The sequence below is a fragment of the Sphingomonas sp. Leaf357 genome (genome assembly GCF_001423845.1).
GTDB lineage: Bacteria > Pseudomonadota > Alphaproteobacteria > Sphingomonadales > Sphingomonadaceae > Sphingomonas.
In genome coordinates this window covers 860,280-974,437 of sequence record NZ_LMPM01000001.1, presented here as the reverse complement: position 1 = coordinate 974,437, position 114,158 = coordinate 860,280, and the positions used below count along the sequence as shown (strand labels likewise).

Here is a 114,158-nt window from a genome sequence, read left to right as displayed (position 1 = left end):
CACCGCACTCGAGGCACGGTGGACCGCCGCCAGCCTGCCATTGCCACCAGGCCGAGCCGCATTGGAGCGTGCTCGGTCCAGTCTCACCGATGCCAAGGTCGCGCTCGATGCGCTCGATCTACGGCGCGAGACGTTGGCGCAAGCCGGCGCTGCTGCGTTGCTGCGCGAAGAACTGGCCCGGCTCGAGGCGGCGATGCGCGCTGCCAGCGATCAGGTGGGCTTCGATGATCCCCCAGCACACGCAGCGGCATTGGCCGAGCAACTGGAAGTAGCGCGAGCCAAGCTTAAGCTGTCGAACAGTGCGCGGCTGGCGCTCAACAAGTATACCAAGAAGCTCCAGAGCGAGGCGGATGGCTTTTCAGCGCGCGTGCTAGCCCCGCTCAACGATGTTATCGATGCTTTTAATGACGCGATGCTGAGCACGCCCGATGAAACGATCAATTTCAGCGCGGGCACGCGCGTTGATACCACTAACTTCGATATGATGCTGCATTATAAGGACCGGGTCGAGGATGCGACGCGCAACACCGACCTGCCGCCGCAGATTGTGCTAAGCGAAGGTCAGCTTGCCGCCAACGGTTTCAGCATTTTGTGCGCCGCAAGCACTGCCTATCCGTGGTCGCGCTGGCGGGCGCTGCTGCTCGACGATCCGTTGCAGCATAATGACATCATCCATACGGCCGCGTTTGTCGATGTGATGCGCAATCTTGTCGAGTTCGAAGGCTATCAGTTGATCATGTCGAGCCATGACCGCGCCGAGAGCGAGTTCATTACCCGCAAGTTCGAAGCCGCAGGGCTTCCTTGCACCAAGGTCATCCTGACTGCCCCGGCTGCTGACGGTGTCCAATATGAAGGGCCGATCTTCAACCGTGCCGCCCGACGCAGCTTGCAGGGGCAAGCCAGCCAGGCGTCCTGAGCGATGGCCAGGCTCAAGCTGATCGGTTCCCCGCTTCAAAACGATCGGGATGGTCGCTTTTGTTGACCTGCTCGGCTATTCGACGCGTCCAGGCGGTCAAGACCGCAGCAGATTTGCGTGCGCTCGATGCCGACGATCGCCGCGTGCAGGCTTGGTTCGACCACCGCGCTGACGATACCGATGTGAAGGCAATCCAGAAGCTACAGAAGGGATGTCACCAAAATGCGGTCGATCCCTTACTCGTCCGGAGAAGAATGAACGAACGGCAGCTTTCGGAGTCGCGCATGATGAGCTCGAATGGCCGGCCTTGGGGCGCACAGCGGACCCGGAAGCGTAATCCCCTCCCGAAATCTCCGGCATTTCCGCTACGCTGACGGCAAGTGTCAGCCTCAAGACATCGCGGACGAGCCTGCGGCAGCATCCATTTTTCCAGGGCGCAAATGTGCCTCACTTAAGACTCGGTTTTCCTGTATCGCGCGTGGCAACGAAGGAAACCGCATGCACCGCACCTTGTTCACCATCGGCTATGAAGGCGCGGAAATCTCGCAATTCCTAGAAACGCTGCGGGAATGTGGCATCCAGCATGTGATTGATATCCGGGATGTCCCGGTGTCTCGCAAGCGCGGTTTCTCCAAGACACCTCTGGCTGCCGAGCTCGCACTGAGCGGAATCGGCTATAGTCATTTGAAGGCGCTCGGCGATCCCAAACCCGGCCGTGACGCGATGCGCCGCAGCGATTATGCAGCGTTCCTGAAAGTCTACGAGAGCCATATCGCGACAGATGCCGCGCAGGCTGCGCTGCACGAAGCGGTCAATCTTGCGAAAAAGAACGCGTCGGTCCTGCTCTGTTTCGAGCGCAGTCCCAAGGAATGTCACCGCACGATCGTCGCGGCTGAGATGAGCCAAATAGCGCTCTTCGAGATCCGCAATGTCGGCGTGAGCGCCCAAAGTCGCTCACTGAAAAATGTTCAGACCGGAGCAGCTACGTTAGCGCACTTAGCGATCTAATGATAAGCCCCTGGCCGCGATCACAATCGCTGCGCGGCAGGAGGGGACATTGGCAGGGACACGGCGCGAGCGGATTCTCATCCTTTGCAAGACCTACCCATCGCCTAGCGGAAAGCATGCCGAAACGTCCTGCGTCGCCGGCATGGCCGAGGATGGTTCGCTGATCCGATTGTTCCCGGTGCCGTTCCGTCTAATCCGCGACGAGCAGCAGTTCAAGAAATGGCAGTGGATATCGGCGCAAATCTATAAAGCGAACAGCGATCGCCGGCCTGAGAGCCACAAGATCTATGTCGATACCATAGCGCTGCAGGGCGCTCCCATCACTACGAAGAACCAATGGGCCGCCCGGCGCCAGGAACTGGATAAACTCGTCACGTTTGACGATTTTGCCGCACTTGATGCTGCGCGCGTTTCAAACGGCGTTACATTGGGGCTACTGCGCCCAGCCCGCATCCTGAGCCTTGAAATTACCCCAGTCGATAATGCCGACTGGACCAAGGATGAGCTCAAAAAGCTGGTCCAGCATCAGCAGCAGGCCGGCCTGTTCGACGACAATGACGCCAACGAAATCACCACGCTTCGAAAACTGCCGTTCGCCTTTCATTACAGCTACCGATGCGACGTCAACGGCGAAAGCCGGACTTACCGGCACAAGATCGCAGACTGGGAAGCCGGAGCGCTCTACTGGAATTGCCACCAGCGCTACGGCGACGCTTGGGAAGCGCCGTTCCGCGCCAAGCTCGAGCAGCAGCTTCCGGCTGCCGATCTCATCTTCCTCATGGGCACGATCCACCGATTTCCAGATCAATGGATGATTGTAAGCCTGATATATCCGCCCAGAACCCACGCTGTCGCGACCACCCAAACCGAATTCGCTATTTGAGACAGAAGCATATTCGGCACATCCGATTGCAGAGGAAGCCAAATACGATCTTAAGGGAAGAGGACGACGTGCCGTGCTGTAGCGATGTGCCGCCGTCTCCCAATGACGCTGCGTCACCGCTTCGTTCGCACCACCCCAATTCCAGCGCGCTGCTCATGGCTGCCCGACCATTGCTTCTCACCGGGAATCGGCTTGACCTCCCGCCAATAGGCGACCTCGGACCAATCCGCTTCTTCCGCCCTCATCACACCTTCGCGCCTAGGACGCTCGCTCCTTTTGCCAAGGCCCTGGAGGAACGCCCTCACGTCGAAAGGCACGGAGCCGTTGGCGCAAATTAATTCGAGCAGCCGCGCCAATGCCACGAGCGAGAAATAAGAATCGCCTTGGCTCGGCTTGGCGCCTTTGTGGATCAGGTCGTTTCGCGCGTTTCGGGCGCGCTGTAGATATCGGTACAGCTTGCGGTCGACGAGCCCGGCTTCTGTCAGAAACTCAACCCGCACTGCCGCTGAGCGGGCGCTTGCTTGCAATTGCCCGACTCGCTCCTGAAAACGCGCCATGCGCTGGGAAAGAAAGACATCGTCCCATATCTGGCTGACAAGCTGCTCGACGATCAGCCAGGAATAGATCAACGAATTACGATATTCGGTCGCGACGTGGTGACTGAATGCCATCACCAGTGTGGCGGGATCGATCCGATGCGCGGCGGCCAGCACCGGTCGTCCAGCATCTAAAGCCGCAACCGTATCGGCCTTGGAAATCCGCGATGGATGAAGGAGGTCGATACTAAGATAGCCGCCTGCGGCGGCCTCGCCCCAAGCCTGATGCAACGTGGGCAGGATGCCATGCGGATGTTCGTACCGGTAATATCCCGTCGCATAAAGCGAACCGAACGCTAGGTCTCCCGATACCACCTGATGGAGCCGAAGCCCGCCGATTAGGAGCGCCGCCACGACACGGTTGAACTCGTCGACGGCATCGTCGGCGCTCCGCAGATGCGGGTTGCGCGGGATGATCATTGACCCGTCGAACCCGAAGCCCATCGGATTGCCGTGCGGAAGCCCGACGTCGAGATAAAAGGATATCCGCTTCAGCTTTAGCGGATCGTAGGTCCCCGCATTTACCTGCTCGAGTGTCGGGGACCAGTCGTCGTCAGGGTCTTGGACGAACAAGTGGAAATGTCGGGGCGCAGCGAGAACGCAGGGGAATCGGTCGGCTTCTTGCTCGTGGCTCTCCCCATGCACGGCACCTTCGATTGCGTCCATGTGCTCGAATCCGTCCCTCGATCTCAGATCGCCTGCTCGGTCGCGTTTGTCCATCGGTCATGCGTTGTTACGCAGCCAGGAACTTGCGATCGCGAGGCCGCATTATTGAGCGACCGCTTTCGGTGTAGCGCGACGTGGCAGTGAACGACCGCTCTTAGGGCGCTTAGTTGCCAAGCACACGATGGTGAACGACCGTCGGCTTACCTCGACCTCTCGCTCCAAACCGGCCTTTCCGGTTTCCACCATGATCAGACGTTCAACGTGCCCGGTGGCCGTCACCAAAGCCAATCGGCTTGAAACGCACACTTGCGGACGTTCGGAGATGGCGTTTACATTTACCGCATGGTTTACATCGCAATCCTAATTGCGACTGCGGTCGTGACATCTCATCCGGCCGGCGCTGTTGCAGATCCATCACCCGAACGCCGCGCGGCTGCTCATCGACTGTTGCAGAGTTTGGGCGCGGAAGATCACCGAACAGCTTTGCTCGACGGATCAATCGACCATCTACTTCGGCTGTCGAGCCCTAGCTGTGCTGGCGTGGCGGTCATTGAAGTACGAACTTGCGCAGCTGGAACGCCTGCGGGAAAGGTCGTGATCGACTCTATGTCGTCTGGCCGCGCTGAATTGCTTAGAGCAGTCGCCGAGGCTCAGGAACTTTCATACGCAAAGCGACTGACCGTGTCCGAGATGGACGCAGCAGGCGCATTTGCAAGCACACCAGCCGGGCGTCGATTTTTCACTGAGGCACCTGATGCCGGTGCGGAAATCACGAACGCAGTAAACGCGCTTCTGCTAACTCGCTTTGAAAAGGCACTTGCGACCGCTCAGCCTAAGGCCGACACGGTGGTCGACCCAGTCCAGTGACCGTCTGCTNGCAGTAAACGCGCTTCTGCTAACTCGCTTTGAAAAGGCACTTGCGACCGCTCAGCCTAAGGCCGACACGGTGGTCGACCCAGTCCAGTGACCGTCTGCTTACCACCAGACCCGGTCATAGCGGGTCTGCTTCGGCGTTCCCGATAGCGGAGGTTCGGCTAGTGCATTACTGTGCAATCCGATGAGATACAGGATCATAGCTGCGGCGATGATGTTGTGCGTTTTCGCATTGCCGAGCAGCGCTAGCACGTCGGAGGCGGCGACCAAAAGTGCGGTCCCGCCGGGCTTCCGTTCGACGATGCGACCGGCTTTCTAAACGGTTACTCCCTTCGTTCGCCGGTTAGCGGTGACTTTTTTTGGTACGGCGCACCGGTCGATCAGATGGTTCTCAGGACCTATCTCGCGCCATGGGCGGCTTTGCCTCACAGCGCGGGCCGGCACTTCGTAGCGTTCGAGCCGGGTACCCGGCAGGCTCGCGTGGGATAGGTCCGAAGACAAGTCATCGCCTGCGGTCTGTGTAGACAGCGCCGTTGTGTGAAGGTGGCTGAATATGAAAAGGCCGGTTGTGGTCTGACGGCTTTTGCCGTCTCGTGCTTCAAAGCGGACAGACGCTTTCCGCCAGAAAGGCCGACGTTCAACCCTTTTCCGACACCGTGGACCCCAGATTGACTCGTTGCCTCGAGTGAGCCGCGCCTTAGCCTGAACGTGCGTGATTTGGGTCGGCAGCTTGACGAGCCACAATCGGAGTAAGTAATTGAGCCCGCACCGTAACTGTATGTGGGGACCGGAATGTTCGACGATCAGGATCGCGCGTATTTTGCTCGGCGGGCGCACGAATGCCGTGAGAAAGAGGCCGCCGCCACTGACGTGGCGATCAGCCGGATTCACCGCGAAATGGCTGAGGAGTACGAACGGCGGGCTCGCGGTGAAGAGCCGAAGAGTGTAGCCCGCCCCTAGTACTAACGGCGCAACTCGCCCGCCCGGAGCAATGATGGCCGACCCATACGATCTCCGCCGATTTGTCGCGGCCCAGGCGGACATCTATCCCACGGCCCTGAGCGAAATTCGCCGAGGCGCCAAGCGCTCGCACTGGATGTGGTTCATCTTTCCGCAGATCGCGGGGCTAGGACATAGCGAGATGTCGCGGCGTTACGCGCTCGCCTCGCTCGCCGAGGCGCGGGCTTATCTCGGCCATGGCCTGCTGGGGCCAAGGCTGCGCGAATGCGTGATCGCGCTTCAGGACCTGGTCGGCACTACAGCGGAGCGGGTTTTTGGAGACGTCGATGCCGCCAAGCTGCGCTCGTCCCTCACTCTGTTCGAGGCCGCCGCACAGGATCCGCTTTACTCAGCCGCGCTCGACCGCTGGTTCGCAGGTCAGCGCGATCAGCGAACTCTCGATCTGCTAGCTTCGAGCACGCCAGCGCCCTAAACAGCGAGGACAATGCTCGACCTGTTCGACACACCGATCTTGCCTGGTCTTCAATCGATGGATGCGTTTGTCTCCGAGCGGGAAGCCCCAGCGCTGATCGCCGCGATCGACGCCGCCCCGCTGTCGCCGTTCCGCTTTCAGGGCTGGCTCGGCAAGCGGCTGACCCAAAGCTTCGGCTGGCACTATGATTTCGACAACGGGAGCTTCGCGGCGGTCGAGCCGATCCCGGCCTGGCTCGAGCCGCTGCGTATCCGCGCGGAGGACTTTGCCGGGTGCTGTCAGTCTAATGCGAACTGCTCTCCACACGATGCAATTCGGTCATTGAGCGCGATCGCCTAGCTCGCGATGTTGCTCCACTCAGCCAGTGCGGCTGAGCGGCGTTCCTTGTAGGTCTGGCGGTCGACGAGATGGCGTTCGAGATTGAAGTGGTTGTGGACGTTGGCATGCACGCTGGCGAACTTTTGTAGCGTCTTCATTCGCCTAAATCGTAGCATCGCCCGCTCTCGTCGTCGGAACGGCAGATGGCTGTTCTCCACCCGGTTGTTAGCCCAACGTCCGACCTCCTGCTTGTCGGTGTTACCAAGCTCTTTCATGGCTGCGCGATAGGAGCGCAAGCCGTCGGTCGTGATTGCCTCCGGGCTGCCGTGACGCTTTAGCGCCTTCTTCATAAAGCAAAGCGCTGCATCCTTATCGCGGGTCCTGGTGATGTAACTCTCAAGAATCTCGCCCTCGTGATCGACCGCCCGCCAGAGATAGACCATCTCGCCATTCAACTTCACGTACATCTCATCGAGATGCCAGCGCCAGTGACGAAACCCCCGCATGCGCGAGACGCGCTGGCGACGAATATCGCCGGCGAACATTGGCCCGAACCGGTTCCACCACATCCGTACCGTCTCGTGGCAGATGTCGATGCCGCGCTCGAACAGCAGGTCCTCCACATTGCGCAGCGACAGTGGGAAACGGACATACATCATCACCACCAGGCGGATCACCTCGGGCGATGAGTTGAAATAACGGAACGGGCTGGCAGGCTTGCGGGGGCGGGGCATGCCAACCGCCCTACCCCGCCCCCGCCTAACGTTTGGTGCATTTGGTCTGACAGAGCCAGCGTTTGTGTTCTCGCCGACAGCGTGGATTATTCATGTCCGTATACCACTTCGCTATCGCCGATCGATTTCCGCCCCAGGCTGCGGAGGCAGTTGAACTGCCAACTTTGGGGTTGGCACGGGTACATGCCTTACGCTTCGCTGCTCAAATTTTGAGTGATCAGCTTCCAGCTTTCTGGGATGCTGATGAATGGGTTCTCACCGTTAGCAACGAAGATCATCTAGCGCTTTTCACAATCACCATCATGACTTCGAACACGTCGGCCACGATGGGATATGGTTGAAACCCTAAGGCCCGTTGCGAACTGGTCGTGATGCGGCGCTAATGCCCCGGGGGCCGAAAGGGAGTCGTTCCCCCCGGGGCATGCCGAGCTTGGAGTGACCCGACTTCCCGAAAACGCAGTTTAATCCGGCCCGTTCCATCGGTGGATTGTGCTTATCCAAGATTGTTGCGCCGCCGCCGGTCGCGCTGTGAACCTCAATGGCGGTCGGAGCGTTGGCTGTGGGAATTACAAGATTGCTCCGAGATAATCTGCATTAGCGATTGTTTTGAGGACACGTGATGGTCTGGGCCGCACAAAAGGCTGCACGGGAGAGAGCGAAGCAGCTTCTCATTCTAGCGCTTGCCTTGCTGCCTACTCAGAACGATCTGGTGGCTTCAGAAATCCGCGCGGCGATAGAAATGATCAACGACAGTATGGTGGCTCGCGATCCGCAACAGATCGATTTGAAAGCTGCGGATGACGATGGTTCCACATAAGGCCAATGGTGAACGCCTTAAAGTGGTCCGAGCCTAATGTTTACTCCGGTGATTGCCTGCTCGATATGAGCTCCGACCAGATGCTGCTCTTCTCGATCGGCCAGTTCGAGCGCACTCTCGAGCAATAGTCTGATGGCGAGCAATCCATCTCGGCGAGGATCGTCATCCTTCATAACTTTAAGCCCTAACCTGACACCTAACATAGATTAGTTATGTTAGAAATCAGGAGCCTAAACGGCTTTCCTCAGTCAGCAAGGCGCGCAGTCCGCAAGATCGGGCGACCCATCGTCGATTTCATGTCATCCACCGCATTTGCCTTTGAAGCCTCGAAAATGTGCGCACCCGCGTCGCGGGCTTTGCGATTTATAGTCGAGGAGGCTTACAAGGACCGAGCCCGGAGACGGGTGCGGGATGTCCAGCCGGGCCGTCTGGACATGATGGGTGCTGACACTCGTCGGCTCTGCCGGTTCCTACCCGGCACCACCCGTAGGCTGTCCGCCCGCGAATAGCATCGGACCCCCGACATTCGCGGGCGGACACCACATAGAAAATTGATCAAAGAATAGGGCTAGGCTGAAAATTCGCTTTCAATCGAACGAGCGCAAAAGGCCGATTGGCAGAGCGTAGTCTGAAGCCTCATCGGTTTCGTATTAATTTTAACGCCGATTTCGCGAAAACGAATTATCGACGGGCGGTTATCGACACGTGGCAACGCGGCATTCTTCGAATGTGGGGAAGCGGAGAGACGGCATGAGAACTATGAAAAGCGCCCTGCTCGCAGCGTCTGTCGCAGGTATCGGGCTGTCTGCCGCGACCGCAGCCAATGTGGCGACTTACCTCCTGACCTATAATATCGGCGCTTCTGCGTTTATCGGCACCGTCACGACGACCTATACGGCCAATGCAGATGGATTTTTCACTATCATTGGATGACGGGAACGCGCGATGGTCAGGCAGTGTCGTTGCTGCCGATTGGAAGCATCGGCGGGGTGCTGTCCGAATAATGCGAACCCCTTTTCCCAGGATGCAATTCTGTTTTTGATCGCGTCGACCTAGCTCGCGATTTTGCTCCACTCAGTCATCGCGGCTGAGCGGCATTCCTCGTAGGTTTGGCGGTCGACGAGATGGCGTTCGAGGTTAAAGTGATTGTGGACATTGGCGTGCACGCTGGCGAGCTTCCGTAACGTCTTAATCAGTCTGAACCGGAGCATCGCTCTCTCGCGTCTTCGGAATGACGGGTGGACTGTTCTCGACCCGGTTGTTGGCCCAGCGCCCGACCTCGCGCTTCTCGGTATTGCCGAGTTCGTTCGTCGCCGGAAGCGCAGCGCGGCGTCCTTATCGGGAGATTTCGTGATGTAGCTTTCTAGCGAACATAGGAATAGTCCGATGCGTCCCGGCGGCTGGGCTGCAACAGCGCAAGGTTCAGCCAGCTGCCCTCGATCGTTTCTATCTTTTCCGAATCCGCAATCACCACGCGTTTGGCGATGCGCCATTCGCCGTCGCGCCGCTCCATCCGGTCGACATAGCGGACGTTAACGATCAGGTCCGCTGCGGGCTGATCGGCACTCGCGGCGCGGCGGTGAAAAACCACGGCATAATGTTCTGCCCATGCGGTGTCGCCAGTCACCTCGACCAGCTGGTTGCCAGTGAAATGCGCGGTACTCTCGAACTTTGTCATGCCGACCGAAACCCAGTCGATAAACCCTTCTATGCCGCCGCTGTAGCTGCCATGCTCGTCGGTTGCTTCAGGGTGATAGCAGGACCGGACCAGATCCCAGTCCATGCGATCGACCCCGCGGCAATAGCGCAGGTGCACCTTGCGGATCAGCGCTTCGTCGATGAATGTCTGCACGTCCTGCATTGGCTCTCTCCTTCGGATTATATTCTGGCGGATGGTTTAGCGCAGCGCGCGCGCCACGCGGGCACCGCATCGGGATTAACCAGCGACAGCGGCGGATCACCGCGTAGGACTCGGCGGATGCTGTCAAGCGCATGAAGCGGCAGGCGCTGCATCGTATCCACGCTATGGCCAATGGCATGTGGGGTCAGGATCGCATCCGGGAGCGCGCGGATCGGTGCGTCCGGCGGCAGGGGTTCCTGTTCAAACACGTCGAGCGCGAGCCAGCCGAGCCGACCGGCCTGCGCGGCCGCTACCAGTGCATCCTCGTCGATCAGGCCACCGCGCGCGGTGTTGACGACGATCGCGCCGGGTTTGATCCGCGCGATCATGTCGGCGTTGATCAGGTGGCGGCTGTCGGGGCCGAGCGACGCGAGCAGCACGACGGCATCGCTGACGGCCAGCAGATCGGGTAGTGCCACGGCCTCCGCGCATTGCGGCAACGGCGCGCGCAATCGCGGAGCGTGGACCAGCATCCGGCAGCCGAAGGGCACAAGGCGGATCGCTACCTCCTGCGCGATGCGGCCATAGCCGACGATGCCCACGGTCATCGCCCGGAGCAACCGGCCGCGCGCGAGCGGCGTCGGCCAGGCCCCATCTGCCATTGCGGCGGTGGCGGCGGGAAGCTGATAGGCGGCGGCGAGCAGCATCAGGACGGTGCCTTCCGCCATGCTCTCGACGCTTTCTGGGATCTGACCATTGCCGATCACTATCCCCCGCGCGGTTGCGGCGGCACGATCAAATCCCTCGATGCCGATATAGGGGGAGACGATACCGCTCAGGCCCGGCAGACGTGCCAGCAGCGCATCGTCCACTACCATCGTGCCGGGCGCGAACAGCACCTGGATAGCGGCGAGCTTGGCATCGTCCTTCGCCAGCATGTCCGCCCGCCCGTCAAAAAGGCGGGCCGGAACGCCTTCTTTTTCCAGCGTATCGACGACCAGCCGGTTCAGGCGTGGATCCTGCCGCATCACGGCAACCTTCACGGGCGCCTCCCCGGTCAGAATGCGGCGATTCCGGTGATCGCGCGACCGAGGATCAGAGCGTGGACGTCGTGTGCGCCTTCGTAGGTGTTGACGGTTTCAAGATTCATCATGTGGCGCATGACCTGATATTCGCCGCTGATGCCGTTGCCGCCGTGCATGTCGCGCGCCTGACGGGCGATATCGAGCGCCTTGCCGACATTGTTGCGCTTCACGATCGAGATCATTTCCGGCGCGAAGCGGCCTTGGTTCATCAGGCGGCCGACGCGCAGCGACGCTTGCAGGCCCAAAGCGATCTCGGTCTGCATTTCGGCAAGCTTCTTCTGATAGAGCTGGTTGGCGGCAAGTGGCTTACCGAACTGGTGGCGATCAAGGCCGTATTGGCGCGCGGCGTGCATGCAAAATTCGGCCGCGCCCAGGCTGCCCCAGCTGATACCATAGCGTGCGCGGTTGAGGCAGCCGAACGGACCCTTCAGCCCCTGCACGTCGGGCAGAAGCGCGTCCTCGCCGACCTCGACTTCGTCCATCATGATCATGCCGGTGATCGAGGCGCGCAAGCTGAGCTTGCCTTCGATCTTGGGCGTGGCGAGGCCTTTCATGCCCTTTTCGAGGATGAAGCCGCGGATGCCGCCGCCATGCGCGTCGCTCTTGGCCCAGACGACGAACACGTCGGCGATCGGCGCGTTGCTGATCCAGGTCTTGGCGCCGGAGATGACGTAGCCGTCAGCGGTCTTCTTCGCCCGCGTCGTCATGCCGCCGGGGTCTGAGCCGGCGTCCGGCTCGGTCAGGCCGAAGCATCCGATATACTCGCCGCTGGCGAGCTTCGGCAGATACTTCATCTTCTGCTCTTCCGAGCCGTAAGCGTAGATCGGGTACATCACGAGGCTGGACTGGACGCTCATCATCGAGCGGTAGCCGGAATCGATCCGCTCGACCTCGCGGGCGACGAGGCCATAGGCGACATAGGACGCGCCGACGCCGCCATATCGTTCGGGCACGGTAGGGCCGAGCAGACCGAGTTCACCCATTTCGCGGAAGATCGACACGTCGGTCGTTTCGTTGGCGAAGGCATCGATGATGCGCGGCGCGAGCTTTTCCTGGGCATAAGCGCGCGCGGTATCGCGGATCATGCGCTCGTCGTCCTCGAGCTGGTCGTCAAAGAGGAAGGGGTCTGCCCAGTCGAATTGGCCCATGCCGGTCATTTGTCATACCCCGGCAACGCGCGATCGAGCTTGCGCAGGCATGCCGCCCAGGAATGCCGGCCGCCGATCAGGTTGCGCCCCGTCACCTGCCGCCGCACCTCCTCCTGCGATTCCGCAGGCGCGATCAGCACTTCAGCATGGCCTGCGGACAAGGCCTGGATCTGGACCGCGCAGGCGCGTTCGAGATAATGCATGCCGCTCCAGCAATTGGCGGCGGTGTCACCGACCGCGAGCGTGCCGTGATTGCGCAACAGCATCAGTGTCTTCCCGCCCAGATCGGCGGCGAGCCTGTCCCGTTCCGCCTCGTGCAGCGCGATCCCCTCATATCCATGATAGGCCAGATGCGGCAGGACCATCAACGCGTGTTGGGACAAGGGCATCAACCCCTGTTTCTGGCACGCGACCGCGATGCCAGTATCTGTGTGCAGGTGCATCACGAAGTGAGCGTCCTCACGTGCGGCGTGAATCGCGGAATGGATCATGAAACCGGCGCGGTTGACAGGATAATTGGTGTCCTGGAGGATGCAGCCGTCATGATCGATCCGCACCAGCGACGATGCTGTGATCTCCTCGAAGAACAGGCCGTAGGGATTGATGAGGAATTCCCCATCTGTCCCCGGGATACGTGCGGAGATGTGCGTGTAGATCATGTCGTCCCAGCCGCGCAGCGCGACGAGGCGGTACAGCGCCGCCAAATCGACCCGCGCCTGCCATTCCGCCGGCGCGACCTGATCCTCCAGCGAAGGAATGGCCTTCAGCGTCGGGGTGCGGCTTTTCATCGTATCGACCATCGGGTTCGCAACCTTTTCTTGCCCGGACGGCCCGGCGTGCCGGCCATTCGACGTGACGGCATCGATGGCCAAAGCCGGGCCGAAATGTCGCTATCTATCGTTGCACGGGGCACTTTTTTGCATGTGTAATTCCGCGCTCAAGCGGCCAGATCGAACGCTTCGGCAAAGCGCGCGCGGTGATAGGCGGCGTTGCCGTATGCGAGATCGAGCATCATCTGGCGCTTGAGGTGATGGCTTACGATCAGCTCCGCGCTGACCCCCACGCCGCCGTGCAACTGAATCGATTGCCGCGCGACGAACAATCCGCACTGCCCGACCCGCGCCTTCGCGGCGGACACAGCTTGTCGTCGCGTGGCCGGATCGGCCCGCAGCTTCGCGGTCGCATGATAGACCATAGATCGCGCTTCCTCGCATGCAGTGTCGATATCGACCATGCGGTGCTGGAGCACTTGAAACGATCCGATCGGCTTGCCGAACTGCTGCCGAGTCTTGATGTAATCAAGCGCGACGGCGCTGACCGCGTCCATCGACCCCAGGGCCTCGGCGAGATGTGCCACGATCGCGCGGTCCACCGCCGCCTCTAGCCGGGGCAACCCCTCCTCCGGGGGGGCGACCAGCGCATCTTTACCGACCTGCACACCGTCCAGTTTCAACCGCGCGTGGCGGTGCCCGTCGATGCTGCGGAAACGGTCGATCGCCAGCCCGGACGCATCGCGGTGGACGAGGAACAGCGAGATGCCCGCCGCATCGTCTGACAACCCAGCGATGCGCGCGGGCACCACGAACCATTCCGCATCCGCACCATCCTCGACGTGGCTCTTAACCCCGGATAGGCGGTATTCCTCGCCAACGGCTTCGGCGACCGTATCAACGCGGGCGAGGTTGAAACCGGCCTGCGGTTCGCCGAGTGCCAGAGCCGCCTGCACCCGCCCATCGGCAACGCCGGCCCGGATGTCGGCGGCAGAACCTGTCGCGGCATCCAGCAAGGCGGGCACGAGGATGCAGCGCGTGACATAGGGTTCCAGCATCAGGTGTCGCCCAAAGCCCTGCATCAGAGTCATCACATAGCCGTCATCCTCGGCGTTTGCGTCCCCCTGCCCCAACGCTGGCCAGCCCAGTCCGGCCATCTCCACCCAGCGATCCGCGACGACCTCCGGGCCGTCCTGCAACCGCTTCAAGCGCAGAGCGGAGGGATAATGGCGCGCACCGAACAGATCGACGCTGTCGCCGATCATCACCTGCTCTTCGCTTTGTTCAAAATCCATCATCCACTCCTGCCGATTATGTACGACTGATGATCGGCAGCAGTAGTCAAGGGAACCCGGAAGGCAGGCCGTATCGGGCGTATTGCATATGTGCTAAACGGTCGCCCGAAGCCGGTCCGCTCGACCGGGGAAATTATATATGAAATGTCAGGTGGACAGACAGGGATAGAAATTCCGTCCGCAGGCCGCTCCAGACCGGCCTTCATGAGAGAGGATGAGAGATCGCCATGCGCAGACCCGTCGTAAAATCGGCCTCCCGGGCACTCGAAGTGCTGGATCTCTTCAACGAACAGCGTCGTCCCCTGAAGCTTCAGGAGATTTACGAACTGCTCGATTATCCACAGTCGAGCGCCACGCATCTGATGAAGAGCATGGTCCATCTCGGTTATCTAAATTACAACCGGGCGTCGCGCACTTATGTGCCGACCTGCCGGGTGCGCAGCCTTGGGAACTGGCTGTCGAGTGCGATGTACAATCAGACGCGATATCATCGCCTTGTCGATACGTTGCAGCGCAGGACCGACGAGACGATCGCGATCTCCATGCAGAATGACCTGTTCATCCAGTATTTCATCATCAAGACGCCCGACCACGAATTCAAGATGCCGCCCAACGAGGGCAATATGCGCATCCTGACCACATCGACCTCCGGTATGGCCCTGCTCAGCCGGATGAGCGTGGCGCATGTCGACAAGATCTGCCGGCACATCAATTACTATGAATCCGACAATGGCGAGCGGGTCGACGTAACGGAAGTGCTTCGGGAATGGGCGTGGGTGAAGCAGGTCGGCTATTGCTACCGCGAGCATCAGCCCGAACACGGCACGTCATCGATCGCCTTTCCGCTGGAAGAATCGCTTTACGGCATCCCGCTCGCGCTCGGCGTCGGGGGCACGGCGGACCGGCTATCGCGCAATAAGAGCCGAATCACCGACATCGTCCGCGAGACGATCGCGGAATTCCGCGACAGCCTGTACGACGATGACGATCTGCCACCGCAACCGGTGGAGACGCGATCGCTGGAGCTGGTTCACTAGGATAGATCGACATTCAGGGTGCGTATTCGCGGCACCCAAACGTTCATCACCAGGGACGTGATCCGGGGTACAGCGCGCGGCGGGCTTTTCCGTTAGAATTTCTTCTACCCGGACTCCCGGCTTTCTGGACCGCGGATTTAGTCCGGGGAAACGGTGTGCGACTGGATTTCATTACACACCGCTGAATGTCGATCCACCCTAAGGCTCCGGCGACATCCACAGCCGCGGATGAGGCTATCAAGATCGTCAGATCGTCCGCACTATGGAAAACGGTTGTGGATCTGCCTGAGGCCCATCGATCAGGTCAGCACTTCAAGATCGGCGCGGTCGAAGCCTCGCAGTTCCACCTGCCGCCCGTCGCGCACCTTGGCGACCCAATCCGGGTCCGAGAGGAGCGCGCGGCCGATACCGACCAGATCGAAATCGCCGCGCCCCAACATCCGCTCCAGCACATCGAGCCGCGCCGCCGCCGAAGTGGTTTCGCCGCGATGCAGGCTGGCGATCATGTCGTCTTCGAGGCCAACCGATCCCACCGCCATCGTCGGTTTGCCGCTCAACTTGCGGGTCCACCCGGCCAGGCCGAGATCCGAGCCGGCGAATTCCGCGGTCCAGAAACGCCGGGTCGAACAATCGAAGATATCGACCCCCGCATCCGTCAGCGGCGCGAGGAATCGGTCCAGCTCCCCCGGGGTTTCGCACACCCGCGCATCGTAGGACTGTTCCTTGAACTGCGAAAAGCGCAGCATGATTGGGAAATCGGGACGCGTCTGGCGGCGGCATTCGCGCACCACTTCGCATGCGAAGCGCGTCCGGTCCGCCGCCTCCGCGCCGCCATAGCCGTCCTCGCGGTGGTTGGTCTGCGACCAGAAGAATCCGTCGATTAGATAGCCGTGACCGCCGTGGAGGTTTACGCCATCGCTGCCAATGTCCATCGCGGCCCGCGCCGCGCGGCCATAGGACGCGATGACCGCATCGATATCGTCCTGCGTCGCCGCTGCACCCTCAACCTTGCCGGGATAATAGATGCCCGAGGCCGACACGGTCGACAAATGGGGATTGGGAACCGCGGGATATTTGAACCGCGCGCCACCGATGTGCCAGAGTTGCGGCACGAACGCGGCACCCGCCGCCTGCACATCACGGGCGATGGCTGCCCACCGTGCGATCGCCACCGGATCGTAAATATTAGGGATGATGCTGTCCTGGATCGACACCGGATGGTCGATCGCCAGCCCTTCGGTGACGATCATGCCCACGCCGCCTTCGGCCCTGCGCCGGTAATAGCCGGCAACGTCGGACGTCGGAATGCCGCCGGGGGATTTGCGGCGTGTCATCGGCGCCATCACCGTGCGGTTGGGCAGGTGCATCGGGCCGATGGCAAGCGAATCGAAAAGGCTGTTCGGCATTATATCGCGACCTTGATGGATGAGGAGAGTCGGTCTTCGGCGAGCGCCGTTCCGCTGCGATAATCGCCCTTGCCACTGGCATGGCGCGGCACCGTATCGACGACCAGCAGGGTCTTGGGCAGTTTGTATCCCGCGAGCACCGCCTTCAGCCCGGCGCGCACCAACGCTTCGTCATAGCCGCCCGCTGCCTCGATTAGCGCGACGACCGCCTTGCCCCATTGCGGATCGGGGACGCCCAGCACCATCGCATCCTCTACGCCGGGTTGCAGCTTCAGCGCTTCCTCGATCTCTTCAGGGAAAATCTTCTCGCCGCCGCTGTTGATGCACATATTGCCGCGACCGATCAGGCGGAGCCGCCGGTCTGCGCCGCGCGCCGCCAGATCGCCCGGTATGGCATAGGTGACGCCGCCGATGACTCGGAAAGTGGCCGCTGTTTTGGCCGGATCGCCGTGATAACCCTGCGCAAACGGCGGCCGCCGTGCGAGCCAGCCTTCGCCGGGTTCGTCATCGGCGAGGATCCGGTCGGTGTCGGGATCGATGATGACGGTGGCCGGCGCGCATTCGAAATAGCCGGTCGGCGTCGATGTGGCGGCGTTGGTAATCGCATAGCCCATGCCCGATGCTTCCGACGCCCCTAATATGTCGATCAGCGTCACCTGCGGCAGCGCGCGGACTAATGCTGCCTTGATCTCTTCGCTCCACATCAGCCCGGCGGAGGAGATCACTCGCACCGGCGAAACATCCCACCGGCCGGGATTCGCCTCCAGACTGCGCGCCATCGGGCGCGCGAAAACGTCGCCGACGATCAGCAGGCGGGTAACCCCGTGCCGTGCCGCCTCGGACCACAATTCGTCGGCGTCGAAACGGTCGGACGGGAGCAACACGACGGTGCCGCCCGCGACCAGCTCGGCGGTCGAACTGTTGAGACCGGCGCCGTGCATCAGCGGGCACGCCGGCATCACGCGCCCCGGCGACGGATTGTCCCGCACCATGTTGACATGATCTTCCATCGTCGCGATCCGCGTCTTGATCGTGGGGGATTCGAGCTGGACCGCCCGGAGATCCCCGCCGCGCCATAACACGCCCTTGGGCCGCCCGGTCGTGCCGCCCGTGTAGAGCATGTAGCCGTCGTCCGGCGATCGCGCGATGCCGAGCGGGGTGCCATCCCCCGACACCAGCGCGTTATAGCCCTGCCCCGGCCCATCGATCTGCACCGCCATTCTCAACCGGGCGCAGACCGGCGCGGCGACATCGGCGAATTCGGCCTGGAAGAACAGCGCCCGCGCACCGGAATCGGACAGGACGTAATCGACTTCGCTGGTGGTGTAGCGATAGTTGATGTTCACATAGGTCAGCCGCGCCTTGAACGCCGCCACCGCGATTTCGATATATTCGGGGATGTTGCGCGCCAGCACGGCAATGCGATCGCCACAATCCAGGCCGTGCGACAGCATCGCTCTTGCCAAACTGTTGGTGCGGGCATCGAATGCCGCCCAGTCGATCACCCGATCGCCGTGGATCAACGCGGGGCGGTCGCCGGGCACGACCGCCGCCGTCGCGTCCAGCAGGTCGCCGAAATTCCACTCTGCGGCAATTGGCGCGCTCATCTCGCAGCACGGTGGCAGGAGCGCGGGGCGGGGCGGAGGCTAGTCATGCCGAACTGCCTATTTGAGCGAAAGTGTTAGCGCACGCCCGGTCGATGGTGACGCGCCAGAATTTCATATATGAGAATGCCTCGTTCAGCCGGGGGGACGCGGCGGGGCAGCACCGGCCCGGAGTGCGGCGGCATGGCCGTAGGCCGCCGTCTCGAAATCCTCCCGCAGCTCGGTCAACGCCCTATCGCCAAACGGCATCACCTGCGCCAGCAGCACACCGCATAGCCCGCTCGCCCGGTCGAGCCAGAAGAATGTACCGGCCACCCCGACCCAACTCGCGCTGCCCGCGCGGCGGCGGTGCGGAATGCCGTGCGGGTTGCGGACACCCAGGAGACTCCATTCGCCATGCAGCCCCGGCAACGGATCGAAGGGCAGGCACAGATCCGGCAGCGCGGTATCGACCCGGCCGGCGCCGAAGCCGCCCGCCTGATCCTGCCACATGCTCTCGACGGTCGCAGCCGACAGAACCCGCACCCTCTCCAGCGCGCCGCCGCCGAGCAGCATACGCAGGAAGCGGATATAGTCTCCGGCGGTGCCCGAAAGGCCAGCGCCACCGGAATGGAACTCCCAATCCTCCGCGGCCCCCGAAGGCGAGGGTATAGGCAGGAGGTCGCCGCCGGCTTGCCGCAGGTGCGTCCCCGCATGACGATGCGGCAGATCGGCGTGGATGCCGAAGCCCGTATCGGTCATGCCGAGCGGGCCGAAGATATGGTCGGCCAAATAGCGGTCGAGGGTGACACCCGCACGCCGCTCCACCGCCAGCCCGGCCCAATCGATACCGAAGCCATATTCCCACCCCTGCCCCGGATCGAACAGCAGAGGCACGGTAAGCGACGCGAGCGTTGTTGCGGGCGGCGGCCCCGCCGGCCCCCGCGCGCGCATCAGCCGCGGGTTCATGATCTCATAGCCCATGCCGGAACGGTGGGTGAGCAGATGGCGCAAGGTGATCGCGCCGCGCGCGGGCCGGTGGACGGGGCTGCCATCCGCATCGAAGCCGTCCAGCACCGGCGGATTTGCCAGTTCGGGCAGGATGTCCGAAATTGGCGCGTCCAGCGACAACCGACCCGCCTCAACCAGTTGCATCGCCGCGACGGTCGTCACCAGCTTGGTCATCGAGGCGAGCCAGAAGATCGTGTCGCGCGTCATGTCCGACGCTTCGCCCGCGACGCGAACGCCAAGGCTGCCCGCATAAAGTTCGCCATCGGCATCGGCGACGATGCCGACCAGCCCCGGGGCGACCTCGCGACCGATGCCGTCCGCCAGCACCGCGTCAATCGCCTGCAACCCGATCTGCCGGGCGATCTGCACGTTCGCGTTGCGATACAGCGTGGTGAGGAAATCCGCGATCGGGCCGGTCGGGCCATCGGCCGTGCCTTCGCTGCGCCAATGGATTTCGGTGTGCGTATCCGATGTCGGCGCGAGCCGCACGGCGCAGCGATAGCTGGTGACATGCGCGAACGGCATGTCGCCGCTGTCGAGGATGGCATATCCGAAGCGGTAGGCGATGGGGTCGCTCTCGATAAGCACTTCGTGGATTTCCAGTCCGCGCGACGACCGAATAACGCGCACCGCCCCGATGCCGTTGCCCGTCACCTCCGCACTATTGATGGTGGAAGCAAGGCGCTGGGGATTGCCGAAATCGGTCAGCACCTGCCAGATCGCGGCTGCGGGTGCCGCGATAACCTCCGTCACACTGGCGAGTTCGATCATGAGTTCATCCCGTTCTCAGGCACCGATGAAGATCCCGCCATCGACCGACAATGCCTGCCCCGTCACATAGGCGCTGTCATCGGAAGCGAAGAACAGGGCGACCTTCGCGATATCATCGGCCTCGCCAAGACGGCCGAGCGGCGCGCGCGCGCTCCATGCCGCCGCGCGCTCCGGGTCCATCAGCCCCCGGGTCATGCCGGTCATCACCGGACCCGGCAGGATGACGTTGGAGGTAATGCCGTCCGGCCCGAGTTCGAACGCCATGCTCCGCGCCAGCGCGATCATCCCCGCCTTGGCGGCGGCATAGGCGGATTGCTGCGGCACGGCGCGCCACGCCGCCATGCTGGACGTGGAAATGATCCGCCCGGCGCCCGACCCGCGCAATAACGGCAGGCAATCGCGCACGATGCGGAAGCCCGAGCGCAGCGACACGGAGAACATCGTATCCCAGAAATCGTCGGTCATTTCGGCGAACGGCATACGCCGGTCGATCGCGGCATTGTTGAACACGATATCGACCCCGCCAAACCGCTCCCGCAGCGCCTGCACGATGCGCGACGGAGAATCGTCCGCCGCCACGTCCGCCTCGAACGGCACGATCCGGTCGGTCGAGAAGGTGCAGGCGACACCCGGCAGATCGACCGCGAAAACGCGCGCGCCCTCCTGCGCGAACAGTTCGGCGGTCGCGTGCCCGATGCCCGAACCGGCACCGGTGATCAGCGCAACCCTGTCGTTCAATCTGCCAGTCATCTTATCTCTCCCGTTCAACGATTTTTTCGGTGTCGTCCCGTTCAGGCCATCGCGTCGACGTGCAGTCGCTTGCGCGCCGCCCAGAAACAGGCGGCGGCACCCAGCCCGGCCAGCGTCCCGCAGGCCATGCCCAAGCGCAAGCCGCCACCGGCGCCGAGGCTGGGAGCGAAGGCATCGCTGAGCAGGCCAACGCATAGCGGCCCCAGTCCGAGACCGACGATATTGAAGACGAACATCATCAACGCCGATGCCGTCGCCCGCGATCGTGCCGGGGCTAGGCCGAGCGCGGCGGCATAGGCGGCGCCGGTCCAACTCGAATTCAGCGCGGATGCGGCGGCAATGAGGACGATCGACGCCCATATGCCGGGAACGAACATCGCCGCGAACAGCAGCGGTGCGGCAAGCGACGTACACAATGCGGGCAGCAGCACATGCGCGGCGTCGTTCCGCCGGGCCCATGCATCGGCGACACGACCGCCGATGATCGCACCGCCGATCCCCGCCACACCGCCGCTCAGCCCAAGAGCGAGGCCGAGAAAGCCGATCGGTTGCAGACCCATATTCTGCGCAGCGTCATTCAGTTGCAGCGTGTGGTTGCGCAGGAAGAACGAGGCGTAGAACGAACTCAGGCCGTAGAAGACAAAGGATGCAGCGGCACCACCCGCGCAGACGAGCATGAAGCTGCGATTGGTGAGAAACAGCCGCAGAATACGCCAGAACCCTTCCGGCTCGACGCCCGCAGATGCGAGGTCGCGGACGGCGGCGCGGCGCGGCTCGGGCAAAGTGAACAGAGCCAGCAGCGCTAGCGCAAGGCCCGGAATACCCGCAACGAAGAACACCGCGCGCCAGCCCCATTGCGCCGCGACGAAGCCGCCCATCGCCATGCCGAGCAACTGCCCCATCGGTGCGCCCATCGAATAAAGCGCGAGCGCACTCGCGCGCCGGGCCACCGGCACGATGTCCGAGATCAGCGAATGGGCGGGCGGCGTGCACCCGGCCTCCCCCAGCCCGACACCGATGCGCGCCAGCAGGAATTGCGTGAAATTCTGCGCGATGCCGCACAAGGTGGTCATGATACTCCAGCTGACGACGGCGATGCTGATGATTCGCGAACGATCGCCCCGCTCCGCCCAGCGCGCGAAGGGGAAGCCGCACAGCGTGTAGAGGACCGCGAAGGACAGTCCCGTCATCGCGCCCAATTGCCAGTCGGCGAGGCCGAATTCCGTCTTTATCGGTTCGGCAACGATGTTCACCACCTGCCGGTCGACGAAGTTGAACAGATAGATCGTGGTCAGCAGGGTGAGCGAATACCGATAGCCGATCGTGGCGGCGGTGCCCGTCGGGGCCTCCGGCAATATTCGCTCGCGCTTCATACCGTCTCCTGATCTTCGCCACGGCGGGCCCTGCTCTCTGCCGGAGCATCATGCCGGACCTATGCGCCCCGCGCGGGTTGCGCACCTTCGCGCCGCGACCGACCGGCGGAATTGCATATATAAATGATTGCCGATCGACCGCCGCCCCGATGACGACGTCCGCGCGATAGTCCAGATCGGGTGCGAGACGAGGCCCCAAGGAGGAACGAACATGTCGGCTGACCAGACGATAGCGCCCAAGGTTCTGGTGGAAACCGTAGGGCCGGTGACCACCATCATCATCAACCGCCCCGAACATCGCAACGCGGTGGACGGCGAGACGGCGCTGCTGCTGCGGCAGGCTTTCGTGGATTTCGACGCGGACGACAATGCAAGCGTCGCCGTGTTATGCGGCACGGGCAGCAGTTTCTGCGCGGGCTACGACCTCAAATTTCTCTCGTTGAACGGACTGGAAGACGATCCGGGCGAAGAGGGCCCAATGGGGCCGAGCCGGATGTTGGTCGGCAAGCCAGTGATCGCGGCGGTGGAGGGCTATGCCGTGGCCGGCGGGTTGGAACTGGCGTTGCTCTGCGACATGCGCGTCGCATCGGAAACGGCGGTCTTCGGCGTGTTCTGCCGCCGCTGGGGCGTGCCGCTGATCGATGGCGGCACGGTGCGCCTCCCCCGCGTGATCGGACAGGGCCGCGCGCTGGACATGATACTCACCGGGCGTCCGGTCGACGCGCAGGAGGCGATGCTATTCGGCCTTGCCAACCGGCTGGTGGGTGCCGGCGAGGCGCGGCATGCCGCCGAGGAGCTGGCGTTGGAGATCGCGCGCTTCCCGCAGGTTTGCATGCGCAGCGACCGGATGTCGGCGCAGGAGCAATGGTCGCTGCCGCTGGGCGCGGCGTTGCAGCACGAAGCGAAACTCGGTGCGGCGGCGCGGTTGATCGCGGGCGACGGCGCGACGCGCTTCGCCTCGGGCAGGGGGCGTGGCGGCGACTTTTCGGAACTGTGAGACAACGCAGGCAAGTGCCGTGGTCCAAACGGCCCACGGTGGCTTGCGACCTTAATCGATCGCGTAGAACAGGTTCGCCGTGCCGCGAAACAGCGCCGTGCGGTCGTCCTCCCGATCGGCGGTGGTGATAGTGTCGAACGCGTCCCATACCGCGTCGTAGGTTGCGTGCAGGCCGTCGACCGGAAAGTTGCTGGCGAACATGCAGCGGGCCGGGGTGAACAGGTCGATAACATGCCGGACGAGCGGGCGAATGCTGTCGACCGTCCAGCCATGATCGACCATCCCCAGCCCCGATATCTTGACCAATGCGTGCGGCAGTGCGGCCAGTTCCGCCATGCCCTCCAGCCATGTTTCATGCTCTGCCGGGGTGCGGCGCAGCGGCAGGCCGGCATGGCCGACAACCAGGCGCGTCCCCGGTTCGGCTGCCGCCAGTCCGGCGAGTTGCGCAAGTTGCGCGGGCGCGGCCATGACCTCGACCGACAGCCCGCGCCGCCCGAGTTCGGCATAGCCCGCGCGCCAGTCCGCCCCGGCCAACACGTCAGGTCCGCCCACCGCGGACATTGCGGGATCGGCATCCCAATTGACCATCGCCCGCACACCCCGGAACAACGTCGAGCGCATATGCACATCGAGCGCCTGCTCGAGATCGGGCGAGGCCAGATCGACCCGCCCGACGATGGCATGCGGGAAGCCATGCGTATCGGCGAAGGACTGGACATGGGCGGTTTCGGCGAGCGGCGGATCGAAGTGCGATTCGACATAGACGGAGCGGGTCACGTTCTGCCCTGCCGCTAGCGGCAGGAATTGTTCCGCGTCGAAATCATGCTTCAGCCCGCCGGTATTGCCGATCATCCGCTCGACCGAGGGCGCGCGCAGCATCGGGTAATGCGGCGAATCCTTCCGCCACAGGTGATGATGGGCATCGGTCTTCTCGATCTTCATGCCACGCCCCTCCAGTGCGATTCTTTGGCACGCACGGTAATGCGACCCCGCCGTCCGCGTCCGCCTCCGCGCGAAAAAATCCGCAGGCATTACATACGCAATTGCTCCGGGCGTTCGCAGTGTCCGTTCCCGGCAGCGCGGCAAATCGCGCTAGTGTGCCCGAAGAACACAAGGACAAGACGCGGGATGAGGCCATGAACCTGGACTTCGACGACACTGAACTGGCCTTCCGCGACGAGGTGCGGGAATTCTTCGCGGAAGCCGTCACGCCCGCGCATCGCAGCCGCCTGCGCGCCGGTCTCCGGCTCGATCCGGTCGAGATCGTCGCCTGGCAGAAACGGCTAGCCGCGCGCGGCTGGGCCGCGCCGACCTGGCCGGTTGAACATGGCGGGTGCGGCTGGTCACCGACACAGGTCTATATTTTCGAACTGGAGGCCGCCCGCGCCGACGCGCCGATCCAGTTCCACCAGGGGCTGGAATTGATCGGGCCGATCATCTTCACCCTCGGCACGCCCGAACAGAAGGCGAAATACCTGCCGCGCATCTTGTCGGGCGACGATTGGTGGTGCCAGGGTTACACGGAACCGGGCGCCGGATCGGATCTCGCCGGTTTGAAGACGCGCGCCGTCCGGGACGGCGACGATTATGTCGTGACCGGCCAGAAGATGTGGACCAGCTACGCACACGTCGCCACTATGATGTTCTGTCTCGTCCGTACATCGACCGAGGCGCGCAAGCAGAGCGGCCTTTCCATGCTTCTGATCGACATGAAATCGCCCGGCCTGAAGGTCCAGCCAATCGAGACGATGGACGAGAAGCGGCATAGTAACGAGGTGTTTCTGGACGAGGTGCGCGTGCCCGCCGCCAACCTGATCGGCGAAGAGGGCAAGGGCTGGGATTATGGCAAGGTGCTGCTCGACCGCGAGCGCAGTTTCGGCGCCGCGTCCGCGCTCCGGCTGAGCCAGCATCTGCGCGGGCTCCGCGCGGCGGCGGCGGAACGAGGCGTGATGGGCGATCCGGTATTTCGCGCCGCGCTCGCCCAGATCGAGATCGAGACTCTCGCGGTCGAAATGATGGTGATGCGGCTGATGGCGGATGCGTCGGCCGGCAAGGATTCGGGGCCCCGCGCGTCGATGCTCAAGCTGCGCTGGTCGGAATTGCTGCAGGCGATCACCGAATTGTGGTTCGAGACTCTCGGTTATGATGCCGCAGCATTTCGCGCGCTCGACAATTCCACGAATACTGTCGACGCCGATCTGGGCTATGCCGTCCAGGGTGCGCTCAACTCCCGCGTGACGACCATTTATGGCGGATCGAGCGAAATCCAGCGTAACATCATCGCACGCCGTAACCTCGGCTTGTGATCAAGAGGAGACCGGAATGATCGAACAGCTGAACTGGGCCCCGTTGTTCGTGATGACGTTGCAGGTGGGCTACGACCGGGCGCAACGTTTCGGCACTACCCCGATCGGCTATCGCGCCTGCTTTCCGGTCGATGGCGGCAGGGTCGAGGGTGATCGCCTGCGCGGCGCGGTGAATGGCGGCGGTGCGGACTGGATCACCATCCGATCCGATGGCGTGATGATGATCGACGTGCGCCTGACGCTGACGACGCATGACGGCGCGCTGATCGGCATGACTTATACTGGTCTTGCCCGCGCGAAGGACGCTGCGCACGCCGAACGCTTCCGCAACCGCGAAGTGTTGAGCTTCGAGGAAACCTTTCTCCACACCACGCCGCGTTTCGAAACCGGCGATGCGCGCTATTCGTGGCTGAACGACGTGATCACCGTCACCAACGGCATGCGATCCGCGACCGGCGGGGTTTATCACGTCTTCGAGATTCTGTGATCCCGCGCCCGGCGTCAGCGCCCGGCGTTGGCAACCAGCAGATCGATCCAGCGATCCCATAACTGCGGCGGCCCCTCATGCGCCATGTCGTCCAGTACGGCGAGGCGCGCGTTAGGGATCGCCGCAGCGGCTTCCTCAGCGAGGGCGAGCGGGATCACTTTGTCCATGCGACCGTGGATGACCTGCACCGGCAGTGTTAACGCACCGAGCCGTTCTCGCAGATCGGGCGCGGCCAGCCCCAGCATGAAATGGCGCGCGATAGACCCCTCGGGCACGCCCCGTTCGAACGCCTGCACCGCGCCAGCCCGGATCAGCGGCTCGTCAAAATATTCGGGATTGCCGAGCGCGCGTGCGGTCTCCACCTGCCGATTCGCAAAATGCTTCGCATCGGCGAAGCGTTCGGCGTCAAGCCGTTGCAGGCGTTCGAGCGGCAGCCCAGTACCGATCGCGCGGGAAAAGGCCATGACTAGCGTCATCGACGCCACCCGGCCCGGATCGTCCAGTGCCATCAACTGCGCGACATAAGACCCAAGCGAGCGGCCGAGGAGATGGGCGTGGTGGATACCCGCCGCATTGAGAACCGCGAACGCATCGGTGGCCAGTGCCTCGATGCGATAGGCAAGCGCGGGCTCCTGTCCTGCCGCGACCGCCGCCGCGACCCCGACCGCGTCCGAACCTGCCCTGGCGAAACCCGTCGATAGCCCGGTATCGCGCTGGTCGAACCGCACGACGGAAAAGTCCCGCGCGACGATCGCGGCGCAGAACGCATCGGGCGAATCCACGCTCTGCTTGCCCGCGCCGTTCAGCAGCAGCACAGCCGGTTGCGCGGGATCGCCCAGCACCTCGTAATACAGGCGGACATCGCCCTGCGTGGCGAACGGCATGGTCTCAGCGCCCCTTGAACACCGGCGCGCGCTTTTCCAGCACGGCGGTGCGCGCTTCCACGGCATCCTCGGTCTTGGACAGACGCACGGTGTTGCTCTGTTCGTAGCGATAGCCGTCGCGGATCGAAAGATTGCCGACCGTTACCAGCGCATCCTTGGCCAAGCCTATCGCGATCGGGCTTTTCGCGGCGATGTTGTGCGCCAGATCCATGCAATAGGGCATTAGGCCCTCCAGCGTAGGGCAGGCCACGGTGATGCCGAGCCGGTAGAGTTCCTCCGCCGGCACGCGGTATCCCGTCAGCACCATCAGGCTGACCAGCGAATGGGGAAACAGGCGCATGGCGTGGCGCGCACCGCCCATCAGCCCAACATCGATTTCGGGCAGGCTGAGATAGGAATTGTCCGACGCGACGAGGATGTCGCACACCGCTGCAAGGCCGAACCCGGCCCCGATCGCCGGACCGTTGATTGCCGCGATCACTGGCTTCTTGCACTCCATGATCGAATACATCGCCTCACGCGCCAGGCGCATCCGGCCCCACATCGTGCCGGGTGGCGCATCGGGGCCGGGCCGTTTCTTCAGTTCCGCCCCGGCAGAGAACATCTTGCCGGTGCCTGTTAGGATCACCGCGCGCACATCGTCGCGGTCGCTGAACGAATCGAACTTCTCCATGATCTCGGTCATGAATTCCGGCGGCTGCGCATTCACCGGCGGATTGTCGATCGTGACGACGGCGACATGGTCGGACACGTCCAGGCGGAGCATGTTCATAGCGGGCCTCCCTAATGTTTCGGTTTGGTTGTTTCCAGCCGGGACCATGCCGCCGAACCGCCGGCAATCCCAGACACCGCAGATCGATGGCCGAGACATTACAACCATAATTCGCGAGGCCGCGGCCCCGCCCCGGATCGCCCGACACTATGCGTCTGCTAGAGTATCCGGAACGAAGACGAACGGAGCGGACGGCGATGCTGATGAGCGAAATGGTGCAACGTGGCGTGCAGCAATTCGCCGACCGGACCGCGATCCGGTTCGGTGACGAGGCGCTGACCTTCGCCGAGGCGCACCGATGGTGCAACCGCATCGCCAACGCATTGATCGCGACCGGCCATGCGCCGACCGGCGCACGCATTGCGCTGTTGCTCAATAACGGCCTCTTCAGCATTCCGCTGGACTTCGCCTGCGCGGCGGCCCGCCTGACCCGCGTGCCGCTCAACGCCCGGCTTTCGGCGCGCGAACATGCGCAGATGATTACCGGCGCGGGGGCGCAAGTGCTGGTCTACGGCCCCGATCTGGGGGATCGCGCCGCCGACCTCGCTGCATTGCTGCCCGGCCTCGCCCTGCTGTGCCTCGGCGAGGACAGCCGCGCGGCGAACCTGCTCGCGCTGGCCGAATCCGCTGACGCCACCGGTGTCGACCGCATCGTCGAGGCAAAGGACGTGGTGCTGGCGCTCTACACCTCGGGCACCACCGGCTCGCTCAAGGCCGCGTGCCACACCCAACGGAGTTGGGCTGCCGTTGCGACCAACATCCTGGGCAATTTGGTCGAGGTGCGGCCCGGCGAGATGATGCTGCACGCCGCCTCGCTAATCCACGCAAGCGGCACGATGGTACTGCCTTATTGGGTGCGCGGCGGCATCGCCGGGGTGCTGCCGAATTTCGTGCCCGAAGACTATTGCGCCGCGGTCGAACGCTGGCGCCCGGCGGCGGTCAATCTGGTGCCGACGATGATCGGCATGCTGCTCGACCTGCCGGGCATCGCGGCGCGCGATTTCGGATCGATCGACACCATCGTCTATGGCGCATCGCCGATGCCCCGCGCCACGCTCCGCCGCGGGCTGGACCTATGGGGGCCGCGCTTCACGCAATATTACGGTCAGAGCGAAGCCCCGTTGTGCATCAGCGTGCTGACCAAGAGCGACCATGAGGGGCCGGATGCCGACCGCCGCCTGCTGTCGTGCGGCCGCGTCAGCCTTGATTGCGAAATCAAGCTGATCAGCGAAGACGGCGAGCGGGTCGCGCCGGGCGAGCCGGGCGAGATCCTGGTCCGTGCGCCCTTCGCCATGATTGGCTATCACGATGCCGCTGCGCTCAACGCCGAGACAATCACGCCGGATGGCTGGATCCACAGCCGTGACATCGGGCAGATCGACGCGGACGGGTATCTCTATCTCGTCGACCGCACCTCCGACATGATCGTTTCCGGCGGATACAACGTCTATCCCCGTGAAGTGGAAGATGTGCTGATGAGCCACCCATCCGTGCGCGAGGCGGTGGTCGTTGGCCTGCCGGACGACAAATGGGGCGAAGTCGTCACCGCCTTCGTCGCCGTGCGCGAGGGTATGCAGGCCGAACCGGGCGAACTGATGGATTTCGCGCGTGCGCAACTCGCCGGGTACAAGGTGCCCAAAGATGTGCGTTTCATCGCCGAGGTGCCCAAGAGCGCGGTCGGCAAGCTGCTACGCCGCGCCGTACGCGATCCGTTCTGGGCCGGTCGCGAGCGCAAGCTGTGAAGGTGGCGGGACGGCAGACCGCCATCGTCACCGGCGCGGGCCGGGGCATCGGCCGTGCCGTCGCGGAGCTGCTAGCCCGGGACGGCTATCGCACTATGCTGGTCGATGTCGATGCCGAGGTCGCCGAAGCGAGCGCCGCCGCATTGCGGTCCGCCGGGCTGGATGCGCTGGGTCACGGCCTCGACATCCGCGACCGGATGGGCGCGCGCGCGCTCGTCGCTTTGCTGGGCAGTGTGGACGTGCTGGTCAACAACGCGGCGATCGCATCCGACATGGTCGCGGTCATGAACCTGACGCAGGAAAGGCTGCGCGAGATGATGGACATCAACCTGCGCGGCACCTTCACCCTGTCGCAGGAGGTGATCGCGGCGATGCCATCGGGCGGGCGCATCGTGAACATCGCATCGCGCGGTTACCTGGGGGGCGCGGGCGCGTCCCATTACGTCGCCAGCAAGGCGGGCGTCGTCGGGCTGACCCGCGCGATGGCGGTCGAACTGCGCTGGGACGGCATCAACGTTAATTGCGTCGCGCCGGGTATGGTCGATACGCGCATGATGGCGAGTTTCACTGACGAGATGCGGCAGAAGCTGGCCCGTCGCGAACCGCGTGGCCATGCCGCCTCGCCGGGCGAACTGGCCGATGTGATCGCCTTCCTCGCCTCACCGGAGGCCGTGTTCGTCAACGGCCAGGTGCTGCTGACCGATGGCGGCAAGAATCTTGGGATACCTCCGCTATGACCGCTTCTCTCCCCTCCCGCGCCGCGCTCGTGATCGGGTCCGATCGTCCGTTCGGCGCGCAGATCGTTCAGGCGCTCGAAGCCGAAGGTCATGACGTCGCACGTTCCTTCGCAGAGGCGGCGGAGACATTGCACATGCTGGTCGTCAACACGCCCGTCACTCCGCGCCATATCCGCTTCCGCGACATGACCGATGCCGATTTCTCGCTGCCGCTCGCGGAGCAACTTTATGACTTCGTCGCCGCGGTACAGTTCGCCGCGCCGCGCATGCGCGGTGGCGGATCAATCGTGCAGGTCGCATCGAAGGCGCATCTCGGGACGTGGGCCGGCGTCGATATCGCGGCGGCGGGTGCGGCGAGCGTCGCCATGACGCGCTCGATGGCGATCGAACTCGGCGGAAGGGGCATCCGCGTTAACACGCTCGCGCCCGATTATGTGGACGAACCGTGGAACGACATTACCGCCCGAGAGGATCTTGCGGCGACCGTCGCATGGTTGGGCGGCGAGGCCAGCCGTCTCGTTTCCGGCGAGGTGATCCTGCTCAATCAGGGCCGCAATCTTCAGATGGCGCTGGCGGCGCTCCGGTAACCGCAGGCCACGGCGCCGACGACCGGCACCGTGGCCCGCGGTGGGTCAATCCTGATTGACGAGCGACCGCTGATCCTTGAACACGAAGCCCGCGTAATTGTCGGAGGCGGCAGCGTTGCACATGTCGATATAGCGGGCGAAGCCGCCCGCGAAAATCGGGAAGAAATTCGCCTTTCCGGGGATGTTCGCGCCGACATACCAGGATTTCGCCTTGGGGATCAGCGAGCGGCCCGCAATCTCAATCAGCAGGTCCATGTAACGATCCTCCGCCTCGATGGTCGGCTCGATCGTGGCTTGGCCGCTGGCGCGCATGTTCAGGATGCAGCGCGTAATCCAGTCCGCATTTTGTTCATTGAGGATGACGAAATTGGCCAGCGCCGATGGCCCGTTGGCGCCAGCGATCATGAACAGGTTTGGAAAGCCTTCCATCATCAGGCCGAGGTAAGAATGTGCGCCACCGGCCCATTTCTCGCGCAGGCTGCGCCCGCCCCTGCCCTTAATATCCACCGCCAACATCGCGCCCGTCAGCCCGTCATAACCGGTCGCGCCGATGATGATGTCCAGCGGGATATCGCGCTTGCCGGTACGGATTCCGGTTTCGATGATTTCCTCGATCGGCTCGTTAATGCAATCGACCAGCAGCACGTTGTCGCGGTTGAACGTCTCGTAATAATTGGTGTCGAGACAGGGGCGGCGCGAGAAGATTGGGTAGCCATGCGGCGTCAGCACTTCGGCGGTGTGCGGATCGTTGACCGCCTCGCGGATTTTCCCGCGCACGAATGCGGCGACCACATCGTTGGTCTGCTGATCGTACAACAAATCGGAAAACAGGCCGAAGATCGTCTGGCCGCCAGCGTTCCACCCGTCCTCCAGCAATTGCTGCGCTTCTTCGGTCGTCACGCTGAACATCGGGCGCGTTGATACCGGACGCATACCGCCGGTGTGAGTGGCCTTGGCGATGGTGCGCAGCCGCGGATAATGCTCCTTCACCTGCGCCATATATTCTGGCGTCAGCTTGCTGTTGCGCATTGGGATCGTGAAGCTGGGCGTACGCTGGAAGACGGTCAGATGTTCAGCCTGCTCGGCGACCACGGGAATGGCCTGGATGCCGGACGATCCCGTACCGATGATGCCGACGCGCTTGCCGGTAAAGTCGACCGTGCCGTGCGGCCAGCGACCCGTGAGATAAATCTCGCCGCCGAACTTCTCCTGCCCGGGAACGTCGATGCCCTTAGGGATCGACAGCGGCCCGGTCGCCATGATGCAATAGGTCGCTTCGTAAATCTGGCCCTGATCGGTTTCGACCACCCACATGTTGTGCGCATCGTCAAACACCACGGATGTCGCGCGCGTGGAGAAGCTCGTGTCGCGACGCAGATCGAGCTTTTCGGCGACGAAGCTGGCGTAAGCAAGTATTTCGGGCTGGGCGGCGAACTTTTCGCTCCAGGTCCATTCCTGCTGCAACTCGTTCAGGAACGAATAGCTGTAGTCGATGCTCATAACGTCGCAGCGCGCGCCCGGATAGCGATTCCAGTACCAGGTGCCGCCGACATCATCTCCCGCTTCGATGGCGTGGACATCAAGACCGGCTTCGCGCGCAGTATGCAGCATGCACATGCCGCCGAACCCCATGCCGACGACGAGTGCGTCAAGACGTCTCCTGGCCGGGTGCTGGCGCCCCGTCTCGATTGTCGCCGTTTGCACCATCGTCTATCTCCCGCTTCGCCCCGACAAGGGCTTGTTTTCGGGAGTTGATCTAAGCTCGGATATGACGCCGGACCATTGAAGGCCGGTCAAACGGCCAAACATTACATCCTTATATTTGCTCGTGCCCACGCGGCTATTTCAACCGATCCGAGGCTCCTCGCCTTCGAGCCCAATCACGATCCCGATTAGCAAGAGTGCAATTGCGCGGGCCTCGGCCCCCTATCGATTGCAGCCGTCCGACAGATGATGTCTGTGCGCCAACAATAAAAAAATTGGGGAGGACGATCATGACTGCACACACCGTTCACAGCGCCGCACGGAAGATCGGTTCGGGGATCAGCGCCCGACGCAACATCTTCGCATTACTGGCGGCGACTGCGCTCACCGCCCCAGTCATCGCAAATGCGGCCCCGCTTCAACCAGCGTCGGATGCCGCCGCCCCCGCTCCGCAAGCCGCACCTCAGGCAGCTCCCGAGCCGGCGAACGAAGGGTTGCAGGAAATTATCGTCACGGCGCAGCGTCGTTCGGAGAATATCCAAAAGGTGCCCGTCTCGGTCGTCGCGATCACCGCGGAGGACGCGCAGGTGCGCGGCGTGACCGGCACCCAAAGCCTCACCGCATCGGTGCCCGGTCTGGTCATCACCAGCCCGGCGAACGTCGGCAATCCCTATCTGCGCGGCGTCGGATCGGCCCTGTTCGATCCGAGCGCCGAACAGGCCGTCGCCATGTATATCGACGGCGTCTACATCTCCGCACCGCAGACCAATATCTTCAGCTTCAACAACATCCAGCAGGTCGAGGTGTTGCGCGGGCCGCAAGGCACATTGTTCGGTCGCAACGCCACCGGCGGCGTGATTCAGATCACCACCCGGCGCCCCTCGGCGGATCCGCATGCCGATCTCAGCGTCGGGTACGGCAATTACGACACCGTCACCGCCTCCGCTTATGTGACCGGTGGGCTGGCCAAGAACCTGACCGCCGATTTTGGCGCGCTTTATGAAAATCAGGGCAAGGGCTTCGGCCGCAACTTGACGCTGGGTGTCGACCAATATCATCAGGCGCGCGGCAATTATAGCCTGCGCAGCAAAATCCTGTTCGAGCCGACTGCGGAAACCAGCTTCACCCTCGCCGGCGACTATGCGCATTCTGTATCGACCAATGCCTATCAGAAGCCGCAGGGCGCAATCTCACCGATCGACGGCAGCACCTATCCGGGCAAATACAACAGCCTTAACGATTATTACAACCGCAACCGTGTGAATACGGGCGGCGTGTCGTTCCGCATCGATCAGGAACTTGGCGCGATCAAGCTGATGAACCTCGTATCGTATCGCAAGACGACCGTTCAGTACGATCTGGACAATGACGTGACGTCGCGGCGCGTGGCCAACGTGCAGCTCAACCCCACCGCTCACAATTTCTCGGAGGAAATTCAGCTTTCTGGCCCGAACACCGGCAAGATCAAGTGGATCGTCGGCGCCTATTATTTCAACTCCGTTGGCCAGTATCAGTCAGTCATAATCAACGGCAATCGTTCGAGCGAAGACCAGCAGCACGCCATCTCCTATGCCGGTTTCGGCCAGGTAACCGCTGAGTTGCTGCCCAAAACCGAGTTGACGCTCGGCCTGCGCTATACCACGGAGGATCAGACTTTCACGCAGACTTACGCCGTTTCGCAACAGCTTAAGCAAAGCTTCAGCAAGCTGACCTACCGCGCGGCGCTGAACCACCATTTCACCGACGATATTTCGGCCTACGCGTCCTACAATCGAGGCTTCAAGAGCGGCGGTTTTAATCTCCGCCTACCGGGCAACAGCTTCCAGCCCGAAACGCTGGACGCCTACGAAATCGGCCTCAAGACGGAATTGTTCAACCGGCGCCTTCGCTTCAACATCGACGGTTTCTATTATGATGACAAAAACGTTCAGGTGCTCAGTTCGTTTCTCGGCGGCACGATTACCTCGAACGCCGCCGCCGCGCACATCAAGGGCATCGAAGCGGATTTCGAGGCGGCACTGACCCGCTCGTTTCGCCTGTCCGGCGGGTTTTCAATACAGGACGGCAAATATGCCAGCTATCCCAACGGCATCGCGCTGACCCAAAACGGGGTGCGCCTGCCGCCGCAAGACCAGCGCGGCAATAAGACGATTGTCACCCCGCCCTTCTCGGGCACTGTGACCGCTGCCTACAATGTGGACCTTCATGACGGCGGACGGCTGCAGCCATCCATAACGGTCGTCTACAATGACGGGTTTTTCTGGCAATCGGACAACCGTCTGGTGCAACCGGCTTACACGATGGTCAACGCGTCGCTGTTGTGGACGTCGGCGGACAAGAAGTTCGATGCGCGTATCTGGGGCAAGAACCTCAACAATGCCGAATATTACATTGCCCGCCTCGGTGTAACCGGACTGGGCGATGTGCAGGAACGGGGCGCCCCGCGGACTTTCGGTATCACACTGGGCCTGCATATATAGGCATTTAATCCCGGCATCTGGTGGATCGGATCGACGAAGATTCGGTCTGGCTTTGAGGTCCAGATCTTGGCGATGTATTCGTCGGGTGTGAGGCCGCTGAGCGTCTTAAGCCGTTGGACAATGTTATGGGCGGCCATAAAGTCGGCGAGGCGCGTCCGCAGCTTGTCGTGACCTTCGTAATGGAAGCGTTTGACGGTGGCTTAATTGATCGTGCAGTTCATCCGCTCGACCCCGGCCTTCACCAGGGCAGGCTCTAACCGTTCGTTCAAGGATGGTTCGCCTTGGTGAGCCGGTGTTCGATGTCGTGTGTATCGCAGATAATATCGAAGCGCATCTGGCGCGACCACGCGGTGTTTCGGTTGTGGGATCGACCGCTGCAGGGCGTAGAGGCAGTCATCGAGCGGCAGCAGCATGTGCCGCCGGAACGCGACGACCATCGCCTTCTCGGCTTCTGTCTTGGTCGATGAATGAGGGGCCTTCGGCCCAGTCTTCAGATCCAAGACCGTCGCCCTCTTGCGCCACTTCGCCACCGTTTTGGAGTTGATCCCCAGCTCCCGGCTCGGCGCCGTGAGCGACGCGTGCGATCGCTGTATTGCTGCTCTAACGGCGTGCGTGGTCGTGTCGCACTCGTGACGAACCTGTCCCACAAGGCCTCCTTCCAATCCAACGGAAAGATCGCACCATCAAACCGTGAGATCGAACTCCTGGTGCGCGCTCTCCACAAACCATTCGACTTCTGCTGCAACCAGAGCAAACGTGTGCCTACTGAATCGCGGCCGGGAATGAGGCCGCCCGCCCCGCCGATGCGAGATCGACGGGGCTGTGGATGGTGGGAGCGGCAAGCGTGCCGCTCGCCTTAACCAAGGACCACCACCATGACCAAACTGACCGATCTCGAGAGCATTCTCTTGTCCACCGCCGCGCAGCGCAGCGCCGGCAGCCTGCTGCCGGCCCCGGAGACTGTAAGCGGTGCCGGTGCCCGCCTGACCAAAGCGATCGCCGGGCTGGTGAAGCGGGGGTTGGCGGAAGAACGCGAGACTAGCGACAAGCTCGCCACGCACCGTGTCGATGGCGATGTCGCCTACGGCCTGTACATCACCGACGCCGGTAACGCCGCGATCGGTATCGCCACCGGAGATGGCGGCGGTGAGGCTGGCGAGGCCCCTGCCCACTCACCCGCCGCGCCAGACGCGCCCCGCGTGACCAAGGCCAGCGCCGTCTTGGCGCTGCTCGGTCGCGAGGAGGGAGCGACTCTGGCCGACCTGATCGCGGCGACCGGCTGGCTGCCGCACACGACGCGGGCGGCGCTGACGGGCCTTCGCAAGAAAGGCCATGTGCTCGAGAAGTCCAAGCGGGGTGACCAGACCTGCTACCGTATCGCAGGCGTGACAGCGTGACCACGAGCGTCGAAGACCAGCTGGCCGCGCTGACGACGATGTCGTCGGCGCGGCTGCGCGATGAATGGCGCGCGCTGAAGGACGCGCCGGTGCCACTGATCAGCCCCAGCCTGTTGCGGATGGCGCTTGGCTATGAGCTGCAGGCGCGGGCACTGGGCGGTCTGTCACGGATCAGCCAGCAACGGCTTGCACAGCTCGGGGCCGCCAAGACCGTGACCCAAACGGTGCGGCCTGGCACGCGGCTGATCCGCGAGTGGAACGGCACCGCCCACATCGTCGAGGTCGGCGAGGACGGCATGATCCGCTGGAACGGGGCGGTGTGGAACTCGCTGTCCGAGGTCGCCCGCGCAATCACCGGCACGCGCTGGTCGGGGCCGGTTTTCTTCGGACTGAAGAGCAAAAAGGCTGCGGCATGAACCGGGTTCGCTGTGCGATCTACACGCGCAAGTCGAGCGACGAGGGGCTGGAGCAGGCGTTCAACTCGCTCGATGCGCAACGCGAGGCGTGTGCCGCCTATGTGCTTTCACAGGCCAGCGAAGGCTGGAATGCGCTCCCCGATATCTATGACGATGGCGGCCTGTCGGGTGGAACGCTGGAGCGCCCTGCCCTCCAGCGCCTGCTCGGCGACATCGCCGCAGGCAAGGTCGATATCATCGTCGTCTACAAGGTTGACCGGCTGACCCGCTCGCTGCTCGATTTCTCGAAGCTGGTCGAGATCTTCGACAGGGCCGGCGTGTCGTTCGTGTCGATCACCCAGTCGTTCAACACCACCACCAGCATGGGACGCCTTACGCTCAACATGCTGCTGTCGTTCGCGCAGTTCGAGCGTGAGGTGACCGCCGAGCGGATCCGCGACAAGATCGCCGCGTCCAAGGCCAAGGGCATGTGGATGGGTGGTCTCCCGCCGCTTGGCTATAAGCCCGACGGCCGCACGCTCGAGATCGTCGAGCAGCATGCGGTAATCGTGCGTGATATCTTCCAGCGCTATCTCGACATCGGCAATGTCCGCTCGCTGGTCGATCGGCTGAGTGCCGAGCGGATCCTCACACCGGTGCGCCAGATGGCCAATGGCCGGGCCTTCGGCGGGGTCCCGTTCAGCCGGGGGCAGATTTACGCCATCCTCAAGAGCCCGATCTATATCGGCGAGATCCCGCATCGTGACCAGCGCCACAAGGGACTGCACCAGCCCATCGTCGATCGCCAGATCTGGGACGCTACCCAGACGCTCCTAGCCGGGCATGTGCCGGGTCTGCGGCGCAGGTCGAACACCGCAAGCGGCAGCCTGCTCGCCGGACTGATCGTCGACGATACCGGCGAGAAGCTGATCGCGGCGCATGCCTGCAAGGCGGTGCCGAACGGTGGTGACAACGGCAAGGTACGCTATCGCTATTATGTCAGTCAGTCAGCGCATCACGGTACCGGCAACGGAAAGGGCACGCGCATCCCGGCGCGCGAGATCGAGACCGCCACCATCGAAGCGCTGGCGGCGGCCTTCGACGATCCGATGGCGCTAATGGCGCGCGCTGGCATCCCGCTCGCGCTACTAGACATGAACCGCATCTTCAGCACAGCGTGTGCCACTGCCGCAACGATCCGCCAGCGCGATCCCAACATCCTGCGCGCGACCATCGCCAGCATCATAGTGCATCCGACAGAGGTCAGGATCGAACTCCTCACGGCAGCGGTCGCGCAGCATCTCTCGGTGTCACCGCCCTCCAACGCCGACACGATCATCACCCTTACCTGCCCCGTCCGGATGACGCGGACCGGCCATCGCCTCAGGCTCGTGCAAAACGATGGTCGCAGCATGGCCGCCGCTCCGCCAGATGCTTCGATGATCAAGCTGCTGGTCAAGGCGCACAGATGGTGGGCGCAGCTCCAGCGCGGCGAGGTCACCGTCCGCGAGCTGGCCGAGGCCGAGGGGGTGGTGAAATCCTACATCACTCGTGTCGTCCGGCTCGCGTTCCTCGCGCCGGCCATCGTCGATGACGTCGTCGCTGGTCGCCAAGTCGCGACGATCGACGCCAAACGGCTGGCGTTTACCGCTGATCTGCCGGCTAACTGGGAGAAGCAAATAGAGCATTTTCGTTGCGACGTTCGGCCGTAAAGTGTCGGTGGTTTTGATGATGATGATGGATGCGATCATCCCGGCGGCGCCCCGGTGCCAACTCTCAGACCCTCGACGCGGTGCCAAGCACCGCGTCGAATGTGGTGGGGAGTGGCACGTCCGCTTTTGGGAGGCGTGGTCGCGGCATCAACCGTTCGTTCATCTGGAACGACGGCAGCTACGCACCCCAACACTGGCCATTGAATAGTGACCGCAGCTTTCCCGAAAGCAGCCGTTCGTACCGGCGGATCGAGACATCGTTTCAATCAACCACGCACAAAGCCGTTCGCCACAAGTCATCGCGCTCAACGCGCTTCGGCAGATAGCCCGACCAGCGCATATCGTAACTGTGCCTGCGCGACAACCTTGAGCCTATCCAGGAAATCGTCATTCGCAGTCCAGTTCAGCATGTCCATCACGCGGCTCTGATTGAAGTGAAAGAACATCGATACGCCCATTAGCGCCATCGCGTGCATATCGACATCGACTGGCTTTAATTCGCCTTTCGTGACCCGATCGATTGCTATGCGGAACGTCTCGATCAACGGCATCGCTATCCGGTCGCGCATCATCTGATCGGAAATGCTCGCTTCGTTTTCTGCATCCTCCCATGCCAGCAAGCGTCGGATTGCATTGCCGTCGTCGCCGACGAAAAAAGTATCGAGCAGGCTGTTCTGTACGTCGCCGATACACGTGATGATGTCTTCGAGTGGTGGGTTGCCCGCAACGACCGCCCCGCATCGTGTCACCGCTGGTTCTAGCGCCTGCCAGACCCGTGCGGAAAGCTGGTCCATACAACCCTTGTATAACCCCAGCTTGCTATCGAAATAATATTGGATGGCCGGAGTATTGACGCCCGCGGCGGCGGCAATGTCGCGTGTCGATGTGCCGACGAAGCCCTGACGACCGAAAATATCGATCGCCGTCGCAATGATACGCTGCTTCGTTTCCTCCCCGCGCGGATACCGCCCGCTCGTCGTTCTCGGCTTCTTCACGATCGTCTCCCGTCCGCTGCCTGCATAATCTAAAATATACCGATTGACACAATTATATCGCTTGGCATATTTATATCATTCGATATATTTCTGTCCTGTTTGACGGACGCCCGCCCTACCGGAGCCGACCATGCCACGACACACGTTGCGCACATTCGCCATGGCCTCCACTCTCGCGCTCGCCGGGTGCGGCAAGACACCGCCGCCGGCGCCGCCGCCACCTTCGGTCGGGTTCGTGGTAATGAAAACCGAGCCCGTCACGCTAACGACCGAGTTGCCTGGCCGCATTGCTGCTGCAGAGACGTCGGACGTGCGCCCACAGGTATCGGGCGTCATCCGCCAACGCCTGTTTCAGGAGGGGTCAATCGTTCGCGCCGGCCAGGTGCTGTATGTGATCGAGGATGCGGCCTATCGCGCATCGGTGCTCAACGCGCAGGGCCAGCTCGCCAATGCGCAGGCGACGATCCGTTCCACCGGGCTGCAGGCCGACCGCTATCGACAGCTCGTCCAGGCCAATGCGATCAGCAAGCAGGACTCCGATAATGCCGATGCCGCCGCCGGTCAGGCGCGGGCACAGGTCGTCGCGGCGCAAGGATCGCTGCGGTCGGCGCAGGTCAATCTCGGCTTCACGCGCATACGCGCGCCGATCAGCGGGCGGATCGGGCGCTCCGCAGTTACTCCGGGCGCGCTGGTGTCGAACGGCCAGGCCGATGTGCTGGCCACCATCCAGCGGCTCGACACGGTGTACGTCGACGTGTCGCAATCCGCGGCGCAATTGCTCGACCTAAAGGCGGCGATGAGCGGCGGGGGCGTCACCAACGGCAGCGCACGCGTGCAATTAATCCTGCCGAACGGGCAGACCTATCCGATCGAAGGTACGCTGCAATTTGCCGAAGTATCGGTCGATCAGAACACCGGATCGGTGACGCTGCGCGCGACCTTTTCCAACCCGCAGGGATTGCTGATGCCTGGCCTGTTCGTCCGCGCGCGGATCGTCGAGGGCGTTCGAGCCCAAGGTATCCTTGCGCCACAGCCCGGCATCTCGCGCAACGAGCGCGGCCAGGCGACCGCGCTGGTGCTCGGCCCCGACAACAAGATCCAGCCGCGCATCGTCACGACGGGGCAGACCGTCGGCGACAAGTTCGTCATTACCGGTGGCCTCAAGCCCGGCGACAGACTGATCGTCGACGGGCTGGTCGGGGTGATGCCCGGTATGAAGGTGACGCCGCGCCCGGCGGGCTCGGTTCCGCCTAAACCGACCGGACCGCAGCCTGGTCAGGGGCGCCCGTAATGTTATCCCGTTATTTCATCGACCGGCCGATCTTCGCCTGGGTCGTCGCGATCGCGCTGATGCTGGCGGGCGCGCTGGCGATCCGGTCGATGGCGATCGCGCAATTCCCCAATATCGCGCCGCCGGCGATTTCGGTGACGGCGACGTATCCCGGAGCCGACGCACAAACGCTGGAAAATACCACCACGCAGGTGATCGAGCAGCAGCTCAAGGGGCTCGATCATCTCAACTACTTCTCCTCGACCAGTGATGCGTCTGGAACGGCGACGATCACCCTAACGTTCGGGCAAGGCACCGATCCCGATACCGCGCAGGTCCAGGTCCAGAACAAGATTCAGGCGGCGACCGCGCTGCTGCCTCAACCGGTGCAGCTTCAGGGCGTGCGCGTCGCGAAATCGGTCAAGAACTTCGCGCTGGTGATCGCGGTCTATTCGCAGGATGGAAGCCACGATCAGGACGATGTCGCCGATCTGGTCGCCGCCAAGATCCAAGACCCGCTGAGCCGCATCACCGGGGTCGGCGATACGCAATTGTTCGGCTCGCAATATGCGATGCGCGTGTGGATCGACCCGTACAAGATGCAGGGGCTGAAGGTCACCACGAGCGACATCCGCAACGCCATCACCGCGCAGAACGCGCAGGTGTCAGCGGGGCAGATCGGCGGGCTGCCGACGGTCAAGGGCCAGGCGATTAACGCGGTAGTGACCGCGCAATCGCGGCTCCAGACGGCCGACCAGTTCCGCGCCGTCGTGCTGCGCACCAATCCCGACGGGTCGAGCGTAACGCTGGGCGACGTCGCGCGGGTTGAGATCGGCGCCGAGATTGCGAGCTCGATCTCCAAATATAACGGCCATCCCGCCGCCGGCGTCGCGGTCAAGCTGGCACCGGGAGCCAATGCGCTCAAGACGATCGCCGCGGTCAAAGACGAGATCGCGACCATCTCCAAGTCATTGCCGCCCGACATCAAGGTCGCTTATCCGCTCGATTCGACACCCTTCGTCAGCTTGTCGATCGAGGAAGTGGTGAAGACGCTGGTCGAAGCGGTCGTGCTCGTCTTCCTCGTCATGCTGGTATTCCTGCAGAGCTGGCGCGCGACGTTGATCCCGACAATCGCGGTTCCCGTGGTGCTGCTCGGCACCTTCGCGATCCTGTTCGCGCTGGGCTTCACGATCAACACGCTCACCTTGTTCGGCACGGTGTTGGCGATCGGATTGCTGGTTGATGATGCGATCGTCGTGGTCGAGAATGTCGAGCGCTTGATCGAGGAAGAGGGGCTGTCCCCGCGAGAAGCCGCGTATACGTCGATGAAGGAGGTCAGCGGCGCGCTGATCGGGATCGGCGTCGTGCTGTCGGCGGTATTCTTGCCGATGGCGTTTTTCGGCGGGTCGGCCGGCGTGATCTATCGCCAGTTCTCGATCACGATTGTATCGTCGATGGCGCTGTCCGTGATCGTAGCGCTGACGCTGACCCCCGCGCTCTGCGCCACCCTGTTAAAACCTCGCGATGAGCACAAGAAGCGCGACACCGGCTTCTTTGGCTGGTTCAACCGTACGTTCGACCGAACACGCGACCGCTATTCGACTGGGGTGCAGACGGTCAACCGCCGCTGGGGCCGCTCGCTGATCGTCTATGGCGCGATTTTCGTCGGTATGGCGTTGCTGTTCGTCCGCCTGCCCGGCGGGTTCCTGCCGGATGAGGACCAGGGAACCCTGTTTACGCAGGTCGTGATGCCCGCGGGCACGACGGCGGCCGATACCGAAAAGGTGATGGAAACGGTCCGTCACCATTTCCTCGACGGCGAAAAAGATACTATCGAGGGCTTCTTCAGCATTTCGGGATTTAGCTTGGGTGGAGTCGGGCAGAACGTCGGGACGGCGTTTATCCGCTTGAAAAGCTGGGACGATCGCCCCGGATCGCAGAACGAGGCGCAGGCGATCGCCAATCGCGCAATCAGGGAGCTGGCGCAGGCGGTGCCGCAAGCGAAGGTCATCACCTTCGCGCCGCCGGCGGTGCTCGAACTCGGCAACGCGACCGGGTTTGATTTCGAACTCAAGGATGAGGGCGACAAAGGTCATGCCGCGCTGACGGCCGCGCGCAACCAGCTGTTCGGTATGGCGACACAGAACAAGATGCTGGCGCAGGTACGCCCCAACGGACTGGAGGACGCGCCGCAGCTCAAGGTCAACCTCGACTTGACGCGCGCCACCGCGCTCGGCGTTGCCCCTGCCGACATCAACGACACGCTCAGCACCGCGCTCGGCGGCACCTACATCAACGACTTCATCGACCGCGGTCGCGTGAAGAAGGTGTTCGTCCAGGCTGACGCCCCATTCCGCACCCGAGCCGAGGACGTGGGCGCATTGTTCGTGCGCAGCCCGACCAACGTGATGACGCCAGTTTCCTCCTTTGCCGATACCGGCTGGACCAAGGGTCCCATGCGGCTCGAGCGGTATAACGGCTCGCCGGCTATGGAGCTGCAAGGCATGGCCGCGCCGGGCTATAGCAGCGGCGACGCGATGACCGCGATGGCCGATCTTGCCAAGAAACTGCCTCCAGGATTCAGCTACGAATGGACCGGACTGTCGTATGAACAGACCGCGTCGGCGGGTCAGGCCCTGCCGCTCTACGGCCTGTCGCTACTGATCGTGTTCCTATGCCTCGCCGCGCTCTACGAGAGCTGGTCGGTGCCGATCGCGGTGCTCCTAGTCGTACCGCTCGGCGTGGTCGGCGCGGTACTCGCGGCGATGCTGTGGGGGCTCGACAACGATATCTATTTCCAGGTCGGGCTGATCACCACGGTCGGTCTGGCGTCGAAGAACGCGATCCTGATCGTCGAATTCGCCGAGGAGCGCGTGGCGGCCGGGATGGACGCGACGAAGGCGGCATTCGAAGCGGCCAAGCTGCGCCTCCGCCCGATCCTGATGACCAGCCTGGCGTTCGTGTTCGGAGTGCTGCCGCTCGCTATTTCGAGCGGCGCAGGGTCGGGCGGGCGACACGCCATCGGCCGCAGCGTGATCGGCGGGATGCTGTCGGGCACCTTGCTCGCGATCTTCTTCGTGCCGCTGTTTTTCGTACTCGTGAAAACGTTGTTCGGGCAGCACACGTCGCGTCCACAAGAGAATGGCGACACCCCGCCGTCGGCCCAGCTTCAGCAGGCATAACATGCGCCACACACCCCTGACCCTCACTTTGTCCGTCGCGCTGATCCTCGGCGGATGCGATCTCGCGCCAAAATATGTGCGGCCCGCTTTGCCGGTGCCGCCGACGCTGCCGGCCAGCACATCCGACGCGAGCACGGTCATACCGGCCGACATTGCGTGGCGCGACTTCTTCACCGACCCGAAGCTGCAAAAGCTGATCGACCTGTCGCTTGCCAATAATCGCGACTTGCGCATCGCGGTCGCGAACGTGGCGCAGGCTCGCGCCCTGTTCGGCGCGCGCAAGGCCGATCTGTTCCCGACCATCGCTGGCAGCGCCGGCGCAAGCTTCCAGAAGCAATCGGAGGCGCAAATCGCCAATCAGGGCGGCGGTTCAGCGAGCGGTGCGATCCCGCGTCGGATCGATACCTATTCGGCCGATATCGGCGTCTCGGCGTGGGAAATCGATCTGTTCGCGCGGCTGCGCAACCAGAGCAAGGAAGCGTTCGAGACCTATCTGGCCAGCGAAGAAGCGCGCAACGCCGCCCAAGTGCTGCTGATCAGCGAGGTCGCCACCGCCTATCTCACGCTCAGTGCCGACCAGAACGCGGTGGCGATCGCCATGGCGACCGCCAGGAGCATTCAGGCCACCGTCGACCTGACCACCACCCGCTTCACGGTCGGCACCGTCAGCGAACTCGACGTGCGCCAGGCGCGGACCAATTACGACAACGCCCGCGCCGATGTCGCGCGGCGCACGACGATCGTCGCGCAGGACCGGAATGCGCTCCAGCTGCTGCTCGGTGCTCCCCTCCCCACTGACCTGCTCCCCGCCGGGCTATCCGCGGCGGGGGCGACGATTCCCAACCTGCCGGTCGGCTTGTCGTCGGAGGTACTGTTGCGCCGCCCCGACATCGCCGAGGCCGAGCACAAATTGCGCGGCGCCAACGCCAATATCGGTGCGGCCCGCGCAGCGTTTTTCCCGAAGATCAGCCTGACTGCGATGCTCGGCACGCTCGGCACCGCGCTGTCGGGACTGTTCGGTGGCGGCAACGGCACCTGGTCGGTCCAGCCGCAGGCGAGCGTGCCGATCTTCGATTTCGGCAAGAATAAGGCGAACCTGCGCTACTCCAAGGCGTCGCGCGACGTGGCGTTGGCGCAGTATGAAAAAGCGATCCAGACCGCGTTCCGCGAAGTCGCCGACGCGCTCGCCCAACGCGCCAACATCGGCGCTCAACTTGCTGCTCAAACGTCGTCGCAAGATAATGCCGCCGCGGCCTCGCGCTTGTCCGATGTCCGGTACCGTACCGGGATTGATCCGTTTCTTACGGTGCTTGACGCACAGCGCACGCTGTATGCCGCGCAACAGTCGGTGGTGACGACGCGGCTGACCGAACAATCGAACATGGTCGAACTCTACCGCTCACTCGGCGGTGGGCTGCACTGACAAATTGGCAAGGTAAAAGCGCATGAACGATCAAAAAGACGCGTTGAGATATCACAGCCGCCGATCGATCGACGAACTGGTCAGCGCGTCCACGAGCAGAGATCTCGCTGCAGCCAAGGCCCACAAAGAACTAGCATTGCTACATCTCGAACGCTTCGTTGGAATTATGACATCGGCAAGTAGGGCGATTGAGCTGCAATAGTCCGTTCGTTGATATGCGCGACTTTCAACCGCGACGATGACCGCTTTGCACCCCATGCCGGCCGTTCAGCGCCGCGCCGCAGAAGCTAGAAGCGGCCGTTTGTTCCAAAGGCCACAGTGAGCGTCGGTCATGGCCGAGCCCCTATAGGTGCGGCGCATGCTGCTCGATCAGCAGCCGCGTCAGCTGCTCGCCGCGGCCCGCCAGCAGCTCTATGTTGGCCGCAGACATCGGGTTGAAGTCTGTCGGGTAGTCCACGACCGCGTCGCGGGGCACGAGGTCCGGCGGCCGCAGCGGCAGCCGTCCGTCGATCTGGCCGAGGTAGGGCAGCAGGAAGCCCTCGATCTCGCCGTTCGCGACCATTCTGTGCAGCAGATCGTACATCTGGGTCTGCAGCCGGCGGTGCATCGTCTCCACTGACGACAGCATGCGCGTCGCCCAGCCGAACGGGCGGGCCGCGCCGGCCGGCATGCCGGGACCCGCGTCGCAGGCGATGATAAATTCGACCGGGTGCGCGTTGGTGCTGAACTGACCCGACTTGTTCGGCAGCATGCACGAGATGCCGAGGTTGTCGTACACTCCGCCGTCGGTGAGGATGACGCGGTGGCTGGCGGCCTGGCCGCGCAGTTCGAAGTCCAGCTGCAGGTCGAGCGCGGGCAGCAGTGCGGGGAACGCGGCCGACGCCGCGACGGCCCGCGCGACGGTCGCCGGCTCGCGAAGGACGCCGAGCCGCCATGTGCCCGACGCCTCCGACCCGAACCGGAAGGCGGTGCCGGTCCTCAGCTCCGTCGCGTTGATCACGACCTTCAGGCCTTCGCGCGCGACGTGGTCGAGCGTGCGGTCCGCGAACAGCTTGCTGGCGAGCATGCGCTGGAACGCCGTCGTCCGGCTCGCGAACCGGCGGACGGGCGCGGAGGAGGCGTCGGACAGCGCGGTCAGGCGCGGCGTCCGCAGCCTGACCAGTCCGAGTATCCGCACCGCGAGCCTTACGAGGCCGCCGGCGGCTGCGGCGCCGCCGGCCGTCAGCACGGCGAGCGCGATCCTGGGCGTCTCCGGCGATGCGAACGTCTGGCGTGCGATGCCCCAGACGAGCCCGCCGCGGAGGAGTCGCAGGACGCGTTGCTCGAACTCGGGGAAGGTCGTGTCCTGGTAGGCCCACATCGCGGCGATCACGCTGCCGCCTGACACCGCGGACACGACGGAGATCCGGTCGAGCAGGTTCTGGTCGTGGAGCGCGCGCATGCAGCCGAGGTGGAACGCGATCGCGCGCGCCCCCCCGCCCGAGAGCGCGAGGCCGATCCGCATCTCCTCAGCCATCGCCGATGTCGTAGGGCAGTTCGTCGATCCGCGTGAAGCGGAAGTCGTCGCGGTGGAACAGGTACAGGTTCGGGTCGGGACGCCGTTCGGCGAAGCCGATGATCAGCATCGCGACCTGCCTCGGCGGATGGGGCTGGAGGTGCAGGAGCTGCACCATGGCGGCCATGTCCTCGTCGCTCGGCCGGCCGCGGGACACTGGGTGGGTGTGCCAGAGGCCGATGAAGCGGCTGGAGCCGCCCGACCCCTCGAGCCGGCGCCTGGCCAGCGCCCTCGTGCCGGCGGTGCCGCACAGGAAGCGCTCGGGGCTTAGCTCGCTGTCGGGCGGCGGGCCGCTCACGGAGTCGATCCAGATGTGTTCGTGGCTGTCGTCGATCTCGCCGAACAGCAGCCCGCCCGTCTCGCACTTGCTCGACTTCACCCGGCCGACCCGGCGGATCTCCGTGGCCATCCCGGTCCGGGCGGCCTTGGTCGTGAACGTACGGTACCTGCGGACGCGCTCGACCGTCGTCTCAATGCCGTCCAGCCGATAGCTCAGCAGGCGCGCCCCTCCGGCGGGCATCGCCGACCACGGCGGCGCCGCGAGGTCCATGCTGGCCGCGTCGGGCGCGAGTTCGGCGGCGCGGCGCAGGCCGACGTTGAGCAGTCCGCCGGCGTGGTGGTCGATGTCGGCGGCCGACCCCGTGAAGGTTGGGCTGGAGCAGCCGGGCTCGGGCAGGAACAGCTCCTTCCGGGGCTCGTCCGGCCAGAAGGCCTGCACGAGCGGCTGTGTGCGGTCTCGGGCCAGCGCCGCCAGCTTGGCCTGCCGCTCAACCGCGAGCGGGCCGCCCGGGCAGTCCGGCATCCTGACCGCGACCGAGCCGTGCTCTGCGGACGCGCTCACCGAAATGGTGATCAGCGGGCATCCGAGTCGTCCATCGTCGAGCTCGGTCTCCAGGCGGTGCGCGACCGCGCGCGACGCGGTCGCGTCGATCACCAGTTCCGGCTCCAGTTCGGCCACCTTTGCGAGCACGCCTGTGCTGAGGTTCTCCTGCCGGACGTCGATCTCGCAGCCGAGGCCCAGTCCGTCCAGGCGGGCCTTGAGCCGCGCGGCCTTGCCCGCGCCGACGTCGTCGTCGGTGAACCGCTGCCTGACGAGTATGCCGGGCCGGACGATGCCGCTGTCCAGCAGCCGCAGCCGTGAGACGCCGGCGCGCACGAGCGTCTCCGCCACCGCCGAGCCGAGCGCGCCGCATCCGAGCAGCGCGACCCGTCGGCCCGCCACCGCCTCGACGAGCGCTCCGCGGTCGCGCCGGTTCACGATCTCCGGACGGTCCTCCAGCACCGTGCACCAGCCGACCTTCGAGTGGACCATCCACTTCGCGACCTGGCCCCTGAGTTCCGCGTCGTCGTCGTTCAGCACGTACGCGCGGACCGTCGCCAGGGCGTCGGCGTCGAGTTGCCAGACGGTCAGGTGCTGGCGCAGCGGCTCGCCCGCCGCGCGGCGCCGCATCGGCGCGCCGAGAACGACGTGGCCTGGCTCGCCGCCCGGCACCAGGACGGACGACAAGCGGAGCGCCGACCAGACCGTGCGGAACGAGACACCCGCCTCCTCTATCGAAGTGAAGAGGTCGTTGACGTTGGTTGGGTATTCGGAAGGCAGCGGCCGGTCGAGGAGGATGGCGACCGCCGGCGTGCCGTCTACGGGCGTCGCGTCCCAGTCTGCCATCGACGCCCAGCCCACGAGGTCGCGGCGCGTCGCGCCGATCGTCCTCAGGTCCGCGCGGCCCACCCACAAAGCGCCGTCCGTGGCCGGGGCGTCTGCGCGGATCACGACCGTCGTCGACGCCTCTGTGTAGGCCACGGGCGGATGCAGGGGCGCGTCGTCCGGATCGAGCGTGCCGGCGCCGGCCGCCGCAAGCCATTCGTCGATCCTCTCTATGAGGCCGTACATCCCGTCCGCCGGCCGCCATTCGGCCTCGACAGACTGGTAGAGGCACACATGGTGGCCCCACTGGACGTGCGGCGTGCCCGCGAAGCGGCGGTGCGAGAACCAGAGCGTCGGCGGCTTGAACGGGAAGTCGGTGCCGACTAGCAGCAGCATCCGCTCGCGGTCGCGCAACACGAGCCCGCCGGGGCGGCGGTAGCCGCGCGTGGCGACCGCGAAGTAGATGCGCAGCAGCCCGCTCTCGCTGAGCGTGGGTTCGCGGAGGAGCTCGAGCGCACCCGCCGACCGGTCCGCGATCTCGGCCAGCTGGTCGCGCGCGAGCTCCTGCCCGCGGCTTAGTGTCACGCCCCGAAGCCCACCTTGTCCGCCGGCGTCGCCTCGCTCCCGCGCGCCTCAGCCACCGCCGCGGCGAGCGCGCTAATCCCGGCCTCCTCGGCCAAGGCGCCGTCGAAGGTCAGGCCCGCGTCGGACAGCTCGAAGCGCAGCGGCTCGGCGTGGCCGCCGTCGTCGTGCGTGCACAGGAAGCCGCCCTTGGCGATCTCCTCGTAGCGGGACTTCGCCGACGCGTGGGGCGGGTTGTCGCCTGCGGCGTTCGACGCGGGCACGCTGGCGCTGGACGCGACGATAATGCCGTCGCCGACCTGCAGGGCCTCGAGGTCGTCCAGCATGTCCTGTTTGAGAACGGTCTTCCCGCCCTCCTCCTGGTACATCACCGACTTGCTGCAGTGGTGCGGCGCCAGCAGCACCTGCCACCGAAGGAAGTCCTCGTTGTCGTGCGCCCGCGTCACGTCGATGATCTTGCGGATGGTCGGATACTTGTGGTCGCCGAACAGCAGGACGCCCCCGGCGGCCGGGTCGCCGCCCAGCACCACCTGCATGACCAGGCTGGTGTTGTTGCGGTCGCCGACCATGTCTTCAGGCTTGAACGGGCCGTGGATGAACACCTTGAAATCATCTGGGTAGTCCACACCGTCCAGCATGGTGACCGAGTTGCCTGGAATAGTCAGAAATTGGCGCGGGAAGCCCTGGTAATGCTCCTCCTCGAGCAGCGGGTCGTGGCCGATCAGCCGCACGCGGTCGCCCGCGCCGGGGTCGCCGCCCGCCGCGATGGTGGCGTCGACGCGGCGGTGGGCCTCAGTGCGGAATACGATCGCGTCCTCGCACAGCCCGTCGCCGTCGTTCTCGCGGAAGATCCACGGGCTGAACCACAGTTCGCCGATGTCGGCGCTGTCCAGCAGCTGTTGGAAGCCCAGGACGTGGTCCTTGTCCGGATGGGTGAGTGCGAAGGCGGACAGGTAGGGCCGGTCGCCGTCCTTCGGCAGGTGCTCGAGCAGCTTGTCGACGATGGGCGCGCAGTCCGTGTCCTCGTCCTCCGACTTAACCGTTTGGCGCAAATCCACCTGAAATATGAGCCTGTCCGGCTCAACCACGAAGGTTGTGCTGTCACCGGTGCCGACGGGCCAGAACAGGACCCCTTTCTTGTCCAACATGCGCTACATCCCCAAGTTGCTACGTGGTATGTAGGAAGCTTTGGACACGGATACAAACCCAGAACAGCAGGAAACGAATGGCGGACTTGTCAACCATTTGAACGAAGGGCCGCTTTTGCGCACAGCTGCCCAGAACTTGCCAGTCTGCGACCGGCCCAGTTCCGGCCATCGGGCTCACCTGAATCAACGACCGCTTTCGGGAAGCGCGCTAAAGCTCGTGAGCGTCCACAACTGGGTCACGCCGGCCGTAAAGCCGAAAGTCGGATCACGACGCGATCCAGGCCTAGCCTCATCCGCTGGTCGCCCGCCCCCGCCGTTATCGGCTAGCCAACTTGACAGGATTAGCCCCCGCAATCCACGTTTCATGCGATGGAATGCTACCTACCACGCCTCTTGGAACTTCAGTGTCGCTGAGGCTTTGGAAAATCAAATATTTAGGGAGGACAGCGACATGGCGGACGACAAGGATAATCGCGGCGCGCGCGACCAGGCGACAGTGTCGAAAAGCGAAACTTACGAGGTCGATTACTTCGCAACGAAGCATGGGCTCACTCGTCAGAATGCGCAGGCGCTGATCGACCGTGTCGGGAGCAGCCGGGAGGCTTTGGAAGCTGCGGTCGGCGACGGCGCTAAGGTCGCTCCGAACCGCAAGCGTGCGACTGCCAAATCCGCTGCCGGCGCATCGACCCCCTCGTCCCCGAAGCGCAAAACTGCCGCGGCCTCGTCGAACAGATCAACCTCGAAGGGCGCTTCGAAATCGGTTCTGGAGGCGGCGGGCGACGCCGCAGCCCCTATCTTAGCAGCTCTAGACAGCGCATCACAGCCGGTGGTTAAGTCGGTCGCGCCCGTGGTGAAAACCGTGGCTGCTACACCGCGCAAGGTGGCCAAAGTCGTCAACCGCCGAGCGTCGTCGGCTCGAAAGACAGCTGCCGCCGCCCCCAAGGCGGCCGCAAAGCGCGCCGGTGCCGCAGTTGAGGGGGCTAAGTCAGCAGTGACCGGCCGGATCGCTTCGATCGTCGGTGCGGCGGCCGCCGGTGTCGTTACAGGACTTGCCGTAAACCTAGGGCGTAAGATTGTCGTGCAGTCGCCCAGCGCGCTTGCCGGCGATTGGCTGGACGCCGTCAAAGTCGAACACAAGCTTGCGTTGGGCCTGTTTGACAAGCTGCAGGCGACAGGCAGTGAAGACACTGGCAAGCGCACCGTCCTTCTGACCCAGCTAAAGCACGCACTCGGCAAACACGCTTTCACGGAGGAAAATGTGATCTACCCAGCGCTTCGTGCGTGGGGCGACAAGGCCGATGCCGACAAGCTCAATCACGACCACGGCTATGTGAAGCAAAATCTCTACGACCTTGAGGAAATGGATAATGCTTCGCCCAACTTCCTCGAAATGGTCGCCTCTTTCCGCGCCGAGCTAGAGGCACACATCCGTGAGGAGGAGGACATGATCTTTCCGCCCCTCCATGCGGCGCTTGGCAAAGAACGTAACGCCCACATCACGGTGCTTGCGAACAAGGAGGGCTTCAAGCTAGCCTGAGCCTTAAAAACCCCGCTTGGCCGGCAGCCGCGGGAAATCCATCAACGGAATCTGTCCGATCCGGCACTTACGGGGGACATTCTATTCCTCTAGCGCGTCACGGACTTCTGGCGACGCAACGCTGCCGACCACGTTGGCGACCACAGCTCCGCGCTTACCAGGCGGCGTCGTGAGACTGGTAGTCGTGTCTCTGGCAGTCCTGCGCTCCAGCTGCGAGTTCAGTTAAGCGCCTAGCAGAAAGATGTAGGCCGCAATGCCGACGAGATCGCCCTGATTCTCGGTCATCTCTCGTCCTGTGGTCAGCCCGTCCGATGGTTATTAGCCCGCTCCTGTCCTCGTAATGACGTTTCCCTGAATAACATAGCCGATGCCCCCGCGCGGGGTTTCCGCTTAAGGTGTAGAGATGCCTGCTTTGAAGCTTAGACCGGGCTGCCAAGTAGCTGAACGAATCGCCGCTTCCAAACTGCGCCGAAAACGCATCGAATGTCCGCCCCTTTGTTTCTGCCGCCGCGCGTCAGCTCGGTCCTGACCGGGGCCGCGCTGAGACGAAGCTGCTATTCCGCGGCCGCTTAGTAACGGACGTTGCGATGCTTAGCAGGAAAGCTATGTCTGACAGATGGCGTTATGGCATTTCCCTCTCATCACTGCTGTGCTTGCCGCGACTCCGCCAAGCCCCGGTGAACCCACACTGTCGAACGCAGAAGATCGAGTGGTCGAGCTTTCGGGGGGTAGGACCATCGCTTTGCGCTGCGCCGGGCGCGGGAAGTTTACGGTTCTGCTTGAGCCGGGAGATGGGGGGCGTCGCACTCACATGACCGCGCTGTTCGCGGCGCTATCCGGCCGCTACCACGTGTGCGCGTACGACCGACGCAACGTTGGAGGCAGCTCCGCTGCTCCACTCCCCCGGAAAGCAGTTGATCTGACCGAAGACGCTTTCGACGCTCTTTCCGCAGCCCACGAGCATGGCCCTTATATTCTTTTTGGCACCTCCATGGGCGGACTGCTGGTGCGATCGTATGCGACCTCCCATGAGGTCGCGGGGTTCGTGACAAGCAACCAGCCCGGCACGTCGCGAGAGTGGTCGCGGTTCGCCTACCCATTGATGTCGCCGTCGCAACGCGCCGCCGATGCAGCTTGGATGGCGGGCGACAACAACGAGCATATCGACGCGAGTGACCTAAGCAGGGTCATCGACACTGCCAACCCGCCCGATATTCCCTACGTGATCATGATCTCGACTGAGCGTTTTCAATGCAGAACTGCGGAGATCTGCGGGCGAATTTACGACGCCTTCGTCGCAGCGTCAGAGGCCGCCGCGCAAGCAGGCAAGAGGGGCCGTATGCGCGTGGTCGACGGTGACCACGACCTCTACGTCACGAACTTGCAGGACGTCGTAGCGGCAATCGACGAGGTGGCTAGCGCAACGCAAGCGCGGTGACATCGATAGCGGGCTATTGCTACGAGCCGCTGTTCATTAGCCACCAGAACCGACCGTATAACCCAGCACTCTGGAGTGCCGTTAAGCGTCATGGGTCAACATCTATCCGAAGCGAGGAGCGCTCGTAAGACAATTTTTCGCAAATTTCTGCGCAATCTGCCAGCGAGCCTTCGCCAATCACCTTACCAGACCCCTCCGAGGCTTCGTCGCCTTTCGCGGTTCGACGAATGATGCCGGCTCGCTCAATTGGTACGTCGTCATCAATTGATGATCCGTGAGTAACTCACCGCCGCATGCGTAACCATGCGGCGGTGGTATAACAACCCGCCGACCATCGGATCCGCGCGTGTCAGATCAGGCGCCTTCTGCCTGCAAGTTGACGCTCGTTTCGGCGAGCTTGGTCATATATTCGTCGCCACCATAAATCTGTTTGGTGGCATTCTTGAGCGTCTTTGTATCGTCCTTGAGACCAAGCGCCTTTGCATAGGCGGCAGCAGTCCCGAAGCCTGCGATGCCGTAATGGCTCATTCGCTGATATTGAGCAATTATCATGACGTCGAGCAGAGGGCCTTTGTCCGGTCCCTCCTCGAGAACGTGTTTGGTGGCTTCAGCAACCAGACCTTCCATCCCCTTGCAATGCTCCTTCGAGACTTTTTCATCGTTCGCCGCAATTAGCGCCTTCAGCACGTCCGTGTGCTTCTGGATGCTGTCTTGAGAGTTGGACAACATCTCCTTCAGCGCCGCGTCGCTCGCTTTCGAGGTGATTTTCTTCAGCAACTTTTCATTTGGTCGTTTGCGGACCAGAGATCCTTCAGCTCGTCGGTATAGATTTCCTTGAGATCTTCCGGGGCAGCCATGGGAGCGGTCCTTTTTCGTACCTTGGACGAAATTGCCTTTTGGTGATCCCCCAACCGCTCAACTCCCAGCAGCGTTCCGGCCTTGAATAAAATGAGCGGACCTCGATAGGATGCGACCATCAAGCGAACACATCCCGAAGAGTGGCGCACCAGGTTCGCCAGCCGTGAGATCGCGCTGCGCGACTTTGGCCAACAGGAGGGTGGCGCTAACGCGGTGACGTTCCTCGCTTCGCCTCGCGCCAGCTACGTAACGGGCATCGTCCTACTCGTCGACGACGGGATGCGCCGGTACAGCTTCTAACCGAACGTATTCTTCGCGCATTTCGTCATCGTGGAGAGCACAGACCGCCAAACCCGATCATCGTCGTTGAGCGTTGTCGCCCTTGGTGAAAACCTCTGTCCGGGTCACGATTAACGAATGGCGGAAGTTGGGGAACACGAAAAGCGCTGTGACGGTTCAGATGTGGGCAAAAGCAACAGTGACCGCTAAGCTCGGGTAGCGAGGAGGTTTATAACCAGCTGCCGTCGCGATCGTATAAAGCGTCCTAGTCTTTCGAACTCTTCAAACGTCGGTTTGTCAGCCTAAGACCGAAAACAGGTGCTGTGCTCGGCGCGGAACCTGCTTAATGCTTAAAACTCAGGCGCTGGTGGAGTTGGATAATTGCATTTTGACGTGTTGGCAGGGGGCGGGGCGATGGGCGCAGTTATGCGAGCACACGACTGGTCGAACTCGCCTCTAGGACTCCCGGAAAGTTGGCCGCAACCGCTGAAAACGCTGGTCGGCGTTCTCCTCGCGGCCGACCAGCCGATGTTTGTCGGCTGGGGCGAAGATCACGTGCTGCTCTACAACGATGGTTACGCGCCGATGCTAGCCGACCGTCATCCCGCCGCGTTCAGCCGGCCGTTCTTTGAAGTCTGGCCTGAAGTACGCAGTGAACTGATACCGTTGTTCGATGCCGTCGCACGGGGAGAGCCGATCCATATGGCCGATCTCGTTCTGGAGCTGGATCGTCCGGGCCGGGATTCCGAAGCGCATTTCGCATTCAGCTACACGCCGGTCCGGAGCGAAACGGGCGCCGTCGCTGGGCTCTTTTGCGCGTGCATCGAGACAACGGACAGCATCGTTGCCGAGCGAGCGTCGTCGGCAGCGCGCAATCGGCTGTTCGAGATGACGCGCGATCTTTTCGGCGTTGCGACGTTTGATGGTTATTTGAAGACAATCAATCCTGCCTGGTCCGCCATTTTGGGGCGACCTCATAACGAACTGATCGCGCATCCGTTTAGCGACATTATCCACCCGGACGATCTGGCAACGACGGGGGACGTTGTGGCGACGCTGATGGGTGGCGAACCGGTCCACCAGTTTCACGTGCGCCTTCTGAAAGGGGATGGCACGCCAGTCGCTTTTGCCTGGTCGGCGGTGCCGGACACGAAGCCAGGCAGCGGGCTCTTCTACACGGTCGGAAGAGACATCACCGAGCAGCGCCGTATCGAAGAGGCTTTGCGCCAAAGCCAGAAGATGGAGGCGGTCGGCCAGCTGACCGGAGGCATTGCGCACGACTTCAACAATTTGCTCACGGCCGTCACAGGTGGGCTCGAAATGCTCGGCCTCAGGCTTCAGGCTGGCCAGTATGACAAACTCGATCGCTACATTACCATGGCGCAAACAGGCGCAAGCCGGGCTGCCGCACTGACGCAGCGGCTTCTTGCCTTCTCGCGCCGGCAGACGCTGGCGCCTACCCCGACTGATGCCAATCGGCTGATCGCGGGTATGGAGGAGATCATCGATCGAACGCTAGGGCCGGAAATCGAGCTGAAGATCGAAGCGACTGAAGGATTGTGGCACGTACTCGTCGATGCGCCGCAGTTGGAAAACGCCCTGCTGAACCTGTGCATTAACGCACGAGACGCGATGCCCGAAGGTGGCAGGCTGACCATCGAAACGAACAACAAGCACTTAGATGCGCGCGCTGCTACAAGTCAGGACTTGCCCGAAGGCGAATACGTCTCGCTATGCGTAACCGATACGGGAACCGGCATGTCGCCGGAGATCATCGATCGCGTCTTCGATCCGTTCTTCACGACTAAGCCGATCGGACAGGGGACGGGTCTCGGCCTATCGATGATCTACGGCTTTGTCCGGCAGTCGGGCGGACAGGTGCGCATCTACTCCGAGGTAGGCCACGGTACGACGATGTGCCTCTATCTTCCTCGCTATTTAGGCGCCGTTGCCACGGCCAGTTCAGCTGAGGGCGAGCGCGAACCACTTCACGCGACGCCGGGCGAGACTATTTTGATTGTCGAGGACGAGATCGCTATCCGGCAACTCGTCAGCGAAATCCTGACGGAGGCCGGCTACCGAGTATTCGAGGCGTCAACGGGACCCGCCGGGGTTAAGGTGATGCGGTCGGACGAACGGATCGACCTGCTGATTACCGATGTCGGTTTACCCGGCGGGCTTAACGGGCGGCAGGTCGCCGATGCTGGCCGCGCCGTCCGGCCCATGCTGAAGGTGCTGTTCGTCACCGGTTATGCCGCGAATGCCGCCGTTGGTGCCGGCAATCTGGATAAAGGCATGGAGATACTGACAAAGCCGTTCAACATTGGCGAACTAGAACGCCGTGTGCACAAGATGATCAGAGAATGACCACAGCCTGAAGGCCTTTAAACGGCTGGGTGACGTTAAATTGTCCGCGAGATCTCAGTCAGTGTGAACTGCGCGAGAGGCGACCCAGGAGATACCGATGGATGAGTTTGCGCGCATGATGGGTATGGAGGGTGTTCGCCCTCTTAATCAATATAAGCAAAAAGCTGATAATGACAAACGGCCGCGTGCGATGCCCGATCCCAGCGTCATGGCACCTCCGGCTATGGAACCCGATGGTTACGCGTGGGTCACTGGTACTCGTGCGCGCACGGCGCTCGAGACGGCACTTGAGCGCCTCGCCGGCGAGATCCGTATCGGACGGCGCGGTTGGGCAACCGGCATTTGTCAGGATGGCAGGACAGTGACCTTGCCCGCTTCGTCAGGAGCGGCATCGCTGCTCGGCGCCGCAGATCGCCAATCGCTGCGCCTCATGATTGTCGGCGGAGTTGGCTGGACCTTCGTCATGCATCCGCTGATGGGAGTTGCGACGCTCGACGAAGATCCTGCCGACTCAAAATGAACGAGCTTCCGATGTCGGTAAAAGGCGGAGCCGACCTGAATGTCGCTTTGTGGGTCCCTACGGCCGCGATTAGGCTCGCTTGGGTCAGCTTACAGTCAGGCTGCGGTGGTTTCGTTCCCGACAGCGGGCGTACGCCGTGACAGTTTCCACTTCGGCCGGACGAAGTGACACGTGTACCGTTGGGTCTGCGTTCGAGATAATCCTGGTGTTCCGGTTCGGCCTCCCAGAAGTCGCCTGCCGGGGACAGTTCGGTCACAACCTTGCCCGGCCAGAGCCCCGATGCATCGACGTCCGAGATAGTCTCCTCGGCGACGGCCTTTTGCACGTCGTCGGTGTAGAAGATCGCCGAGCGGTAGCTCGAGCCGCGGTCGTTGCCCTGCCGGTTCACCGTCGTCGGGTCGTGGATCTGAAAGAAGAATTCGAGCAACGCGCGGAAGTCCGTGCGGGCGGGGTCAAAGACGGTCTCGATCGCCTCGGCATGATTGCCGTGGTTGCGGTACGTCGCGTTCGGCAGCTCGCCGCCCGAATAGCCAACGCGCGTCGAGACGACGCCCGGGAGTTTGCGGATCAGGTCCTGCATGCCCCAGAAGCAGCCGCCGGCCAGTACTGCACGCTGCGTGGTCGCGGGCGGCTCCTCAATCTGTTCGAGATAGCCGCCATAGCCCTGCGCAGCCATCTCGGCCCGTGCCACGAAGCGAAGAGCGGCCGAGTTGATGCAGTAGCGCAAGCCACCGCGGTCTCGCGGTCCATCCTTGAAGACGTGGCCGAGGTGGCTGTCGCCCTGCGTGGAGCGCACTTCCGTGCGCGGGATGAGCATCGACCAGTCGCGTGTTGCCTTAACGTTGGCGGCATCGATGGGTTTGGTAAAGCTCGGCCATCCGCAGCCGGACTCATACTTGTCGGCGCTGGCGAACAGCGGCCCGCCCGAGACGATGTCGACATAGATGCCCGCCTGCTTGTTCTTCAGCAGCGGGCCGGTGCCGGGACGCTCGGTTCCGTTCTGTTGGGTCACACGGAACTGCTCGGGTGTGAGGGCGGCAACGGCCTCGTCGGTCTTGGTATAGCTGGTCATGATCGACTGGATGTGGTGCGCCGTCCCAATGATGTCGAGGTGCCGGACGGCGCAGCCGCGCGTTGACGCTAAGCGAGAACCTGCAGCACCTCGCGCTCAGACATAATGCTGATCGCGCGGCCTGACCGTTGCAGTTCTAAGGCCTTCCGGAATTGCGCGTCGTACCGCAGATAGCCGAACGGTTCCTCGCCGATGACCGCCAAGATCGTCGTCGTGCTGCCGACGCCGGCGACGATCCGCGCACCACCGCCCGCTAGCCGGTGAGCAAGCGGGCCGTTGCGGGGCTGGCCGAGGATCGCCACTCGGTGATTTCTGAACGGACCGTCCGCCGCAGGGAGTGGTGCCGGAGCGGCCCGCTGCCCCACCGAGGGCGCCAGCCACCCTGCAAGCGGTATGCCGGTATGGTCGATGGCTTTGACGAGGATCATACCCGCCGCGCGAGCGTCACTCAGGGCGTCGTGGTGCCGGAGTGGGATGCCGAGGTGTTTCGACACCGCGTTGAGCTTGTGGTTGGGAAGTTCGGGCCAAGCACGCTTCGCTACGCGCGCACTGTCGAGCCAAGTTGTCTCGACCATTGTCCGATCGTGCACGCGGCAGGCCGCCGCCAGCGCGCCTTTGTCGAAATAAGAATGTGCAACAGTGGTTCGCCCGGCCAGGTGTCCGTCAATGATGTCGTGCACGTCGGCAAAGCACGGCTTGCCTGCGACATGGTCGGCAGCGATGCCGTGAATGCGGGTATTGAAGCTGCTGAAGTGATCACGCGGATCGAGCAGAGTTTCGTATTCGAACGCGACCGTGCCGCCGCGAAAGCCGACGATACCAATCTGGCAAATGCTGCTGACGCGGGAGCAGGCGGTCTCAACGTCGATTGCGACGAAGTCGAGTTTGCCAGCTGGAGCAGGGCCGGACCCCGACAGGGCGGCCTGGGCGGGAACATGGGCAGTGGCGTCGCGGAACATAGGAGGGTCATACACTATGGCAGGCGAGGGCCAACGCTATGATTGTCACCTTCCAAGATGGCAGGCGATTGCCCATTCTCGGGAACATGCTCGTGCTTCGGGATGCTCGGCCAATACTTTCTGGTCCCGAAACAACTGACCGGTTTCGGCGAGCTGATAGGATGGCCTGAGCGTCGCCTTCTGAGTGTATGGCCCGGCCAAGACGCTTTACAACCGGTGGACGCGGAGGGGAGAGAGGGGCGTGTTCCTGCGCATGAAGGAAGGACTGGCCGCTGCGGGCACCACGCCAAAGACAATCATGATAGACGCGACCTATCTCAAGGCGCACCGCACAGCATCCAGCCTGCAGGTAAAAAAGGGGGCCTGGAGCGGCTCATCGGCCACACCAAAGGAGGCATGAACACCAAGCTGCACGCCGTCACTCATGCAGGCGGTCGCCCGCTCAACCTCTTCCTGACGGCGGGCCAGGTCGGCGATTATACGGGCGCTGCAGCGCTACTCGACGATCTGCCCAAAGCGCAGCGGATGCTCGCAGATCGCGGCGATGACGCAGACTGGTATAGAGACGCCTTCCGGGAAAAGGGCATAACGCCCTCCATTCTGGGACGAAAACCCGCATCATGCCCGTCAAATACGATAAGCGACATCAAAGCAGGCGCCGACTTGGTCTGAGTAGCCGTTATCAATCAGGTCAGTTGGTTTGGGCTGCCGATTTCGCGAGCAGCGCGTCGTCTTTGGCCACGCCGCGGAGATACGCTTCGCGCGCCGTCAGCGGCATAATATAGGTCAGGAATGCTTCGCGAGGTGGCACCGTCTGCAAGCCAAGACCCCAGCCGATATGTGATCCGAGATAGATGTCGGCGGCGGTGAAGCGGTCACCCGCAACGTAGCGGCGTCCTTTCACCGCACGTTCGAGCTGATCCATCGTTCGGCCGTAGCTACCGTAACCAAAGAAGAATTCCTGCTCCGGCGCGGGCACGAAGCCAGCGCGGTGGTTTGTCACCGCCTGCTCGACCGGTCCTGCCGCGAAGAACATCCAGCGTAGATAGTCGGCGCGCTCCGCGGCGGTCGGTGCCAGCCCTGCGGCTGGGAAAGCTTCCGCCAAATAGGCGATGATCGCCGCCGCCTCCGTTACAATATGTCCGTCATGGACAATCGCGGGCACCTTGCCGATCGGGTTCACGTCGGTGAAGAAGCCGGCGCGCAGGTCGGATGCGTCGTCCGGCCGATCGAGCGCCGCCCCTCCCCATTCATCACCCTCGCTCGACTCCTGATAGTCCAGCACCACGGTCTCATAGTCGCAGCCCACCTCTTCGAGCATCCAGCGCACGATCCTGCCGCGCGAGTTCGGGTTCGTGTAGAATGTCAGGCTCACTTCGTCAGTCCTTTGAAATTGTGGTCGTCTTGAGGGGTTAATCAGGCGTCTTGCGTAATCGGTGCGACGCCGAGCGCGGCGGGTGCAGACCGCTCGTTCAATCGCTTTTGGATGGTTCGCAGCATCGCGGCGGCGGCCTCGACAGTATCGGGAGTCAGGCCGGCCGCAAGTTCGTCTGCCCAGCGTTCCTGCCGGGCACTCGCCTTCGTGTAGGCGGCTTCTCCCTGCTCGGTCATGGTCACCAGCATCGCACGGCGATGGTGGGGGTTTGGTTCGAGCCGGATTAGGCTATCTCGGCGCATGTCGTCCGTGACGCGCTGTACTGCCTGACGGGTCAAACCCATGTTCCGGGCGATGTGGGCGACCGGCAACCGTACTGGGGAAAGCGCGATGGCTCCTAGCACCTGCCATCGTGCGCTGGTCAGCCCGAGATCGCCCACCAAGGCGTCGCCCGCAGCGATCAGGTTCCCGTTTAGACGAAAAACCTCAAGCACGAGCCCTGTTAGGGCTCGTCGAAGCTGCGTCGGATCATCGGAAACGGGGGTCGTTTGCTTTTCCATTCCAACAAAATAGAGGTAAGCAATTACTTGTCAATACGACAATGTATTGTCATAAGACTGTCCGCCATCATTAAGCGGTCACAAATCTCACACGTTCTCCCCCGGAGCGTTGCGATCGATCCCTATCTACGTCTCCCCATGTCCACCCCCCGGGCATTTCAAGCTGGTCGGGGCAGAGCCTCTTACGACGATCATTTTCGGGAAAGTCGGCGTGCCGTCGGGCAGGGGGATTGCCTGCGGCATCACCTCCGCCTTGGACATTGCCGAAATTGAGTAGCCCAAAAAAGCCCGTGAATGTCGCATTTTGGGTCTTACCGACGACGTCGTCGCTCCTCCCCATTCAATGGAACCTGTCGCAACACGACTGCGGTTTGCCTGGCTCAAGTCGAAATGTTCCTGAGCGTTAACGATTGAACGGTCCCGAGGAACGCGAAGCAAGATCAGATCGAACTCGACTGAGTCCATGGTCGGCGACACCGACTTGGCGCGCGCCTGCTGGACCGCCCCTTTAATCTGCCGACCGAACGAAAGCAGCGCTTACGCGCAACTGGGTGGTGTCTCCAATCAATGGGATATAGGCCTTCACGCCAAAGTCGGACCGCCGGATGGTCGTCGTCGCGCTGAATCCGACGGTGTAGTTCTTGTCGAGCGGATTGACGCCGGCACCGTTGAAGTGTGCCTGCAAGGTAACGGGCCGGGTCACGCCGTGGAAAGTCAAATTGCCAGTGATGGCAGCGTCCCTGGCTCCCGTGCGAACAACCCTTGTCGACACGAAGCTGATGTCCGGGAACTGCTTGGCGTCGAACCATTGCGCGCCGCGTAGCTCGTCGTCCAGCTTGACGTTTGTCGTCGATACCGAAGCGATCGGCACGCTGATGTCGAGCGTGCTGCCAGCGATGTTCCGGGGGTCGAGTTTCAGCGTCCCGCGTGCGCCCGTCAGGTCACCGTACCAGTCGGTGAACCCCATGTGGGAAACGCTAAATTGGACGCGTGTATGGCTGGATTCGACCGTGTAGCGACCAGCAGTGACGGCCGCTGCACTCGCATTGCCCGGCTCCGGCGTCGCGGCCGAGAGGAGGCCGCTATATGCCGCGAGAGCAAGCGCTGCGGTTGCGAGAATCTTGTTACGCATGTTCTTATCCTTGAGTTGACGTTGTCGATGGGAGTTAGAACCGGCCCGACCGATAGTCGGCGAAGGCCTGCTTGATTTCGGAAGGCGTGTTCATGACGAATGGGCCGCCGAATGCGATTGGCTCCCGCAGCGGCGCGCCGGCGAACAGCAGGACTCGTGTCTCCGCCGCCGACGCAGCGATCCTGACCTTGGACGCCGAGCTTCCGTCGCCATGCGTCAGCCAAGCTAGCGCGCCTGCACGCACCGTCGTTTCATCGGGTCCGACCAGCGCTTCGCCATTCAGGACCAAGACGAACGCGTTGTAGTCGGGCGCCAGCGCTTGGTCGAACGAACCGCCCGCATCCAGCGTCGCATCGATCGCAGTCACCGGCACGTAGTTCAGCGTATCGGAGGAGACGTCGCCTGACGTCCCTGACAGCAGCCGGATCACCGCTCCTGGCTCATGCCGGACAGGCACTCTCGCCCGGCGCAGAGTTTGGTAGCGGGGTGCGGTCATCTTGTCCCGAGCAGCCAGGTTAACCCACAGCTGCACGGTATGGGCGATCGTACCCGGCAGCGCGTTCTCAACGTGCGTTACACCGCGACCGGCGGTCATCCATTGCGCGTCGCCTTCGCGAAGCAGGCCCTCGTTGCCGCCGCTGTCGGCATGCTCCACCGCTCCGTCTAGCACCAGCGTCACGGTTTCAATCCCGCGGTGCGGATGCTTTGCGAACGCGTCGCGCGGCATCCAGTCTTCGGCCATCAGGATGAATGGGTCTGAAAATGCTGTTTCGGTGCCGTCGATCAGGCGGCGGGCGCGGTGGCCGGCCACATTGCCGGCCACCGCGATCGGGTCGTCGATCCGCGCCACGGCGCGATCGACGAGTAGACGTTCACTGTTCATCGCCCTCGTCCTACTTGAAAGGGTATTCGACGAGGTTGTGGAGAACGAGTGGCGCTCCCATCGCGAGCAGCCGACCACCCTCGTCGATCCGCCCGACGTCGATCGTGGCGAAGCCGAGCTGCGCGGCAAGCGACTTGACAGTCGAGTTGGCGGCGGCGTCGTTGCCAGAGACGAAGATCACGCGGCGGCCGTTCTCCTGTTGCGGATCACGTGCGAGGACGGAAGCCGGAAGCTGGTTGAAGGCCTTGACGACCGTGGCGCCCGGGAGGGTTGCGGCGACGATATCCGACGACAGTCGTCCGGCCATTTGTTCGGCCGAAACCCCGTAGGGATTGGTCGCGTCGATTACCGTCTTGCCACTCCAGTCGGAGCGAACCGCCGCCAGGGCCTCGACATGAATAAAGTACAAAGCGAGGAAGATCACGTCAGCTTCGAGCGCTTCTTCAATGGTCGATGGCTGGATGGCCTCGCCGAGTTCGCGTGCAAGCGGCGCGATCGAGTCCGGACCACGGGTGTTGGCAATGCGGACGGGGATGTTCGCATGGGCGAAGCGGCGAGCGACAGCGGTGCCGACGTTGCCAGTGCCGATGATTGCATAGGTCATAATATTGGTTCCTTGTGCGTAAGTTGACTTGGGTGATTGGTGACGGTTGGTGGTCGGGTTGTTCAGGCGGCAGCGGCCCGAACCGGTGCGCCGAACGCCTCGGCCGCGGTCTCTCCATTCGCGCCAGCCGTGGCACGGTCGGCGAGAATTATCTCGACGTCGGTGATGCCAATCCAGCCGAACAATTGCCGGAGGTAGCCGCTGGCAAGGTTGTAGCCTTCGATCGGTGATCCGGGTGCAAAGTTGCCCCCGGTCGCGAGAATGATCGTCGCCTTCTTGTCGGTGAGCAGGCCGACGTTGTCGGCCGACACCGTCACGCCGACGCGGACGATCTGGTCGATCCAGGCCTTCAGCACTGCCGGAATGCCGAAGTTGAACATTGGCGTTCCGAGGACGATGTGGTCGGCTGCCTGGAGCTCGGCGACAAGGTCGTTGGAGACCTTGATCGTAGCGGCGACTTCCGGCGAATGCGTCTCTGCCGGACTGTAGGCACCGATCATCCAGGACACGTCGACGAATGGCGGAGGCGCTGCGCCCAGGTCGCGAACGACCACGGCCCCGCCGGCGTGGGTGGCTTGCCACTGGTCCACAAACAACGAGGTCAGCGTGCGGGAGATCGACCCTTCGGGGCGGGGGCTAACTTGAATGGCAAGCAGGGTTGGCATGGCGTTTCCTTCCTTTTCCTTGATAAGGAACTGCCGCTCGGCAGCGCCTCGATGTCTGGAAAATAGGCCGACGCCGATTTAAAGAAATTGGTGAAGTTTCGAAGATCATGATCTACTAATCCGAACATGGACTCACTGACGCTCGACCAAATCCAAATCTTCCTGGCCATTGTGGATGAGGGCAGCTTCTCCAGAGCGGCAAAACGACTGAACCGGGCGCAGTCCGCAGTTACCTATGGCATCCAGAAATTGGAGGCGCAGTTCGACCTGCCGCTGTTCGATCGTGCGGCCTATCGACCGCAATTGACTGAAGCCGGTCGGACATTGCTGGTGCGGGCGCGACGTATCGCAGAGGAAGCCGGCGCCTTTCGCGACACCGCGCGCAGTCTCGCTAGCGGGCTGGAAGCGGAGCTGACGATCGTGCTCGACGCGATGTTTCCGGTGCCACTTGTAGTTCCGGCGTTGCAAGCATTCACCGCGCGGTTTCCGACGGTACCCCCGCGCATCTACGTCGATTCGCTCGGCGCTGCGACCGAACTTGTGCTTAACGGCACCGGCATGATCGGATTGCTACCGATGATGTTTACCGACATGGCGCTTCTGCGGCGCTTCCCGCTGACAACCATAGAATTGGTGCCGGTGGTCGCTGCCGGTCATCCCTTGGCGGCGATCGCCGGCATGATTGCGACGACGGATTTGCACGCGCATGTCCAGCTTGTGCTGACCGATCGGTCCACCGCGACGGCCGGCCGCGACTTCGGCGTCCTTTCCGGTCGGACATGGCGGATTGCCGACCTTGGTGCCAAGCAGGCCATGCTGCTGGCAGGCCTCGGCTGGGGCAACATGCCCGCCCATATGATCGCCGAGGATGTGAAGCGCGGCCGCTTAATTGTGATCAAGCCTGCTGAATGGCATCCCGAGAACGCCCGGGTGGTGATGAGCGGAGCCTATTTGGCAGATCGTACGCTTGGGCCGGCGGGCACGTGGATGGTTCAGCACCTCGCGGCGGGGTCTACCGGTGCTAGTTAGCATAACCGCTGCCTTAATTGGCTGGTCGGTACATCTGCCCCCTAACTAGCCGCTCGCGTTCGCGAACGCATCCCGATGATGCGCCAGATAGCGCGGGTGAGGCCACTTCGCTCTGTCGCGAGGAAGGTGAAGGCCTTGGCTCCGCGACCGAAAAAGACCGAGCAACTGGCTGGGCACGCGGTTGTGCGCGACCAGGAGGCTGTAATCCTCGCTGACCGAGATGAGATAGCGGTCGAACAGCCAATGCACGGTCGCCGACAGCGCCATCCCATTACGCACCGTGTCCGGCCCCCCCTTCCCGACCGGACGAATATGCGCGGCCTGGACTTCGGAGCGGCCCCCGCCATTGATGATGCGCAAGCCGGTCACGGCGCAGCGATCGTCATATGCCCGGCAGACCTCGAGCCGGAAGTTCGCGTCGCGAACCTTACGGTTGACCAGCATCTGCTTGATGACCCGGTCGACCGTCTCGGGTGGATCATCGGCTTGCGGCAATGGCGGCGGCGCCTCCAGACCGACGCGCCGAGCATTGTTCGTGGCCAACGTCTCGCTCAGGCCCGCCAAGACGATCGCCGCGAAATCCTCCGAGGTGATCGACCGCACGGATTTGCCCTGGACGGCGCGCCCGGCGAGCGAAGGATTGGCGACCGCTCGGAACAGCGCCTCTTGGTAGCGACCGTTGGTCGCCAGCGGCACGATGTCCGGAAATTCGAGATAGTCGGCAAGCGTGGCGACGTGATGATTGGGTTGAATGGGATCGGGCGTGACGCTCTCGATCCGGGCGACGGCGACATAAGCGCGGCGTCCGCCGTTGCGCTGGGATTCCCGAAACAGCACCCAGTCGCCCACGGCGGCGAACGCGGCGTCGAGGTAATCGCGGCGGTCCGGAAACTGATACCGATCCGGCAGGGCATCGTTATAGCCCGACCCGCTCTTTATATCGAAGACTGCTTTCAAGGCTCGTCCACCGGCGGGTGCGCGGTGAGATAGTCGGCGATCCGCGTGGTGACCGCGTCGATCGGTTCGGGCCGCGCGGCGCACTTGACCGCCCAGCCGCGTCCTTCGTGCAAGTGATCCCAGAGCGGCCGCAGCCCCTGATGTCGGCCCTTGCCGGGATCATGATTGCCAAAGCCATCGAGCGCAATGTTCCAGACCGGCCGGAAGCGCGTGATCAGCAGGCTCTCGCCGAGCGGGATCCAGATGTCATCGACGATCAGATAGCGGACCTGGAAATCGGCGACGGCGAGACTGCCCGAGCCGCGCTCGACATCGATGATACTCTCGCGGTGATCGGACAGACGCGCGTAGAGCGAGCGCCCCCGGCCGCTGGCGGTCAGGCTCGCGCCCTTGCGCGCGCCCGAGGGTACCGCCTTGCCGATATAGATCGGCCAGCGCGGCTCCTCGGCGTTGGCCGTCGCGATCGGCGTGTAGGCCGGGTATGGGCCGCTATAATAGAGGACGTAGATCCCCGCCCCCTCGAACGGCGCGATATCGGCGAGCGCCTCAGCTGGACGCTCGAGCAGCGCGTCGGCGACGGACTTACCGAGATTGATCTTGTCGAGTGGATTGTAGACCTCGGACATCAAGCGTGGCCGACACGGGACCGGGCACTATCCAGATGCTGGCGAACCGAGCGCGCCACGACCTCGGCCAGCTCCACCGGCACGGCGTTGCCGAGTTGGCGCATGGTCTCCGACCAGGAGCCGTGGAACACGAAGTCATCGGGGAAAGTCTGAAGTCTCGCGCTTTCGCGGATCGTGAAATAGCGCACCGACCCATCGGGCCGGCGCAGCATATTCTCGCCGCCCGGCACGCCGTGCACACCGGCCTTCAGCGTCTTCGCCGGCTCGTCGAGCGGGCTACCGGTATGGCCAGGATAAGAGCGTGCGCCCGCCTGCAACCGGTGATCGGCGAACGCGGTCGTCGCGCGTGGCGAAAGTTCAGGATCGGGCAACCCGACCAGTGCGTCGCGGGTCGTGCGCCATGGCAGCTCGGCCGGCTTCGCGTCGAGCTTGCTCGCCGCGAGCATCGCGCGGGGGTCGACCGGGCGGCCGCGCTTGGCGACCTGGTGGCGATCCCAGTACTCTCCGCTACGGTATTGATCCCAGAGCAGGGCCTCGCGGCTGTGGGTCTCGCGCGGAAACGACCATTCGATCCCCATGTCGCAGCGAAAACCGACGAAGAAGACGCGCTCACGGCGTTGCGGCACGCCGTGATCGGCCGCGTTCAACACCTTGGGCGGCAGCACGCGGTACGAAAGGCCCGAAGCCGCGCCGGAGGTGTGGTGCTGTTCCAGCCGTGCGCGGTGGTCGAGCCAGCTCTCCCCTACCCTGGCCACGATCTCGGGATAGGAAAGCTGGAGATAAATATACGAGAAATAAGTCGCGAAGGTCGCTCGGGTCAGCCCCTTCACGTTCTCGAAGATGAAGGCGCTCGGCCGGGTCTCGCGCACCGCGCGCACCGCTTGCGGCCACATGTCGCGCTCGTCCAGAAACGCCTTGTGACGGCCACCGAGCGAGAAGGGCTGGCACGGAGGTCCGCCGGTCACCAGATCGACCTGATTCTCGAACTGCTTGAACGAGAAGCCGCGCACATCGCCCTCGCGCGGTTTGGGCCAATGGCGCATCGCCTCGGTCCCGCGCGCGCGGTTTTCGCGCAGCGTGTCGCAGCACCAGCGGTCCCACTCGACCACGTCGAGCGGAGTGAAACCGGCGCGTCCCACGCCCAGCCCCAACCCACCGGCGCCCGCGAACAGTTCGATCGCCTTCATGAATCCCCCTCGATGAATCGGCGAAGTTTGTTTCCTAAGTGTTCCCTATCCCGCAACTCGCATTCCCAGACAAGCAGCACCGACCACCCCATCGCTTCCAATCGTAACGTGGTCGCGACATCGCGGGCGCGGTTCGCCTCCAGCTTGGGCATCCAGAAGTCGAGGCGGGACTTGGGCATGCGCGCCAGCGGGCATGCCGGGTCGAGATGGCGATGCCAGAAGCAGCCATGGACGAAGATCACTTTCTTCCGCCCACGAAACACGATGTCGGGTTTGCCGGGCAGATCCTTGACGTGCAGGCGGTAGCGATAGCCCATGGCATGCAGCATGCGCCTCACCACCAGCTCGGGCTCGGTATCGCGGTTCCTAATCCGCGCCATGCGTTCGCTTCTGGCCTTGGGCGAGAGGGTGTCGACCATGACCCTGGCTTACGGCCGGTCTCGCGCCTTGGGAATGCGGGATCCCGCCCCCGTTCCCACAATCCCTAATCTCGCCGCACAAACCATTCGACTTGCTCGTGCTGTGGAGCGAACACCAAGGCATCGATTCGCCCCGAACGCACCGGGCGCCGAGCCTGACCACGCCGCTGGTCGGGCCATCGTCGGTGGGAGCGGCGGTTGTCGCCGCGCCTAGCGGAGACCCGATATGATCACCCACCATCCCGCCGAGACTTGCGAACTATCGCCGATCGAGCTGATAACCGCGCGGGTGCGGATGCCGGATTTTCGGCTCATCGCGCTGCTGACTAAGCCTACGCCGCTCACGGTCGAGGAGTGGGCGTATGTCGAGGCGGTTGAGGAATCAATCGGCGCGGCGGCGTAACGCGCTGGTAGTTTAGTCGGCTGTTGCTGGTCGAGCAATTGCCAGCTTTCGACACTGGCCACTCGTCGAACGAGATTTTGAGACCGCCACTATTACAGCCGAGGTTCAACCACGCACAATCGATTAGTAAGCGAAATAGCCGCTTTCAACCCTATCAAAATAGCGGACGCCATTTCTTACCTTCGCAGGCGAAGCGATGCATGGCAATGCCACGTAGGCACAAGAGGACCGGGGAAAGTTATGGCGTTGATCAAATGCGAAGAATGCTCGCGCGATGTTTCCGACAAAGCGTTCGCTTGCCCCGGCTGCGGGGCACCGGTGAACATCTCGGAGACGACGACCACCGCGCCGGAATCAATTTCGTTCGAAGACGGACATTATCGAGGGACCCGCGCCATGATGCTCGATCTCGCTGTGAAAGCAATCCAAGCCGCGCGATACAAGGTGGATCAGGTCAACGAAAGCGCTGGGGTTGTGGGCTTCACGACGGGAATTACAATGGGCTCATGGAGTGGAGTTTCCGGCTCAATTGTTTTTTCAGAAACGGCACCCTTTACGTTTCACGTCACCGCTGCGGGGAAGCAAAATCTGCGTGGCGGACAAATTATCGCACTAGATCTCTTTGACGAGTCCAAAGCTAAGGCTGACAAAGTTCTTCATCAAATGCAGCACCTTGCGGGTTAAGCACTATTTCGAGGCGCACATCATGATGCGGACCCCGATATCCAAGCAGACTTAAGAATGGTTGGGCTTAGTCGGAACTAACCAGCCTTTCCGTCGCAATACCCGTCATCCAACGTGGACGTGATCGGCCTGCAGGGTTAGAGGGGAAATTAGCGATAGCCCCACTTCATTTATTTTTGGGGGGATTGCTAGATTTGCTCGGTTTTAGGGACGATTTATTCCCTGGCGTCGTTTTGTTATCACGGCGGCGCTGATCCAGCTTCCCTGTTGATTTTGCTATCGGCTTTGGCCCCGGTTTAAGTGCCATGGATGCTCTCCTTTTTCAGTCGAAATTAATGTTACGCAACTTCTGCCTGGGCTTTAGGACACAGCGGTATTGCGTAACAGTCCGCACGAGTTCTGACTGAAGTCAAGGCGGCATGATATTCGTGCGGTATTAATGCCCCAATAAAATCGACAGGTGGGGCTGAAAGCATGCTTTACGATGCCTATAGACTGCGGTGCGCGCGATCGGGTTGCTACGCCTGGGCGAAGTTCTGAGCGCATGCTGTCGGCCTGGATTGGCCTCTGCTTCGGGCGCCTGGTGGTCATTCCACCCGCCCGCACGGCGAGGCCCTTCTGCGGCTGACCAGACCCCGCCGTTCAAACCCATAAAATTTACGTCCGGTTCTAACGAGAGCGGACGGCCGAATTGATCGAGTACACTATCGGCTCCGCGCCCAATCGCGATCATTTGACCCAATTGTGGACGCTTGCCTCCCTCTCCCCGCCCCTTATATTCGGACATTCGTTCAGCTGAGCGTGCGAAAGCTACCCGCGTTTCAGCCGCGCGAGACATTGATCTCTTGCAACTTTCAGCGTTGGGTCCGCGACGTTTCGCACCGCTGCCGTCGCTTCGCTGATGTGCGCGCTTGAGGCGGCCTTGGTCGGCTCGATCGAGCGATCCTGGCACAGCCACATTATGCCGGGCAATGCCGGACGATCGACGATCAATCGCAGAACCTCTGAGGGATTGGTCGAAAGTGCGTCGCTCATCGCCTTGTCGAGGGATTCGCTTCGCGAAGCGTCGGTCGTTTGCCGCAACGACGCGATCGCGTTGATCCAATCGGCTCGACCCGCCGTTGCCGCGTCCAAAGCAACATCCCAGCCGGAGGGTGACAGCGAAGCGGCAACGGCCGCTGCTCCTTTCACGTTTATCTCTCTTTGAAGCCCAGCCGCGGACGGGACTGGACCGGGGGATGCCAGGAAGCGCCGCATCAGTCCAACGCTGTGTAAGGCCGGCATGTATGCAGCGGCCTCACAAGACGCCCGGCTGCCCCGAGTGTCGTCGCATTGCGCTACTCCACCGTCTGCAGAACGGTGAAGCGCCTGGTCGAGGCGATACCGATCGTTCGAAGACAGGCCGTCGCGAAAATTGTCTAAATGTTGAAGTATAGCCGCCGGAGCGGGCTCAGCTGTATCCGAGGCGCTTGGCCGACCCGAGGGCACATTTTTGCAATCTGGCCGATCGGTTACCGGGACGCCTGCCCAGCGTGCGTGCCTATCGAATCTTACTTCTAGGACTTGGGTGGATCGGTACGTTCCACTGGCTCCCGCACTATCGGTAAAGCACAGAATTGCTTGCGCTTTACTCTTCTCCAGCAACAGGGCGCCGATGTGCCAGCTATCATCAGGCTGGCTCAGCTGCACCCAGCCGTCGGGGAAACTCTCGATCTTGGTGAAGCCATAATCGGATGGAGTGCGGTCAGAAGGCCGACGACGGGGGCCGGTGGAGTTTGGAAAACTGGCGAGATCGAGATGGGAAACGATCGTCATCGTCAGCTTGGCATCACGCGAGGCAGCGCTCTGTTTTTGCGCAAATGATGGAGGGCTCGCCACAATTGCTACCGACAATATGATAGATCGTATCTGCCACATGGCTCAGTCCTCATCAAAACACTGTTAGGTTCACAGTTGCGTTAGAGCCATCACGCTTAACAGGGCCGAACCCCGCAAAACCATGACGCAACGATGAATTCGTCCGCCACAATCCGCAGACGGTTCGGCCGTCAGGCAGCATACCGTCTGTAGCTGATAGAACTTTTCGTCGCCGGCTGGTGATGCAGGTGAGTATGGGTGGCCGCGCACCATGGGGCCGAGCGGGAACCCGGCATCCCTCGCTCGGTCCCTCAATCCCGCTATCGCCGCATAAACCATTCGACTTGCTGGCGCTGGGAAGCGAACACGAAGGCATCGAGTCGCCCCGAAGGCACGGAGCGCCGAGCCTGATCACGCCGCTGGTCGGGCCATCGTCGGTGGGAGCGGCGCCGGACGCCGCGCCCAGCGGAGCCCGATGATGATCACCAACCTTCCCGCCGAGACTTGCGAGCTACGCCCGGTTGAGCTGATTACCGCGCGGGTGCGGATGCCGGACTGCGGGCTCATCGCACTGCTGACCAAACCGACACCGCTCACCGCCGAGGAATGGGCATATATCGAGACAGTCGAAGCGGCCATCGGCGCGGCAGATTAGCGCGGGATCGCTAATCAGATGACAAATGTCACGGCTCAAATGCGTTCATTCCGAACAAATCTTGCGATTCCCAAGAGCGGATATCTATTCATGCTCTGAGGTACGCTTTGGCACGCCGATCTTGAGGAGAGCGACGCCACGTCCTTTGAGCATTGGCTAGCGTTTCATGTTGACAACAGTCTCTGTTTTAATGCGCTTCTTATGCTCGCTTGCGACCAAAAACAGGCCGAGTGACCATCTGGCCTGATCGGTGCGCCGTTGTCATCGCAGCACGTTCCGTCAAGTACCTGTCCATTACCTCGTCAGCGTCGAAGACCGGAGACGTTGCGGCGATATCCAAGGGCGATACGTCATCGGAGGCGGCAACAGACACGGTCGAACGTCTTTGACCCTGGAGATACAGAAGGCGCGACATCAGGGCGGCGAGTTCACGCTCCCCGAGTCCGAGCAAGTCGACAGGAATGTGCAGCGCACAAGAACCGCCCAGTCGGTTGCGATATCCCTCGACGACGAGGTTGCGGGTCGCCCCGCTGCTAAACAACACCTTGAAGTTGAAAACCGAGGATTTGCAAACCTCGATGTCCGCGACATCGTCCCAAAGAATGGTGTTCTGCCGGAGCAGCCCGCTTACCGTGATGCTTTCCCGATCGTACTTTAAGATTGTGCGGTCGCCGACAAGGCGGGCAACTATGAGCATTGCAAGCGAGAGGTACAGGATGCCGCCGATCGCGAACGGAAGCATGTATCCGATGGCACTGGTTGGGAAAAGCAGGATCGCAGGCACCGCCGCCTTCGCAGCGGCTCGCCCTGCCGCCGCCGGAGCCAGGTCGTAGCTTCCCGCCGAAACGCTGGCGATGTCGATACGAGAAGGAGTGGCCACGACATCCCGCCAGGCGCGATCACGCTTCTCCCGCCTGCTACGCCGCAAGACGAAGAAGGCAAAGATCCCGGCAAAGGCGAACAAGAGGCCCGCCGGCCCGGCGTGGCCGATCACGGACATGACGAAGCCAAAGCCGAACATCACCATGACGGCACGTCCGAAGAACTGCGCCGTGCCGCGCCCCACGCCGCGAGCACCCTCTATCGCGACAGCATGAACGTCACGAATGGTCGTGACGGTGCCGCTCTCGCGGAAATCGTGCGCGTCGGGCTTCCGGATCATCCTAGGCGGCCTTTGGCGCCTGCTTCAGAGCCGCAAGCCGCTGCGCGACTGTTGCGCTCTTCTGCATCGCGTCGATCTCCGCGACGCTGTTCAATGCCCCGACGTCGCCGCGCGCAAACCCGACCCCACCTGCACCGGTCATGGCCCGATCGAACGCTGCTTCGGCCTGCTCGACCTTATGCTCGACATGCCGGGCCTGGCTAAATCCCCCATCGCCCCCCATCGATGCGTCCGCCCTCGCGATCTCGAAGGCGGCAAGGGCCTCCTGCATCTGTGCTTTGCGTCCGCGCAAAGCTGCGAGACTCTCGTCGAGCTTCGCTTCCTCCTCGCGCGCTAGATCTTGAACTTGGCCGAGATTGCCCGTTTGCTGTTCCAGGTCGATTTGGCGCTTCAGCGCGCCCTCGGCAAGATCGTCGCGCCCGCCATCTACGGCAAAGCGCGCCTTGGCGGTCAGCTCCTCTACCTTGCGGGCGATCATCTCGGTCTGGCGGGCAGCCTGAAGCCGGCGTGTCATTGCGCGTTCCTGATCACCGCGCACAGCATCGATCGTGCGATCCACCTCGCGGATCGCTTCGCGCATCACGCCGTCATTGTTCGCCCGTTCCATTGCATCAACGCTATCCTCGATACGCGCAGACAGCAGTCGCCGCACTCGAACCAATATCGATTCCGCCACACGTACCTCCATCACTGTTGCGATCAGCATCCGCCCCGCCCGTTAAAAAGAGGTGAAGCCGGACCGCGATAACGGCTTGTGAACCAACGGCCGTTACCCTCGCGGCGATACCAGGCGGGAGCGTTACGTGATGATACTCATATGGATCGTGCTGGGTCTTCTTGGATTGATTGCTGTCGCGCTCTCGTGGCTCGTGCTGACCTACGCACGGACGAACAATACCCTGATCGCCCTCGATCAGAGGTGCGATACGGCATTTGCCGATATCGACGTTCATCTGAAGCACCGCCACAACATTATACCTGGTTTGGTAGAGGTCGTCCGCGGTGTCGCTGGGCACGAGCGCACCTTAATCCTCGGTGTAGCCGAGGCGCGGACCGCTGCCCTCGCCGCTGTGGCGCCTGGGGCAAGACTGAAGGCCGAACGCGACCTCAGCTTGAAAGTCAGCACGCTACTGGCAGGCGCGGAGGGCTATCCCGAGCTGCGTGCCGTGCCCGAGTTTGGACAGCTGCGGCAGCAACTGGTCGATTGTGAAAACCGGATTACTGCATCGCGCCGGTTCTTCAACTTGGCAGTCGAGGAATATAACGTCATGATGCGGCAGTTCCCTGGCAGCTACATCGCTTCCAAACGTCGCATGAACAGTCGCCAGCCCTACGATCTGGGCATCGAGCGTGTGCTGGTGGACGAGCCAGTCTCCTTCGCGTTCTAACGGCGATGGGAGCGATAGGCCTTTATGGCTGGATCCAAAGCAACGACGGAAGATCCACCGGGCTCTTTCTCCTTTTTCTACTGGCGATACAGGTCATTGCGCCATTCGCGCTTATCCTTCCCCTCGTCATGCTCGACATCGATCATGCGCCGCTTTTCAGCTGGTCTGGGTACGCCTTGCGGTATGCACCCTTGGTGCTCGCAGCCTCCATTGTGTGGTTCGCAGCCCAATTGTGGTGGCACGTCGAGACCGTCAAACGCGCGGTAGGGTTTGAGTTCGTCGATGACGCCGATGAACCGCGTCTGTGCCGCACAATCGAACCGCTCATCATTCTAGCCGGTTTGCCAACGCCATTTGTGGGCGTCATCGAAAGTGACGCGCGAAATGCTTTTGCCTGTGGTGTCGGACACAAAAGGGCTGTCGTGGTGGTGACACGCGGCCTGGTCGACGCGTTGTCCGACGCCGAGCTGGGCGGCGTCCTGGCGCATGAGCTCAGCCACGTGAAGAACGGCGACATCAGATTGATGGCGGCGGCGAACATCTTCATGTCGGCGCTTACCCGGTTGCACGCTCGCAATGCTCTGCGCTTTTCTCCGATACATGGGCTGGTCGCCCTGGCGATACCAGCCATCCTACCGCTGTCGCTAGCAGCAACCCTGATCGGGCGAATCGCGCTGCGCGCTGGCCAAGTCTCGCGCCTCTTGATCGCATCGTCGCGTGAGTTCGTTGCCGATGCACAGGCCGCGGGGTGGACAAAGGATCCAGCCGCTCTCGCGTCGGCGCTGCTCAAGGTTGATGAGCGCTACCGCATCGACAACTCCCAAGCCGAGAATGATGCGATGATGATCGCGGGGGAAAGCAGTGGAACCGGCGCGACCCACCCTACGGTGTCTCAGCGTGTGGCGGCCTTGGCGCGTGTCACCGGGTCGATGGTCTGGAACGCCCCTGCGAGCCCGACCGATCAGGATTGGACTGCCACGACGACGCGCAACACGGTTGCACAAGCGCGGTTCGGCCCGCGGGGACGTGCGGTTCAGGCGATCAGGCGGGTACGACAAGGCGACCGTGAGAACTTCCTGGGCCTGACGTACTGGAATACCTTCGCGCTCGTGTTGACCGTGGGAGCACTGATCGGAATACACTGGCCTCAGATCGGCGACGCGCACGCCATGGCGGCGAAGTTTGACCCTCGCCCGATTGGCACGATGATCGGCGCGCCGATGTCGTGCGAACTCAGTCCATTTTCGTCCACCTTCAAACGGCGGTGTGACGCTGGAATGACCGCGGGCGCGTATAGGGAATACGAAGGGCAGCAAGGGACTTTGGCCGGGTACATTGCTGACTGGAGCAAGGCGAGACGCGACCGCGGCCTGATCAATGCCGATCTTTCGGTGGCAAGTTTTGGGCATGATCGCGTGGAGGGCGTCTACCGCGGGCAAAGTGGGCGAATGGATCAAGCCACAGTGCTACGGACCGGGGACGGCATGTATATCGACGCCAACGGTCATGAGACCTATGCACCGCCCGTCGGCCTGATAATCGCTGAAACGACGAAGCTAGGCTGCTTTGTGCGCGACCCGAGGCCGATCGAAAGTGGTCTAGCAAAACCGCTCGACCAGAACGACATCGCAAGTATTGCTTCCGACCTCAACCGTGCCGCTTCCGATACCGCGTCCGGCACACCGAATTTTGCGTCGATCTCCTATTATCTCGATCGCCGAGAGACCTTGGTAGACCGCGCTTGGGTCCTCTACCGGCAGCCCGGGCTAAATGCTCTGCGCGCTGCGCTTGACGACCAGCAGCAGAGACGTGCTGTCGAGCGGTTCCGCGCTACGGTAGCCCAGCTCGGCTTTCCTGCGGTTATGAAGCCTGTGGACCGTGCCAAGCTTAGCGCATTACTTAGAAACCCGGTCGCGTTCATACCCTGTCGGAGCTTGCGAGCTACGTGACTTGGACTGGACATTTCTTGGAGGCTAGCCACCATCTTCTGTCGATGTAGCGTCTGCTCCGACCCCTCGACGCCTACCTTGCTGCGGAAGCAATCTCTGACGCCGGCTGCACATAGCCGACGAATATATCGCCGGCTTTAAAGTGCGCATTTCCGCCCTTCATTAATAAGCCAAGCACTCCGAACCCAAGGACCCCCAGCACGACGCCCGCTGTGTTGCCGCGCCCCTCCGAGCCTTGTGTGCCCGAGATGCCGATCTTGCCGTCAGGCGCCTCAATGTAGAGCAGTCTCGCAGTCAGCCTCCCCTTACCGCCTGCGGCGCCAGTTCCACTGACGAAAAGAACTTCACCCCATGCGGTCGCGCCGACCGGAACAGTAATGACGCCGCCGGTCATTACATCCTCGTTCACCCGAAGCCTGAAGCGGTCGCCTGTTTTTGCAGTCCGGCTATCGACCTCTTTTAAAACCATCAGCTGAACGGGCGTGCCGGCTGCGGGACGCAGCATGAGCGCGGGCACAGTCTGTCCCGCGCTCACTCCGCTGATCTGACCAGCAAAGAGAACCATTACGCTAACAAAAACCTTCAAAGGCGCTGAAACGGACAGAGCTTATTTAACCCCGGTTGGCGTGGATGACGTTGCCTCCCCCGGCACTAAGAACTTGATAGCGACGCCTGTCGCATTGGCCTTGCCCCAGCTGAGTGCGGTGACGTGAGAATCGCCGTAGCTTGCCTTGATCACGGCGTCGGCGCCCAGTTTGCGAGCTCGTTCCCAGAGCTCTTCGTAGATCTTCTTTTGCGACGGAGATTTGCTGAACACCGTGGCTTTGCGCACTCCCGCCTTCACTTCGCCCAGCACTTTATACGGCCGATCGGTGATATCGTAGGGAAAGACTGGTACGCCTACGTCTTCATTGGTCACTGGTGCCGGCGCCCTGGCGGTCGTTTGGGCTTGCGCCGCACCGATCGCAGTGAATGCGCTAGCGATGATGATGGCGTTTCGGATAATCATAGTTTCTTCCCTTGTTGCTGGAGATGATTCTCCTGTTTGGGCGGCAAATCAAGAGCGCTTGGATACGCGTGTACCGTAATCGTTCACGCCTACGAAGACCCAATCATTGACGCTCAACGCGCTTCGCGCGCTTCCCAACTCCGGACGCTCGTTCATCCTACGAATTGACTCATTCACCGACCGGAGCCCGATCCGGCGCTGCGAGCAACCGTCGGACCATTGCGCATACCTCCCTCGTCGCCCAGAATAGCAGCATTTCCAACTGAGATGAGCGAATATGGCATTCGATGCGGACGTGAGGCGAGCTGTGGACGAATACACCCGAGGCCACCTACCGCCCGAGGCTTGGCATCTATCCTACTTCGACTTCATCGACGACGTACACTTGGCCCGACGACTGGGTGAGGAGTTCATGTCTGCTCGCGTGATATACAAGATGCTGGAAGGTTTAGGGGCGGACGACTGGCTGCAGCGCGCCCAAGTCCGCTCTCAGATCCTATCGTATGCGTCGATATACGAGGCTTCTATACATCATATTTTATTTGTTAATCTTGCCAGAGAAGCTGATGTATTAAAACTTACGGAATTTCCGACGAAGAAGCAGATATCTATACCTACGGCAACCATGCAATTACTAGAAAGACACCTTGAACACGACGGAAAAAAGATAATTCCAACTTACGAGGGAGTAGGGCAAACCGAGGAAAGCAAAGTCAGGTTCGATCGTAAAGCTGAATGCGCCTGTGCACTTGGCCTAATTGAACCATGGCTGAAGGAAGAGCTTGTCGAGTTTTACGAGGCCCGCAACTCTATCCACATTCATGCAGAGATTAAAAAGAGCCTGAATTACGAACTAGATCTATCAAAGCGTGCCTATATGCGATTGCAACCATTTAAAGATCAAATTTGCAGGTGGCAGATGGAGAGAACTGACTGACCGCACGCGCGCTGCACATGGAAGCTGTAAAATTGCTCCCGTGATCCAGTTATTTGACGTTCAGACCCATAGTCGGCCGTTCAGCAACGCTTGTGATCCGTCCCAATAGTCGCGGTTCATTCAGCCGCAGTCTTCCCGTTTGGAGGAGGAGCCTGGGTCTTTGAAAATTGAGGGATAGCTAGCAAGCTCTTGCCAGCGCGCCAGCGCGGCTGAACATCCTTCAGTAGGCCTATTACTATGGAGGCCGCATGTCTTGAGAACGCGGCGGGCGCAGACCCCCACCACTGCACGCACGGTCGGCAAATACGAGCAGCCGGGCGGAAATGACAGACCTGATCGCGGCACTAATCCGGTCGATGGTCGCCGTAGCGGCGTCGAGCAATGCGGGCGCGGTGGACATTGCGGCTGGCACCGCATAGTCTTTGCTGGGGTAAGGGAGCATCAGTCAGGGTGACGGCAAAGCGGGAGACCGAGCGCGTCCAGCCGACCGAGGTGCGGGCGCAGGGCGACATTATCAGGATCGAGCACGCTGGCCCGAGCACCGACCCCACGCTCGGGGTCGTCATCAACGCGGACTGCGACCTCGCCAACCGGAAGCTCGACGGCGTTATCGCATATCTGCCCATGTATCCATTCAAAGACTACCTCGCGCGCTTCTGGGCCCCGGGTTATATCGCCGAGGTGCGAGATCAGGCGACTAGCAAGGTCATTAAGGCGCTGGGTGACGAGGGACATGCCGCCGAGAATTTACACGCTTGGATCGCTACCGCAGGCGCCGATGAGGTCGGTTCGGCGCTCGCGAAGTCGCCTAAGCTAAAGAGATCGCAGATAACGGGCTTGGTCCATGACATCAGGCGGCTTGCGATCGCGCTCGAGGACGAAGTCGACCCGTTCTCCCGCTTCCTCGCGCTCTGTCGAGTCGAACCGGACGGTCCCGCCTACACGCGCACGCATCTTTCTAGTGCCAGGAAAGCTATGGGCGAGGGTCACTTCCAGATCAGCGACCTAGTCGAGCACCCGGACATCGGCTTCGTGATCCGCATGAGACGCATCTACACTATCGCCGAAGGCCTCTGCTTCCGGTCGCAGGCCGAGCAGCTTGCCTGCAGCGGCGGCGCGGAGACCACCGCTGTTAGGATAGGCCGCCTGACGGAGCTCTACCGCTTCAAGGTCGCGCAGCTGTTCGCCCAACAGTTCTCTCGCATTGGGCTCCCCGACGAAATCACCGCCTTGGGCACCCTCGCCATCGAGGATATCGCCTCCGAAGTTGCCAAGGATACCGCATGAAGGCCCTCGTCCTTACCCCCCGCGCTCTCTTCAAGCTCTCGCAATTCTCTATTGGGCCCGAGTGGTTCGACGAGTTCGGCTTGCCGACCGAGGATTGCGGACTCAGGCGCGCGGTGATCGACGGCATCGTGTATCTGCTTGAGGCGGACCTCGACACGGACGAGACGCCAGTGGTTGTTGTGAACGCCGCCGGCATTGACGGGGTGCTGGCTGATCCGACAACGCGTTCTGCGATCCTTGAGCGGATCATAACGGTCGGGCGCTCGGTCTACACGGACAGCGTGAGCATTCCCACAGGATGGCGCAAGCACCAGGAGGACTGCGTCTTCTCAATCCAAGCCTCCAGCCGCGAATGGCGCTCTCGCGTGCATTTCGACATGCGCCCACAGGATCGCAACGACCTCTACGTGTTTGCCCGGCTTCCAGAGCAGCGAACGTTCGACCGGGTGGAGCGGCATGTTGCGATCTACGAGGAGGCCAGGGCCGGACTGATCGAGGCGGTTTTGACCCAGTCGGAAGAGCCCACGGCCGCGTCCCGTGCCGGCATTACGCTCAGCCAGCGACTGCCGCAGGGCTTCGTCCAGGGGGCCACGCTCGAGCAATGGTACCGCTCCAAGCTGACGACGGAGCAACGGGAATTTGTTGACAAGCCGCATGACGGGCCGGTGAGACTGAGGGGTGCCGCCGGGACGGGCAAGACCTTGTCGCTCGTGGTGAAATTCTTGCGCGACGCACTGGCCGCTGAGGGATCCTCGAAGCCAATCAAGCTTGGCTTCTTAACTCACAGCTTCGCATCGGTCGACCTCGTCAACGCGATCGGCGAGAGCCTCGATCCGAAGGGACTGCTGTTCGGCGCCGGTCACAACGTAAAGCTGCATGTCCGCACGCTCTACGATCTAGCGCACAAGAACCTCAACTTCGAACTCGATCAGCTCGAGCCGCTGTCGCTGGACGGCCGGGAAGGCCGCCGGTTGCAGGCGGAGCTGATCGCGTCGACGCTAAAGGACCTCGCCGCGTCAGGGATCGTCGCCGCGCAGTTCGCTGAAATCAGCCCGGACCTGCGAGCGCGCTGGGACACGGCAGCGGCCGGGACTGACCGGCGACTGATCGGCGAGATCATGAACGAGTTTGCCAGCGTGCTCGATGCGGAGGGCGTCCGACAGGGCGACGAGCGGGGCGAGCGCTACGCCAAGGGCAGCTTTCCCCGACCGGCGTGGCTGATGGCGCTTCCTTCAGAGCTGGATCGTCGCTTCGTCCTCGAGTTGCACCGCCGCTACCGGCGCCAGCTGGGCGAGATGAACACGCTAAGCGTCGACCAGATGATCGGCGATTTCAACTCCTTCTTAGACTCCAACCGGTGGGACCGCATCCGCGAGCGCGACGGCTACGATGCCCTCTTCGTCGACGAGCTACACCTGTTCACCTCGATTGAGCGGCAGACCCTGCACAAACTTATCCGGCGGAACGCGGACGAGGACGGCAAGCCGAAGCGTCCGCCGGTGTTCATGGCCTACGACCTAAAGCAGAGCCCTCGCGACACCTTCGCGCAGTATGGCGAGGGCGACACCAGCCTGTTCGGCGCGTCCACCGGGCTGCAAAACTCCGAGCTGGTGAAGCTGGAACGGGTGTTCCGGTACACGCCTCAGATCGCGGAGTTCCTCGCAGACCTCGACGCTACCTTCCCCGCGATCGACTTGCCCGGAGAATGGGACGCTTACTCAGGCAAGGCCGAGCTGGAAGACGGCGCCAAACCGGAACTGACGGTCTACCAAGACGAAATCGGGCTGTTCGCCGATGTGTTCGAGCGGGCCCAGCGCATAGCGCGCGCCGAGGCCGGAGGCGGCCGGCGCGTCGCAGTGCTGTGCGCCAGCGACGAGCAGTTCGACAAGTACTTGCCCGTCGCCGCCGGACGCTACCGGGACCGGCACCTGCCTATCATCAGCCGCGAGCCATCCTCGGACCTGCGCCACGCCGGCAAGCGCTTTATCTTCAGCATGCCAGAATATGTCGCCGGCCTGCAGTTCGAGACCGTGTTCCTCATCCACGTTGACGCGACCGAGGCGCCCACCGACGCCAGCGACGGGGTGCGGCGCCGCTTCATCTCCAACATCTATCTCGGCTCCAGCCGCGCCGAAAAGGCTCTCAGCGTGGCAGCATGCCTCACGCGCGGCGGTCAGTCAGACATCCTCGACATGGCTCTGCAACGGAAGAGCTTGATCGAGATGGCCGCTCCCGTCCGACCTGCCAAGCGTAAGTAACGGCTAGCATCGGTAGCAACAATGCCGGTTACGCGACCGCTCTTCAGCCTCTTGCGAGCGGACGTTTTTCTTCTAGATCACCCGCCGATCCAAACACCGGCGGTTGGTGCTTTACGCCCCTGATCGCGTTGAATCGGTATCTGCCACCCCGGCTAGGGCGCCTGGAGCGCGGAGAGCGGCGAACGCGCGTTACGCCCAGCTAAAGGCCCGACCGTTAGATAAAGGGATCAGCGTGGTCCGTTCGGCTCATATTTACGAGAACGCTTGCTCGTCGGCCGACGCTTGTGCTTATTCTAAACCTGCGGCGGGATCGGGGGAATATGCGCGAAATGTACGAGAAATTTAAGTTCGATCGGGTTGGGCTCTCGCTCATCGACCTCGATGATAAAAACCCCCGGATCGTAACGCCACAGCGTCTAACCTCCCCAAAGGAGATACTAAGCTATTTCTTCGAGCATGAGGACCTTAGTACGTTCGTCAAAATGATCGCCGTGGAGGGAAGAAATCCGGGTGCTGAACGCCCGTACGTGATCCGATCAGGCAAGCGTTATGTAGTCGTTGAAGGCAACACGCGCATCGCTACATACAAACTCCTTACCGGGCAGCTCGTTGCGCCCGAAGAGTATGTGTCCGCCTTACCTCACATAACGGATGATCGGAAAGAAGAACTTCTCAGCGTCGACGTCGCAATAGCGCCTTCGCGCGACGCCCTCATGGGCATCATGGCTAGGGCGCATTTCGGGCGAGGCGACAAGTCGCGCTGGGGCTATCTGGGCAGCCGGAAAGCGGTTTATGACGATTGGAAGGCAAAGAAAAGCATCGCTCAGTTGGCGTCAGTTTTCGACCGAACCCAAGCGCAAATTCGCGACTTACTCATCGAATACGAACTCTATCTCGAGGCATTGAAGCTCACTTGGACACCGGCAGAGAAAGAGTTGCTTCTCCGACCGTCAATCGAGTTCAACCCGCCAGTCCGCTTTTTGCAGACCGCCGGCCACAAGCAGCTTATGGGCATCGATTTTGATCGCGCGAACGTCCAAGTGCAATTCTTGGCGCGAGACGCAAAACAGAAGTTTCATCATCTCATAAAAAAGATGGCTATCAATGACAAGGGGCCCGGAGCGACCGCGTCGTACGCTGAGGTCTTCGCAGATTACACGCCGCCCACAACGTCGCCTGCAAGTGCAGGAGGGACAGTACAAGCCGGCTCGAGTGGAGCGAGCACGAGCTCCGCAGCTGGATCCTCCACGTCAGGTTCTTCTTCGAGCACCTCGCAAACATCAACAACGGCGACAGGATCGCTGAAGACCGGAGCCCTGTTCGACTACGCCGTTACGAAGAATAATGCTCCGCTAAGACAGTTGATGAAAGAGGCAAAGGGACTAAATAGTAAAACCTTTCCTGCGGCTGGCGCTGGTCTTTTAAGGAGTGTCGTCGAAGTTACTTTAAAGGTCATCATAGACGATCAAAATGCAAATACGACCAACAGCTTACTTTCGCTTGAAACTGCTTTATCCATAGCGCAAGGTAAAAATGTAAAATTAGGCGCTGATGATAAGCGTATTTTGAAGGAGTTTAACAAGAATCACTTGGAATATATCAATTTAGGCGCTCACGCGACGGTCGTACCGAATTATGATCGGCTGGTTATGGCTCGGGATTGCATCGCACCTTTTATAATGCGGAACGTTTAATGCTTGTATCGCCTCTTCGTTACCCCGGCGGGAAAGCGAAACTGTTTGATTTTTTTTCGCAGCTCATCGTTCAAAACGAGCTTCTCGGATGCAAATACTGTGAGCCGTATGCGGGGGGGGCAGGGCTGGCGTTGAAGTTGCTGTCGGGAGGCTTCGTCAGCGAAATATTTCTTAACGACATCGATGAGGCGATCTGGGCGTTTTGGACTTCAGCCCTCACGCAAAATCAGAAATTTTGCGAATTGATCGAGTCTACAGAAGTGACGATCAGCGAGTGGTATCGTCAGAGAGACATTTGGCGGGCGAAAGATGCTTCTAACGTGCTTGAGTTAGGGTTCGCCACCTTCTTTTTAAACCGCACTAATCGGTCCGGGATTATCGAGGGCGCGGGGCCGGTTGGAGGATACGCCCAGTCAGGTGAGTGGAAGCTGGACGCTCGATTCGACCGGACGAAGCAGGCTGCCGCTATCCGCGCCCTCGCTCCTTACAGAACAAAAATTAGGGTCACAAATCTAGATGCTCTCGATTTCATCAAGACCACGCTTTCTGACAAAAACTCGCTTACTTACCTAGATCCCCCATACTACGTCAAAGGAAGCAAGCTTTATAGAAACTCGTATAGACATGAGGATCATCTGGCAGTTAGAGACGCGGTGGGCAAAAAACGCAACGGACGATGGGTTGTATCGTATGACGCCGTCAGTCAAATAAGGGAAATTTATAGCGATTTCGACCCCATCTACTATGCTCTAAGCTACAGCGCGGGGCAAGTCGCATCGGGTAAGGAGGTGATCTTCGTCAGTGACTCTCTCATGTCGCCGTCGCTGGCTGGCTTTGTTCGCATAGCGGCTTGATGCGGCCTGCCCGTTGTAATTCATATCAGCCGGCGCTCTGCCGCGAATAGTCCCGGCGCTGAGATGCTTCCGCCTCGGTGCACCTACGCGTCTCGCTATCGACTGCTTCCGTATTTTCGGCCCGAGCGCGATGCCTGCCAGGTACCGAGGCGGTTGCCTTCCAGCCTGCGGCAAAAATGTCCGCGTGGTCCACGCCCCCATAAAGCTGAACGAAGGGCGGCCTACCTCGACTGGTTGCCTTAAAGCGGACAGGCCGTAATCCACCATGATCAGACGTTCAGCGTGCCCGGTGGCCATCCTCAAAGCGGACCGGCTGGAAACGCACACTTGCGGACGTTCGGAGATGGCGTTTACATTTACCCGCATGGTTTACATCGCAATCCTACTTGCAACTGCAGTCGTGACATCTCATCCGGCCGGCGCTGTTGCAGATCCATCGCCCGAACGCCGCGCGGCTGCTCATCGACTGTTGCAGAGTTTGGGCGCGGAAGATCACCGAACTGCTTTGCTCGACGGTTCAATCGACCATCTACTTCGGCTGTCGAGCCCTAGCTGTGCGGGCGTGACGGTCATTGAAGTACGAAGTTGCGCAGCTGGAACGCCTGCGGGCAAGGTAGTAATCGACTCTGTGTCGTATGGCCGCGCTGAATTGCTTAGAGCAGTCGCCGAGGCTCAGGAACTTGCATACGCTAAGCGACTGACCGTGTCCGAGATGGACGCAGCAGGCGCATTTGCAAGCACAGCAGCCGGGCGTCGATTTTTCACCGAGGCACCTGATGCCGGTGCGGAAATCACGAACGCAGTAAACGCGCTTCTGCTAACTCGCTTTGAAAAGGCACTTGCGACCGCTCAGCCTAAGGCCGANGCACGGGACTGCGTCTGGCACGGGGTGCGGGGGCGGGGTCGGTCACGATCGGGCCGAGGCACCTGATGCCGGTGCGGAAATCACGAACGCAGTAAACGCGCTTCTGCTAACTCGCTTTGAAAAGGCACTTGCGACCGCTCAGCCTAAGGCCGACACGGTGGTCGACCCAGTCCAGTGACCGTCTGCTGATCACCAAAACCGGTCATAGCGGGTCTGCTTCGGCGTTCCCGATAGCGGAGGTTCGGCTAGTGCATTACGGCGCAATCCGATGAGATACAGGATCATAGCTGCGGCGATGATGTTTTGCGTTTTCGCATTGCCGAGCAGCGTTAGCACGTCGGAGGCGGCGACCGAAAGAGCGGTCCCGCCGGGCTTCCGTTCGACGGTGCGACCGGCTTTCTAAACGGTTACTCCCTTCGTTCGCCGGTTAGCGGTGACTTTTTTTGGAACGGCGCTCTGGTCGATCAGGGGGTTCTCAAGACCTATCTCGCGCAATGGGCGGCTTTGCCTCACAGCGCGGGCCGCCTCTTCGTAGCGTTCGAGCCGGGTACCCGGCAGGCCCGCGTGGGATGGGTCCGAAGACAAGTCATCGCCAGCGGTCTGTGTATCCAGCGCCGCTTTGGGGAGATTGGCTGGAATGTGAAAAGGCCGGTTGTGAACTGACGGCCTTTGCCGTCTCGAGCTTCAAAGCGGACCGACTGCTTTCACCAAAGGCCGACGTGAAATACTTTTCCGACCCTGCGGACTCCAGATTGGATCGCTGCCTCGAGTGAGCCGCTCCTTGGCGTGAACGTGCGTGATTTGGGTGCGGCAGCTTGACGAGCCACAAACCGGACTTAGTAGTTGAACCGGCACCGTAACAATATGTGGGGACTAGAATGTTCGACGATCAGGATCGCGCGTATTTTGCTCGGCGGGCGCACGAATGCCGTGAGAAAGAGGCCGCCGCCACTGACGCTGCGATCAGCCGGATTCACCGCCAAATGGCTGAGGAGTACGAACGGCGGGCTCGCGGCGAAGAGCCGAAGAGTGTAGCCCGCCTCTAGTATTAACGGCGCAACTCGCCCGCCCGGAGCAACGATGGCCGACCCATACGATCTCCACCGACTTGTCGCGGCCCAGGCGGACATCTATCCCACGGCCCTGAGCGAGATTCGCCGAGGCGCCAAGCGCTCGCACTCGATGTGGTTCATCTTCCCGCAGATCGCGGGGCTAGGTCACAGCGAGATGTCGCGCCGCTACGCGATCGCCTCGCTCGACGAGGCGCGAGCCTATCTCGACCATAGCCTAATGGGGCCAAGGCTGCGCGAATGCGTCATCGCGCTTCAGGATCTGGTCGGCACTACTGCGGAGCGGGTTTTCGGAGAGGTGGATGCCGCCAAGCTGCGTTCGTCCCTCACGCTGTTCGAGGCCGCCGGAAACGATCCGGTGTTTTCAGCTGCGCTCAACCGCTGGTTCGCAGGCGAACGCGATCAGAGGACGCTAGAGCTGCTGGCTTCGAGGACGATAGGCCCCTAAACAGCGACGCACGATGCTCGACCTGTTCGACACACCGATCTTGCCGGGTCTTCGCTTGATGGACGCGTTTGTGTCCGAGAAGGAGGTGCCGGCGCTGACCGCCGCGATCGACGCCGCCCCGCTGTCGCCGTTCCGTTTTCAGGGCTGGCTTGGCAAGCGGCTGACCCACAGCTTCGGCTGGCACTATGATTTCGATAACGGGAGCTTCGCGGCGGTCGAGCCGATCCCGGACTGGCTTGAGCCCCTACGTATCCGCGCGGAGGACGTTGCCGGGCTGACGCGCGGATCGCTCGTCCAGGCGCTGGTGATCCGCTACGACGTCGGTGCCGGTATTGGCTGGCACCGCGATCGCCCGCATTTCGAGCATGTCGTTGGGATATCGCTTGGGAGCACCGCCATCATGCGGTTCCGCCGGCGGATCGGCACGCGCTTCGAACGGGCAAATGTTCCGCTCACCCCGTGCGGCGCATATCACCTCAGCGGCGAAGCGCGTCACGACTGGGAACATAGCATTGCCGAGATGAACGCGCCGCGCTGGTCGATCACCTTTCGCAGCCTGTCCGACAAGGGTCGGGCGCTACTCGATTAATGCCCCGGGAGGTGGAACTCCACAATAGAATACCCATATCCATCAGGCACTTGAGCAAAACGAAGAGACCAAAGATGGCAGGCGGTTGGACGCGCGATGGCGCGGTGCAGGATCAGATCGACGACACGGTGATGGACGCGGTCCTCGCCGCTCGCGCGACGATGCCGAGTGGCGACAGCGAACCGTGGTGCGTGGTGTGCGGCGACGACATCCCTGAGGGTCGCCGGGAGGCGATCCCGGGCGTCAAAACCTGCGTGACCTGCCAGAGCGGACGCGACCGGCCCGCGGCAGGTCTGTTCAACCGACGTGGCAGCAAGGACAGCCAGCTGCGGTAACGTTGTCGGCGGCTGAAAGCGCAGCACCCCAATGCTCCCGGCAATGGCATTTGCGCGTTAGTGGTCGATCATGGCATGCCAGCAGAACCTCAAGATCTTCCGAACCCCAACAAGGTTCCACGATGCCTGTGTCGCCGCGCCGAGCCGCGAGGCGGCGCTTGAAGCCTGGGGATCGGGCCATGATCTTTTCGCGCGCGGTGTCGCCGAGCAGGTGGCCGACGAAGCTCTGATGTGCGAACCGCAGGCGCATCACGGCAAGGCCATCAAGCTGTTGCGCAGCACCGTAGCCGAACGGTTGGCCGCGCTTCCCGATGGCCCACCGCCGCCGACCGCGAAACACACCTCCAGCCCGGCCCCGGTCGATCCAGCTAAGCCGAAGAGAAATCTGCCCAAGCCGAAGCCAAGATCAAATCGCGAACTACAAGATCGCGCCCGACAGGCGCTCGACAAGGCAAAACCCAGATACGAGGCAAAACGAGCCGATATGAAGCCCCGCGCCGATGAACTCGCGCGCGAGCCGGCGCTGGAAAAACGCGAAAAGACTGAACTCGACAAGCTCAGCCGCGCGCACGACAAGGCCGATGCCGAATATCAGCGGCGCATGCGCGCATGGCGAGGCTGAACGCATGAAGATCGCAACCTATAACGTCAACGGCATCAACGGCCGTTTGCCGGTCCTTCTTCGTTGGCTTGAAGAGCGGCGGCCGGATGTCGTCTGCCTCCAAGAACTCAAGGCGCCGCAGGAGAAGTTTCCGGAAAGCGCGATCGAGGCGGCCGGGTATGAAGCGATCTGGCTCGGCCAAAAGAGCTGGAACGGCGTCGCGATCCTGAGCCGGGTCGGCACGCCGGTCGAGACGCGCCGCGGGCTGCCGGGCGATCCCGATGAAGCCCAGAGCCGCTACATCGAGGCGGCGGTCAATGGCGTGCTGATCGGCGGGCTCTATCTGCCCAACGGCAATCCGCGCCCGGGCCCTAAGTTCGAGTACAAGCTGCGGTGGTTCGAGCAGCTCATCCTGCACGCGGCCGAGCTGCTCGCGACGGCTATGCCAGTCGTCCTTGCCGGCGACTTCAACGTCATGCCGACCGAACTCGATGTCTATAAGCCCGAGCGCTGGCACGACGACGCGCTGTTCACGCCCGAGGTTCGGGCGGCATTTGCCCGGCTCGTGGCGCAAGGCTGGACCGATGCGCTGCGGACAATCCATTTAGACGAAACGATCTACACCTTCTGGGACTATTTCCGGAATGCTTACGGCCGCAATGCAGGGCTCCGGATCGACCACCTCCTGCTCAGTCCAACTCTCGCGCCGCGGCTGAAAGACGCGCAGGTCGACGCGCATGTTCGCGGCTGGGAGAAGACGAGTGACCACGCCCCAGTCTGGATCGAGCTCAAATCACCGCGGTCCGCCGCCGCTGATCAGCCAACGTTGGCGTCAGCGAACCACGCCGCATAGGGGGTGGTGCGGGCCATGTGCCGGTTGAGATCCGGCGTTCCATCCGTCCACCACACGGGCCCGCGTTCGCCAAGCTCCACTTTAGCTGAGTTTACCTCGGCATGCGCGCGGTCTTCCGCCGCCGGATCGTTTGTGCGGCGCGCGGCGGCGACAGCGCGCCTGGCGTTCATCAACCGCGCCACCAGTTCCTCTCGCTCGGTTGCCGACAGTGACGGATTTGACGCACGCCAGAGCCGCCCCCGCACGACGATGTACCGCCCATCTGGCGTGGTCAGTGGCGGCGTGTGATCAGGCCTTTTTGAGATGGCGCTCGACCGCGTCAGCACTGTTGCCAACCGCCGCTACCGCTGCGTGTAACTCATCGGCGCTGATGCCGAACTTGTCGGTCCAATATTGGACTTCATAGTCTTCACCGAGCGAGATCCGCGAGGCGTCTTGTGGCCCGCGCAGTGTCTTGTCGTCAGCCATGTTCGTTCTCCATCAGAAGTACCCCGAACGATCGTGACTCTATTTGGATGCTGGTGCCCGCCCGCCCAGGTTCAACTTATGGAACGACACTGTCATCATATCGGCCAGCCCGGCGAAGCTGGCGCACGATGCCGTTGAACGCCGCGGTCACGCCCTGCGCTCGGCCGATCTCATTTTCTTGTCTGGCGGCATCCCAATACAGCTCGAGCGGCCATCGTTCCGGACAATGCTGTAGCAGACAGCGCAGCGCCAGACGCACCTCGACACCGTCCACCCGGCCATCAGCAGAGCGCGACACGCCCGAGCGCAAGATGTGAACCGAGAGCGCGATGACAACGCGCTGATGTCGTGGCATCTTCGCCAAGGTTCACCGGAAGTCGTGAGATTTGAACCGCACGACCTCCTCCGGATCCATGCCCTCGGCATGCGGAGGCCAGTATGAGTTGCGAGGACGCGGATCCCAGCCAGCGTCGCCGCGATCGGGTGAGCCTGCATGGCGAGCGCCATCGCCGCGCCCGGTGCGGTGTGGGAACGACATCTCGCCGACCCGGTGAAGCAGATCGCCATGATCGATGATGCGGTCGCAAATGATATGGATCACCTCGCCCTCGCGCTGCACGCGGCCCTTCATGCCGATCATCGAGGCCGACATGACGGTGCGGCGCTGGCGCTCGAACCGGTCCGGCCACAGGATGCCGTTGGCGATGCCGGTCTCGTCTTCGATCGTGAGAAACAACACGCCCTTGGCGGAGCCGGGCTTCTGCCGGACGAGGATGATCCCGGCGACCTCGACATACCGGCCGTCACGAATGGTCGCGAGGTCAGCGCATCTCGTGACGCCGCGCCGGGCCAGCTCGTCGCGCACGAAGGTCAGGGGGTGAGCTCGAAGCGAGAGCTGCAGCGCGCGGTAATCCTCGATCACCTCACGTCCGTCCGTCAGCGGGCGGAGCGTAACATCGGGCTCCACGCCTTCCGCGCTGAACGCCTCCGCCGCGCGGTCGGCGGCCGCGAACAATGGCAACGGCGCTTCGCCCAGACCGCGCACCTTCCACAACCCCTGACGACGATCCGCGCCGAAGCTATGAAACACGTCACCATCGGCGAGCTTCTCGATCGCGGCGCGCTGCACGCCCGAGCGCTTCCACACGTCCTCGACGGACTCGAAGCTTGTCGTGGCGCGCGCGCCAACGATCGCGGCGCCATCCGCGTTCGACAGACCCCGCACGATGCGCAGACCCAGTCGCACGGCGAGATAGCGGCCGCCCGTTGGCTCAAGCGTGCAGTCCCAGCGACTGGCGTTGATACAGGGCGGCCGGACCTCGACGCCGTGATCGCGCGCGTCGCGGACGATCTGGGCCGGAGCGTAAAACCCCATCGGCTGCGCGTTCATCAGTGCCGCACAGAAGGCATCGGGATGATGATGCTTCATCCAGCTCGAGGCGTAGGAGATCTTGGCGAAGCTGGCCGCATGGCTTTCGGGAAAGCCGTATGAACCAAAACCTTCAAGCTGACGGAACGTGCGTTCGGCGAACTCGCGCGGATACCCACGCGATACCATGCCCTCGACAAGCTTCTCCGCGAAATGCGACACGCCGCCGGTGAACTTGAACGTCGCCATCGCGCGCCTGAGCTGGTCCGCCTCTGCCGCCGTGAACCCCGCGCCAACGATCGCCACCTTCATCGCCTGTTCCTGGAACAGCGGGACGCCCAGCGTTTTCTCGAGCACGGCGCGAAGTTCCGGCCGGGGATATTCCGGCTTCTCCAATCCCTCGCGCCGGCGCAGATAGGGATGCACCATGTCGCCCTGGATGGGCCCGGGCCGCACGATCGCGACCTGGATGACGAGATCATAGAAGCGTCTGGGCTTCATGCGCGGCAGCATCGACATCTGCGCGCGGCTTTCGATCTGGAACGTGCCGAGCGTGTCGGCTTTCTGGATCATCGCGTAGACGTCCGGATCATCGTCCTGCAGATCGGCAAGCTCGACCTTCAATCCCTTGTCGGCCTCGAGCATGTTGAACGCCCGGTTCATGCAGCCGAGCATGCCCAGCCCCAGCACGTCGACCTTCATGAACCTCAGGGCATCGATATCGTCCTTGTCCCATTCGATGATCTGGCGATCGTCCATCGCCGCCGGTTCGATCGGCACGAGATCGTCGAGCCGGTCATGGGTGAGGACGAACCCGCCGGGATGCTGGCTCATATGGCGCGGCACGCCGATAAGCTTGCGCGCCAGATCAAGCGTCAGCCGCAGCCGGCGATCGGCAATGTCGAGGTTGAGTTCATTTACCTGCTTCTCCCCCACGCCTTCGGCCGACCAGCCCCAGATCAGCCCAGCGAGCGAGGATGTCAGATCCTCAGGGAGCCCCATCGCCTTGCCGACATCGCGCACGGCGCCGCGCGCGCGGTAGCGCTGCACGACGGCGGTCAGAGCGGAGCGGTCCCGGCCGTAGGTCTCATAGATCCACTGAATGATCTCTTCGCGCCGCTCATGCTCGAAGTCGACATCGATATCGGGTGGTTCGCGGCGCTCACCCGACACGAACCGCTCGAACAACAGCTCGTGCTTGATCGGATCGATCGACGTCACGCCGAGCACGAAGCAGACGCACGAGTTGGCGGCGGACCCCCGCCCCTGGCATAATATGCCGCGCCGGCGCGCTTCGCGCACGATCGCGTAGACGGTCAGGAAATACGGCGCGTAGCCAAGCTCGCCAATCAGCCGCAGCTCGTGCGCGATCTGGTCGGTATATGCGGCCGGTACATTGCCATCGAACATCCGGTCGACCGCATCGGCCGCCAATTGCTGCAGCGCTTCCTGCGCGCTCAATCCATCGATCAGCCGTTCGTGCGGATATTGATAGGCCAGCTCTCCCAGATCGAACGTGCAGGCACGCGCGATATCGACGCTGGCACGCAGCGCATCGGGATAGGCGGCGAAGCGCCGTACCATCTCGGTTGGAGACTTGAGCGCTCGGTCCGCATTGACCTCGCGCCGGTAGCCAAGCTCATCGACGGTGCACTTCTCGCGCACCGCGGTCACCACGTCCTGCAACAGCCGGGCTTCAGGCGCATGGTAAAGCACGTCCCCCGTGACGACGGCTCGGACGCCCGCACCCTCGGCCTGACGCGCTAGCGCATCGATCCGCACCGCGTCCCCCGGCCTGCGCCGCTGAAACAGCGCCATAAAGCCGCGCTTGCCGTATACCGCCCTCAGATCAGCAAGTGCCTCAAGGTTCTCGTCGTCCGCCTCATGCGGCAACAGGATGGCGATGATGCCTTCGGACCAGTGTTGCAGATCGTGCCAGTGGAGCAGGCAGCCGCCTTTGCCGGCGCGCTTCTTGCCCAGGGTCAGAAGCCGCGTGATCCGCGACCAGGCCGGGCGATCCGTCGGGAACAGGATCAGGCGGCGGCCGCACGACAGGTCGACGCGCGTGCCGGCGATCGAGCGGACGCCGGTCGCCTTCTGCGCTTCCCAGGCACGCACGACACCGGCGACGGTGCCGATGTCGCCAACGGCAAGCGCCGGGTACCCGAGCAAAGCGGCGGCGGCGAACAGCTCCTCTGGGCTGGACGCACCGCGTAGCAACGAGAAATGCGTGAGCACCTGCAGCTCGACATAGTCGGTCATGCGAAAACGCCGTGGATCCACCAGCTCAGATCGCCAGTGTCATCCATCATCCCGTCGCCGCGCCGAAACACCCAGAAGCGCCCGCCGGTCTCATCCTCGACCCGGTAATAGTCGCGCACTGCCCAGACCTCGGCGTCGCGGCGCCACCACTCGCCGTGGATCCGCTCGGGGCCATCGCCGGCCACAACCTTGTAACGCGTGCCGCGCCACTCGAACCGCCGAGGCGGCTGATCGGGCAGCAGCGCGATCACGCCCCAGAGCGGTTCTGGTCGCGCGAACAGCCGCACCGGGCGTTGCCAGTTCGGCCAGGTGCCCGGCGCCACGATGGGGTCCGCACGCGTGACCGCGCGTTCCGGCACATGGCTGGGCATCGGTGCCACCCGGAACACCGCGGCAGGTCCGATGCGTCCAGCCACGACGTCGACGAGCCGCGCGGGATCCCGCACCACGACGTCGCCCGCGAGCACGGCGCCGAGATCGACGGCGTCCAGTGGTTCGGTATGCGGGGCGGCAAGCCAAAACTGTTCCATCCCCATGCCCGGATCGATCTTTTCGATCCTAAGCTTGAGCAGCCGTAGCAGATGCGCGGTCTCGCGGGTCGGGCGCGATGTACCGACGCCGACGATCTGCTCGGTCCCATCGACCCGTGAGCCGACGAAGCGCAGCGAGCGGACACCCAGTCCGCGCGCCTGCAGCACGGTTGCGAGATCGCCGAGCAGATCTTCCATCACCCGCGCGATCGCTTCGGCGGTGCCGATCGGCTCCATCAGCCGTCGTTCAACGACCGGGGTGGTAACGTCCATACGCGGCGTGATCGGCTCGGCGACGCCGCCCATCGCCTGATCCAGCCGGGTGATCGCGGCGAGCCCCAACCGGCGCGCCAGCGGTCCGCGCGCGACGGGCAGCAGGTCGCCGATGGTCTCGAACCCGAAGCGTCGTGCCGCCCCAAGAGCGGTACCGCTCAATCGCAACGCCGCGACCGGTAGCGGGGAGACCGCGCGTACCGTCTCGCGCGCCGGCACGATGGTCAGGTCGCTCGGCGCGAACCGGGCCAGTGCATGCGCCGCGCCGGCGGTATCCGCCACCGCCGCCCGCGCGGTGAACCCGGCGCGCTTGCAGAAGGCGAGCAGCCGCTGGCAAAATCTTGTCTCACCACCATGAAGGTGATCGCAGCCCGCCAGATCCAGCCAGAGGCCGTCGGGCGGGGTCGCGGCCGCGATCGGCGACCAGCGCCGCACCGCGAACAACGCGAGCCGGTCGAGCAACGCGGCGTCCGCGTCCGGGTCGGCGGGACGAAAGTCGAGATCCGAGACGAGCGCTCGCGCATGCGTGGCCGCCATCCCGACCTGGATGCCGAGCATGGCGGCCGACGGACACGCCGATACGATCTCCTCGCGGCGACCGACCTTGCCGACCAGTGCCAGTGGCGCCCGGTGGAAATCGTACGCGCTGAACCCGCCGGTTATGCCTGCCGTCCCGAGCTCGGTCCTGAACGGATGGCTCGCCGCCTCGGACCTCCGGCCAAGCTCGCGCATGGGTGGCCGGGCATGCGGGGGCAGCGTCGCGATCTGCTGGTCGACGCTTGCCTTGGACGGTGCCTGTGCCCGTGCCCAACGCGCGCCGGGCCGCCAGCCTCCGCCACGCGGGACCGAGCAGGCACCCGGATCATCGTCGTGGGCAAGCTGAAGTGCGCCGCGCTCAGGCAGCGGCATGGCGCGCCGTTCCAGCCGTCTCAGCCGTTCGATGGCCAAGTGCGGCAGGAACAGCGAGACGACCCGTCTCATCGCAGCCCTCCAGCAGTATCGAGAACGCCTCCCCGCCGCGCTGACGCGCGAGCTCGACCAGCCAGCGTGGCCGGCCGACGCCCGCCACGCCCAGACGCGCCGACGGCGCGCTGGCGATGCGCCAACGGGTGCAGGCCGCCGACGGCTCGGCCAGCGGATCCTGCTCACGAGCACGCCGTCTGCGCAGCAGCAGGACCGGGATCTCCGCATCGGCGGCGACGAGTTGCAAACGGCGGGTGGCTACCATCGATACGCGGCTCGCCTCGGCCACGATCGCGGACGGCGTGCCGTCGCGGATGGCGTCTTCAACGACCGCCAGCAGCGCGTCGTCGTCACGAGGCTGGGCATGGATCAGATCGGCGGAACGCAGGCCGGCTTGTTCGAGTCCCGGCGCATAGAGGTCGCAGCGGCAGCTCACCCAGAGCACGAGGCCACCGGTAGAGTGCGCTTCTCGCGCGGCGATGCCGGCAAGAAAGAGGGTCGCCGCCGCGTCGTCGACCAACGATGACGACGCGGCCGCCGCTTCATGTAAAGCGCCGGCCCGCAGGCCGCCGGCCAGGCGGCAATCCAGCTCTTGAACGCCAAACGGCATGATCCGGTGGTCGACATTCGGTGTCGCGACAGCTCGTAAGTGGGCTAGGCTCGGCAGAGAATCGGTAACGGCGGGCATGACGGTGAGACTCGGATCGTTCCCTTTATGTTCCGCCAATCTCCGGTATTGGTCAAGCGGGGTTGGTCTCGTCCCGTAGAATCACTGTTCTGCGACCTGGGGCCTGACCGACCGTCCGACGATCAGCCGTTGGCCCGGTCTTGCGATACGCCATGCTTAGCTCGGTCCATGGCCCCTTCGACAGTGGACGTCCGCCCCGGTGATATAGTCCAACGCTCGAGACACCCGCTGCTGCGATCGATCCGGGACGTCATGTGGCCGCCGATCAGCGATTAGCGCATCTAACTTCACTGAAGTCGAGATTTGTAAAAACCGGACGCAAGATTGTCTTGATATAATGTCCGGAAAGAGTTTTCACGCTTGGACGACAACCAGGGGAAAAACACTCATGATGCAAAAGTTCGCATGTCTCGCCGCGATCGCGATTACATTCGTGGCAACCGATAGTGAAGCGACGACATTGGTCGTTAATCTCACCAACCCCACGGAGACCACGTACAAATCAGGTAATGAATGGTTTTTGAAGACGCAGGGCATCACTTTCAGCGGCGCGGGGCCAGTCTCGATCGGCGGCGGAAGCGTGTTCGTCTACGACAGCGCGATTTACGATGAAGGCACCGGCACGTTTACGCTGGAGGACCTGCCGTTCGCCGCCAAGTCGGTCACGTTCGATCTGACCCGCATCCACACGAGCACGTTCTGCAACATCTTCGTGCCGCAAACCTGCATCGACGCGAACAAGATCTCGGCTACGGCCTATGACGCCCTGGGCAATCTGCTGGGCAGTTATACGACGACCGATACATTCACGAGCATCCGGTTCGCGTCCGAACTTGGCATCGGCCGCGTCGTTTGGACCGGAGCACGGCGAACGATGGGCGCGTCTATCCACCCTTCTTCGGCAACGGCTCTCGCCTGAGCAATCTCGTTCTTTCGGACGCCGTCCCCGAACCCGCGACGTGGAGCATGATGATCACCGGCTTTGGACTGATCGGAGGCTTGACGCGCTACCGGCGGCGAAACGTGAAGGTCGCGTACGCCTAAATAAACTCACTCGTTTAACACTCAACAGTCGGCCGAAAGGCCGGCTTTTCTTTGTTTTGCTGGCAGCGCTGCGCCGACACCCTTGGTCCGGTTTCGTCGCTGCGAGACGGTCGTTGAACCTCGATGCGAACGCTTGCCCAACAGACGCGCCCCCACCCAACGGTTGGCGAGCCCAACGGCACGCCGCGCACAAATATTGCGGGGGCCGCGACATTCGACTTGCCTGCGCGCGCGAAGCGAGCAATCTGAACCCGCTTCCCGTGAAAGCCGGGAAGCGGGGCTTCGAAACCTCAGACAGTGAACTCGGTCACCGCGAAAGCGAAGGCCGGGTGGCATGCGCGTATGTCCAGCCGGCAACGGTAAAGGCGCATGCGCCTGATCACTGACCAGGTTTCGAACATCCGGCTTCGGCCGTCGCCCCGAGAGGACATAGGTGCGACGAAGAGGCCAAGCGGCAGATCCTAGGCGCACCTGAACAGGAGGTGCGACCATGACGCTGGTTCTGCTCGATAACGACAATACACAGGTGGTGCGCCGCGTGCCGCAAGGCGAAGCGCGGAGGGAGGCCACGCTGCGCGACATGATCGCGGATCATCCATCGATGCTGCCGGTGCACGACCTCGACCCGAGCTATGGCAGGCTCATCACCGTGACGAAGGAGCTGTCGATCCCGGGGGTCGGGTTTGTCGACATCCTGTTGATGGACGAACACGGCCGCCTGGTGGTGGTCGAGTGCAAGCTCTGGCGTAACCCGCAGGCACGCCGCGAGGTGGTCGGCCAGATCCTCGACTATGCGCGCGAGATCAGCCGGTTCGGCTATGAGGATCTCCAGCGGCAGGTGTCGATCGCGACCAGGCGGCCGGGCAACGTGCTGCATACGCTGGCGCGGGAAGCGGGCGGCACGCTGAGCGAAGCGGACTTCGTCGATCGTGTGACCCGCGACCTGACCGCCGGACGCTTTCTGCTGCTGGTGGTCGGTGACGGGATCGCCGAGGGGACCCGCCGCATCGGGGAGTATCTCCGCGATCAGCCCGGCCTCGCCTTCAACTTCGGGTTGATTGAGATGGCCGAGTATCGCTTGCCCGGCACGAACGGCGCGCACCAGATCATCATGCAGCCACGCGTGCTGGCGCAAACGGCGGTGATCGAGCGCCACGTCATTCGCAGTGAAGTACCGGGGATCGCGATTGACCCAGTCGTGACGTTGCCGAACGCGCCAAGCACTGCCACCAGCGCGACATCACAGCCGACCGACGCCGGAATTCGCTGGCGCGCCTTTGTCGACCGCTTCCTTGCCGAGACGACGTTCGATGATCCCGGCCAGCCGCCCGCGCGGAGCGGCGGTACGGGCTGGATGCGCGTGCCGCTGCCTGATGGCTTCTACGTCAACGTGTACCGAAGCAGCGGGCAAAACCGCATCGGTGCCGAGGTACGGTTCCCGGGGACCGAAGGCGCGGTTGCCTTCAGCGCCCTCGGGGAAGAGCGGCGGGCGATCGACGCGGAGTTCAGCGCCCAGAATATCGGGGGGCTCGAATGGATCGCGGGCGACGTGCCAGCGCTCAGGGTTACCGCGCCCTACGGGCCACCAGGAGACGAGGCTAGCGAGGTCGCGCAACGCCAGTGGATGGGACGGGCCGCCAACCAGTTCGTCAACTCGCTCCGCCCCCGCCTGCAGCGGCTCGGTCAGGACCTCGCGGCGTGAGGGCGCCGATGGTTCTGCGAATCGTGCTGGCCGCCGGCCTCACTGGGAACGGCGCGGCGCCAGCGGCCGCCGAGCAGGCGCCGCGATATCATGCCTACGGACCCGCCCCGAGCTGGGAGAGATACCGCGCCATCGCCGAAGCTGGCATCCGGGACCGGATGATCGATCCGGAGTCCGCGCGGATCACCTGGATGGGCGGGTATTTCAAGGGCGATCACAAGCCGCCCTTGTCACCACGTTATTCTGGATATGTCGCCTGTGGCTCGGTCAACGCCAAGAACAGGATGGGTGGCTATACCGGCGCATCGTCCTTTATCGTCGTGATCGATTATGATCGCGTTCTGCTGCTCGATATCGAGCGCACGGGTAGAGGCTTCGCGGGCGCGGCCTGCGAACAATACGCGCTGCAACAGAAGCTTCCGCCGCTTACGGACGCCGAGCGCGACCCGGCATCCGAAGCCACCGCAGGTAGCGGGGCGCCTGCCGCCGCGTCGGCGCGACTCACCAGCACCACCTCGGGTCTCACGCTCCGCGCGATGCCGGACGGCGCCTATGTCAGCGGCGTGGCGGCGGGCTCGCCCGCCGCGATCGCCGGTCTCACGCCCGGCATGGTCATCGGCTCGGTCAACGCCATCCCGCTCGGGGGCATGGGCGACGCCATGCTGAAAGTGGTCGACGCGGCGGGCGGCACCGCGACCCTCTCGATCGTCGGCGGCAAAACGCTAAAGCTTGGAGGTTTAAAATGAACGCCCTCACCCGCCTCGTGGTAGCCGCAGCCTTGACCGTCATCGCCGCGCCGTCGATCGCGAAGGAAGAATATGTCTACGGTCCCGAGCCTGACTGGGCACACTATAACAGTTTGGGCGAGGCAGCACTTCGCGCGCAATTGCCCGATTCCGACAATTGGTCGGTGAGCTGGCCCTACGGCTACATGCAGGCCCGGTGGTGGCACAAGGGCAAGACACCGGGTTGGCTGACCTGCGGGATCATGACCGCCAAGGTCCCCGCTCCGGGTCAACGCTCCCCGGTCAAGTTCGTCGCGGTAATCGACTATGACCGAGTGCGAATGATCGACATCAGCCAGAAGGACAGCAACAGTCTCGTCAACGTCGCATGCGCCGACTTCGCGCAACAGGGCAAGTTGCCGCCCGCGCGCCTGAGACCGCCAGTTCTCGATCTGTCGGTCGCGCGGATCGGCCTGACGATCCGGCCAATGCCCGAGGGTGCCTATGTCGTCGCCACCGCCGCCGGGTCGGCGTCGAACCGCGCTGGCTTGGTGCCCGGCACGGTAATAACCCGAGCGAATGGTATCGCGCTCGCCGGGCTTGCGGACGCGATGATCAAGATCCTGAGCAGCGGGGCCACCGCGCTCACGCTCGAGACGGCGACGGGCGGACGCGTCGAGGTCATCGCCGCGCCATGAGCCGACCCAAGACGCGCTGGCGGATGGATTGGTATAACGGCTGGAGTCCTGAGGACCGATGCGCGACGCTCCCTGACCAGCGCCAGGCTATTCGGGACGGACGGATCGCGAAACCAACGCGCTGTTCGATCTGCGGCTTTGCCCCCGCCGATCATCTCGGCACCACCAACACCGTCTGGCTGCACGACGAGAATTATGCCGACCCGCTCGCCGCCTATCACGTCTGCCGGTCGTGCCACCGGACGCTGCACGATCGCTTCGATCATCCCCAGCCATGGCGTGAGCTGGTCGCGCGATACGGCACTGGCGGACGCTGGTTCGAACTCCTGACGATGGACCAGGCGTCCCTGCGGCGGCCGTTCGGACTGACATATCCGAACGGCCTACCACCAAATTGATTTTCAGAAGCGCGGCCGCCGTGACGGTCTCGGCACGTAAAGCATCCGACCCGTTTCATCACGCTCCGCCAGGATTAGCCGGGCATTTTTGAGATAATATTCCAGGAACTGTGTCAGCGTATCGACCTGATCGTCTTGACGCCCGAACGGGAATGCCCGCAGCTCGCGTTGAAACTCGTGCAGCCACGGCGCCTCGCGCGGGAGAACGCACAGACCAGCTTCGAGCTGGCCCGTGACGCCGATCAAGCGCGTTTCCTTATCCTCGGTGACTTTCCACATCAGCGGACGAAAATCACCGCTCGACCGAAACTCCTGCCACAGTGCCTTGCCGGTACCCGCGTCCTCAATGATGACTCTGTCGGGTTTCCATTCGCGACGCTGGCGAACCACCGCGCGTTTCAGATCGGGAAAAGCCAAACGCTCGCGCAGGACATGGGCCAGATACCATTTGCCCTCCAGGAATCCCCAGGTCGTGCAGACCGAAAAATCGGCCGTCGGCTCATCGCTGAGGCCCGTGTCCCAGCTCTGCACGACCTTGTAAAAGCGGTCTCGCTCGATCGGCTCGTCATATGTGCCGAACCACTCCAATCGAATGAGGTTGCCCTCGGGCGCGACCGGGTTTTGTTGGAATTGCGATGAGAACACTTGGGGTCCGAGATTCCGGCGTTCGATCTCGAGCTTCTCGCGCGTTTGTCCGGGCCGATCGAGCAGATCGCCAACCCGGCGACGATGCATTATGCCACGACCTATCGGTATATCTTCGTCACGCTCGGCGATCGCGGGAAGACACAACTCCCGGTAGCCCTTGTTCATCAGATGCGCCGGCAGATCATCTTCGTGCAATCGCTGCGAGATGGAAATGATCGCGCCTCCACCAGGAGAGTTCAGGCGAGTGGCGAGCGTGCCATCGAACCAGGCCTTGGCCTCCTCCCGCTTCGCCTCGCTGCGCGCATCGTCCGCCTTGAGGCAATCGTCGACCAGGATGATGTCGGCGCCGTAGCCCGTCACCGTCCCACCGACGGAGACGGCCTTTCGGCCGCCCCCCTTGGTGGTGACAAGTTCGAGTACGCGGTTGCCGTCGTCCGCGATGCGTGTGTTTGGAAACAGGCGCTTGTACCAGTCCGTCTGCATGATCGCGCGACACTGGCTGGCATGGAGGCGGGCGAGATCCTGACTGTACGTGGCCACCATGATCCGCAGGGTCGGATCGCGCCCCAGCAAAAAGGCCGGCAACGCGACCGAGGCCGCGATCGACTTCAGGTGCCTGGGCGGCACGGTGATGATCAGGCGCGAGCCCGATGTATCGCTTGCCTCGATCAGCGCGTGAGAAATGGCCTTGAGATACCAGGCCATCTCCAACGGTTTCGCGGTCGCGTGCAGATCACCGTAAACGCGCATTAGGAACAGCTCGAAATTCTGGCGCATGCCAGCGGCGAGGGCCTCATTCATCGCCCGCTCCTTCGATCAAGCTCTTGCGAAGTTGGGCGAGGATCGCGCGGTCATGCTCGTCCATGTCCATCGGTGACAATGGTACGCCACCCTTGACGATCGCGAGGTCGGGCACACTCTCCTGATAGAGATGGAAAAGCAGCGTGATAGCCCGGAGATTACCCGCGAATGCCTGTTCAGCGAGCTTGTGAAGCATCGCTTCCACCTTGTTCATGCGCTTAAGACCGCCGCCAGTGCGCACCGCGACCTTTTCCGTTAGCAGCTTGCGCGCGAGGGCCTTCAGGCCCTTGGCGCCCTTCGGTCGTCCCTTGGGATTTCCGGATTGCCCCTTTTTAAAGCGGTGCGCCTTGGGTGGTTTGCCATAGCCGACGCGATCACCCTTTGACGGCATTTCGGATTGATCATCACGAGCGAGTGGGGTTTTAGCGAACGGATCGTCGTCGTCATTTTCAGGAGCAGGCGTTGGGATCGGACGCCGGGTGCGAGCGCGCACCACCAGATGCGCATATGGATCGATATCCGGCTCGGGGCTCGAGCGGGTGGGCAGCTTTTTTGGAACGATGGTCATGAGAATTCTCCAGCAAAATGTGTGCTGGCGGGCGACATCACCCGCCAGCATGAGGGATCAGTCGACGCTTTCGTGGTCGCGCGAATGCTCGGCGGTCTCCGCCTCGGCTCGGCGCTCCGCGACTTGAGCGAACGTCTCACCGGTGGCCTCCAGCACGGCTTCGAGCCCGGTCATCGCCTCCCAACGTCGGAGCGCGACATCAATATATTTCGGCTCGATCTCTATCGCGTGGCAGACGCGTTTCGTGCGCTCGCAGGCCAAGATTGTCGACCCGGAGCCGGCGAAGGCATCCAGGACGATTTCTCCGGGCTTGCTGACATCCCGAATGGCTTCCGCCAGTAAAGTCGTCGGCTTTACGGTCGGATGATCGGCAAGGTCTTGATCTCGCGAAGATCCGAAGCTATTAGCGCCTGGTGCATTCCAGACATTAGTCCGGTACCTGCCGTGTTTTCCGAGTTCCACGTTGTTGGTGTGCGGCGCGTTCCCATGCTTCAATACTAGAACCAGCTCGTGTTGACTGCGCCAAAGGCTACCCATCCCGCCATTGGACTTAACCCAAACGCACAGGTTCATGTGCTTGAGGCCGGCCTCCTTGCCGGCGGCCATGAGCTCCGCAAGGTGCGCGTGATCCATGAACGCCATGACAATCGCGCCATTCGTTAAATGCAGCTTCATGTTGGTGAGGTATTGGGTGTTGAACGCGACGAACTCGGATGAGGACATCTCCCCCGAAGCCATGGCAAACTCGTCGTGACGCGAGCTGCCAGAGACGTGGCCGTTTATTTTCACGTTGAACGGCGAATCCGTCAGCCCCATCGCGCCCGATCGCCCGTTCATCAGCGGCACCCAGTTCAGCGGCTCGAGCGATGAACCGCAGAACAGCCGGTGCTTTCCGAGCAACCACGTATCTCCCAGACGCGCGGCCGGTGTCGCCGGGGGTGTAAGCAAATCGTCGCTATCTTCGTCCGCAACTGTCGGATTACCCTCAAGCACGACATCGATCTCGCCGGTACTCCATCCGAGCAGCTCGATCGGCACCTCGCCTATCTCGATGATGGCGTTCAGCTCGATGCGGAGCAGATCCGCATCCCAGGTCGCCGCCTCGGCCAAGCGATTGTCGGCCAGGCGATAGGCTTTTACCTGCGCCCGGCTCCAATTGTCGGCGACGATAACGGGAATCGATGTGATCCCCAGCCGCCGGGCCGCATCGATCCGAGCATGACCGGTAATCAGCACGCCGTCGGGATCGACGAGCACCGGCAGGGCGAAACCAAAATGCCCGATCGACGCCATCAACTGGGTGATCTGTTTCTCGGAATGTTTTCGTGGGTTGTTATCGTACGCTTTCAGGGCGTCAGTAGGCCGGTACTCGATCGGGCCAAGGCGTTGGTCCATCATAGCCTGCGCGTTATGTAGAATCTTCGCTGGGCTTGCGGGTGGAAGTACTTTTGTAGGTGAACGTTTCATCGCATTGTCTTTCGTCTTCGGAAAGGACAAGCGGGTGAACAGCATACGCGCGTGGTCACACGCCCGCCTATCCAGTGGATATTCAGGCTAACACGACCGCGTGGAACAAAATTGCGGTCGTTGTGATCCAGATGCTGCGCTAGCTAAAAGAGCTTCTGCTGCTTCAGGGTGCAAAGTTTCCCTCACACAAATGCTTTTTACGAACACGAGAACTTTGCGTCAACAGTAAAAATAATAACCCATAAGTTTTGCGCAAACAACAAGTACGAGATTTTATGTCAATCGGACTTTCGAGCTCAACCTATTGTTCGTGTTTGCTTTAGCGCGGATGTTCACTGAACCGCGTTGAAATCGCCCTGATGTCGGTTGAAAATTCCCTGTTATCTCGTTTAGGGAATTGGCGTTCCAAGCTCTTGGAAAATCGGCTTTTAATTCGAACAAAGACCTCGTCCGATGGCGCATTTCATTCGATTTCGCTGTAAAAGCGGCGTTATCAGGGATTCTGGCCCTGTAAAAAACAGGCCGTTCTGCTGTGCTTGGTCGACGGCGAAACAGAGCTTGAGCTCACTTGGGGGACTAGAATCTTGACCTCTTTCAGCTCGGTTCGAGATCCTTCAAATGAAAAATGGCGCGGGAATCACGCCATTTTTTTAGGTCTGAACGTCAGCTCACCCTCGGAATTATTGGCTTGTTCACGGCGGCAAGGGGGCGGTTAATTCGCGCCAGTGCATTCGGTACCGAACGCCTTCGCTGCGGAGAAAAATTTGGAGAATTGAGTACTTTTGGTTTTTTTCTGACTCTCCGCAGTACCAAGCCAAAATCGAAACGCGCGAATTCGCGCCATTCTCGTCGCCTTTTCGCGAGAAAATCTTTGCAGTTCAATATGTTAGGACTTGCTGGCGGAGACGGAGAGATTCGAACTCTCGGTACCCTTTAAGAGGTACGACGCTTTAGCAAAGCGTTGGTTTCAGCCACTCACCCACGTCTCCGGACCTGGCGGCAAGCGGCGTCTATAGCGGTGCCGTGGCGAAGGATCAACGGGGTTTGGCAGGGGATTTGCGCGCCGCCGCGCAGGGGATTTACGCGCCCCCCCCCGCGCAAGGGCTCTACGCGCCATCACGCATCGGCTGCGCACGCCACCTCCGATGTCATCCGGCGCAAAAGCGACTCGCCCTGCCGCGCGGTTCATTGCCGGGCAAGCTAAGCGGGCGCTACGTTGGCGGAGCGAGGGCATGCTCTTGGGGGGAATGAAGATGCGCAAGGTTGTTTCGACGCTGCTGCTGGCTGCGCTCATGCTCGGCACTGGGCCGGCCATCGCGCAGGATAGCGTCCGCACGATCGATCCCAACCAGGCGATCGACGGGGATCTGGGTCGGCCGCAGGGTCGCACGCCCGCCCCGACATATCCGGCCCCGGCCCAGACCCAGTTGCCGATCCCGAACCCGCCGCCCGCCTATCCGGCCTATAGCCAGTCCACCACGCCCGCCCAGGTGCCCGCGCAACAGCAGGACGCCGCGCGCGACGGTGCCAACGCCGTCGCCGCGAGCAGCCAGACGTTCGATCGCCCGGAACTGCTCGCCGCCGCCGAGGGCGTGTTCGGCAAGGGCACCGCCGGTCTCGCCGGGATGCTGGAAAAGATCCTGAAGGATCAGGGCCAGCCCAACGCCTATGTCGCGGGGCGCGAGGCGGGCGGGGCGTTCGTCGTCGGCCTGCGCTACGGCAGCGGGCAGATGTTCCACAAGATCGAGGGCGAACAGCCGGTCTATTGGACCGGTCCGTCGGTCGGCTTCGACGTCGGCGGCGATGCCAGCAAGGTGTTCGTGCTGGTCTACAACCTCTACGATACCGAAGAGCTCTACAAGGGCCGCTTCGCCGCAGGCGAGGGCCGCTTGTTCTTCATCGGCGGGTTCGCCGCGACCTATCTGCGCAAGGGCGACAAGGTCGTCATCCCGATCCGGCTCGGCGTCGGCTGGCGGCAGGGCGTCAATCTCGGCTATATGAAGTTCAGCCACAAATCGAACTGGTTTCCGCTATAGCGCAGCGCTGCGCGGCTACGCCCGCGCGAAAAGCGCAAGCTCGGCCGGCGGGCAAGGCCCGGCCGACGACGTGGGCTTTGCCCACGTCCGGATAAGCGCCTACGCTCGCGCCCGATGACCCTCACCCCCCGCAAAGAACGCCTCCGCACCACGCTCCGCTGGCTGCTCGCCGCGATCTACCTGATCGCCGGCATCGCGCACCTGTCGATCCCGCACCCGTTCCTGCGCATCACCCCCGCCTGGGTGCCGTTCCCCAAAACCGTCATCGCCCTTACCGGCATCTGCGAGGTCGCCGGTGCGATCGCGCTGTTGACGACTCGGCTGCGCTGGTGGGCGGGCGTGCTGCTCGCCGCCTATGCGGTGTGCGTCTACCCGGCCAATGTGAAGCATGCGATCGATCAGGTGCTGGTCGCGCGCGAATTGCACAGCCTGTGGTATCACGTGCCGCGCCTGCTGTTTCAGCCGGTGGTCGTGTGGTGGGCGCTGTTCGCCGGTCGCGTGACCGACTGGCCGTTCGGCAGACGCGCTTGAGAAACCTTCACGAACCCCGGCGGAAGCGGTCCGGCAGTGGTAAGTGCCAAAGCAGCAGCACCGGCACGAGCAGCGCCATCCCGATCAGAATGCTGGTCAGCCGGTCCAGCGCCGGCCGGAGCGCGGCGTTCGCATAATCGTCCGGCACCAAGGTGACCAGGATCGCCAGCGTGAATTGCAGCCCGACATAGGGCGGCGACATCCGCCCGTTCTCCAGATGCCGCCCGATCAGCACGCCGAGGCAGGTGCCCGCGATCAGCACCGGCGCGCTGCCATGCGCGACGAACAGGATCGCCGCCGCCAGCGCACCGCCGCCCAGGCACCCGATCGTGCGATGCAGCAGCCGGCGGCCGACCGGCACCAGCCCGCTTCGGCCCAAGCCGGCGACCGGCACGATCATCACCGCCAGGATCGTCACGCCGGCCTGCTCCAGTTCTGGGATCCCCACCAGCGCATGCAGCGCCGGCAGCAGCGCCAGCGCCCCCCCGGCCTGCGCGACGTGGCGGGCGGCATGCGGATGCCAGCCGATCCGTTGCGCCACGGCGGCGCTCGATCCCGGCCAGCGCCGCCGCGCGGTCAGGGTCGACAACAGGCTGACCGCCACGCAGGCCACCGTCCCCGCGCAGACCTCGAGCAAGCGCGTCTCAGCGAAGGCGATCGTGTCGAGCGCGGGATGCTCCAGCTTGTCGAGCAGGATCATGACGAAGGTCAGCCCGAACAACAGCCAGGCATAGGCCCGCCGCGCCGTCAGCATCCCGTACAGTCCGATCGCCCCCACGATCGCCACGGCGAGCGAAAGCAGCGGCAGGGATCGGAGCACATAGGGCATGACGAGCAGCGCCAGCCCCGCCCCCGCCGCCGTGCCGGCGATCCGCATCAGCCCGCGCAGCATCGTCTGCGACACATGGCCGCGCATCAGCACGAAGCCGGTGAAGGCCGCCCAGGCGACGCTCTTCGCGCCGATCAGATGGGCGAGCGCGATGGCGAGCAGGACGGAGGCGACGCACTCGATCTCGTCGATCATGCGCGGGCCCGGCGTGACAAACGTCACCAGTGCGTCGCGCATCCGGTTGGCGGCGCGCAGCAGCGGCGCGCGAAGACCCTCCATCACGTCGCGGCCAACCGTCCGATCAGCCGAACTCCACGCCCTCGAAGCGGATCGGTTCGCCGATCGCCGCGTCGGCCAAGGTTCCGTCCCACATCACACGGTGCCCGCGCACGATCGTCCCGATCGGGCGGCCGGTGATCTCCATGCCCGTGAACGGCGACCAGCCGCTACGCGACGCCAGCCAATCGTCCTCGATCGTCCAGCGCGCCTTCAGGTCGACGATCGAGAAATCGGCATCATAGCCGACCGCGATCCGCCCCTTGCCGGCGATGTTGAACACGCGCTGCGGCCCCGCGCTCGTCAGGTCGATCACCCGCGCCAGCGTCGTGCGCCCCGCCGCCACATGGTTCAGCATCAGCGGCAGCATCGTCTGCACGCCGGGCATCCCGCTTGGCGAATCGGGATAGGTCTTGCCCTTTTCCTCCAGCGTGTGCGGCGCGTGATCGGATCCCAGGATATCCGGCACGCCCTGGCGCAGCCAATACCACAGCCCGTCGCGATGCGCGCCGGAACGGATCGGCGGGTTCATCTGCGCCAGCGTGCCGAGCCTCGGATAGGCTTCCTCGCCCGCCAGTGTCAGATGCTGCGGAGTCACCTCGCACGTCGCGATATCCTTGTTCGCGCCGAGCAGTTCCAGCTCCGCGGGCGTCGTCACGTGCAACACGTGGATCCGCCGCCGCGCCGCCCACGCCAGCGCCAGGATGCGCCGCGTCGCCAGCAACGCGCTCTCGTCGTCGCGCCACACCGGGTGCGAACTGGCATCGCCCGTCACGCGTTCGCCGGCGCGCGCATTCATCCGCGCCTCGTCCTCGGCATGGATCGCCACGCGGCGCGAGCCCGACGCCAGCACCTCGGCGAGCGACGAATCCTCCGACACCAGCAGGTCGCCGGTCGAAGCGCCCATGAAGATCTTCACGCCCGCCGTCCCGGGCAGGCGTTCCAGCTCGGCCAGGTCGGCGGCATTGTGATTGGTCGCGCCGACATAGAAGGCATGGTCGCACCACATCCGATGATGCGCGCGCAGCAATTTGTCCTGGATCGCATCGGCCGAATCGGTGTTGGGCTTGGTGTTCGGCATTTCGAACACCGCCGTCACGCCGCCCAGCACCGCGGCCCGCGCGCCGCTCTCCAGATCCTCCTTGTGAACGAGGCCGGGCTCGCGAAAATGCACCTGCGTGTCGATCACGCCGGGCAGGATATCGAGGCCGGTGCAATCGATCGTCTCGCCCGCATCGCCGCTTGCGCCGATCTCGGCGATCTTCCCGCCGCGTATGCCGACGGTCGTTTGCGCCGGGCCGCTCGGCAGATGGACGGTCCCGCCCGTCAGGATCAGATCGAAGGTCGCCACTACACACTCCGTTCGGGCTGAGTTCGTCGGAGCCCCGTCCGTCTTCCGCGCCCGCCGCGGGAGAAGAACGACCCCAGTGCGACGCACGAACAGGCGGCGACACGCTTGGGGCGAACGGGTGACAAAGGTTCGTGCCGTTCCTACCTGTTGATCATGCCCGAAACCACCCCAGCAACGACCTTGGCCGACCGCGCGCTGTTACGCATCTCCGGCGAGGACGTGCGCGGCTTCCTGCAGGGCCTCGTCACCGCGGATACGAACGGACCGCTCCCCGCTTGGTCCGCCTTACTGTCTCCGCAGGGCAAGGTACTGTTCGATTTCCTGCTCTGGTCAGATGGCGACGACATCCTGGTCGATTGCGAAGCGGACCAGGCCGAGGCGCTTGCCCGCCGCCTCTCGATCTACAAACTTCGCCGCCCGATCATGATCACGCGCGATGAGAGCCTCGCGGTCCATTGGTCGAAAGATGCTGGCCAAGGCACGCCCGACCCCCGCTTGCCCGAGCTCGGTAGCCGCTGGATCGCCCCGGCCTCAGGCCCGGCAACCGGCTGGCCGGCCTATCGCCTGGCGCTCGGCGTCACCGAAGGCACGGCGGAACTCGGCAGCGACAAGACGCTCTGGCTCGAATGCAACGCGCGCGAACTGCACGGCGTCAGCTTCACCAAGGGCTGCTATGTCGGCCAGGAAAATACCGCTCGGATGAACTATCGCAGCACCGTCAACCGCCGCCTCGTCGTCGCTCCCCTCACCGAACCGAGCGACCGCACCCGCATCACCTATCCCGATCTCGGCCTGATGGTCGATCACCGCCGCGTCGATGCGCTGGGCGATGCGATCATTCCGGACTGGATGACGCCGGCGCTGTAGCGACACCCAAACTGCATCTTTCGCGCTGAGCCTGTCCAAGCACGTGGCCCAACACATGCCCATAACGAACTCGGATCCGACCAACCACACTGCCGTCATGCTGAACTTGTTTCAGCATCCATCGGGCCACGGGCAAAGCCATCACAGCAGGCGAGATGGAACCTGAAACAAGTTCTGAGTGATCCTCAGCGCCCGATCGAACTGTAAGCAAACCCGGCCTTCTCCGCATCCGCCGGCGGATAGATGTTGCGCAGGTCGATCATCACCGGCGCGTTCATCGCCGCCGCCACCCGGCGCAGGTCGAGCGCCCGATATACGTCCCATTCGGTCACGATCACCACCGCATCGGCACCTTGCACCGCCTCATAGGCGTCGCGGCAGTACGCGATCTCGGGCATCATCGCCTTTGCCGCGTCCATGCCTTCCGGGTCATGCCCGCGCACGGAAACGCCGGCGTCGATCAGGCTCTGCACGATCGACAGGCTCGGTGCGTCGCGCATGTCGTCGGTATTGGGTTTGAAGGTCAGGCCGAGCACCGCGACGGTCTTGCCCTTGGCCGGAGTCGGCCCGTCGCCACCCAGCGCCTTCAGCACCTTGCGGCCCATCGCGCGTTTGCGGTTGTCGTTCACCGACACCACCGCCTCGACGATCCGCACCGGCGTCTCGTAATCCTCCGCGGTCTTGAGCAGCGCCAGCGTATCCTTGGGGAAGCACGACCCGCCATAGCCGGGCCCGGCGTGCAGGAACTTCCTGCCGATCCGGTTGTCCAGCCCGATGCCACGGCTCACATCCTGCACGTTGGCGCCCACCGCCTCGCACAGGTCGGCGATCTCGTTGATGAAGGTGATCTTGGTCGCGAGAAACGCATTGGCCGCGTATTTGATCAGCTCGGACGTGCGCCGTCCGGTGAACATGATCGGGCTTTCGTTGAGGTAGAGCGGGCGATAGACTTCGCGCATCACACCCTTGGCGCGCTCGTCCTCGGTGCCGATCACGATCCGGTCGGGCCGCTTGAAATCGCCGATCGCCGCACCCTCGCGCAGGAATTCCGGGTTGGAGACGACCGCGACCGGATGATCCTTGACCAATTCGGTCATGATCTCTTCCACCTTGTCGCCCGTCCCCACCGGGACGGTCGACTTGGTCACGATCACGATCGGCCCGGTCACCGCCTCGGCGATCTCGCGGCTCGCGGCGAACACGTAGCTGAGGTCGGCATGCCCATCGCCACGGCGCGACGGGGTGCCGACCGCGATGAACACCGCATCCGCGCCGGCGACGGCGGACTTCAGGTCGGTCGTGAAGGTAAGCCGTCCGGCCGAGACGTTCGCCGCGACCAGTTGCTCCAGACCCGGCTCGAAGATCGGCATCTTGCCCGCCTCCAGCGCCGCGATCTTGCTCGCATCCTTGTCGACGCAGATCACGTCATGCCCGAAATCCGAAAAGCAGGCGCCCGATACCAGGCCGACATAACCAGAACCGATCATCGTAATGCGCATCGTCAAAAGCTCTCTTGTCATGGGCGGCGCTGCCCGGTTGCGTCGCTCTAGCTCAAGATGCGGCAAATGCCAGCCCACGGACCGAAACGGGTCTCGTTCGCAGGCGCGGCGACGACGGCTCGACGCACGACGGATATGATATGGCGCGCACGTGCGCCCGGCGATCGGACGCCCCGGTCGATCGTCGCTATCTCCGTTCGGTGTCCGACGAGATCGAGCGGTATCGAGGCGCCTCGGGCCGCGGCACCAACCGAGGCCACCGATCAATCGGTTGGCGCTTATCGCTATCCAGGCTCACGCAAAGGCGCGAAGAAGGCGGCTATAGGTAGCGCGTAGACGCAGGATATACGGAGCTGCTCCGCGCGCGCAGCGCGCTACATATTCGGCGCTCGATGACGACGGGCCACTGTCGGAAATCTTCGCGCCCTGCGCCCCCGCGCGACCTCTCATCTTCCTTCTTCGCGCCTTCGCGTGAACCCAACCCGCCGATTGCTGAATGGTGATCCGGCCTGACAGCTTGTGTCCGGGATCAGCCTCGAGAGTATCGCATACGCATCACGGATGCAGGCCGACGACCTGCCGTCAGCGCCTCGCCCACCACCGCCGGACAAACAAAAAGGGAGGCCGGCTTGCGCCGACCTCCCTCATGTTCGTGCCTTGCGGCGTCGAGCTTACTGGCCCGAGCCAGGCCCGTACTGGATTTCCACACGACGGTTTTCCAGCTCGCGAACGCCATCGGCGGTCTCGACGCGGGGACGGCTCTCGCCGAACGCCTGGGTGGTAATCACGCCGTCCGGGATCGCATGGGCGGTGAGATATGCCTTCACCGAGTCCGCGCGACGCTGCGACAGCGCGACGTTGTAGGCAGGAGCGCCCGATTTGTCGGCGTGGCCGGCCAGCATGACCTGCGTGTTGCCGCAATTCTGGTACTGCGAAATCGCACCGTCGAGCAGCGAGGCTGCCTGCGGGGTGATGTCCGACTTGTCCCACTCGAAGAACACGATGTACGGTCCAGGAGCGCACACCACTTCCGGCGGCGGAGGCGGCGGAGGCGGGGGCGGAGGAGGCGGAGGGGGCGGAGGCGGAGGCGGCGGCGGAGCAGCCGGTTCGCCGAAGTTGTAGGTCAGACCACCCAGGATGCTGTGCGTGATCATACGACCATTGACCAGACGACCCGAGACGTCGACCAGATTCGCCGTCATCGTACGGAAGTAGCGATACTTCAGCGAGACATCGACATGGTCGCTGAGCGGCGCGCGGACACCGGCAAGACCCTGATAGGCGAAGACCGTATCGGAATCGTCGAGGAACGAACCGTTGGTGTTCAGGGCATACTTGCTCGCCTTGACACGCGCAACGCCGACACCGCCGCCGACAAAGCCCTGAACGCTGTTGTCGTCGCCGAAGTCCAGCAGGCCGTTCAGCATGAAGCTGAGGGCCGAAGTGCGACCGCCGGCATAGTTGTAGCTGCCAGCAGGCGTGTTCACCAGCGTGGTGCGGTTCGCTGCATACGACGGCGTCGTTGCCGTCGAGGAGTAACCATCGACCGTCGCGGTGCGATAGCCGACTTCGGTCTCGATGCGGACCGGGCCGAAATCGTACCCGATGACGCCGTCGACGTCATACCCGTAATTGTGGTCAACCGATGCAGTGCCATTGCTGGAGGCAGCAATGCCATGAAGGTCGAACTTGATGTCCTCTACGATCATCGCGCCACCTTCGACGCCCACGTACCACGTTTTATCGCGGGCGAGGGCTGGTGTGGCGAGAGCAGTGGAGGCAAGCGCCATGGTGATGGCAAGCTTCCGCATAAAAATCCCCTTTCGTCGTTGTCACTCGGACAGCGCAAACTCCCTACTCAAAGGTTGGTTTCCACGCAAGCGCGCAAATTTTGAACGCTGTTGCCGATCCGCAACATAAAGAACGGGATTTCGTCAGGTTTCGATCAGGCCATGGCCCCGCAATGCCGCCAGGATCGCGGCGATCGCGGCACGCGCTTCGGCGTCGATCGTGCCGCCGCCCGCCGGTCCGGCGATCGCCGCCCGCCGCCCGCCGAGCACCTGAACCCCACCGATCGTCACGCGCGCGCCGCGCAGCTCGCCGAGTACCCAGCCCCCGCCCGAATATCGCGCGATCTCAGCCGCTTCCTCGATCCACACCGCCAGCCCCTCGAACGGCACGACGAACCGCCAGCCGCCGTCGGTCCATCCCGCCAGTTGCCCGGCCCGGCCCGCCCACGCACCGGCCGCCGCCGGGCCGATCACCCACGCCTGGCCGGTCACCGGCGCGGCCGGCGGCGCGTTCGTCCCGAACGCCACCGCGCCGGCCTGCGCCACCAGGTCGATCAGCGTCAGGGCTTCGTTATGGGACGATTCTTTTTGCGCCTGGCCCGGGCGAATCGTCGGCAGGCCCAGCCTGGCGGTCGCATCGTCGTTCATCGCGTCCTCCTCTCAAACAGCCGGCAGAAGTATTTCTACCGGCGGCGATT

107 protein-coding genes, 1 tRNA gene and 4 pseudogenes (2 of these 112 cut by a window edge) are annotated in these 114,158 nt (G+C 62.8%); 56 read left to right on the top strand and 56 right to left on the bottom strand.

Annotated features, from left to right (window positions below):
• From ASG11_RS04630 to ASG11_RS04620, 3 genes are all read left to right on the top strand, one after another.
• Positions 1-916 carry the end of an AAA family ATPase gene (locus ASG11_RS04630; protein WP_055775758.1) on the top strand. 2,210 nt of this gene lie to the left of the window's left edge, so 916 of the gene's 3,126 nt are visible here — the last part of the coding sequence; the start codon falls outside the window, past its left edge; the stop codon is at positions 914-916.
• A gap of 498 nt (positions 917-1,414) precedes the next feature.
• Positions 1,415-1,924 carry a DUF488 domain-containing protein gene (locus ASG11_RS04625; protein ID WP_082472586.1) on the top strand — a complete coding sequence of 170 codons (510 nt, stop codon included), beginning with the start codon at positions 1,415-1,417 and terminating at the stop codon, positions 1,922-1,924.
• A 142-nt stretch (positions 1,925-2,066) separates the two neighbouring features.
• Positions 2,067-2,807, top strand: coding sequence for a hypothetical protein (locus ASG11_RS04620; RefSeq protein WP_236697380.1), 741 nt, complete (start codon positions 2,067-2,069; stop codon positions 2,805-2,807).
• Between the two features lie 113 nt (positions 2,808-2,920).
• Here ASG11_RS04620 and ASG11_RS04615 read toward each other — a convergent pair whose 3' ends face one another.
• The gene (locus ASG11_RS04615) at positions 2,921-4,069 is read right to left on the bottom strand and encodes a hypothetical protein (RefSeq protein WP_156363648.1); all 1,149 of its coding nucleotides are present in this window, start codon (positions 4,067-4,069) and stop codon (positions 2,921-2,923) included.
• 342 nt (positions 4,070-4,411) lie between these two features.
• Between ASG11_RS04615 and ASG11_RS18625 the strand changes: the two genes are divergently transcribed.
• From ASG11_RS18625 to ASG11_RS04605, 4 genes are all read left to right on the top strand, one after another.
• Entirely contained in the window at positions 4,412-4,936 is a 525-nt protein-coding gene (locus ASG11_RS18625) for a DUF2059 domain-containing protein (protein ID WP_156363647.1), read from the top strand.
• A 798-nt stretch (positions 4,937-5,734) separates the two neighbouring features.
• Complete coding sequence (locus ASG11_RS18620; protein ID WP_156363646.1) at positions 5,735-5,902, top strand: hypothetical protein; 168 nt, start codon at positions 5,735-5,737, stop codon at positions 5,900-5,902.
• A 34-nt stretch (positions 5,903-5,936) separates the two neighbouring features.
• Positions 5,937-6,374, top strand: coding sequence for a DUF1810 domain-containing protein (locus ASG11_RS04610; protein WP_055780284.1), 438 nt, complete (start codon positions 5,937-5,939; stop codon positions 6,372-6,374).
• 12 nt (positions 6,375-6,386) lie between these two features.
• Positions 6,387-6,713, top strand: a complete 327-nt coding sequence (locus tag ASG11_RS04605; RefSeq protein ID WP_201781275.1) for a hypothetical protein — start codon at positions 6,387-6,389, stop codon at positions 6,711-6,713.
• Here ASG11_RS04605 and ASG11_RS04600 read toward each other — a convergent pair.
• Positions 6,710-7,426, bottom strand: coding sequence for an IS6 family transposase (locus tag ASG11_RS04600; protein ID WP_055775750.1), 717 nt, complete (start codon positions 7,424-7,426; stop codon positions 6,710-6,712). The two genes, ASG11_RS04605 and ASG11_RS04600, sit on opposite strands and share 4 nt — an antisense overlap.
• Positions 7,427-7,518: 92 nt before the next feature.
• Between ASG11_RS04600 and ASG11_RS18615 the strand changes: the two genes are divergently transcribed.
• The 3 genes from ASG11_RS18615 (at position 7,519) to ASG11_RS18610 (ending at position 9,176) form a co-directional block, all read left to right on the top strand.
• Positions 7,519-7,767, top strand: a complete 249-nt coding sequence (locus ASG11_RS18615; protein ID WP_156363645.1) for a DUF6894 family protein — start codon at positions 7,519-7,521, stop codon at positions 7,765-7,767.
• A 278-nt stretch (positions 7,768-8,045) separates the two neighbouring features.
• The gene (locus tag ASG11_RS04595; RefSeq protein ID WP_055775747.1) at positions 8,046-8,243 is read left to right on the top strand and encodes a hypothetical protein; all 198 of its coding nucleotides are present in this window, start codon (positions 8,046-8,048) and stop codon (positions 8,241-8,243) included.
• A 750-nt stretch (positions 8,244-8,993) separates the two neighbouring features.
• On the top strand, positions 8,994-9,176 hold the full coding sequence (locus ASG11_RS18610; protein WP_156363644.1) for a hypothetical protein: 183 nt from the start codon (positions 8,994-8,996) through the stop codon (positions 9,174-9,176).
• Between the two features lie 119 nt (positions 9,177-9,295).
• On the opposite strand, the pseudogene ASG11_RS19450 reads toward ASG11_RS18610, so the two are convergent.
• From ASG11_RS19450 to ASG11_RS04570, 6 genes and pseudogenes are all read right to left on the bottom strand, one after another.
• Positions 9,296-9,557, bottom strand: a pseudogene (locus tag ASG11_RS19450) (DDE-type integrase/transposase/recombinase); the annotation flags it as partial.
• 49 nt (positions 9,558-9,606) lie between these two features.
• On the bottom strand, positions 9,607-10,104 hold the full coding sequence (locus tag ASG11_RS04590) for a nuclear transport factor 2 family protein (RefSeq protein ID WP_055775744.1): 498 nt from the start codon (positions 10,102-10,104) through the stop codon (positions 9,607-9,609).
• A 17-nt stretch (positions 10,105-10,121) separates the two neighbouring features.
• Complete coding sequence (locus ASG11_RS04585; RefSeq protein WP_055775741.1) at positions 10,122-11,126, bottom strand: NAD(P)-dependent oxidoreductase; 1,005 nt, start codon at positions 11,124-11,126, stop codon at positions 10,122-10,124.
• A 14-nt stretch (positions 11,127-11,140) separates the two neighbouring features.
• A complete protein-coding gene (locus ASG11_RS04580; protein ID WP_055775738.1) occupies positions 11,141-12,325 on the bottom strand; it encodes an acyl-CoA dehydrogenase in 1,185 nt (394 codons plus the stop codon).
• A complete protein-coding gene (locus tag ASG11_RS04575) occupies positions 12,322-13,104 on the bottom strand; it encodes a class II aldolase/adducin family protein (protein ID WP_055780281.1) in 783 nt (260 codons plus the stop codon). The genes ASG11_RS04580 and ASG11_RS04575 overlap by 4 nt, the downstream gene beginning before the upstream one ends.
• Before the next feature lie 149 nt (positions 13,105-13,253).
• Positions 13,254-14,381: an acyl-CoA dehydrogenase family protein gene (locus tag ASG11_RS04570; RefSeq protein ID WP_055780278.1), complete on the bottom strand. Its 1,128-nt coding sequence runs from the start codon at positions 14,379-14,381 to the stop codon at positions 13,254-13,256.
• A 227-nt stretch (positions 14,382-14,608) separates the two neighbouring features.
• Here ASG11_RS04570 and ASG11_RS04565 point away from each other — a divergent pair, with 227 nt between their 5' ends.
• On the top strand, positions 14,609-15,418 hold the full coding sequence (locus ASG11_RS04565) for an IclR family transcriptional regulator (RefSeq protein WP_082472585.1): 810 nt from the start codon (positions 14,609-14,611) through the stop codon (positions 15,416-15,418).
• 299 nt (positions 15,419-15,717) lie between these two features.
• Here the strand turns inward: ASG11_RS04565 and ASG11_RS04560 are convergent, their stop codons facing one another.
• The 5 genes from ASG11_RS04560 to ASG11_RS04540 form a co-directional block, all read right to left on the bottom strand.
• Positions 15,718-16,824: an NADH:flavin oxidoreductase gene (locus ASG11_RS04560; protein WP_055775735.1), complete on the bottom strand. Its 1,107-nt coding sequence runs from the start codon at positions 16,822-16,824 to the stop codon at positions 15,718-15,720.
• Positions 16,824-18,431: an acyl-CoA synthetase gene (locus ASG11_RS04555; protein WP_055775732.1), complete on the bottom strand. Its 1,608-nt coding sequence runs from the start codon at positions 18,429-18,431 to the stop codon at positions 16,824-16,826. Before ASG11_RS04555 ends, ASG11_RS04560 begins: the two co-directional genes overlap by 1 nt.
• Before the next feature lie 132 nt (positions 18,432-18,563).
• Complete coding sequence (locus ASG11_RS04550) at positions 18,564-20,189, bottom strand: serine hydrolase (RefSeq protein WP_055775728.1); 1,626 nt, start codon at positions 20,187-20,189, stop codon at positions 18,564-18,566.
• 15 nt (positions 20,190-20,204) lie between these two features.
• On the bottom strand, positions 20,205-20,939 hold the full coding sequence (locus ASG11_RS04545) for an SDR family NAD(P)-dependent oxidoreductase (RefSeq protein ID WP_168371695.1): 735 nt from the start codon (positions 20,937-20,939) through the stop codon (positions 20,205-20,207).
• Between the two features lie 41 nt (positions 20,940-20,980).
• Positions 20,981-22,312: a spinster family MFS transporter gene (locus ASG11_RS04540; RefSeq protein ID WP_055775722.1), complete on the bottom strand. Its 1,332-nt coding sequence runs from the start codon at positions 22,310-22,312 to the stop codon at positions 20,981-20,983.
• A gap of 211 nt (positions 22,313-22,523) precedes the next feature.
• On the opposite strand from ASG11_RS04540, the gene ASG11_RS04535 reads away from it, so the two are divergent.
• Positions 22,524-23,309, top strand: a complete 786-nt coding sequence (locus ASG11_RS04535) for a crotonase/enoyl-CoA hydratase family protein (RefSeq protein ID WP_055775719.1) — start codon at positions 22,524-22,526, stop codon at positions 23,307-23,309.
• Between the two features lie 51 nt (positions 23,310-23,360).
• Here ASG11_RS04535 and ASG11_RS04530 read toward each other — a convergent pair whose 3' ends face one another.
• Positions 23,361-24,251: an amidohydrolase family protein gene (locus ASG11_RS04530; RefSeq protein WP_055775716.1), complete on the bottom strand. Its 891-nt coding sequence runs from the start codon at positions 24,249-24,251 to the stop codon at positions 23,361-23,363.
• 194 nt (positions 24,252-24,445) lie between these two features.
• Here ASG11_RS04530 and ASG11_RS04525 point away from each other — a divergent pair, with 194 nt between their 5' ends.
• Together ASG11_RS04525 and ASG11_RS04520 are read left to right on the top strand one after the other, a co-directional pair.
• Positions 24,446-25,615, top strand: a complete 1,170-nt coding sequence (locus ASG11_RS04525) for an acyl-CoA dehydrogenase family protein (RefSeq protein WP_055780275.1) — start codon at positions 24,446-24,448, stop codon at positions 25,613-25,615.
• Positions 25,616-25,631: 16 nt separating this feature from the next.
• The gene (locus ASG11_RS04520; RefSeq protein WP_055775714.1) at positions 25,632-26,102 is read left to right on the top strand and encodes a DUF3237 domain-containing protein; all 471 of its coding nucleotides are present in this window, start codon (positions 25,632-25,634) and stop codon (positions 26,100-26,102) included.
• Positions 26,103-26,116: 14 nt separating this feature from the next.
• On the opposite strand, the gene ASG11_RS04515 is transcribed toward ASG11_RS04520, so the two are convergent.
• Both ASG11_RS04515 and ASG11_RS04510 read right to left on the bottom strand, forming a co-directional pair.
• Positions 26,117-26,986, bottom strand: coding sequence for an alpha/beta fold hydrolase (locus ASG11_RS04515; protein ID WP_055775711.1), 870 nt, complete (start codon positions 26,984-26,986; stop codon positions 26,117-26,119).
• Positions 26,987-26,990: 4 nt separating this feature from the next.
• Positions 26,991-27,758, bottom strand: a complete 768-nt coding sequence (locus ASG11_RS04510; protein ID WP_055775708.1) for an enoyl-CoA hydratase/isomerase family protein — start codon at positions 27,756-27,758, stop codon at positions 26,991-26,993.
• A 197-nt stretch (positions 27,759-27,955) separates the two neighbouring features.
• Here ASG11_RS04510 and ASG11_RS04505 point away from each other — a divergent pair, with 197 nt between their 5' ends.
• Genes ASG11_RS04505 through ASG11_RS04495 form a run of 3 tightly spaced genes read left to right on the top strand, consistent with a single transcriptional unit; the run spans position 27,956 to position 30,824 of the window.
• The gene (locus tag ASG11_RS04505; RefSeq protein ID WP_055775706.1) at positions 27,956-29,500 is read left to right on the top strand and encodes a class I adenylate-forming enzyme family protein; all 1,545 of its coding nucleotides are present in this window, start codon (positions 27,956-27,958) and stop codon (positions 29,498-29,500) included.
• Positions 29,501-29,502: 2 nt separating this feature from the next.
• Positions 29,503-30,237 (top strand): SDR family NAD(P)-dependent oxidoreductase, encoded by a 735-nt coding sequence (locus ASG11_RS04500; protein WP_201781274.1) that lies wholly within the window; start codon positions 29,503-29,505, stop codon positions 30,235-30,237.
• A complete protein-coding gene (locus tag ASG11_RS04495) occupies positions 30,234-30,824 on the top strand; it encodes an SDR family oxidoreductase (protein WP_055775698.1) in 591 nt (196 codons plus the stop codon). The genes ASG11_RS04500 and ASG11_RS04495 overlap by 4 nt, the downstream gene beginning before the upstream one ends.
• 45 nt (positions 30,825-30,869) lie before the next feature.
• Here the strand turns inward: ASG11_RS04495 and ASG11_RS04490 are convergent, their stop codons facing one another.
• Positions 30,870-32,531, bottom strand: a complete 1,662-nt coding sequence (locus tag ASG11_RS04490) for a flavin-containing monooxygenase (protein ID WP_055775696.1) — start codon at positions 32,529-32,531, stop codon at positions 30,870-30,872.
• Positions 32,532-32,818: 287 nt separating this feature from the next.
• On the opposite strand from ASG11_RS04490, the gene ASG11_RS04485 reads away from it, so the two are divergent.
• Positions 32,819-35,008, top strand: a complete 2,190-nt coding sequence (locus ASG11_RS04485; RefSeq protein ID WP_082472580.1) for a TonB-dependent receptor — start codon at positions 32,819-32,821, stop codon at positions 35,006-35,008.
• Here the strand turns inward: ASG11_RS04485 and ASG11_RS18260 are convergent.
• Positions 35,008-35,601: pseudogene (locus tag ASG11_RS18260) on the bottom strand (hypothetical protein); the annotation flags it as partial. The gene ASG11_RS04485 and the pseudogene ASG11_RS18260 sit on opposite strands and share 1 nt — an antisense overlap.
• 282 nt (positions 35,602-35,883) lie before the next feature.
• Here ASG11_RS18260 and ASG11_RS04475 point away from each other — a divergent pair.
• Genes ASG11_RS04475 through ASG11_RS04465 form a run of 3 tightly spaced genes read left to right on the top strand, consistent with a single transcriptional unit; the run spans position 35,884 to position 38,512 of the window.
• Positions 35,884-36,405, top strand: coding sequence for a DUF3489 domain-containing protein (locus ASG11_RS04475; RefSeq protein ID WP_055775689.1), 522 nt, complete (start codon positions 35,884-35,886; stop codon positions 36,403-36,405).
• Complete coding sequence (locus ASG11_RS04470) at positions 36,402-36,821, top strand: DUF2924 domain-containing protein (RefSeq protein WP_236697379.1); 420 nt, start codon at positions 36,402-36,404, stop codon at positions 36,819-36,821. The genes ASG11_RS04475 and ASG11_RS04470 overlap by 4 nt, the downstream gene beginning before the upstream one ends.
• Positions 36,818-38,512 (top strand): recombinase family protein, encoded by a 1,695-nt coding sequence (locus tag ASG11_RS04465; RefSeq protein WP_055775686.1) that lies wholly within the window; start codon positions 36,818-36,820, stop codon positions 38,510-38,512. The genes ASG11_RS04470 and ASG11_RS04465 overlap by 4 nt, the downstream gene beginning before the upstream one ends.
• A gap of 305 nt (positions 38,513-38,817) precedes the next feature.
• Here the strand turns inward: ASG11_RS04465 and ASG11_RS04460 are convergent, their stop codons facing one another.
• The gene (locus ASG11_RS04460; RefSeq protein WP_055775683.1) at positions 38,818-39,507 is read right to left on the bottom strand and encodes a TetR/AcrR family transcriptional regulator; all 690 of its coding nucleotides are present in this window, start codon (positions 39,505-39,507) and stop codon (positions 38,818-38,820) included.
• Between the two features lie 130 nt (positions 39,508-39,637).
• Between ASG11_RS04460 and ASG11_RS04455 the strand changes: the two genes are divergently transcribed.
• Genes ASG11_RS04455 through ASG11_RS04445 form a run of 3 tightly spaced genes read left to right on the top strand, consistent with a single transcriptional unit; the run spans position 39,638 to position 45,382 of the window.
• Entirely contained in the window at positions 39,638-40,798 is a 1,161-nt protein-coding gene (locus tag ASG11_RS04455) for an efflux RND transporter periplasmic adaptor subunit (RefSeq protein ID WP_055775680.1), read from the top strand.
• Positions 40,798-43,959 carry an efflux RND transporter permease subunit gene (locus tag ASG11_RS04450; protein ID WP_055775677.1) on the top strand — a complete coding sequence of 1,054 codons (3,162 nt, stop codon included), beginning with the start codon at positions 40,798-40,800 and terminating at the stop codon, positions 43,957-43,959. Before ASG11_RS04455 ends, ASG11_RS04450 begins: the two co-directional genes overlap by 1 nt.
• Position 43,960: 1 nt before the next feature.
• Positions 43,961-45,382 carry an efflux transporter outer membrane subunit gene (locus tag ASG11_RS04445; RefSeq protein WP_055775674.1) on the top strand — a complete coding sequence of 474 codons (1,422 nt, stop codon included), beginning with the start codon at positions 43,961-43,963 and terminating at the stop codon, positions 45,380-45,382.
• Between the two features lie 343 nt (positions 45,383-45,725).
• Here the strand turns inward: ASG11_RS04445 and ASG11_RS04440 are convergent, their stop codons facing one another.
• Genes ASG11_RS04440 through ASG11_RS04430 form a run of 3 tightly spaced genes read right to left on the bottom strand, consistent with a single transcriptional unit; the run spans position 45,726 to position 50,312 of the window.
• The gene (locus tag ASG11_RS04440; protein ID WP_055775671.1) at positions 45,726-46,898 is read right to left on the bottom strand and encodes a patatin-like phospholipase family protein; all 1,173 of its coding nucleotides are present in this window, start codon (positions 46,896-46,898) and stop codon (positions 45,726-45,728) included.
• Complete coding sequence (locus ASG11_RS04435; RefSeq protein ID WP_055775668.1) at positions 46,891-49,167, bottom strand: ThiF family adenylyltransferase; 2,277 nt, start codon at positions 49,165-49,167, stop codon at positions 46,891-46,893. Before ASG11_RS04435 ends, ASG11_RS04440 begins: the two co-directional genes overlap by 8 nt.
• Entirely contained in the window at positions 49,164-50,312 is a 1,149-nt protein-coding gene (locus ASG11_RS04430; RefSeq protein WP_055775665.1) for a hypothetical protein, read from the bottom strand. The genes ASG11_RS04435 and ASG11_RS04430 overlap by 4 nt, the downstream gene beginning before the upstream one ends.
• A 451-nt stretch (positions 50,313-50,763) precedes the next feature.
• Here ASG11_RS04430 and ASG11_RS19185 point away from each other — a divergent pair, with 451 nt between their 5' ends.
• Complete coding sequence (locus ASG11_RS19185; RefSeq protein ID WP_236697378.1) at positions 50,764-51,849, top strand: hemerythrin domain-containing protein; 1,086 nt, start codon at positions 50,764-50,766, stop codon at positions 51,847-51,849.
• Positions 51,850-52,465: 616 nt separating this feature from the next.
• A complete protein-coding gene (locus tag ASG11_RS04415; protein ID WP_082472577.1) occupies positions 52,466-53,287 on the top strand; it encodes an alpha/beta fold hydrolase in 822 nt (273 codons plus the stop codon).
• Positions 53,288-53,641: 354 nt separating this feature from the next.
• On the opposite strand, the gene ASG11_RS04410 is transcribed toward ASG11_RS04415, so the two are convergent.
• Positions 53,642-54,064, bottom strand: coding sequence for a DUF892 family protein (locus tag ASG11_RS04410; protein WP_236697377.1), 423 nt, complete (start codon positions 54,062-54,064; stop codon positions 53,642-53,644).
• Between the two features lie 198 nt (positions 54,065-54,262).
• Between ASG11_RS04410 and ASG11_RS18255 the strand changes: the two genes are divergently transcribed.
• The 3 genes from ASG11_RS18255 (at position 54,263) to ASG11_RS04400 (ending at position 57,311) form a co-directional block, all read left to right on the top strand.
• On the top strand, positions 54,263-54,445 hold the full coding sequence (locus ASG11_RS18255; protein ID WP_082472576.1) for an SDR family oxidoreductase: 183 nt from the start codon (positions 54,263-54,265) through the stop codon (positions 54,443-54,445).
• Positions 54,446-54,850: 405 nt separating this feature from the next.
• Positions 54,851-56,791 (top strand): hybrid sensor histidine kinase/response regulator, encoded by a 1,941-nt coding sequence (locus ASG11_RS04405; RefSeq protein WP_236697376.1) that lies wholly within the window; start codon positions 54,851-54,853, stop codon positions 56,789-56,791.
• Positions 56,792-56,888: 97 nt separating this feature from the next.
• On the top strand, positions 56,889-57,311 hold the full coding sequence (locus ASG11_RS04400) for a hypothetical protein (protein ID WP_156363643.1): 423 nt from the start codon (positions 56,889-56,891) through the stop codon (positions 57,309-57,311).
• Here ASG11_RS04400 and msrA read toward each other — a convergent pair.
• The 3 genes and pseudogenes from msrA to ASG11_RS04390 form a co-directional block, all read right to left on the bottom strand.
• Entirely contained in the window at positions 57,253-57,891 is a 639-nt protein-coding gene (gene msrA / locus ASG11_RS19085; protein WP_443024472.1) for a peptide-methionine (S)-S-oxide reductase MsrA, read from the bottom strand. The two genes, ASG11_RS04400 and msrA, sit on opposite strands and share 59 nt — an antisense overlap.
• 51 nt (positions 57,892-57,942) lie before the next feature.
• Positions 57,943-58,383, bottom strand: a pseudogene (gene msrB, locus ASG11_RS19180) (peptide-methionine (R)-S-oxide reductase MsrB); the annotation flags it as partial.
• A 68-nt stretch (positions 58,384-58,451) separates the two neighbouring features.
• On the bottom strand, positions 58,452-59,342 hold the full coding sequence (locus tag ASG11_RS04390) for an exonuclease domain-containing protein (RefSeq protein ID WP_236697375.1): 891 nt from the start codon (positions 59,340-59,342) through the stop codon (positions 58,452-58,454).
• A gap of 187 nt (positions 59,343-59,529) precedes the next feature.
• Between ASG11_RS04390 and ASG11_RS18245 the strand changes: the two are divergent.
• Positions 59,530-60,001, top strand: a pseudogene (locus tag ASG11_RS18245) (IS5 family transposase); the annotation flags it as partial.
• A gap of 32 nt (positions 60,002-60,033) precedes the next feature.
• Here the strand turns inward: ASG11_RS18245 and ASG11_RS04380 are convergent.
• From ASG11_RS04380 to ASG11_RS04355, 6 genes are all read right to left on the bottom strand, one after another.
• Positions 60,034-60,717: a glutathione S-transferase family protein gene (locus ASG11_RS04380; protein WP_236697374.1), complete on the bottom strand. Its 684-nt coding sequence runs from the start codon at positions 60,715-60,717 to the stop codon at positions 60,034-60,036.
• Positions 60,718-60,758: 41 nt separating this feature from the next.
• Positions 60,759-61,211, bottom strand: a complete 453-nt coding sequence (locus ASG11_RS04375; protein WP_201781273.1) for a MarR family winged helix-turn-helix transcriptional regulator — start codon at positions 61,209-61,211, stop codon at positions 60,759-60,761.
• A 574-nt stretch (positions 61,212-61,785) separates the two neighbouring features.
• Positions 61,786-62,409 carry a YceI family protein gene (locus tag ASG11_RS04370; protein ID WP_055775651.1) on the bottom strand — a complete coding sequence of 208 codons (624 nt, stop codon included), beginning with the start codon at positions 62,407-62,409 and terminating at the stop codon, positions 61,786-61,788.
• A 34-nt stretch (positions 62,410-62,443) separates the two neighbouring features.
• Complete coding sequence (locus tag ASG11_RS04365; protein ID WP_055775648.1) at positions 62,444-63,292, bottom strand: pirin family protein; 849 nt, start codon at positions 63,290-63,292, stop codon at positions 62,444-62,446.
• Between the two features lie 10 nt (positions 63,293-63,302).
• Positions 63,303-63,896, bottom strand: coding sequence for an NADPH-dependent F420 reductase (locus tag ASG11_RS04360; RefSeq protein WP_055775645.1), 594 nt, complete (start codon positions 63,894-63,896; stop codon positions 63,303-63,305).
• Positions 63,897-63,958: 62 nt separating this feature from the next.
• A complete protein-coding gene (locus ASG11_RS04355; protein ID WP_055775642.1) occupies positions 63,959-64,561 on the bottom strand; it encodes an FMN-dependent NADH-azoreductase in 603 nt (200 codons plus the stop codon).
• Positions 64,562-64,687: 126 nt separating this feature from the next.
• On the opposite strand from ASG11_RS04355, the gene ASG11_RS04350 reads away from it, so the two are divergent.
• Positions 64,688-65,590 (top strand): LysR family transcriptional regulator, encoded by a 903-nt coding sequence (locus ASG11_RS04350; RefSeq protein ID WP_055775639.1) that lies wholly within the window; start codon positions 64,688-64,690, stop codon positions 65,588-65,590.
• 45 nt (positions 65,591-65,635) lie between these two features.
• Here the strand turns inward: ASG11_RS04350 and ASG11_RS04345 are convergent, their stop codons facing one another.
• The 4 genes from ASG11_RS04345 to ASG11_RS04330 are packed head-to-tail and all read right to left on the bottom strand — an operon-like array spanning position 65,636 to position 68,779.
• Positions 65,636-66,631, bottom strand: a complete 996-nt coding sequence (locus ASG11_RS04345) for an HNH endonuclease (RefSeq protein ID WP_236697373.1) — start codon at positions 66,629-66,631, stop codon at positions 65,636-65,638.
• Positions 66,544-67,173 (bottom strand): Eco29kI family restriction endonuclease, encoded by a 630-nt coding sequence (locus ASG11_RS04340; RefSeq protein ID WP_055775633.1) that lies wholly within the window; start codon positions 67,171-67,173, stop codon positions 66,544-66,546. The genes ASG11_RS04345 and ASG11_RS04340 overlap by 88 nt, the downstream gene beginning before the upstream one ends.
• Entirely contained in the window at positions 67,173-68,360 is a 1,188-nt protein-coding gene (locus tag ASG11_RS04335; protein WP_055775630.1) for a DNA cytosine methyltransferase, read from the bottom strand. Before ASG11_RS04335 ends, ASG11_RS04340 begins: the two co-directional genes overlap by 1 nt.
• A complete protein-coding gene (locus tag ASG11_RS04330) occupies positions 68,357-68,779 on the bottom strand; it encodes a very short patch repair endonuclease (RefSeq protein WP_055775628.1) in 423 nt (140 codons plus the stop codon). The genes ASG11_RS04335 and ASG11_RS04330 overlap by 4 nt, the downstream gene beginning before the upstream one ends.
• Before the next feature lie 226 nt (positions 68,780-69,005).
• Between ASG11_RS04330 and ASG11_RS18605 the strand changes: the two genes are divergently transcribed.
• Together ASG11_RS18605 and ASG11_RS19080 are read left to right on the top strand one after the other, a co-directional pair.
• Entirely contained in the window at positions 69,006-69,182 is a 177-nt protein-coding gene (locus tag ASG11_RS18605) for a hypothetical protein (protein WP_156363640.1), read from the top strand.
• Between the two features lie 240 nt (positions 69,183-69,422).
• Positions 69,423-69,866, top strand: a complete 444-nt coding sequence (locus tag ASG11_RS19080) for a hypothetical protein (protein ID WP_201781272.1) — start codon at positions 69,423-69,425, stop codon at positions 69,864-69,866.
• Between the two features lie 810 nt (positions 69,867-70,676).
• Here ASG11_RS19080 and ASG11_RS18975 read toward each other — a convergent pair.
• A complete protein-coding gene (locus ASG11_RS18975) occupies positions 70,677-71,123 on the bottom strand; it encodes a hypothetical protein (RefSeq protein ID WP_168371693.1) in 447 nt (148 codons plus the stop codon).
• A gap of 1,075 nt (positions 71,124-72,198) precedes the next feature.
• Here ASG11_RS18975 and ASG11_RS18595 point away from each other — a divergent pair.
• Complete coding sequence (locus tag ASG11_RS18595) at positions 72,199-72,378, top strand: hypothetical protein (protein ID WP_236697372.1); 180 nt, start codon at positions 72,199-72,201, stop codon at positions 72,376-72,378.
• A 199-nt stretch (positions 72,379-72,577) separates the two neighbouring features.
• On the opposite strand, the gene ASG11_RS04315 is transcribed toward ASG11_RS18595, so the two are convergent.
• Both ASG11_RS04315 and ASG11_RS04310 read right to left on the bottom strand, forming a co-directional pair.
• Complete coding sequence (locus tag ASG11_RS04315; protein ID WP_055775619.1) at positions 72,578-73,540, bottom strand: hypothetical protein; 963 nt, start codon at positions 73,538-73,540, stop codon at positions 72,578-72,580.
• Position 73,541: 1 nt separating this feature from the next.
• The gene (locus tag ASG11_RS04310; protein WP_201781271.1) at positions 73,542-74,246 is read right to left on the bottom strand and encodes a PspA/IM30 family protein; all 705 of its coding nucleotides are present in this window, start codon (positions 74,244-74,246) and stop codon (positions 73,542-73,544) included.
• A 100-nt stretch (positions 74,247-74,346) separates the two neighbouring features.
• On the opposite strand from ASG11_RS04310, the gene ASG11_RS04305 reads away from it, so the two are divergent.
• Positions 74,347-74,928, top strand: a complete 582-nt coding sequence (locus ASG11_RS04305) for a LemA family protein (protein ID WP_055775616.1) — start codon at positions 74,347-74,349, stop codon at positions 74,926-74,928.
• 128 nt (positions 74,929-75,056) lie between these two features.
• The gene (locus tag ASG11_RS04300; protein WP_168371692.1) at positions 75,057-76,877 is read left to right on the top strand and encodes a M48 family metalloprotease; all 1,821 of its coding nucleotides are present in this window, start codon (positions 75,057-75,059) and stop codon (positions 76,875-76,877) included.
• Positions 76,878-76,950: 73 nt separating this feature from the next.
• Here the strand turns inward: ASG11_RS04300 and ASG11_RS04295 are convergent, their stop codons facing one another.
• Positions 76,951-77,442 carry a hypothetical protein gene (locus tag ASG11_RS04295; RefSeq protein ID WP_055775613.1) on the bottom strand — a complete coding sequence of 164 codons (492 nt, stop codon included), beginning with the start codon at positions 77,440-77,442 and terminating at the stop codon, positions 76,951-76,953.
• Positions 77,443-77,484: 42 nt separating this feature from the next.
• Positions 77,485-77,886, bottom strand: coding sequence for a hypothetical protein (locus ASG11_RS04290; RefSeq protein ID WP_236697371.1), 402 nt, complete (start codon positions 77,884-77,886; stop codon positions 77,485-77,487).
• 277 nt (positions 77,887-78,163) lie between these two features.
• Here ASG11_RS04290 and ASG11_RS04285 point away from each other — a divergent pair, with 277 nt between their 5' ends.
• From ASG11_RS04285 to xth, 11 genes are all read left to right on the top strand, one after another.
• Positions 78,164-78,823, top strand: coding sequence for a hypothetical protein (locus tag ASG11_RS04285; protein WP_055775612.1), 660 nt, complete (start codon positions 78,164-78,166; stop codon positions 78,821-78,823).
• 450 nt (positions 78,824-79,273) lie between these two features.
• Positions 79,274-80,110: a hypothetical protein gene (locus ASG11_RS04280; RefSeq protein ID WP_055775609.1), complete on the top strand. Its 837-nt coding sequence runs from the start codon at positions 79,274-79,276 to the stop codon at positions 80,108-80,110.
• Positions 80,107-82,368, top strand: coding sequence for a UvrD-helicase domain-containing protein (locus tag ASG11_RS04275; RefSeq protein ID WP_055775606.1), 2,262 nt, complete (start codon positions 80,107-80,109; stop codon positions 82,366-82,368). Before ASG11_RS04280 ends, ASG11_RS04275 begins: the two co-directional genes overlap by 4 nt.
• 320 nt (positions 82,369-82,688) lie before the next feature.
• The gene (locus ASG11_RS04270) at positions 82,689-84,062 is read left to right on the top strand and encodes a hypothetical protein (RefSeq protein ID WP_055775603.1); all 1,374 of its coding nucleotides are present in this window, start codon (positions 82,689-82,691) and stop codon (positions 84,060-84,062) included.
• On the top strand, positions 84,062-84,916 hold the full coding sequence (locus ASG11_RS04265) for a DNA adenine methylase (protein ID WP_055775600.1): 855 nt from the start codon (positions 84,062-84,064) through the stop codon (positions 84,914-84,916). Before ASG11_RS04270 ends, ASG11_RS04265 begins: the two co-directional genes overlap by 1 nt.
• 1,743 nt (positions 84,917-86,659) lie before the next feature.
• Positions 86,660-86,827 carry a hypothetical protein gene (locus tag ASG11_RS19175; RefSeq protein ID WP_156363637.1) on the top strand — a complete coding sequence of 56 codons (168 nt, stop codon included), beginning with the start codon at positions 86,660-86,662 and terminating at the stop codon, positions 86,825-86,827.
• Positions 86,828-86,861: 34 nt separating this feature from the next.
• Entirely contained in the window at positions 86,862-87,299 is a 438-nt protein-coding gene (locus ASG11_RS04260; RefSeq protein WP_055775597.1) for a DUF1810 domain-containing protein, read from the top strand.
• A gap of 13 nt (positions 87,300-87,312) precedes the next feature.
• The gene (locus ASG11_RS04255; RefSeq protein WP_055775593.1) at positions 87,313-87,888 is read left to right on the top strand and encodes an alpha-ketoglutarate-dependent dioxygenase AlkB; all 576 of its coding nucleotides are present in this window, start codon (positions 87,313-87,315) and stop codon (positions 87,886-87,888) included.
• 74 nt (positions 87,889-87,962) lie between these two features.
• Positions 87,963-88,223, top strand: coding sequence for a DksA/TraR family C4-type zinc finger protein (locus tag ASG11_RS04250; RefSeq protein ID WP_055775590.1), 261 nt, complete (start codon positions 87,963-87,965; stop codon positions 88,221-88,223).
• A gap of 211 nt (positions 88,224-88,434) precedes the next feature.
• On the top strand, positions 88,435-88,845 hold the full coding sequence (locus ASG11_RS04245) for a hypothetical protein (RefSeq protein ID WP_156363636.1): 411 nt from the start codon (positions 88,435-88,437) through the stop codon (positions 88,843-88,845).
• A gap of 4 nt (positions 88,846-88,849) precedes the next feature.
• A complete protein-coding gene (gene xth / locus ASG11_RS04240; protein WP_055775585.1) occupies positions 88,850-89,677 on the top strand; it encodes an exodeoxyribonuclease III in 828 nt (275 codons plus the stop codon).
• Positions 89,678-89,965: 288 nt separating this feature from the next.
• Here xth and ASG11_RS04235 read toward each other — a convergent pair whose 3' ends face one another.
• The 5 genes from ASG11_RS04235 to ASG11_RS04215 form a co-directional block, all read right to left on the bottom strand.
• Positions 89,966-90,145, bottom strand: coding sequence for a DUF3606 domain-containing protein (locus tag ASG11_RS04235; RefSeq protein WP_055775582.1), 180 nt, complete (start codon positions 90,143-90,145; stop codon positions 89,966-89,968).
• Positions 90,146-90,221: 76 nt separating this feature from the next.
• A complete protein-coding gene (locus ASG11_RS04230; protein WP_236697491.1) occupies positions 90,222-90,500 on the bottom strand; it encodes a hypothetical protein in 279 nt (92 codons plus the stop codon).
• A gap of 12 nt (positions 90,501-90,512) precedes the next feature.
• Positions 90,513-93,776, bottom strand: coding sequence for an error-prone DNA polymerase (locus ASG11_RS04225; protein ID WP_055775572.1), 3,264 nt, complete (start codon positions 93,774-93,776; stop codon positions 90,513-90,515).
• Positions 93,773-95,311, bottom strand: a complete 1,539-nt coding sequence (locus ASG11_RS04220; RefSeq protein ID WP_168371737.1) for a Y-family DNA polymerase — start codon at positions 95,309-95,311, stop codon at positions 93,773-93,775. The genes ASG11_RS04225 and ASG11_RS04220 overlap by 4 nt, the downstream gene beginning before the upstream one ends.
• Before the next feature lie 163 nt (positions 95,312-95,474).
• Complete coding sequence (locus ASG11_RS04215; RefSeq protein ID WP_055775570.1) at positions 95,475-96,152, bottom strand: ImuA family protein; 678 nt, start codon at positions 96,150-96,152, stop codon at positions 95,475-95,477.
• 466 nt (positions 96,153-96,618) lie between these two features.
• Here ASG11_RS04215 and ASG11_RS04210 point away from each other — a divergent pair, with 466 nt between their 5' ends.
• The 6 genes from ASG11_RS04210 (at position 96,619) to ASG11_RS04190 (ending at position 100,797) form a co-directional block, all read left to right on the top strand.
• Positions 96,619-97,149 carry a hypothetical protein gene (locus ASG11_RS04210; RefSeq protein ID WP_055775567.1) on the top strand — a complete coding sequence of 177 codons (531 nt, stop codon included), beginning with the start codon at positions 96,619-96,621 and terminating at the stop codon, positions 97,147-97,149.
• Positions 97,083-97,274 (top strand): PEPxxWA-CTERM sorting domain-containing protein, encoded by a 192-nt coding sequence (locus ASG11_RS19355; protein WP_082472575.1) that lies wholly within the window; start codon positions 97,083-97,085, stop codon positions 97,272-97,274. The genes ASG11_RS04210 and ASG11_RS19355 overlap by 67 nt, the downstream gene beginning before the upstream one ends.
• A 490-nt stretch (positions 97,275-97,764) precedes the next feature.
• Entirely contained in the window at positions 97,765-98,976 is a 1,212-nt protein-coding gene (locus tag ASG11_RS04205) for a hypothetical protein (RefSeq protein WP_055775566.1), read from the top strand.
• Between the two features lie 8 nt (positions 98,977-98,984).
• The gene (locus ASG11_RS04200) at positions 98,985-99,722 is read left to right on the top strand and encodes a hypothetical protein (protein WP_055775565.1); all 738 of its coding nucleotides are present in this window, start codon (positions 98,985-98,987) and stop codon (positions 99,720-99,722) included.
• Positions 99,719-100,399 carry a PDZ domain-containing protein gene (locus ASG11_RS04195; protein ID WP_055775562.1) on the top strand — a complete coding sequence of 227 codons (681 nt, stop codon included), beginning with the start codon at positions 99,719-99,721 and terminating at the stop codon, positions 100,397-100,399. The genes ASG11_RS04200 and ASG11_RS04195 overlap by 4 nt, the downstream gene beginning before the upstream one ends.
• Positions 100,396-100,797 carry a hypothetical protein gene (locus ASG11_RS04190; RefSeq protein WP_156363635.1) on the top strand — a complete coding sequence of 134 codons (402 nt, stop codon included), beginning with the start codon at positions 100,396-100,398 and terminating at the stop codon, positions 100,795-100,797. Before ASG11_RS04195 ends, ASG11_RS04190 begins: the two co-directional genes overlap by 4 nt.
• 3 nt (positions 100,798-100,800) lie before the next feature.
• On the opposite strand, the gene terL is transcribed toward ASG11_RS04190, so the two are convergent.
• The 4 genes from terL to ASG11_RS04170 form a co-directional block, all read right to left on the bottom strand.
• Positions 100,801-102,246: a phage terminase large subunit gene (gene terL, locus ASG11_RS04185; protein WP_055775554.1), complete on the bottom strand. Its 1,446-nt coding sequence runs from the start codon at positions 102,244-102,246 to the stop codon at positions 100,801-100,803.
• Entirely contained in the window at positions 102,239-102,814 is a 576-nt protein-coding gene (locus tag ASG11_RS04180) for a DUF5681 domain-containing protein (RefSeq protein WP_156363634.1), read from the bottom strand. The genes terL and ASG11_RS04180 overlap by 8 nt, the downstream gene beginning before the upstream one ends.
• Before the next feature lie 57 nt (positions 102,815-102,871).
• A complete protein-coding gene (locus ASG11_RS04175; protein WP_201781269.1) occupies positions 102,872-104,212 on the bottom strand; it encodes a site-specific DNA-methyltransferase in 1,341 nt (446 codons plus the stop codon).
• A 966-nt stretch (positions 104,213-105,178) separates the two neighbouring features.
• Positions 105,179-105,270: transfer RNA gene (locus ASG11_RS04170), tRNA-Ser, on the bottom strand.
• A gap of 258 nt (positions 105,271-105,528) precedes the next feature.
• On the opposite strand from ASG11_RS04170, the gene ASG11_RS04165 reads away from it, so the two are divergent.
• Entirely contained in the window at positions 105,529-106,317 is a 789-nt protein-coding gene (locus ASG11_RS04165; RefSeq protein ID WP_055775549.1) for a DUF1134 domain-containing protein, read from the top strand.
• Between the two features lie 114 nt (positions 106,318-106,431).
• Positions 106,432-106,848, top strand: a complete 417-nt coding sequence (locus tag ASG11_RS04160) for a DoxX family protein (protein ID WP_055775547.1) — start codon at positions 106,432-106,434, stop codon at positions 106,846-106,848.
• Between the two features lie 7 nt (positions 106,849-106,855).
• Here the strand turns inward: ASG11_RS04160 and ASG11_RS04155 are convergent, their stop codons facing one another.
• On the bottom strand, positions 106,856-107,956 hold the full coding sequence (locus ASG11_RS04155; protein WP_236697370.1) for an FUSC family protein: 1,101 nt from the start codon (positions 107,954-107,956) through the stop codon (positions 106,856-106,858).
• Positions 107,957-107,978: 22 nt separating this feature from the next.
• Positions 107,979-109,304 (bottom strand): dihydroorotase, encoded by a 1,326-nt coding sequence (locus ASG11_RS04150; protein ID WP_055775543.1) that lies wholly within the window; start codon positions 109,302-109,304, stop codon positions 107,979-107,981.
• Positions 109,305-109,457: 153 nt separating this feature from the next.
• Here ASG11_RS04150 and ygfZ point away from each other — a divergent pair, with 153 nt between their 5' ends.
• A complete protein-coding gene (gene ygfZ / locus ASG11_RS04145) occupies positions 109,458-110,171 on the top strand; it encodes a CAF17-like 4Fe-4S cluster assembly/insertion protein YgfZ (protein WP_055780244.1) in 714 nt (237 codons plus the stop codon).
• A gap of 185 nt (positions 110,172-110,356) precedes the next feature.
• Here the strand turns inward: ygfZ and ASG11_RS04140 are convergent, their stop codons facing one another.
• From ASG11_RS04140 to ASG11_RS04125, 4 genes are all read right to left on the bottom strand, one after another.
• Positions 110,357-111,670: a UDP-glucose dehydrogenase family protein gene (locus ASG11_RS04140; protein WP_055775540.1), complete on the bottom strand. Its 1,314-nt coding sequence runs from the start codon at positions 111,668-111,670 to the stop codon at positions 110,357-110,359.
• Positions 111,671-112,341: 671 nt separating this feature from the next.
• A complete protein-coding gene (locus ASG11_RS04135; protein WP_055775538.1) occupies positions 112,342-113,481 on the bottom strand; it encodes an OmpA family protein in 1,140 nt (379 codons plus the stop codon).
• Between the two features lie 123 nt (positions 113,482-113,604).
• Positions 113,605-114,108, bottom strand: a complete 504-nt coding sequence (locus ASG11_RS04130) for a DUF2793 domain-containing protein (RefSeq protein ID WP_055775535.1) — start codon at positions 114,106-114,108, stop codon at positions 113,605-113,607.
• A 12-nt stretch (positions 114,109-114,120) separates the two neighbouring features.
• On the bottom strand, positions 114,121-114,158 hold the end of the coding sequence (locus ASG11_RS04125) for a phage tail protein (protein ID WP_055775534.1). The gene runs 2,122 nt beyond the window's last position; the window shows 38 of its 2,160 coding nt (coding positions 2,123-2,160); its start codon lies off the right edge, out of view; its stop codon occupies positions 114,121-114,123.

Bases quoted from the DNA above. Each gene is read 5' to 3' on its own strand.
- ASG11_RS04135 (WP_055775538.1), bottom strand. From the start codon at position 113,481: ATGCGGAAGCTTGCCATCACCATGGCGCTTGCCTCCACTGCTCTCGCC.
- ASG11_RS04315 (WP_055775619.1), bottom strand. From the start codon at position 73,540: ATGATCCGGAAGCCCGACGCGCACGATTTCCGCGAGAGCGGCACCGTC.
- terL (WP_055775554.1), bottom strand. From the start codon at position 102,246: ATGAATGAGGCCCTCGCCGCTGGCATGCGCCAGAATTTCGAGCTGTTC.
- ASG11_RS04550 (WP_055775728.1), bottom strand. From the start codon at position 20,189: ATGATCGAACTCGCCAGTGTGACGGAGGTTATCGCGGCACCCGCAGCC.
- ASG11_RS04545 (WP_168371695.1), bottom strand. From the start codon at position 20,939: ATGACTGGCAGATTGAACGACAGGGTTGCGCTGATCACCGGTGCCGGT.
- ASG11_RS18625 (WP_156363647.1), top strand. From the start codon at position 4,412: ATGGTTTACATCGCAATCCTAATTGCGACTGCGGTCGTGACATCTCAT.
- ASG11_RS04400 (WP_156363643.1), top strand. From the start codon at position 56,889: ATGGATGAGTTTGCGCGCATGATGGGTATGGAGGGTGTTCGCCCTCTT.
- ASG11_RS04505 (WP_055775706.1), top strand. From the start codon at position 27,956: ATGCTGATGAGCGAAATGGTGCAACGTGGCGTGCAGCAATTCGCCGAC.
- ASG11_RS04305 (WP_055775616.1), top strand. From the start codon at position 74,347: ATGATACTCATATGGATCGTGCTGGGTCTTCTTGGATTGATTGCTGTC.
- ASG11_RS19175 (WP_156363637.1), top strand. From the start codon at position 86,660: ATGTTCGACGATCAGGATCGCGCGTATTTTGCTCGGCGGGCGCACGAA.
- ASG11_RS04285 (WP_055775612.1), top strand. From the start codon at position 78,164: ATGGCATTCGATGCGGACGTGAGGCGAGCTGTGGACGAATACACCCGA.
- ASG11_RS19185 (WP_236697378.1), top strand. From the start codon at position 50,764: ATGGCGGACGACAAGGATAATCGCGGCGCGCGCGACCAGGCGACAGTG.
- ASG11_RS04620 (WP_236697380.1), top strand. From the start codon at position 2,067: ATGGCCGAGGATGGTTCGCTGATCCGATTGTTCCCGGTGCCGTTCCGT.
- ASG11_RS04205 (WP_055775566.1), top strand. From the start codon at position 97,765: ATGACGCTGGTTCTGCTCGATAACGACAATACACAGGTGGTGCGCCGC.
- ASG11_RS04235 (WP_055775582.1), bottom strand. From the start codon at position 90,145: ATGGCTGACGACAAGACACTGCGCGGGCCACAAGACGCCTCGCGGATC.
- ASG11_RS04605 (WP_201781275.1), top strand. From the start codon at position 6,387: ATGCTCGACCTGTTCGACACACCGATCTTGCCTGGTCTTCAATCGATG.
- ASG11_RS04225 (WP_055775572.1), bottom strand. From the start codon at position 93,776: ATGACCGACTATGTCGAGCTGCAGGTGCTCACGCATTTCTCGTTGCTA.
- ASG11_RS04195 (WP_055775562.1), top strand. From the start codon at position 99,719: ATGAACGCCCTCACCCGCCTCGTGGTAGCCGCAGCCTTGACCGTCATC.
- ASG11_RS04340 (WP_055775633.1), bottom strand. From the start codon at position 67,173: ATGTCCGAGGTCTACAATCCACTCGACAAGATCAATCTCGGTAAGTCC.
- ASG11_RS04515 (WP_055775711.1), bottom strand. From the start codon at position 26,986: ATGCCGTTCGCCACGCAGGGCGATGTCCGCCTGTATTACGAGGTGCTG.
- ASG11_RS18615 (WP_156363645.1), top strand. From the start codon at position 7,519: ATGTCCGTATACCACTTCGCTATCGCCGATCGATTTCCGCCCCAGGCT.
- ASG11_RS04495 (WP_055775698.1), top strand. From the start codon at position 30,234: ATGACCGCTTCTCTCCCCTCCCGCGCCGCGCTCGTGATCGGGTCCGAT.
- ASG11_RS04520 (WP_055775714.1), top strand. From the start codon at position 25,632: ATGATCGAACAGCTGAACTGGGCCCCGTTGTTCGTGATGACGTTGCAG.
- ASG11_RS04155 (WP_236697370.1), bottom strand. From the start codon at position 107,956: ATGGAGGGTCTTCGCGCGCCGCTGCTGCGCGCCGCCAACCGGATGCGC.
- ASG11_RS04560 (WP_055775735.1), bottom strand. From the start codon at position 16,824: ATGCCGAACAGCCTTTTCGATTCGCTTGCCATCGGCCCGATGCACCTG.
- ASG11_RS18620 (WP_156363646.1), top strand. From the start codon at position 5,735: ATGTTCGACGATCAGGATCGCGCGTATTTTGCTCGGCGGGCGCACGAA.
- ASG11_RS04510 (WP_055775708.1), bottom strand. From the start codon at position 27,758: ATGAACATGCTCCGCCTGGACGTGTCCGACCATGTCGCCGTCGTCACG.
- ASG11_RS04190 (WP_156363635.1), top strand. From the start codon at position 100,396: ATGAGCCGACCCAAGACGCGCTGGCGGATGGATTGGTATAACGGCTGG.
- xth (WP_055775585.1), top strand. From the start codon at position 88,850: ATGAAGATCGCAACCTATAACGTCAACGGCATCAACGGCCGTTTGCCG.
- ASG11_RS04610 (WP_055780284.1), top strand. From the start codon at position 5,937: ATGGCCGACCCATACGATCTCCGCCGATTTGTCGCGGCCCAGGCGGAC.
- ASG11_RS04540 (WP_055775722.1), bottom strand. From the start codon at position 22,312: ATGAAGCGCGAGCGAATATTGCCGGAGGCCCCGACGGGCACCGCCGCC.
- ASG11_RS04260 (WP_055775597.1), top strand. From the start codon at position 86,862: ATGGCCGACCCATACGATCTCCACCGACTTGTCGCGGCCCAGGCGGAC.
- ASG11_RS04255 (WP_055775593.1), top strand. From the start codon at position 87,313: ATGCTCGACCTGTTCGACACACCGATCTTGCCGGGTCTTCGCTTGATG.
- ASG11_RS04580 (WP_055775738.1), bottom strand. From the start codon at position 12,325: ATGACCGGCATGGGCCAATTCGACTGGGCAGACCCCTTCCTCTTTGAC.
- ASG11_RS04295 (WP_055775613.1), bottom strand. From the start codon at position 77,442: ATGGTTCTCTTTGCTGGTCAGATCAGCGGAGTGAGCGCGGGACAGACT.
- ASG11_RS04275 (WP_055775606.1), top strand. From the start codon at position 80,107: ATGAAGGCCCTCGTCCTTACCCCCCGCGCTCTCTTCAAGCTCTCGCAA.
- ASG11_RS04405 (WP_236697376.1), top strand. From the start codon at position 54,851: ATGCGAGCACACGACTGGTCGAACTCGCCTCTAGGACTCCCGGAAAGT.
- ASG11_RS04250 (WP_055775590.1), top strand. From the start codon at position 87,963: ATGGCAGGCGGTTGGACGCGCGATGGCGCGGTGCAGGATCAGATCGAC.
- ASG11_RS04590 (WP_055775744.1), bottom strand. From the start codon at position 10,104: ATGCAGGACGTGCAGACATTCATCGACGAAGCGCTGATCCGCAAGGTG.
- ASG11_RS04530 (WP_055775716.1), bottom strand. From the start codon at position 24,251: ATGAAGATCGAGAAGACCGATGCCCATCATCACCTGTGGCGGAAGGAT.
- ASG11_RS19080 (WP_201781272.1), top strand. From the start codon at position 69,423: ATGGCGTTGATCAAATGCGAAGAATGCTCGCGCGATGTTTCCGACAAA.
- ASG11_RS04615 (WP_156363648.1), bottom strand. From the start codon at position 4,069: ATGGACGCAATCGAAGGTGCCGTGCATGGGGAGAGCCACGAGCAAGAA.
- ASG11_RS04220 (WP_168371737.1), bottom strand. From the start codon at position 95,311: ATGCGCGAGCTTGGCCGGAGGTCCGAGGCGGCGAGCCATCCGTTCAGG.
- ASG11_RS04455 (WP_055775680.1), top strand. From the start codon at position 39,638: ATGCCACGACACACGTTGCGCACATTCGCCATGGCCTCCACTCTCGCG.
- ASG11_RS04450 (WP_055775677.1), top strand. From the start codon at position 40,798: ATGTTATCCCGTTATTTCATCGACCGGCCGATCTTCGCCTGGGTCGTC.
- ASG11_RS18610 (WP_156363644.1), top strand. From the start codon at position 8,994: ATGAGAACTATGAAAAGCGCCCTGCTCGCAGCGTCTGTCGCAGGTATC.
- ASG11_RS18975 (WP_168371693.1), bottom strand. From the start codon at position 71,123: ATGCGGCGCTTCCTGGCATCCCCCGGTCCAGTCCCGTCCGCGGCTGGG.
- ASG11_RS04200 (WP_055775565.1), top strand. From the start codon at position 98,985: ATGGTTCTGCGAATCGTGCTGGCCGCCGGCCTCACTGGGAACGGCGCG.
- ASG11_RS04440 (WP_055775671.1), bottom strand. From the start codon at position 46,898: ATGGCTGAGGAGATGCGGATCGGCCTCGCGCTCTCGGGCGGGGGGGCG.
- ASG11_RS04330 (WP_055775628.1), bottom strand. From the start codon at position 68,779: ATGGTCGACACCCTCTCGCCCAAGGCCAGAAGCGAACGCATGGCGCGG.
- ASG11_RS04595 (WP_055775747.1), top strand. From the start codon at position 8,046: ATGGTCTGGGCCGCACAAAAGGCTGCACGGGAGAGAGCGAAGCAGCTT.
- ASG11_RS04555 (WP_055775732.1), bottom strand. From the start codon at position 18,431: ATGAGCGCGCCAATTGCCGCAGAGTGGAATTTCGGCGACCTGCTGGAC.
- ASG11_RS04360 (WP_055775645.1), bottom strand. From the start codon at position 63,896: ATGACCTATGCAATCATCGGCACTGGCAACGTCGGCACCGCTGTCGCT.
- ASG11_RS04300 (WP_168371692.1), top strand. From the start codon at position 75,057: ATGCTCGACATCGATCATGCGCCGCTTTTCAGCTGGTCTGGGTACGCC.
- ASG11_RS04290 (WP_236697371.1), bottom strand. From the start codon at position 77,886: ATGATTATCCGAAACGCCATCATCATCGCTAGCGCATTCACTGCGATC.
- ASG11_RS04175 (WP_201781269.1), bottom strand. From the start codon at position 104,212: ATGATGGACCAACGCCTTGGCCCGATCGAGTACCGGCCTACTGACGCC.
- ygfZ (WP_055780244.1), top strand. From the start codon at position 109,458: ATGCCCGAAACCACCCCAGCAACGACCTTGGCCGACCGCGCGCTGTTA.
- ASG11_RS04140 (WP_055775540.1), bottom strand. From the start codon at position 111,670: ATGCGCATTACGATGATCGGTTCTGGTTATGTCGGCCTGGTATCGGGC.
- ASG11_RS04565 (WP_082472585.1), top strand. From the start codon at position 14,609: ATGCGCAGACCCGTCGTAAAATCGGCCTCCCGGGCACTCGAAGTGCTG.
- ASG11_RS04160 (WP_055775547.1), top strand. From the start codon at position 106,432: ATGACCCTCACCCCCCGCAAAGAACGCCTCCGCACCACGCTCCGCTGG.
- ASG11_RS04310 (WP_201781271.1), bottom strand. From the start codon at position 74,246: ATGCTGATCGCAACAGTGATGGAGGTACGTGTGGCGGAATCGATATTG.
- ASG11_RS04475 (WP_055775689.1), top strand. From the start codon at position 35,884: ATGACCAAACTGACCGATCTCGAGAGCATTCTCTTGTCCACCGCCGCG.
- ASG11_RS04355 (WP_055775642.1), bottom strand. From the start codon at position 64,561: ATGCCAACCCTGCTTGCCATTCAAGTTAGCCCCCGCCCCGAAGGGTCG.
- ASG11_RS18605 (WP_156363640.1), top strand. From the start codon at position 69,006: ATGATCACCCACCATCCCGCCGAGACTTGCGAACTATCGCCGATCGAG.
- ASG11_RS04485 (WP_082472580.1), top strand. From the start codon at position 32,819: ATGACTGCACACACCGTTCACAGCGCCGCACGGAAGATCGGTTCGGGG.
- msrA (WP_443024472.1), bottom strand. From the start codon at position 57,891: ATGCAGGACCTGATCCGCAAACTCCCGGGCGTCGTCTCGACGCGCGTT.
- ASG11_RS04570 (WP_055780278.1), bottom strand. From the start codon at position 14,381: ATGGATTTTGAACAAAGCGAAGAGCAGGTGATGATCGGCGACAGCGTC.
- ASG11_RS04415 (WP_082472577.1), top strand. From the start codon at position 52,466: ATGGCGTTATGGCATTTCCCTCTCATCACTGCTGTGCTTGCCGCGACT.
- ASG11_RS04490 (WP_055775696.1), bottom strand. From the start codon at position 32,531: ATGGTGCAAACGGCGACAATCGAGACGGGGCGCCAGCACCCGGCCAGG.
- ASG11_RS04265 (WP_055775600.1), top strand. From the start codon at position 84,062: ATGCTTGTATCGCCTCTTCGTTACCCCGGCGGGAAAGCGAAACTGTTT.
- ASG11_RS04390 (WP_236697375.1), bottom strand. From the start codon at position 59,342: ATGTTCCGCGACGCCACTGCCCATGTTCCCGCCCAGGCCGCCCTGTCG.
- ASG11_RS04165 (WP_055775549.1), top strand. From the start codon at position 105,529: ATGAAGATGCGCAAGGTTGTTTCGACGCTGCTGCTGGCTGCGCTCATG.
- ASG11_RS04370 (WP_055775651.1), bottom strand. From the start codon at position 62,409: ATGCGTAACAAGATTCTCGCAACCGCAGCGCTTGCTCTCGCGGCATAT.
- ASG11_RS04210 (WP_055775567.1), top strand. From the start codon at position 96,619: ATGATGCAAAAGTTCGCATGTCTCGCCGCGATCGCGATTACATTCGTG.
- ASG11_RS18595 (WP_236697372.1), top strand. From the start codon at position 72,199: ATGATGATCACCAACCTTCCCGCCGAGACTTGCGAGCTACGCCCGGTT.
- ASG11_RS04215 (WP_055775570.1), bottom strand. From the start codon at position 96,152: ATGCCGTTTGGCGTTCAAGAGCTGGATTGCCGCCTGGCCGGCGGCCTG.
- ASG11_RS04445 (WP_055775674.1), top strand. From the start codon at position 43,961: ATGCGCCACACACCCCTGACCCTCACTTTGTCCGTCGCGCTGATCCTC.
- ASG11_RS04180 (WP_156363634.1), bottom strand. From the start codon at position 102,814: ATGACCATCGTTCCAAAAAAGCTGCCCACCCGCTCGAGCCCCGAGCCG.
- ASG11_RS04600 (WP_055775750.1), bottom strand. From the start codon at position 7,426: ATGCCCCGCCCCCGCAAGCCTGCCAGCCCGTTCCGTTATTTCAACTCA.
- ASG11_RS04465 (WP_055775686.1), top strand. From the start codon at position 36,818: ATGAACCGGGTTCGCTGTGCGATCTACACGCGCAAGTCGAGCGACGAG.
- ASG11_RS04335 (WP_055775630.1), bottom strand. From the start codon at position 68,360: ATGAAGGCGATCGAACTGTTCGCGGGCGCCGGTGGGTTGGGGCTGGGC.
- ASG11_RS04625 (WP_082472586.1), top strand. From the start codon at position 1,415: ATGCACCGCACCTTGTTCACCATCGGCTATGAAGGCGCGGAAATCTCG.
- ASG11_RS04230 (WP_236697491.1), bottom strand. From the start codon at position 90,500: ATGCCACGACATCAGCGCGTTGTCATCGCGCTCTCGGTTCACATCTTG.
- ASG11_RS04575 (WP_055780281.1), bottom strand. From the start codon at position 13,104: ATGAAAAGCCGCACCCCGACGCTGAAGGCCATTCCTTCGCTGGAGGAT.
- ASG11_RS04525 (WP_055780275.1), top strand. From the start codon at position 24,446: ATGAACCTGGACTTCGACGACACTGAACTGGCCTTCCGCGACGAGGTG.
- ASG11_RS04270 (WP_055775603.1), top strand. From the start codon at position 82,689: ATGCGCGAAATGTACGAGAAATTTAAGTTCGATCGGGTTGGGCTCTCG.
- ASG11_RS04365 (WP_055775648.1), bottom strand. From the start codon at position 63,292: ATGAACAGTGAACGTCTACTCGTCGATCGCGCCGTGGCGCGGATCGAC.
- ASG11_RS04130 (WP_055775535.1), bottom strand. From the start codon at position 114,108: ATGAACGACGATGCGACCGCCAGGCTGGGCCTGCCGACGATTCGCCCG.
- ASG11_RS04430 (WP_055775665.1), bottom strand. From the start codon at position 50,312: ATGTTGGACAAGAAAGGGGTCCTGTTCTGGCCCGTCGGCACCGGTGAC.
- ASG11_RS04535 (WP_055775719.1), top strand. From the start codon at position 22,524: ATGTCGGCTGACCAGACGATAGCGCCCAAGGTTCTGGTGGAAACCGTA.
- ASG11_RS04350 (WP_055775639.1), top strand. From the start codon at position 64,688: ATGGACTCACTGACGCTCGACCAAATCCAAATCTTCCTGGCCATTGTG.